This window comes from Mobiluncus holmesii ATCC 35242 (assembly GCF_000185445.1).
Lineage (GTDB): Bacteria > Actinomycetota > Actinomycetes > Actinomycetales > Actinomycetaceae > Mobiluncus > Mobiluncus curtisii.
Window position 1 is genome coordinate 1,965,562 of sequence record NZ_GL622346.1, and the last position, 115,343, is coordinate 2,080,904.

85 protein-coding genes and 2 tRNA genes (2 of these 87 only partly in view) are annotated in these 115,343 nt (G+C 54.1%); 55 read left to right on the forward strand and 32 right to left on the reverse strand.

Features of this window, described 5'->3' with window-relative positions; all coding sequences use genetic code 11:
- Nucleotides 1-1,441, reverse strand: the 5' portion of a protein-coding gene (locus HMPREF0576_RS08440; protein WP_004011480.1) for an RNA-directed DNA polymerase. It extends 80 nt beyond the left edge of the window; only the first 1,441 of its 1,521 coding nucleotides appear in the window; its start codon is at nt 1,439-1,441; the stop codon falls past the left edge of the window.
- 634 nt (nt 1,442-2,075) lie between these two features.
- Between HMPREF0576_RS08440 and HMPREF0576_RS08445 the strand changes: the two genes are divergently transcribed.
- Both HMPREF0576_RS08445 and HMPREF0576_RS08450 read left to right on the forward strand, forming a co-directional pair.
- On the forward strand, nt 2,076-2,321 hold the full coding sequence (locus tag HMPREF0576_RS08445; protein ID WP_036324429.1) for a TfoX/Sxy family protein: 246 nt from the start codon (nt 2,076-2,078) through the stop codon (nt 2,319-2,321).
- A gap of 78 nt (nt 2,322-2,399) precedes the next feature.
- Complete coding sequence (locus HMPREF0576_RS08450; RefSeq protein WP_004011482.1) at nt 2,400-3,449, forward strand: virulence RhuM family protein; 1,050 nt, start codon at nt 2,400-2,402, stop codon at nt 3,447-3,449.
- A 171-nt stretch (nt 3,450-3,620) separates the two neighbouring features.
- Here HMPREF0576_RS08450 and HMPREF0576_RS08455 read toward each other — a convergent pair whose 3' ends face one another.
- Both HMPREF0576_RS08455 and HMPREF0576_RS08460 read right to left on the reverse strand, forming a co-directional pair.
- On the reverse strand, nt 3,621-5,240 hold the full coding sequence (locus HMPREF0576_RS08455; protein ID WP_004011483.1) for an ABC-F family ATP-binding cassette domain-containing protein: 1,620 nt from the start codon (nt 5,238-5,240) through the stop codon (nt 3,621-3,623).
- Nucleotides 5,241-5,641: 401 nt separating this feature from the next.
- A complete protein-coding gene (locus tag HMPREF0576_RS08460; protein ID WP_004011484.1) occupies nt 5,642-6,070 on the reverse strand; it encodes a hypothetical protein in 429 nt (142 codons plus the stop codon).
- 348 nt (nt 6,071-6,418) lie between these two features.
- On the opposite strand from HMPREF0576_RS08460, the gene HMPREF0576_RS08465 reads away from it, so the two are divergent.
- The 7 genes from HMPREF0576_RS08465 to HMPREF0576_RS08495 all read left to right on the forward strand — a co-directional run bounded on the left by HMPREF0576_RS08465 (nt 6,419) and on the right by HMPREF0576_RS08495 (nt 20,017).
- Nucleotides 6,419-14,038 carry a DUF5979 domain-containing protein gene (locus tag HMPREF0576_RS08465; RefSeq protein WP_245527396.1) on the forward strand — a complete coding sequence of 2,540 codons (7,620 nt, stop codon included), beginning with the start codon at nt 6,419-6,421 and terminating at the stop codon, nt 14,036-14,038.
- Nucleotides 14,039-14,113: 75 nt separating this feature from the next.
- Nucleotides 14,114-15,568, forward strand: coding sequence for a SpaH/EbpB family LPXTG-anchored major pilin (locus HMPREF0576_RS08470; protein WP_036324431.1), 1,455 nt, complete (start codon nt 14,114-14,116; stop codon nt 15,566-15,568).
- A 24-nt stretch (nt 15,569-15,592) separates the two neighbouring features.
- On the forward strand, nt 15,593-16,540 hold the full coding sequence (locus HMPREF0576_RS08475) for a pilin N-terminal domain-containing protein (protein WP_004011487.1): 948 nt from the start codon (nt 15,593-15,595) through the stop codon (nt 16,538-16,540).
- Nucleotides 16,509-17,426 (forward strand): class C sortase, encoded by a 918-nt coding sequence (locus HMPREF0576_RS08480; RefSeq protein ID WP_050779762.1) that lies wholly within the window; start codon nt 16,509-16,511, stop codon nt 17,424-17,426. Before HMPREF0576_RS08475 ends, HMPREF0576_RS08480 begins: the two co-directional genes overlap by 32 nt.
- A gap of 190 nt (nt 17,427-17,616) precedes the next feature.
- The gene (locus tag HMPREF0576_RS08485) at nt 17,617-18,198 is read left to right on the forward strand and encodes an FKBP-type peptidyl-prolyl cis-trans isomerase (protein ID WP_004011489.1); all 582 of its coding nucleotides are present in this window, start codon (nt 17,617-17,619) and stop codon (nt 18,196-18,198) included.
- A gap of 18 nt (nt 18,199-18,216) precedes the next feature.
- Nucleotides 18,217-18,837, forward strand: a complete 621-nt coding sequence (dcd, locus tag HMPREF0576_RS08490; protein WP_004007949.1) for a dCTP deaminase — start codon at nt 18,217-18,219, stop codon at nt 18,835-18,837.
- 142 nt (nt 18,838-18,979) lie between these two features.
- On the forward strand, nt 18,980-20,017 hold the full coding sequence (locus tag HMPREF0576_RS08495) for a hypothetical protein (RefSeq protein ID WP_004011490.1): 1,038 nt from the start codon (nt 18,980-18,982) through the stop codon (nt 20,015-20,017).
- A gap of 29 nt (nt 20,018-20,046) precedes the next feature.
- On the opposite strand, the gene HMPREF0576_RS08500 is transcribed toward HMPREF0576_RS08495, so the two are convergent.
- From HMPREF0576_RS08500 to HMPREF0576_RS08525, 7 genes are all read right to left on the reverse strand, one after another.
- On the reverse strand, nt 20,047-20,316 hold the full coding sequence (locus tag HMPREF0576_RS08500) for a DUF4235 domain-containing protein (protein ID WP_004011491.1): 270 nt from the start codon (nt 20,314-20,316) through the stop codon (nt 20,047-20,049).
- A 130-nt stretch (nt 20,317-20,446) separates the two neighbouring features.
- A complete protein-coding gene (locus tag HMPREF0576_RS08505) occupies nt 20,447-21,778 on the reverse strand; it encodes a DUF4921 family protein (protein ID WP_004011492.1) in 1,332 nt (443 codons plus the stop codon).
- 34 nt (nt 21,779-21,812) lie between these two features.
- The gene (locus tag HMPREF0576_RS08510; protein WP_004008556.1) at nt 21,813-22,220 is read right to left on the reverse strand and encodes an ACT domain-containing protein; all 408 of its coding nucleotides are present in this window, start codon (nt 22,218-22,220) and stop codon (nt 21,813-21,815) included.
- Between the two features lie 313 nt (nt 22,221-22,533).
- Nucleotides 22,534-23,211, reverse strand: a complete 678-nt coding sequence (locus HMPREF0576_RS08515) for a histidine phosphatase family protein (RefSeq protein WP_004008555.1) — start codon at nt 23,209-23,211, stop codon at nt 22,534-22,536.
- A 51-nt stretch (nt 23,212-23,262) separates the two neighbouring features.
- Nucleotides 23,263-24,090: an HAD family hydrolase gene (locus HMPREF0576_RS08520; RefSeq protein WP_004011493.1), complete on the reverse strand. Its 828-nt coding sequence runs from the start codon at nt 24,088-24,090 to the stop codon at nt 23,263-23,265.
- 77 nt (nt 24,091-24,167) lie between these two features.
- Complete coding sequence (locus tag HMPREF0576_RS09265) at nt 24,168-24,266, reverse strand: 30S ribosomal protein bS22 (RefSeq protein ID WP_003792170.1); 99 nt, start codon at nt 24,264-24,266, stop codon at nt 24,168-24,170.
- Nucleotides 24,267-24,381: 115 nt separating this feature from the next.
- Entirely contained in the window at nt 24,382-24,612 is a 231-nt protein-coding gene (locus HMPREF0576_RS08525; protein WP_004007957.1) for a helix-turn-helix domain-containing protein, read from the reverse strand.
- A gap of 304 nt (nt 24,613-24,916) precedes the next feature.
- Here HMPREF0576_RS08525 and HMPREF0576_RS08530 point away from each other — a divergent pair, with 304 nt between their 5' ends.
- Both HMPREF0576_RS08530 and HMPREF0576_RS08535 read left to right on the forward strand, forming a co-directional pair.
- Nucleotides 24,917-26,287 carry a TrkH family potassium uptake protein gene (locus tag HMPREF0576_RS08530; RefSeq protein ID WP_004007958.1) on the forward strand — a complete coding sequence of 457 codons (1,371 nt, stop codon included), beginning with the start codon at nt 24,917-24,919 and terminating at the stop codon, nt 26,285-26,287.
- Between the two features lie 23 nt (nt 26,288-26,310).
- A complete protein-coding gene (locus HMPREF0576_RS08535; RefSeq protein ID WP_004011494.1) occupies nt 26,311-27,486 on the forward strand; it encodes a hypothetical protein in 1,176 nt (391 codons plus the stop codon).
- Between the two features lie 8 nt (nt 27,487-27,494).
- Here HMPREF0576_RS08535 and HMPREF0576_RS08540 read toward each other — a convergent pair whose 3' ends face one another.
- Nucleotides 27,495-28,157 (reverse strand): potassium channel family protein, encoded by a 663-nt coding sequence (locus tag HMPREF0576_RS08540; RefSeq protein WP_004007960.1) that lies wholly within the window; start codon nt 28,155-28,157, stop codon nt 27,495-27,497.
- Nucleotides 28,158-28,452: 295 nt separating this feature from the next.
- Between HMPREF0576_RS08540 and HMPREF0576_RS08545 the strand changes: the two genes are divergently transcribed.
- From HMPREF0576_RS08545 to HMPREF0576_RS08580, 8 genes are all read left to right on the forward strand, one after another.
- Nucleotides 28,453-28,743 (forward strand): hypothetical protein, encoded by a 291-nt coding sequence (locus HMPREF0576_RS08545; RefSeq protein WP_231294071.1) that lies wholly within the window; start codon nt 28,453-28,455, stop codon nt 28,741-28,743.
- A gap of 318 nt (nt 28,744-29,061) precedes the next feature.
- Nucleotides 29,062-30,936 (forward strand): molecular chaperone DnaK, encoded by a 1,875-nt coding sequence (gene dnaK, locus HMPREF0576_RS08550; protein WP_036324434.1) that lies wholly within the window; start codon nt 29,062-29,064, stop codon nt 30,934-30,936.
- On the forward strand, nt 30,933-31,733 hold the full coding sequence (locus HMPREF0576_RS08555) for a nucleotide exchange factor GrpE (RefSeq protein WP_004011497.1): 801 nt from the start codon (nt 30,933-30,935) through the stop codon (nt 31,731-31,733). Before dnaK ends, HMPREF0576_RS08555 begins: the two co-directional genes overlap by 4 nt.
- A 33-nt stretch (nt 31,734-31,766) precedes the next feature.
- Complete coding sequence (locus tag HMPREF0576_RS08560) at nt 31,767-32,870, forward strand: DnaJ C-terminal domain-containing protein (protein WP_004011498.1); 1,104 nt, start codon at nt 31,767-31,769, stop codon at nt 32,868-32,870.
- Between the two features lie 8 nt (nt 32,871-32,878).
- Nucleotides 32,879-33,451, forward strand: coding sequence for a heat shock protein transcriptional repressor HspR (locus HMPREF0576_RS08565; RefSeq protein ID WP_004007967.1), 573 nt, complete (start codon nt 32,879-32,881; stop codon nt 33,449-33,451).
- A gap of 180 nt (nt 33,452-33,631) precedes the next feature.
- On the forward strand, nt 33,632-36,379 hold the full coding sequence (locus HMPREF0576_RS08570; protein ID WP_036324436.1) for an ATP-dependent Clp protease ATP-binding subunit: 2,748 nt from the start codon (nt 33,632-33,634) through the stop codon (nt 36,377-36,379).
- Between the two features lie 189 nt (nt 36,380-36,568).
- Nucleotides 36,569-37,216: a TetR/AcrR family transcriptional regulator gene (locus HMPREF0576_RS08575; RefSeq protein WP_004011500.1), complete on the forward strand. Its 648-nt coding sequence runs from the start codon at nt 36,569-36,571 to the stop codon at nt 37,214-37,216.
- Nucleotides 37,217-37,239: 23 nt separating this feature from the next.
- The gene (locus HMPREF0576_RS08580) at nt 37,240-38,190 is read left to right on the forward strand and encodes a serine hydrolase domain-containing protein (RefSeq protein WP_004011501.1); all 951 of its coding nucleotides are present in this window, start codon (nt 37,240-37,242) and stop codon (nt 38,188-38,190) included.
- 38 nt (nt 38,191-38,228) lie between these two features.
- On the opposite strand, the gene HMPREF0576_RS08585 is transcribed toward HMPREF0576_RS08580, so the two are convergent.
- A complete protein-coding gene (locus HMPREF0576_RS08585; protein ID WP_004011502.1) occupies nt 38,229-38,921 on the reverse strand; it encodes a TrmH family RNA methyltransferase in 693 nt (230 codons plus the stop codon).
- A gap of 47 nt (nt 38,922-38,968) precedes the next feature.
- On the opposite strand from HMPREF0576_RS08585, the gene pyrE reads away from it, so the two are divergent.
- Entirely contained in the window at nt 38,969-39,514 is a 546-nt protein-coding gene (gene pyrE, locus HMPREF0576_RS08590; protein ID WP_049776691.1) for an orotate phosphoribosyltransferase, read from the forward strand.
- A 188-nt stretch (nt 39,515-39,702) separates the two neighbouring features.
- Nucleotides 39,703-40,728 carry a class II fructose-bisphosphate aldolase gene (gene fbaA, locus HMPREF0576_RS08595; RefSeq protein WP_004007974.1) on the forward strand — a complete coding sequence of 342 codons (1,026 nt, stop codon included), beginning with the start codon at nt 39,703-39,705 and terminating at the stop codon, nt 40,726-40,728.
- A gap of 109 nt (nt 40,729-40,837) precedes the next feature.
- Here fbaA and HMPREF0576_RS08600 read toward each other — a convergent pair whose 3' ends face one another.
- Nucleotides 40,838-42,262, reverse strand: coding sequence for an ROK family protein (locus tag HMPREF0576_RS08600; protein ID WP_245527397.1), 1,425 nt, complete (start codon nt 42,260-42,262; stop codon nt 40,838-40,840).
- A gap of 185 nt (nt 42,263-42,447) precedes the next feature.
- On the opposite strand from HMPREF0576_RS08600, the gene HMPREF0576_RS08605 reads away from it, so the two are divergent.
- The 4 genes from HMPREF0576_RS08605 to HMPREF0576_RS08620 are packed head-to-tail and all read left to right on the forward strand — an operon-like array spanning nt 42,448 to nt 47,570.
- A complete protein-coding gene (locus tag HMPREF0576_RS08605; RefSeq protein WP_004011504.1) occupies nt 42,448-43,902 on the forward strand; it encodes a xylulokinase in 1,455 nt (484 codons plus the stop codon).
- A 5-nt stretch (nt 43,903-43,907) separates the two neighbouring features.
- Complete coding sequence (locus HMPREF0576_RS08610; RefSeq protein ID WP_004007977.1) at nt 43,908-44,984, forward strand: ABC transporter permease; 1,077 nt, start codon at nt 43,908-43,910, stop codon at nt 44,982-44,984.
- A gap of 2 nt (nt 44,985-44,986) precedes the next feature.
- On the forward strand, nt 44,987-45,988 hold the full coding sequence (locus tag HMPREF0576_RS08615; RefSeq protein WP_004011505.1) for a substrate-binding domain-containing protein: 1,002 nt from the start codon (nt 44,987-44,989) through the stop codon (nt 45,986-45,988).
- A gap of 49 nt (nt 45,989-46,037) precedes the next feature.
- Entirely contained in the window at nt 46,038-47,570 is a 1,533-nt protein-coding gene (locus HMPREF0576_RS08620) for a sugar ABC transporter ATP-binding protein (RefSeq protein ID WP_004007979.1), read from the forward strand.
- A 20-nt stretch (nt 47,571-47,590) separates the two neighbouring features.
- Here the strand turns inward: HMPREF0576_RS08620 and HMPREF0576_RS08625 are convergent, their stop codons facing one another.
- Nucleotides 47,591-48,442 carry an SDR family NAD(P)-dependent oxidoreductase gene (locus HMPREF0576_RS08625; RefSeq protein WP_004011506.1) on the reverse strand — a complete coding sequence of 284 codons (852 nt, stop codon included), beginning with the start codon at nt 48,440-48,442 and terminating at the stop codon, nt 47,591-47,593.
- A gap of 199 nt (nt 48,443-48,641) precedes the next feature.
- On the opposite strand from HMPREF0576_RS08625, the gene HMPREF0576_RS08630 reads away from it, so the two are divergent.
- The 4 genes from HMPREF0576_RS08630 to HMPREF0576_RS08645 all read left to right on the forward strand — a co-directional run bounded on the left by HMPREF0576_RS08630 (nt 48,642) and on the right by HMPREF0576_RS08645 (nt 63,165).
- The gene (locus tag HMPREF0576_RS08630; protein WP_013188812.1) at nt 48,642-49,469 is read left to right on the forward strand and encodes an HAD-IIA family hydrolase; all 828 of its coding nucleotides are present in this window, start codon (nt 48,642-48,644) and stop codon (nt 49,467-49,469) included.
- 139 nt (nt 49,470-49,608) lie between these two features.
- On the forward strand, nt 49,609-50,469 hold the full coding sequence (locus HMPREF0576_RS08635; protein WP_004011507.1) for an exodeoxyribonuclease III: 861 nt from the start codon (nt 49,609-49,611) through the stop codon (nt 50,467-50,469).
- Nucleotides 50,470-50,584: 115 nt separating this feature from the next.
- A complete protein-coding gene (locus tag HMPREF0576_RS08640; protein ID WP_245527398.1) occupies nt 50,585-62,737 on the forward strand; it encodes a putative Ig domain-containing protein in 12,153 nt (4,050 codons plus the stop codon).
- A gap of 194 nt (nt 62,738-62,931) precedes the next feature.
- Complete coding sequence (locus tag HMPREF0576_RS08645) at nt 62,932-63,165, forward strand: hypothetical protein (RefSeq protein WP_004011509.1); 234 nt, start codon at nt 62,932-62,934, stop codon at nt 63,163-63,165.
- Nucleotides 63,166-63,329: 164 nt separating this feature from the next.
- Here the strand turns inward: HMPREF0576_RS08645 and HMPREF0576_RS08650 are convergent, their stop codons facing one another.
- Nucleotides 63,330-64,448: an ABC transporter ATP-binding protein gene (locus HMPREF0576_RS08650; protein ID WP_004007985.1), complete on the reverse strand. Its 1,119-nt coding sequence runs from the start codon at nt 64,446-64,448 to the stop codon at nt 63,330-63,332.
- Between the two features lie 224 nt (nt 64,449-64,672).
- Between HMPREF0576_RS08650 and HMPREF0576_RS08655 the strand changes: the two genes are divergently transcribed.
- Nucleotides 64,673-66,268, forward strand: a complete 1,596-nt coding sequence (locus HMPREF0576_RS08655; RefSeq protein WP_004011510.1) for a serine/threonine-protein kinase — start codon at nt 64,673-64,675, stop codon at nt 66,266-66,268.
- Between the two features lie 52 nt (nt 66,269-66,320).
- On the opposite strand, the gene HMPREF0576_RS08660 is transcribed toward HMPREF0576_RS08655, so the two are convergent.
- A tRNA-Thr gene (locus HMPREF0576_RS08660) sits at nt 66,321-66,396 on the reverse strand.
- A gap of 188 nt (nt 66,397-66,584) precedes the next feature.
- Here HMPREF0576_RS08660 and nadA point away from each other — a divergent pair.
- The 7 genes from nadA to HMPREF0576_RS08695 all read left to right on the forward strand — a co-directional run bounded on the left by nadA (nt 66,585) and on the right by HMPREF0576_RS08695 (nt 74,342).
- The gene (gene nadA, locus HMPREF0576_RS08665) at nt 66,585-67,574 is read left to right on the forward strand and encodes a quinolinate synthase NadA (RefSeq protein ID WP_004007987.1); all 990 of its coding nucleotides are present in this window, start codon (nt 66,585-66,587) and stop codon (nt 67,572-67,574) included.
- An 18-nt stretch (nt 67,575-67,592) separates the two neighbouring features.
- Complete coding sequence (gene nadB, locus HMPREF0576_RS08670; RefSeq protein WP_004011511.1) at nt 67,593-69,185, forward strand: L-aspartate oxidase; 1,593 nt, start codon at nt 67,593-67,595, stop codon at nt 69,183-69,185.
- A 40-nt stretch (nt 69,186-69,225) separates the two neighbouring features.
- Nucleotides 69,226-70,140: a carboxylating nicotinate-nucleotide diphosphorylase gene (gene nadC / locus HMPREF0576_RS08675; protein WP_004011512.1), complete on the forward strand. Its 915-nt coding sequence runs from the start codon at nt 69,226-69,228 to the stop codon at nt 70,138-70,140.
- A gap of 10 nt (nt 70,141-70,150) precedes the next feature.
- Entirely contained in the window at nt 70,151-70,849 is a 699-nt protein-coding gene (locus HMPREF0576_RS08680; RefSeq protein ID WP_004011513.1) for a uracil-DNA glycosylase, read from the forward strand.
- Between the two features lie 93 nt (nt 70,850-70,942).
- The gene (locus HMPREF0576_RS08685; protein ID WP_004011514.1) at nt 70,943-71,569 is read left to right on the forward strand and encodes a LytR C-terminal domain-containing protein; all 627 of its coding nucleotides are present in this window, start codon (nt 70,943-70,945) and stop codon (nt 71,567-71,569) included.
- A gap of 222 nt (nt 71,570-71,791) precedes the next feature.
- Complete coding sequence (gene groL, locus HMPREF0576_RS08690; RefSeq protein ID WP_004007992.1) at nt 71,792-73,420, forward strand: chaperonin GroEL; 1,629 nt, start codon at nt 71,792-71,794, stop codon at nt 73,418-73,420.
- Nucleotides 73,421-73,799: 379 nt separating this feature from the next.
- Nucleotides 73,800-74,342: a hypothetical protein gene (locus tag HMPREF0576_RS08695; protein WP_004007993.1), complete on the forward strand. Its 543-nt coding sequence runs from the start codon at nt 73,800-73,802 to the stop codon at nt 74,340-74,342.
- A gap of 108 nt (nt 74,343-74,450) precedes the next feature.
- On the opposite strand, the gene HMPREF0576_RS08700 is transcribed toward HMPREF0576_RS08695, so the two are convergent.
- From HMPREF0576_RS08700 to HMPREF0576_RS08715, 4 genes are all read right to left on the reverse strand, one after another.
- Nucleotides 74,451-74,741 carry a WXG100 family type VII secretion target gene (locus HMPREF0576_RS08700; protein ID WP_004007994.1) on the reverse strand — a complete coding sequence of 97 codons (291 nt, stop codon included), beginning with the start codon at nt 74,739-74,741 and terminating at the stop codon, nt 74,451-74,453.
- A gap of 148 nt (nt 74,742-74,889) precedes the next feature.
- Nucleotides 74,890-75,906, reverse strand: coding sequence for an HD domain-containing protein (locus HMPREF0576_RS08705; protein WP_236585946.1), 1,017 nt, complete (start codon nt 75,904-75,906; stop codon nt 74,890-74,892).
- A gap of 149 nt (nt 75,907-76,055) precedes the next feature.
- On the reverse strand, nt 76,056-77,978 hold the full coding sequence (locus HMPREF0576_RS08710) for a sensor histidine kinase (RefSeq protein WP_004011515.1): 1,923 nt from the start codon (nt 77,976-77,978) through the stop codon (nt 76,056-76,058).
- Between the two features lie 76 nt (nt 77,979-78,054).
- On the reverse strand, nt 78,055-78,780 hold the full coding sequence (locus HMPREF0576_RS08715) for a response regulator transcription factor (RefSeq protein WP_004007997.1): 726 nt from the start codon (nt 78,778-78,780) through the stop codon (nt 78,055-78,057).
- Between the two features lie 240 nt (nt 78,781-79,020).
- Here HMPREF0576_RS08715 and HMPREF0576_RS08720 point away from each other — a divergent pair, with 240 nt between their 5' ends.
- The 4 genes from HMPREF0576_RS08720 to panC are packed head-to-tail and all read left to right on the forward strand — an operon-like array spanning nt 79,021 to nt 83,143.
- On the forward strand, nt 79,021-79,953 hold the full coding sequence (locus HMPREF0576_RS08720) for a Rossmann-like and DUF2520 domain-containing protein (RefSeq protein ID WP_013188804.1): 933 nt from the start codon (nt 79,021-79,023) through the stop codon (nt 79,951-79,953).
- 50 nt (nt 79,954-80,003) lie between these two features.
- Nucleotides 80,004-80,504, forward strand: a complete 501-nt coding sequence (locus HMPREF0576_RS08725; RefSeq protein ID WP_004007999.1) for a PH domain-containing protein — start codon at nt 80,004-80,006, stop codon at nt 80,502-80,504.
- Between the two features lie 19 nt (nt 80,505-80,523).
- A complete protein-coding gene (locus tag HMPREF0576_RS08730) occupies nt 80,524-82,302 on the forward strand; it encodes a PH domain-containing protein (RefSeq protein WP_004011517.1) in 1,779 nt (592 codons plus the stop codon).
- A gap of 4 nt (nt 82,303-82,306) precedes the next feature.
- Complete coding sequence (panC, locus tag HMPREF0576_RS08735; protein WP_004011518.1) at nt 82,307-83,143, forward strand: pantoate--beta-alanine ligase; 837 nt, start codon at nt 82,307-82,309, stop codon at nt 83,141-83,143.
- 157 nt (nt 83,144-83,300) lie between these two features.
- Here the strand turns inward: panC and HMPREF0576_RS08740 are convergent, their stop codons facing one another.
- The gene (locus HMPREF0576_RS08740; protein WP_004011519.1) at nt 83,301-83,564 is read right to left on the reverse strand and encodes a hypothetical protein; all 264 of its coding nucleotides are present in this window, start codon (nt 83,562-83,564) and stop codon (nt 83,301-83,303) included.
- A 130-nt stretch (nt 83,565-83,694) separates the two neighbouring features.
- Between HMPREF0576_RS08740 and lysS the strand changes: the two genes are divergently transcribed.
- Together lysS and gluQRS are read left to right on the forward strand one after the other, a co-directional pair.
- Nucleotides 83,695-85,260, forward strand: a complete 1,566-nt coding sequence (gene lysS / locus HMPREF0576_RS08745) for a lysine--tRNA ligase (protein ID WP_004011520.1) — start codon at nt 83,695-83,697, stop codon at nt 85,258-85,260.
- A 1-nt stretch (nt 85,261) separates the two neighbouring features.
- Nucleotides 85,262-86,212 carry a tRNA glutamyl-Q(34) synthetase GluQRS gene (gene gluQRS, locus HMPREF0576_RS08750; RefSeq protein WP_004011521.1) on the forward strand — a complete coding sequence of 317 codons (951 nt, stop codon included), beginning with the start codon at nt 85,262-85,264 and terminating at the stop codon, nt 86,210-86,212.
- 62 nt (nt 86,213-86,274) lie between these two features.
- On the opposite strand, the gene HMPREF0576_RS08755 is transcribed toward gluQRS, so the two are convergent.
- The 5 genes from HMPREF0576_RS08755 to sqr form a co-directional block, all read right to left on the reverse strand.
- Nucleotides 86,275-86,847 (reverse strand): DsrE/DsrF/DrsH-like family protein, encoded by a 573-nt coding sequence (locus HMPREF0576_RS08755; RefSeq protein WP_004011522.1) that lies wholly within the window; start codon nt 86,845-86,847, stop codon nt 86,275-86,277.
- 21 nt (nt 86,848-86,868) lie between these two features.
- Nucleotides 86,869-88,557: a TusE/DsrC/DsvC family sulfur relay protein gene (locus tag HMPREF0576_RS08760; protein WP_036324442.1), complete on the reverse strand. Its 1,689-nt coding sequence runs from the start codon at nt 88,555-88,557 to the stop codon at nt 86,869-86,871.
- Nucleotides 88,558-88,661: 104 nt separating this feature from the next.
- A complete protein-coding gene (locus HMPREF0576_RS08765; protein ID WP_081439160.1) occupies nt 88,662-89,813 on the reverse strand; it encodes an NAD(P)H-dependent glycerol-3-phosphate dehydrogenase in 1,152 nt (383 codons plus the stop codon).
- Nucleotides 89,814-89,885: 72 nt separating this feature from the next.
- On the reverse strand, nt 89,886-90,455 hold the full coding sequence (locus HMPREF0576_RS08770) for a DsrE/DsrF/DrsH-like family protein (RefSeq protein ID WP_036324614.1): 570 nt from the start codon (nt 90,453-90,455) through the stop codon (nt 89,886-89,888).
- A 71-nt stretch (nt 90,456-90,526) separates the two neighbouring features.
- Nucleotides 90,527-92,248, reverse strand: a complete 1,722-nt coding sequence (sqr, locus tag HMPREF0576_RS08775; protein ID WP_004011525.1) for a type III sulfide quinone reductase, selenoprotein subtype — start codon at nt 92,246-92,248, stop codon at nt 90,527-90,529.
- A gap of 199 nt (nt 92,249-92,447) precedes the next feature.
- On the opposite strand from sqr, the gene HMPREF0576_RS08780 reads away from it, so the two are divergent.
- Both HMPREF0576_RS08780 and HMPREF0576_RS08785 read left to right on the forward strand, forming a co-directional pair.
- Nucleotides 92,448-93,839, forward strand: coding sequence for a MurT ligase domain-containing protein (locus HMPREF0576_RS08780; RefSeq protein WP_245527413.1), 1,392 nt, complete (start codon nt 92,448-92,450; stop codon nt 93,837-93,839).
- Nucleotides 93,836-94,675 carry a type 1 glutamine amidotransferase gene (locus HMPREF0576_RS08785; protein WP_004011527.1) on the forward strand — a complete coding sequence of 280 codons (840 nt, stop codon included), beginning with the start codon at nt 93,836-93,838 and terminating at the stop codon, nt 94,673-94,675. The genes HMPREF0576_RS08780 and HMPREF0576_RS08785 overlap by 4 nt, the downstream gene beginning before the upstream one ends.
- Here the strand turns inward: HMPREF0576_RS08785 and HMPREF0576_RS08790 are convergent.
- Both HMPREF0576_RS08790 and HMPREF0576_RS08795 read right to left on the reverse strand, forming a co-directional pair.
- Entirely contained in the window at nt 94,668-95,243 is a 576-nt protein-coding gene (locus HMPREF0576_RS08790) for an NYN domain-containing protein (protein WP_004008012.1), read from the reverse strand. The genes HMPREF0576_RS08785 and HMPREF0576_RS08790 overlap by 8 nt on opposite strands.
- Nucleotides 95,244-95,433: 190 nt before the next feature.
- A complete protein-coding gene (locus HMPREF0576_RS08795; RefSeq protein WP_245527400.1) occupies nt 95,434-97,479 on the reverse strand; it encodes a TPM domain-containing protein in 2,046 nt (681 codons plus the stop codon).
- A gap of 177 nt (nt 97,480-97,656) precedes the next feature.
- Here HMPREF0576_RS08795 and HMPREF0576_RS08800 point away from each other — a divergent pair, with 177 nt between their 5' ends.
- Genes HMPREF0576_RS08800 through HMPREF0576_RS08810 form a run of 3 tightly spaced genes read left to right on the forward strand, consistent with a single transcriptional unit; the run spans nt 97,657 to nt 100,455 of the window.
- Nucleotides 97,657-98,034, forward strand: a complete 378-nt coding sequence (locus HMPREF0576_RS08800) for a cold-shock protein (protein ID WP_004008511.1) — start codon at nt 97,657-97,659, stop codon at nt 98,032-98,034.
- A 52-nt stretch (nt 98,035-98,086) separates the two neighbouring features.
- Nucleotides 98,087-98,905 carry a DUF3027 domain-containing protein gene (locus tag HMPREF0576_RS08805; RefSeq protein WP_004008015.1) on the forward strand — a complete coding sequence of 273 codons (819 nt, stop codon included), beginning with the start codon at nt 98,087-98,089 and terminating at the stop codon, nt 98,903-98,905.
- A 53-nt stretch (nt 98,906-98,958) separates the two neighbouring features.
- Entirely contained in the window at nt 98,959-100,455 is a 1,497-nt protein-coding gene (locus HMPREF0576_RS08810) for an NCS2 family permease (protein WP_004011529.1), read from the forward strand.
- Between the two features lie 63 nt (nt 100,456-100,518).
- Here HMPREF0576_RS08810 and serC read toward each other — a convergent pair whose 3' ends face one another.
- Nucleotides 100,519-101,643, reverse strand: a complete 1,125-nt coding sequence (serC, locus tag HMPREF0576_RS08815) for a phosphoserine transaminase (protein ID WP_004011530.1) — start codon at nt 101,641-101,643, stop codon at nt 100,519-100,521.
- A 221-nt stretch (nt 101,644-101,864) separates the two neighbouring features.
- Here serC and HMPREF0576_RS08820 point away from each other — a divergent pair, with 221 nt between their 5' ends.
- The 3 genes from HMPREF0576_RS08820 to HMPREF0576_RS08830 all read left to right on the forward strand — a co-directional run bounded on the left by HMPREF0576_RS08820 (nt 101,865) and on the right by HMPREF0576_RS08830 (nt 103,681).
- The gene (locus tag HMPREF0576_RS08820; protein WP_004011531.1) at nt 101,865-102,578 is read left to right on the forward strand and encodes a metal-dependent transcriptional regulator; all 714 of its coding nucleotides are present in this window, start codon (nt 101,865-101,867) and stop codon (nt 102,576-102,578) included.
- Between the two features lie 156 nt (nt 102,579-102,734).
- The gene (locus HMPREF0576_RS08825; protein WP_245527401.1) at nt 102,735-103,490 is read left to right on the forward strand and encodes a C40 family peptidase; all 756 of its coding nucleotides are present in this window, start codon (nt 102,735-102,737) and stop codon (nt 103,488-103,490) included.
- 118 nt (nt 103,491-103,608) lie between these two features.
- Nucleotides 103,609-103,681 (forward strand) — tRNA-Arg (locus HMPREF0576_RS08830).
- Nucleotides 103,682-103,687: 6 nt separating this feature from the next.
- Here the strand turns inward: HMPREF0576_RS08830 and HMPREF0576_RS08835 are convergent.
- Nucleotides 103,688-108,322, reverse strand: a complete 4,635-nt coding sequence (locus tag HMPREF0576_RS08835; RefSeq protein WP_004011533.1) for an acyl-CoA dehydratase activase-related protein — start codon at nt 108,320-108,322, stop codon at nt 103,688-103,690.
- Between the two features lie 177 nt (nt 108,323-108,499).
- Here HMPREF0576_RS08835 and HMPREF0576_RS08840 point away from each other — a divergent pair, with 177 nt between their 5' ends.
- The 3 genes from HMPREF0576_RS08840 (at nt 108,500) to HMPREF0576_RS08850 (ending at nt 113,711) form a co-directional block, all read left to right on the forward strand.
- The gene (locus tag HMPREF0576_RS08840) at nt 108,500-109,126 is read left to right on the forward strand and encodes a TetR/AcrR family transcriptional regulator (protein WP_245527402.1); all 627 of its coding nucleotides are present in this window, start codon (nt 108,500-108,502) and stop codon (nt 109,124-109,126) included.
- 92 nt (nt 109,127-109,218) lie between these two features.
- Nucleotides 109,219-113,445, forward strand: coding sequence for a hypothetical protein (locus HMPREF0576_RS08845; protein WP_004011535.1), 4,227 nt, complete (start codon nt 109,219-109,221; stop codon nt 113,443-113,445).
- A gap of 8 nt (nt 113,446-113,453) precedes the next feature.
- Nucleotides 113,454-113,711: a hypothetical protein gene (locus tag HMPREF0576_RS08850; RefSeq protein WP_245527403.1), complete on the forward strand. Its 258-nt coding sequence runs from the start codon at nt 113,454-113,456 to the stop codon at nt 113,709-113,711.
- Between the two features lie 12 nt (nt 113,712-113,723).
- Here HMPREF0576_RS08850 and HMPREF0576_RS08855 read toward each other — a convergent pair whose 3' ends face one another.
- A complete protein-coding gene (locus HMPREF0576_RS08855; protein ID WP_004008024.1) occupies nt 113,724-114,320 on the reverse strand; it encodes an SAF domain-containing protein in 597 nt (198 codons plus the stop codon).
- A gap of 138 nt (nt 114,321-114,458) precedes the next feature.
- A complete protein-coding gene (locus tag HMPREF0576_RS08860; RefSeq protein ID WP_004008025.1) occupies nt 114,459-115,106 on the reverse strand; it encodes a 5-formyltetrahydrofolate cyclo-ligase in 648 nt (215 codons plus the stop codon).
- A 76-nt stretch (nt 115,107-115,182) separates the two neighbouring features.
- On the opposite strand from HMPREF0576_RS08860, the gene HMPREF0576_RS08865 reads away from it, so the two are divergent.
- Nucleotides 115,183-115,343: the 5' portion of a UTP--glucose-1-phosphate uridylyltransferase gene (locus tag HMPREF0576_RS08865; protein ID WP_004011537.1), read on the forward strand. It continues 772 nt past the right edge of the window; the window shows 161 of its 933 coding nt (coding positions 1-161); the start codon lies at nt 115,183-115,185; its stop codon lies off the right edge, out of view.

Genomic DNA, 115,343 nt, shown 5'->3' on the forward strand with positions numbered 1-115,343 from the left:
CGCTTTGAGGCAGAGCCTCATATACAAATAGCCAGTTACGATTAAAATCATCTTTGTTCGTGGCTAAAGCTTTAGCGTGAGCCTTGAGTTTCTTCGTTTCACTGCTGTCTTTATGGGCGGTGAAGTATAAAAAAGCAAAAAGCATAAACAGACAGGAATCGCTTGAAATTGCTGCATCTGCGGTTATACCTTTTATCTTAAAATTATATTTTAGCGAAAAATAAATTGAAAAACAAATTGCCTCGTAATTCTGGGTATTATATCCGAGCTGAAATACCTTTTGTGAGAATAAAGCAATTTGCTGGCCTTCAACAGACAATGGCTCAAATACATGACGTTCAAGAAGCGGAATTAGATACGGATACAATAAACTAAGATGGAAGATTGTTTTTATGCAGTAATCCCTTGCATTAGGAGTAAGTTTCTGTCCTGATAACACTTTTATAGCATAATTCAGTATGGCAGAATTACCCTTATTTTTTTGCATTAAGTCGATTGACAAATCTAAATATGCGCGGGCACCAATAAAATCAAGTTTTCCATTACGTTGTATTATGGATGCAAAATTTATTTTCCGAACCCATTGTTCTACGGATGCTACGGGTAACTCCTGTATTTCTGTTTTTTTGAAGTTGAGTGTAAGATCGAATTGGCGAAGCTCGCCGCCTAATTCAAGTAAGAATTTTTGCCCATCTTCCATGCTCTCAACATAGCATGTGTAGTCATCGATATTTCGTATGTAACGCCAATCCTTGTCATATAGATTCTTATCAACAACTGTAAGAATAAGCTCTGATAAGAGATTTGATGCATGAGGACCAATCAAAAGGCCGTGTGTTTCACCATTCTTGCAATTCTGTGTATAGTGGTCGATTTGATTATACCATTTCTTTTTATCTCTACTATTTTTCTTAGCAGTAACTTTCCCAGCCAATGCCCAAGGAATAGAATGCGTATAGATACTTGGAAAGCAGGTTGAAATATCGGCTTTTACAACATACCTTTTCCCAATAAGCAAATCCGGCTCTGGCGTACCATCCGTTTTCCAATTTGAATAGCTCATGGAAAAGAGCGCATCTGAATTATTTCTCTTGCGGATATGAATACGACTAATCTTATAATCTTGACTTGCTGTTTGTTGCTTAAAATGATGTTTCAGATTATCCCAGTTATCTGAAAGACAACAGCATAGCTTTTGATAAGCCATGGGGTTAGGGATACCCAATGGTCGAGGAACATTGATGTTGCGCACACTTTCATAATAGATATACTGTTTCCAATTATCAGAAAATAATGGGTCTTTATTGTGGCAATAATGATAGAAATCGACAGAGCTCAAAATAGGAGGAAGTTTATCGGTAAATAACCCATAAGCCAGCAATCGTTCATACAATTCATCGGCTGATATATCATTCATCAAGTCGGCATAGCTTTTTGGCATTGCAGAAACCTCCTCTATACGTCTAGTACTTAATTATAGCACTATTCGTCAAACACTCTATTGCCATATAGCAAGCGGAAGAAATTCTTGAGAAAATACTCAAAATTTTCCCCCTTCTTCGTTTTGCTCTAAGCAACGACTAGCTGCCATACCGCCACGATTTACTGCAAGGTCAAGACAAAGCCGCAGATCACACCACCGATAATGAAATTCAGTACGAACAAGGCGATCACTCCATCCAGGAAGCCGCCGTCCGGCCCGATCTAGAGGCACATCCGATGAAGGTTAAGCGGCAGCGACGCAGTCGCATGAGTCGCTGAGTAAAACGGTGGAGGCGTTAAAAAACGGCACTGGTGTTCCGTTTTAGCCGGAACGCCTTAAAAAACCTCCGTCGCCCGCTCCACGAAATAAGTCAAAAAACCCACCAACACCGACCTTTTGCGGCAATACCGGGCTACGACCCAAAATAAAGACACGCAAAATGTTACTTAAGCCAAAAATAGGTTGCGTTAGCGGGTATATTGATAGCACATGATTATTCCCACAGTGTTCGTTGCAGAAACTGGTGGAAGGTGTTGGGTCCGGGGTTCTTTCTGCGCTGAGAGTGCTTTTGGTCTGGAGAAATGGAGCGCTGATGAACGACTTGACTGATCTTCCAAATATTGGGTCAAAGTTAGCCCAAGCACTTATTGAGGCGGGGATTGACACACCTGCGAAACTGGCCGAGGTTGGCAGTGTAGAAGCATGGTGGCGTGTTCACCCCCGGTTCACCTGCCTGCACTCGTTACTAGCTCTTGAAGGCGCGATACAAGGCGTCCCTAAAAGCCTGCTTAATCAAGAAATTCGCGAACGATTGCGACAGGAAACACTTAGTGATTGATGTGTTATGAGTCCGTTCATGTCGAGTAACCGCAAATGACCGCAACGTCTATTCAGTATTTGCGCAGGGGGGAGTGCCATGACCACAAGGGACGGTAGCCAAACCGATGAACCAAAAGGACAGATGCTGATTTATCAGAGCCCAGACAACTCCGTAACTATTGAGGTCAGGCTTGAGGGCGAGACGGTTTGGCTCACGCAACAGCAGATGGCAGAGCTCTTTCAGAGTTCAAGGTCTAACATTGTCGAGCATATTGGCAATATCTATGCCGAGGACGAGCTGGATGAGGAGGCAACTTGTCGGGAATTCCGACAGGTTCGTCGTGAGGGCAGCCGCAACGTGACGAGAACACTGCCTCACTACAACCTTGACATGATTATTTCCTTGGGATATCGAGTAAAATCAAAGACTGCTACGCAATTTAGACGGTGGGCAACCGAGAGGTTAAAAGAGTACCTCGTCAAAGGTTTCACCTTGGATGATGAGCGACTCAAGAACCTCGGGGGCGGATCGTACTGGTACGAACTTCTCGAACGAATCCGTGATATCCGCTCATCGGAGAAGGTGATGTACCGGCAGGTGCTGGATTTGTACGCCACAAGTGTCGACTACGACCCGAGGAGTGCAGAATCGATTGCGTTTTTCAAAATGGTTCAGAACAAGTTGCATTATGCTACCCACGGACACACCGCGGCAGAAATCATCCATGAGCGAGCCGATGCTTCCAAGCCTTTCATGGGAATGACCACTTTCAAGGGTAGTCAACCCACACTTGAAGAAGCAAAGGTCGCGAAGAACTACTTGACAGAATACGAGCTGAGAGTGCTGAATCGTCTTGTTTCCGGTTACTTCGATTTTGCCGAAGTTCAAGCTATGAATCATCGTCCGATGCACATGAGCGACTACGTCGAGCACCTTGACAATATTCTGGCAGCAACTGGGCAACAGCAACTTCAAGGAGCCGGAAAAATTAGCCACCAGGTCGCGATTGAAAAGGCAACTACTGAGTATCGCAAATATCAGGCACATACGCTGTCTCAGGTCGAGCGGGACTATCTGGAAACCATTAAAGCTCTCGAAACGAAAGCCAAGAAAGGCGAGAGTGACGCCCCCGATTCGGACAGATAAGTCCAAATCAAGAAAGCGCGGAGTAGAATGCGCCTGTCCAACCTATCTGGTCACATCAAAATACGCCAGAACGCATACCAATCCCGACCTTTTGCTGCAGTTCCGGGCTACGACCCAAAATAAAGACACGCAAAATGTTACTTAAGCCTAAGGTTTAGCCTTATTGGAGCATTACTGGATGTGAATCGTCGAGCCTTGCCAATGGTCGATGAGCCAGCGGTCGTGACTGGCGATAATCAATGTTCCTTTCCACTCGCTCAGCGCATCTTCCAAGGCCTGCATACTGTCGAGGTCGAGGAAATTGGTCGGCTCATCGATGATGAGGATGGCAGGGGCTGAGGCCAAGGCTAGGGCGATTTGTGCGCGGCGTTGGTTGCCCGCAGACAGTTCGGGGATAGGGGTTGCCCACTTTGCGGGGTGCAAGATTCCTTTCCCGGCTTTGCCGATTCCCCCTCTCCAGACTTCGGTGGTGAATCCAAAATCACGGGCTCTCGGTAAATGTTGGGGCACCAAGCTAACCGCTTTGTCGCGTGTGATGGTTCCGCTTGCCGAGGCGTCGGCAGGGGGCTGTCCAGAGTTTATCCAGTTCAAGAGTGTGGATTTCCCCGACCCGTTGGCGCCGGTGACCAGCAGGTGTTCGCCATAAACGACATCGAAACTGAGTGGCGCGAGACGCTGTTCCACGCTGGCAAGCCTTACAGATACCGCCACCCCGGCGCGCTTGGCAGGCTGGGCAAACGCGAAGGACAATTCATAGTTACGAGGTTTGCGCACTTCTCGCGTCGCTAAGGTGTCCAAGCGCTGGTCGTCGTTTCGTATCCGACGTGTGGCGGTCGCGGCGGCACGGTCGGCAAAAAACTTCTTCGCTTTGCCTTGAGCGCCGGCGAGCCGCACACCTCCACGAGAGATTTTTCCAGCCGCCTGCCGATGCCTTTGCACCTTACGCGCTTCATCTTGCTGGGCAGCGTGTAGTTCCACGTACTTGGTGCGGGCACGGGCTTTTTCAGCCAGATAGTCGGAGTAAGCCCCCGCGCAACAGTAAAGACCTGCGGTTTCGCCCGACCCTTCGGCCTTCGCCAAAGCATTGAACACCTCCACGTCCATATCGTAAATTACCGTGGCGGTGTCCTCGATGAAAGCCCGATCATGGCTGGCCATCAGGACCGGACCGCCCCAGCTATTGACCGTTTGCGTCAGAAAACTGAGCGCCTGAGCATCGAGATGGTTGGTAGGTTCATCCAAAATCAACACTGCCGGTTTCAAGATGAGGGTCGCCGCTAATTGCAGCCTGCCGCGCTGACCAGGCGACAACCGGGACAGCTCCCGGTTCCGCCCCGACCTTGTGAAAGACATCAAGTCGAGCCCTGCCAATACTTCGGCCACCCGGGCATCGAGCGACCAAATATCAAAACCCGTCATCTGAGCCAGCAGCTGATCATATTCTTGCTCCCACTCGCCAAGTGCGCCGCCCTCGCCGATTCGCGAAGTTACCTCCGCAAACTGGTCGGCTACGGCTCGAAGTGGACGCAGCGCGGCGTCAAGGTAGTCGCTGACGCTACCATCAAACTGTTCGACGTTGGGAACCCCGAAGCGCTCCAATTCGGTTCCCTCGACTTTGCCCCGCTGTGCCAGCAGATTGCCCGAAGCGATACGCAGCAGCGTAGTCTTGCCGCACCCGTTGGGTCCGACCAGGCAGGCGCGCTCACCATCGCTGACGTGCAAAGTGACATCATTGAGCACCGGGACAGTTGCATAAGAAAAAGAAATATTAACGAGGTTGATGACAGGCATAGTAATCTCCGGGACGCAAGAATTTAACGGGAAGCGTCTCAGCCGGGCTGAGCAGAGATTACTTGGTCATCGGAAGATATCTCCTCGATAGAAGGGGTGGGCGAAGGATTAACTCCATTTTAGCTCACTGCTTTCGCGCTAGCTACTGTTTTTTTAGGCGCTGGCGTCCCTGTCACAAGGGACGGATTTCGTCATGCTGTCTTGCTGAATGCGCAGGGCAAGCCGATTTCCAAGACCTATGACGACACATTCTTTACGTCGGACCCGGAAGGTGCTGTGATCGTGGCTTTCTCCGGGAGATGACAACGGGGTTTTGGGCTACCTGGGATACGAATAGGAACACTAAGGGCAAGTAAACGCGAGCCAGCCGGTGCGCCCTGAAAGTCAGTCCCCTGGGGGCGCTAGTTTTCGCTAGGTGCCTTGGGGTGGGAGGAAGCCGCGGCATCTTCTGGGGTTTTCGGGTGACGTTTGTCGAGGTAGTGCGCGGCACAGGAAGCGATGACGAGCAGGCTGAAAAGATTCCACGCAAACGCGGCAAAGCCGGAAAGAGGTTCGTTTTCCTGAGATGTCAAAAATGCGATTCCGAGAAGCACAGCCAGCAACGCGTCAACTACGTAAACCCATGATTGGTTTACATTCGCGGTTTGTTTCCCTGCCAGAACGCTTGCCATTATCAGTATCACGAAAGAAAAGACTGCCCACCACCGAGGGATGACCGGCTCTCCCAGAACCTTAAACAGAACAGCCGACGTGGCGATACCGAGAACGACAATGATTGCGAGCGTGGCGAACCGCGACACTTTGCTACGCTGATTGGCTAGTTCCTTCATAGGCGGCATTCTCTCATTTCGATTTCTATATCTCAAGAGGGTATGGTCCGGGAGTCTGTGGGGGCTGCCGTAGCAGGGTGGGGCGGGGCGTTTAGGGTGCGGTGCCACTGGCGGTGCCGTCAAACCAGATTATGATGGTTTTGAAGGGCAAATTCTTTAACATTAATATCGCATTTCTACTGTTCAAAGCAATTTAGGGAGCGATTTTAGGTCAATCTGACCTTATTTGTTAAGTCAAAGTGATTTTTTTATATGCCATGGTATTGACGTGTGTGTATCGCTAGCAATACTATGGCACGAAAAAAAGAATCACGGATTATGACCACGAGCGTTCAGGGAAGGATTGCAATGGCTTCTATGCGAACAAAGCGTCTGGCAAGTTTTGTGCTGGCACCGTGCATAGTGCTAACTGCCTTGGCTTTTACCTTGCCTGCACTGACGGTTGCCGAGAACGCGGCGGCGGCGACTGGGCAATCCGCGAAGCCTAACACCGGACCGATTGGGACAGACAACGATCCCTGGCCACAGTCCTTTCCCCGGGACACGGACATGAGTCACGTGTCAAAAATGAAGCAGGGACGTATCGCGCTGGTTTTTGATTTTGATCCGCGCTACACCTGGGAGACCATGGGTGGAAACCGGATACCTCAGGGCAGGAATCAAAAAACCACGCGTAACTTCGACCAGTCCGAACAGATTAAAAAATATCTGAAAAACTTGGAGGGCGCCCCGGTACAGGTGGGGATATACACTTTTGACCGTTTTGACCGTACTGACAGGTACCAAAACGTAGCCTGGGCAAACACCCCGGATTTGCCCGCGACATCACTGGAAAACAAAGATGGCTTCGACAAAGTGATGGCGAAACTGGACTCCTTGGATGCCACCGACGGTACGGGAAGGCGTAAAGGGGATGGCACCGCTGCTGACGACGTGTCCAACCAGGAGCAGGGATTGCAAAAGGTACTGAACGATATGGATAAGTACCACTACACGGACGTGTTCCTCTTTACCGTGGGTATGCCAAACAAATGTGGGGTACACGATGGGGGATGTCCGGACGTCATAAAAAACCTCACCGAGGATCAAAAGAAATTCCTAAAGAAATCTGGTGCGCTTAAGGATGATGGCACCTCAGCTATCACCGAGCCGCATCGGTGGACGTACAAGAGCGACCCTGCAATTGCAGCCGCGGTGAAAGCCTACGAAATTCAGAAAAAAGGTGCCAAGCTGCGCCTCATGCATATGTACGTCAACTGGGGAATCAACGACCGCGCTTTTCAGTATGCGGGGTACATGCTGGGTGAAAAAATCGAAGGCACCATTGTCCCCGGTCCGCTGGGAGCCGAAGACCATGTTAAGTTGAATATCCCTGAGAGCATCAAAGACCAGTGGGTGACCATTCGTCACGCCGGGAATTTGGGGCTATACCACAGCGATAGAAGCATGATAGATGGGAGATATGACGGTAAAAAGATTGTGGAGGCGTGTAACAATTGGCACGGCTTGGGGACGCTTGACCTTCCCAAAAGAGATGGCTTTGCCCAAGATATTAAGCTCGGTGGAAACAATGGAAACCAATATTGTAACCACGTGCGTGATGGTAAGTTCGGTAAAACTGTGGTGGACTGGTTACAGAAGGCTCAAGGTCTAGCGGTAATTAATGACCAGGTTGACCAAGATTTACGCTTTATCAAGCCCAACGCGAATCGACAATTTAGCATCAAAGTTGCGGGCGGCAACGATACCTCCGTGAAAACCGCCGCGGACGGCTTCTTTGATCATGATGGTGCGGATGGTCAGGTCACAGAAGTTAAGTTTACCCAACCCTCGCCCCGCGAGCAGATTACGCCTTTCAAAGGCACGGATCATAAACTGCATAATGCCCGCTGCCATGGGTGGAACGCGGGGAAAAAACCGGAGACGTTCTATCCTGAAGACATTAATGACCCAAATGGTATCCCTATTGGTTTTAAATTCACGCAGGACCAGCTAAATGTGAGCGACAATAAAGGATATCAGCTAGCTAAGTGTGCGGTGTATTCCCGTCCTTTCCAGGAAGTAGAGATTGTCAAGCGTGCCATCACTGCTAAAGACGACCCGATAAATACTGTGCTGGGTCCGGGGAAAGTAAAAGAAAACAATCAAGTGGTGACTAAGCCGGGAGCGAAATACGAATTCGCATGGAAATGCGTTGATCCCCTGAACCATGATGTCAACAAAGTGATTTCTTCCAGTGAGGGAATTCCCGCAGGTAAACGTACTCTGGAGATAAAAGGAAAGGTCAACAACCTCTACGAATGGGAACCCCTGGGAATCGGCAAAACTATAACTGAGAACAATCAGCCAAAGTCGATGCTGCCTGTAGGAGCCAAGTGTGAGGTTACAGAAAAGATTAAACTGCCCGCAGGCTATTACGCAGACGAGCGAGAAAACGCGGCAAAGGCTAACCAACTCTATACCTCAGAAAATCGTGTGGAGGGACGTAACTATCAGATAGAGATCCCCGCTAACGCCTCGGACCAGGAAAAGCAACACCCCGGGAGCGTAGGTCAGGCGCAAAACAAGGATAAACAAGCAACCGGGGGTCACACTTTTGGTGCCACTATCCGTTATGAACAAGGCAGTATTACCGCTTCTGGGGTTTCTCCGATTTCCCAACTGGTTTCCACGACTACTTACCGTTCCCGCAAGGCAGGAATTCATTTCACCCTGAAATTAGATAATCCCGAGAACGATCCTGCCTACGACACGGTTTTGGCTAAAGAAAAAGCTAAAACCGCACGTAATGGCGTAACTCTGGTGCCGGTTTACTACAACTGCCGGTTTATGCCCGACCCGAAGAAACCCTTGGAATTACCGGAAACTAATCAGGGCTACATTCCTACCCCGGTGCAAAGTGGATGGATGTATGTTCCCGTCAAGAAAGGGGAAGCCACGGGCGAAGCCTACATCGGTTACCAAGGAGTTAACGAGCGAGGTGAACTGCCGAAACAGGGCGGTCAGGAAGTCAAGGTTCCGACCTGGCCGGTAGGAACACACTGCCTGTTTTCTACGGTGGCGCCTCCGGAGGCTGAACAGCAAAGCACGGGACGTCCGCTCGATTTGCCCGGTTTCACCAGTACTGAGAAATACTCCTCTACCGTATGCGCGGGTCATGACTATCAACCCGGTGACGGAGAAATTGAGTGCGGTAAAAACTATTTCTGGGTCGGCAGTGATAGAGAGCACACCATCAAATTAACCCAAGAATTTTATCGTCAACATGGACAATTGGAAGTTTCCAAAGTTTTGAAAGGCTCGGCGATTAGCCAGGGTCTCACCACGCCTTACGAAATGAAGTTAGGTTGCCAGCAGGAACGGGTGAAATTACCTGTAAATGATAACGGTCTCACCCGTGGCAATGATGGTTCCTACACCTTCACCGTGAAGCCCGGAGAACCACGAACGATACAGGGAGTACCCGCAGCGGCTAACTGTCAGCTGAGCGAGACTAATTCCAATAAAACCAAGATACGTAATGTTACAGTCACGATTCCTCGGACTCAGGAAATAGCTCCGCTGAAAGATTTGTCGAAGCCCCATCAGGTTGAGGTGGAAAACACCCTGGAGTACACGCCGGGAAGCCTAAAAATTACCCACAAAGGCACATATGACAATAACCTGACCTCCGCGATGCAAGAACAAATTCAGAACCAAAATCGCAATATAGAGCTTCGTTGTACTGATTTGGATGGCAAAGTTACTACCAAGTCCGTGCAGTTGCATCCGGGAGACACATCTGTGATACCGAACCTATCCGCGGGTTCCAAATGTGTTGTCAGCGCCGATACCAGTGGATTTAGTGTGCAAACCCAGGATGACCCGAATGCGGGACCATCGGAGCATTACATACAGGTGGCATCAAAACCGGTGGAAGTCACGATTAACCCAGGCAGTAATGAGAGCACCGTCGAATCTTCGTTTTCGCATCTCACTGCCGGGGAACTCACTATATTTTCGCGAGTAAAGCAGTGGCCGGCTTACGGTGCGGTAAGAGGGAAACTGCCACGGAATGTTTCTGCGGAGATAACCTGTGGAACTCAAAGTTATTGGACTAAAACGTTAGATTTGGACATGACGGTACCGTCTACCATTAGTGGTACGAATTTGCCGGAAAACACTGCATGTAAGCTGCACGTAAAGGTGTTCAATACTTGGCCCACCGAGATTGAGGGCACGACCGAGTTCAAAGCTGGTGCCGGAAACAAGCTGACCGCAGCCAATTCACCCGCTGAAGAGTTCGGCTTCACAACCCCGCGTTCCAATCAGACGGGTACTTCTCTGGTGCTGGCTCATAGCTTCCGCGAGGCTCAATCCACAGCGAAATTCCGCCTCGATAAACCCCAGATGTGGACCAGCGCAGACGAAAAAGCCAATACCGGAGTGAAGGTGCCTGATTCCTGGAAAGCAGCCCTTTTGAAAGGCATGAGCGCAGTGCCTAATGAAGTGACCTGCAAACTGGGCAACGATACTGTTTCTCGACCCGTAAATCTCGACCCCCAGGGCAACTTTGCACAGACTCAGGTGCCTCGTGGCTGGAAGTGCCAAGCGGCAGTCAGCCCAAGACTTCTAAAAATTGCGGGTACCGACCTCAAAGAGTCGAAATGGAGCCCGAGCAGCCCTGCCGGCGCAACTACGAAAAATTTTGATGCGAAAGTGGCAGGCGCTGACCCGCAGGCTCCCGTGACATTGGACTGGACCGCAGGTGATGAATTTTCGGCAACGCTGAGTAATACATACCGTGTCCAATTGGCATCCTTTAATGTTAAAAAGAAAGTCGGTGGCGAGGGCGTCGGCGCGATTCCAGCGGAATACCAGTTTAAGATTCATTATTCGTGCACATTGAATGGTGAAACTATAGATCTTCCCGCGCCGGCTAACATTAACGATAAAACAGCTGAAGCCTACGAAGTGGTCAATGGCAACAACAGTGCCTGGGACGCAGCCGCACACCTCAAGAAAGACCTCGAAAAGCGTTTCAGCGGTACTTTGCAGACCGAAAAAACCGTTGACATCGTGCGGTTCCAGCAGGGTGAATGGCATCCTATCGACGCCCTACCAGCCGGTGCGGTCTGCACAGTTTACGAGGACGCCGCCGCTAAAGTCGATTCTTCGCGTCTGGATAATTATTGGGAGCTTGCCGCTGGCTATCGCGGTCGTGAACCCGCTGCCAAGTGCGAGGCTGATTCCAAAAAGTGTACTCCGACCTCGGAAACTAATAATGACGGTTTGGGCGGGGCAAAAGTATTTTTGCCTACAGACACACCGTCTCAGGCTAATCGTTTCTATAAAGATAAACAGAATGCTAAAAACGACCAGGGAAAGCCTTTGAATCCCCAGGTCCCCCAAAAATTCCCAGAAAACTTCGCCGGTACTTTGGTGCCGTGGAACAACTACACCTTTGATAAGGCGAAGCAACTCCGTTTGACAATGAAGCTGGAGGGAAACGGTAAAGAATTGCTCGCCGGACAAACTCTGCACACGCGGTTGTATTGTCAACCTCCTGCTATGCGTGACCAAAACAAGAGACTGGTAGCTTCCCAGTCCACGAAGGGTCGCAACGTGATTAACGCAGATCTGGAATTCAAGGTGACACCGGACGCACTGAGGTCGGGTCACATAGAAGCCACCAGTGATGTCAAATTACCGGTGAATTATAAGTGCGTTATCGCGCAAAAGATGTTCTCTTTGGGCGATGGTCTGGCTACCATCCGACTCAGTGCAGACATCGGTCCGGGCAATATCAAGCCACAATCCAGCACCCTGGCAGATTTAGACCCGGGAACAACAGGAAGCACGCCAGTAAGTAATTCTGCCACCACAAAGCAACTCCAGGAATTCTTTACTTCCCACGACGAACCCGACGCTACTGGAAAGAAAAACGAATTTAAGGAATATACGGCAGACGATAGGAATCTGTTCCAAGGGGCAGATGAAAACTATATTGCGGCTTTCCAGATGCCCGCAAAACTCCAGGAAGATGCTACTGTCGGTTTCACTTTGACAAATCTGTTGTCCCGACCGGGTGTGGACTTTACGGTAGCGCACCAGCTCATCGACAATGTCAGCGGTTACTACAACTTGGGCGGGAAGCTAAACGATGCTCACGCGCTTAGCTATAAACTCGCATATGAATGCCAGGATCAGTACCTGAAGGAAAAATACCGGGACGGCACAACAGAGAAAACTCGCCCGCTTACCTATCAGGGAGAAGTCGCGCTGGGCGTGAACCGAGAGGTTCAGCTTTTCGCAGCCGCAGACCCGAATGCTGCCAGCAGTGGCACAGCGGGCTCCGGGCAGCCTAAATTTATTCCTGCCAGCTCGAGTTGCGCATTTTGGTTGAACAATGCGGGGGACAATCCAATAGCCGGATATCCGGCAGTGCAGCTGTTGACCAGCAGCATGGTGCAAGGTGATGCCAAGTTGGCAGGTCGTTTCCACAACCAACGTAAGTCTGCCGAGCGCGATCCCGGTCAGCTCAAAGCCAAACCGCTAGTTTTTGAAAAAGATCCTGGTGCGACAGCTAACTCGGGAAATTCTGGTGCCACCGCTCCGAGCGGCGTCGCTTCGGGGAGTAGCAGTCAGCCGGCAAACCCTGCTAAAGCGGGAGAAAAAGCCACACCGTTGAAAGCGAAACTCACCTTTGATACTTGGTACTTTACAGAACGCCAGGAGCTGAGCCTGAGCACCTATACTTACGGGGCAAAAGCCGATGAGGCAATCGCGCCGGACACTAAGTTTACCTACGAATACACCTGCAATTATCCCCGACTTCCGGGAATGACTTTCGATGGGGCAACGCGCAAGCTCGAAGGCATAAGTCTGGGTGACCGGGTCAGTCTGGGGCAGGATACCAGTGAGCCCTGCGATAGAGCTCCGTCCGGCGGGGGGACAACTGTGTCTAGCCAGCCAGGAGGACCTGCCTCCGCTCCCAAACAGTGTGTTAAACGAGTAGTGCCCGCGGGAACCTCATGCACCGTCACCGGACACCAACCGAGTCGCCCGGCAGCACAGAACTATCTGAATGTGGTGACTAACCAGGTAACCAACCAACCGGACTTGTGGGATATAGATAAAAACGGTCAACCCCAGGGCAAACCTAGAATTACCAGCAAGACTGTAGAAAAAATTGTTAAACAAACCGGTACGGATGGCAGCTTTACCGTCCAATTAGGTGGTCAGACCAACGGTAAAGACAATCCGTTAGACGTGATTATTGGTCATATTGTCTATATGCACGGGGCAGAAATTTATGTGCGCCGAGTGGATGACCAACACCATCCGGTAAAGGACGCGAAGTTTGACTTGTACACACAGCCAGTCAGCGCAGTCACCGCTGGCGCAAGTCCCGCCGCGAAGTCTCAGGTTTCGTTTACGCCGGATGTGGACTCATCTGGACAGGCTACGGGCTGGTACCGTGCCATCCTCGCCCCCGGAACGTATTGGGTCGGCACCACTAACACCGGGGCAAACGGAGCTGAACTGCTGTGGCAGCGCTATCAATTCGATGTCAGTATCGCCGATAAGAAAAACGGTCAAAATCTGAATCCCGAATTCGACACCGTGGTGACTCTGTCTGAAAAGAGCCAGCATAGCGGCTTGGTGACATTGAGCAAACGAGAACTGACAACGACCCCAGGCAGCACCGCCGGTAGTACGCCCAGTTCATCCAGTAACCCCACCCCGTCCAGCTCACCCAATGCCACGGAGCCATACACTTCCAGCCAAGACCTCAATTCGCTGAATGCAACAGACTTCGTGAAATGGGATTTAGAGATTGGTGACATTCGATTTGGGACCCTGCCGCTCACCGGAGGCAAGCTGCCGTGGATGCTGGGTAGCGCCGGAATGCTGATGGGGGCGGCAGTGATACTGATGTGGCGGTTACCCAGACGCGAGGACTTTACTTCAGGAAAGGAAGTCTAGGGAACCGGCATGAGGATTCAACGTAGCAAAACCGAAACAAACATAACAACATATGGATATACGGGAGGGATTGACATGCGAAACGCAAAAGAAGGTGTTTCACGAATAATAGGTCTGGGGATAGCCCTGGTGTTGGCAGCCGTGTTCTCAATGCTCATATGGGTGCCGCAGGGACATGCAGACGGCACCACGGTAGATATGAACAAAAAGGGGTCTATCACGGTGCACTCAGTGGAGGGTGATACCGGTGTCCCCGCTACTGGCGCGGAAGTCAACAATCTTACTAACCAAAAAATTAATGGTTCGGAATTCACGTTGACCAAGGACTCTACAGACGTCAGCACCATAGCTGGTATGCAGGCCGCCGCTGGGGTGACAACTAAGAATTTCACCGCTGACACCCACTTTATTGCGAAAAACTGCACCACCCAGACCAACGGCTCATGCAAATTTGAACAGTTGGTCCCCGGTGTGTACAAGTTGGAACAGATTAAGGCGCCGACAGGTAAACAGACTGCCGCTCCGGCTATCGTGGTGCTACCACTGACCAATCCCACAGGCAATGGCTTCTTGTATGACATTCACGTCTATCCAAAGAACGCCACCATCGGCAGCATCAAAAAAGTAAACACCACGCCCGCCGACACCCTGCTGAAAGAGGGCGCAGAAATGACCTTTAAGATTACCGTCCCGATTCCCAAACATGACGCCGATGCAAAGAAATTCACCGCATTTACCGTTACGGATGAACCCGTTTCCGGTCTGACGGTAGCGGAAAGCGGCATTACGTCCGTAGTCCTGGGGACTGAAACCCTGACCTCAGACACTCACTACACAGTATCGAAAACGGGAAATAATGTTAAGGTAACGTTTGTTGGTGACGGCTTGACGAAGCTCAGTGGGAGCACGGAAAGTGAGCTGATTGTAAATGTGAAAGGCACAGTCACTAACATAGCCAATGATAAGGTCGTTAAAAACAAGGCTGCCTACGCTTACAAACTCGCAGACGGAACGAATAACACTGGTGGGAAAGACCCCAACGGCAACGATCCCGGTTCAGAGGGTGTGGAAACTAAAGACGATGATTCCTCCCAGACCACCTTTGGATATGTACAGATTAAGAACACCGACGGAACCACCAACGCACTGACGGGTGGCAAGTTTAAGGTTGGCAAGTGTGCTGCGGATGGTAAGTCCGTGGCAGCCGGTCAGGAAGTTGCTACGGATGCCACCACAGCTGCTCAGGTTGGTCCGATTGGTCCGCTAGCTAAACTGTGCGTCGAGCAAACCACGGCACCTACTGGCTATGCCTTGAACCCCGAAGCCACTGCCATCGAATTCACCGCTGAGAAAATCACGAACGCTAACAATAAAACTCTGGAAGCCCTGGTTACAAACACCAGTAATAACGACTTCCTTAGCAAGCTCCCTCTGACAGGTGGTCCGGGCGTAATTGCTCTGTTGAGTGCAGGAGCAGTGTTGATGTTGGTTGCCGTAGCGCTGATGTCGCGTAAACGTCACCAGGATTAAGGCACATTTAGTCAGGAGAACGTGATGAAACTGATGGGACGGTGGCTCGCAGCTTTGGCGCTATGCCTGGTGGTTACCATAGTGAACCCCGCGGGAGCGTTAGGGGTCACGCGTGCCACCGCCCCAATTCACCCCTTCACAGGGGATGGCGACCCTGCCAGTTTATTTAACGCGCCCGGTGCCGCCCCCACAGGTACCGGCACCCTGACACTCGTCCGAGAGGCAGGTAACCCCTATAACGATGAGACACCGCCCAGCGTGCGAGGAGTGGCATTCAAGGTCGCGAAAGTCACAGGCGTTACTTTGGACACGGCTCAATCCTGGCAGGACATTAAGAGTCTCACCCCAGAAAAAGTCGCCGATAAATTAGACACGCCGGTCACGCAGTCAACCGACTCTAACGGCAGGGCGGTCTTTGACCACCTCAGCGTGGGACTGTACTTGATTAGCCAAGAACAGGAACATGCTTCTGGAAAAATCGCGCCTTTCCTAATCACCGTGCCAGTAGCGGATAAAACCCGACACTCGTGGAACTATCGACTGGTGATTACCCCGAAACCGCAACCTCGTACCCCAACCGGTTCGACATCCGGTTCGGGAACCGGTCCATACGTTTCGGGAGAAGTCTCAAAAGATACAACGCCGACCCCCACCCCTAGTGAATCTAAATCCCCGACCCCGACAGCGGATCCAAATCCTGGTAACGGAAATAAAACCTATTCCGCAAATAAAGACCATAACAAACAGGAACCGCCGGTAAAATCCGTGTGGTTGCGTGCCCCGAATGGTGACCTGATTTTAGTTGCGCCCGATGGGACGATAGTGGCGAGACTGCCCGCAACCGGGGTGATTGTCGCACAGGTTGGCGGAATGGCTCTGTTTCTCATAGGTGTCGGGATGTGGATTTTGCTGCGGACGAAACGCCGCCAAGAGAGCCAGGATGCTGCCAGTGTCGAGGCATTACACAAGTAAAAAATCGAATCGTCAGATTTCCCGCCTGGTGCCGCTATTGTTTGCCCTGGCGGGAATCGCCTTGTTTATGTACCCCGTAGTGGCAACACAGTGGAACAACTACCGGCAAAACCAGATTACGACTTATTATGCCCGGCAAGTCCAGGAACCACAGCGTTTGGAAGCGCTGGAGGCATCCGTGGCGGCAGCTCGGCGCTACAACGAGGAAACCCCCGGCACGCCGATTCTGGATCCCTGGCTTTCCCGCGTGTCACAAACCAATAATCCCTACCAGGAGTATTTGGAACAACTGAACGTGATGGAACAAATGGGACAGCTAATCATTCCGAAAATTCGTGTGAATTTGCCGATTTATCACGGCACTGAACCAAAAACTCTGGAACGGGGGATTGGACATCTTTACGGCTCATCACTGCCGGTAGGAGGGGCGGGGACGCACGCCGTGTTGACCGGACACACCGGTCTGACCAACGCCACTTTGCTCGATCACCTGGAACAAATGCGAGTCGGAGACGCTTTTTATCTGAATGTGGCAGGGCTGCACATGAAATATCGTGTGGTATCCGTAGTCGTGGTGGAGCCAACCGAGATAGGAACCCTGAAAAGGCAAGACGGACGGGACTTGGTGACACTGATTACCTGTACTCCCTATGGAATTAATTCACACCGTCTGTTGGTGACAGGAGAACGCACCGCGCTGGACAAAAATGAAGAGAATGCTTTTAACAGCGGCTTTATGCTGACCTGGTCGTGGTGGATGGTGGCTGCCTTAGTTGCATCGACGCTGATGGCATTGCTGACCCTGTGGTGGTGGCGCGGCAAAGGGCGACGCCGCAAAGAAAAACACCCGCGAAAGCAGGGAATAAAGCACGCGAAAGCACGGTAATGCGATGCTCCATTCAACCGATGCGACTATTTCCCGATTGAGAATTCACCGTGACCAGGGCAGATTGACACCGCGGGGACTAATCAGCGAGAGTGTAATCAGCGAGTGTGAGCCGGGGCGCCACTCGTGGGGTAACCACGCACGGTGTGGTTTACCTGGGGTGAAAATGATTTTCCGCTAGGGTGTAACCATGACTGTGAAAATTGTTCCTAAACTGTTTCTGCTCACTGGCGCGGCGGCGTTGACCCTGAGCTTGAGCGCGTGCTCCACCCATGCCAAAGAACAGGCTGCCAGCCAAAGCCCGACCGCGTCCAACTCTGCCACCCCCACTCCTGAAGAACCCAAGTCCACCCCGGCTGCTGTCGTCGAGGGCGACCGTCCCCAGGTGGTCGGTTCGGGAGCTGATACCGCGGTAGGATTCCCCAAGGATATGCCCGCCCCGGAACAGAACACCGCGTGGGTCGTCCAGGAGGGGACAGGCGCGGTGGTCAGTGAGACTGATACCGTCACCGCTAACTATGTGGGACAAGTGTGGGGTCAGGGCAATATCTTCGATTCTTCCTTTGCCCGCGGAAAAGCCACATCGTTTAGCTTGCAGCAGGTGATTCCTGGTTGGACCAAGGGTTTGGCAGGGCAAAAGGTCGGGGCAAAAGTTATCCTCGGGATTCCTTCTGAAATGGCTTACGGTCAGCAGGGGCGTCCGCCCGTCATTCCGCCAAACTCGCCTTTGGCTTTTTACGTGGAAATCGTTGATTCTAAGCCTGCTTCCTAGAGACGATAGCTCAGTGCCATGTTGATTTCTGACCGTGATATACGAGCCCTAGTAGCTCAAGGCAAAGTCGTGCTGGATCCCTGGGACCCGGACGCGGTGCAGCCCGCCTCCGTGGACATTCGCCTAGATCGGTACTTTCGCCTGTTCGATAACCACAAATACGGCTTGATTGATCCCTCAAAGGAGCAAGCTGAGCTGACTCGCCTGGTGGATTCTGGCGACAAACCGCTCATCTTACATCCCGGCGAATTCGTGTTGGGTTCTACTTTTGAACACGTGACCCTGCCCGATGACATCGCGGCGCGTCTGGAAGGGAAATCCTCGCTGGGGCGGCTGGGGCTGCTGACCCACTCGACTGCGGGATTCATCGATCCGGGCTTTACCGGGCATATCACCCTGGAGCTGTCCAACACAGCGACCATGCCGATTGCGCTGTACCCAGGCATGAAAATCGGTCAGCTGTGCTTCTTCCAAATGTCCTCTCCCGCCGAGGCCCCCTATGGCTCAGGGGCGAAAGGCTCCCGCTACCAGGGGCAGCGCGGTCCGACTGCCTCGCGTTCTTACCTGAACTTCACGCAGGTAGAGGTCCCGGAAGGACGCGGGATTGTAGCTGAAGCTCATTGCGACCCAGAACTGTGAACTGCTTTTCCTCGGTCACCAGGGACGGCGCGGAAACGCTGCCAGATGCCACGACACGTCGTCGAGCCTACCCCCGCGACTGAATAACGTCCCTGCAGCGTCACCTCGGTAACGGTCGGGCAGATTTAGGAAGGAAAAAATCATGTTGTCACCTGCCAATCGCCACGATTCTTTGGATTTGTCAGCTGCGCAGCCGTTTCACTTGCTGGCGGTTGCCGATGACGTGCAGCCTGAAGAAATCGACATTCTGGCAGGGCAAATTTGGACCGAGTGTTCCCGCTTGGGACCGGGACTTTTAGAGCTCAAAAAAGAGGCATATCTGACCGGTCCTTGGGATTTGACGCCGGAAGCGATTGTGGGGTTGGGGCTGCCCAGCCGCCTGAAGTTCGCGTATTTGGCAGGAGTTCCCGCCCTACGCGGGAAACCCGTGCCGCAGTGGTTGCAGGGGCGGGACCCCTTGTGGGACGCGTTTCGAGAAGGCGGTCCGGAAGGGCTGGAACTCGAAGTTTTACAGGGGCTGCGGCGCATGGCACGGCGGTTGGCTGGCGCCTTGCGGTTCTCGACCGGTCCGATTATCGTCCCGGATCCAGATTCCGCGGTGAGCTTGCGTGTGCTGTCCGAAATTTGGTTGGAACCAGCAGCCTGCCTCCAGGTGGTGCAGCGTGCCTTGCCTATCGCCGCCCTGCTGATGGGAAACGAAACTGAACAGACCCAGCGCCGCTCGGGACCTAAAACCCCTCGCCTGACCACCCCCGAGGAACGCGCCAACTATGACCCCGACGGCTTACGCTCGCGCATTCAAGACGGGGTCAGCCCGGACGAGCGGGCGTGGCTACATGCGGAAGCTGAAGCCTATGACGAAGCTGCCATGTCTATGCCCATGATGGTTGACGCCTACGCGATTGCCGCTGACGTAACCCAAAAATCGTCCGTTCACGTGGTGGTGCAGGGAGAAACTGCTATCCCCCCGGCCTTGGGACATGCTGAAGACGGCTGCGTGAGCTACGCCATTTCTTGGATAGCCCCAGAAATCACCATCACAGAGGAAAGCAGGCTGAAACGGGCGATGCGTCTGGACCGGCTGACCGTCATTGACGCCATCGAAGCTGTCGCCAGACAACTGGCAGAAGCAACCAACGGGGTCATTATTGACGAGGACGATTTCGTCGTTACTATCTAAGCTCGGAACCAGATGGAACGCGCCCTTGCCTAGGCGCTTTCGATGCCGATGCCGGCTTCGCTGTGCTTGTTTACCCACCACTGACTAGCGGTACGCACGGTGAAACGCTTGATAATGGCGAGCAATACCCCAGACAGGACCGCGAAAACGATGGCTTGTGCCAACCCGACTTCCACGTCATCGTCCTGCGGAGGATTAGCTCCGGTGACCATCCTCCATCCCAATTTGACGATGTTGTCGCTGACCAGGCCCGCTAGACCCACAGCCGCTACATTCACAACTTTTTCCCCGATGTCCACGTTTTCTCCTTAAATCCTTGTCAGGTTTACGCCAAACAACAGCGTCCCCTCCATGTTATCGGGTCAAGACTCGGTTCGGTCGAGAGTGCCGTTGTGGGTTTTGTCGGTGCAGTCGCGCGAGCGGGACGGGCTATTCTCCCAAGGAATCTTTCGGCAAACGGTATTCGTTGCCCAGTCGCAGCGAGGGTGCTATCAGACCTTGCTCGCGCTTTTTCTCCAATAGCGTCACCATTTCGTCGCGCAGCGTCCACGGGTCGACCGAGTTGAGATAAATCCGGGTGGAGCCTTCGAAACCTGCCAGGGTCGAAGTGCGCTGCTTTAGCAGGATACGGAACCGCAGCGGGACATCGAGGTCAACAGGTCGGTGGTACCATTCCTCGTTGGTGGGGACGGCGGGTCCTACCGCACAGTGCAGTGCGTGCAACACGTCAGAAATCCCGTCGACCTGTTCCCGAGTGTATTCCCACGGCAGCAGTGCAGGCCCCAGGGGCCAGACTGCGATGGTTTGGTAGCGGTGTCCAAAGTCAGCGAACCCCACCGCGTAGTCGTTACCCAGAATCATCATTTGTCGGTGCGTCACATAATGCAGGATTCGGCGGTAAATCGCTGGGTCTGCCGCCACACGGGCGGCTTCAGCTTCAATCTGGACCCCGTATTCATCCACGGCTACCAGCTGTTTATGCAGGTGGTCAAAGGATGCTCCGGCTGGTCGCAACCAATTTTGGAAAGCGGTGACGTATTTCACGGCAGGATTCAATTTGTACAGGTCTTGCAAGGTGGCGATGGTGTAGCCGATGTAGGCACGGTGTTCAGCCACGCTCAAAGTCCCTGCCGAAGCGTTTTGATCCGCCCTGGTCGCCCCGTCCACGTAGTGACGCCGTGCCACGATTACATCGTGTCCTCCGGCGAACAGACCGGTGGCGTACTGCAGCAAAGAATCATCGGGGATAGTTTCCAGGTGGTCCTCACCGGACGCCTCCAGGCGCATTTTTACTACGTGCAAAACGTGGTCGTATCCCGCGGCGGAGGCCAGGTAATCTGCCATGCGCCGGTTTTGGGTCTCAGTGGGGTAGTGGTTGTGGTTTTCGTGCCAATAATCATAGGAAACAATCTCAAAAAGGTTGGGAATACGCCGAAACTCCGCGACCATGTCTTGCATGGAGGCGGCGGGCAGGCCCTCGATTTTGTGGAACTTTGCGTCCAAACCTTTGACCAGCCGGGATTTTTCCGGCGGGGTGTCAAAGTAACGGTCCGTGCAAAAGGCGCAGGTGCTGGTGAAGTCGGAGGGCTGCAGCAGCGGTGCCGGTTCCGTGACTGCTTCGCGATGGAAGTGGGGACGGTTCCCGCGGCTTGTCACTGTCCATACTTGGGTTCCGGTCAGGGGATTGCGCTGTTTGATGGTGCCATCTGCCATCCGGTCCATCGGGTCGGGGGTCAGCTGGAGAGGGTTCTTATCCTTCATGATGAACAGTAATCCTTTGGGGTTGGACCTCGGCTCACATATTGAGCCAGGCTTTCGCTTGGCCGGACACATCTTCGAGTACGGCTTTGGCCTCAGTCGCCAGTTTGGAAGGCACAAAAATATGGGTGTGATAGATTCCGGAAAAAATGTTTGCCGGGATGGAACGGGAGGACAACACTTGGGCAATCCCGGAATTTAATCCGACCACGTCCAGGGAACCGGGCGCTGACAAGGTGATAATCGTGTAGGGGTCGGCAGTGCTCAGACCGGCACGAGCAGCTTCTTCCAAAGTCACTCCGATGGTAATGCCTTCCGGTTCACGGATTAACGCCACCGGTTCCACGTCTGGAGGTAGCTGAGTAACACTGGCAAACACGTACTCCACCCCGATGCGGGGGTTAATCTGAGCCAGCATTTGTTCGTATGTGGCGTTCTCGCTCATAAAATCCTATTCAATCGTTTCTCGGGGTCTTTCCCGGTGACGTAACCTTTTCATTCTAACCGTCCCGGGGCACTATTGTCCGGAGCCTCGGGAACAGTATGCTAGTTAGCGAAAAGGAAGTCGTGTATCCCCTGGAGAATTTGTGCGAAACAGACTAATAGTTATTAAAACATTTAACTAATTTCTGAGGGTGGTTAGTCGCGATAGAGAGTCTCCGGAGGGGCGCATACTATCAGCCATGTCACTGCCAATTTAAGCCCGGCTGAGTCGCTGGTTTTGCCGGGCGCGAGCGTTGCTAAATCCCCCTCGCGAGTCAACGACCAGTGTTGACCGCGGCGCTGGAACGCCCCGGTGTCACATCCCGAGCCTCAGCCACCAGCGATTCCGCTGGTGAAGCGTACTCCATACCAATCAAGGTGGCATTATCGAAGTAAAACGAGGTCACGGAGGCCAGGGCGCACTCGCGTTTCCGTGGATCGTGAACCAAAGATTTGCCCTCCACGAAACGTCGCAGCGTCCAAATCGGCAGCTGGTGAGAAACCACCAAAGATTCCCGACCGGGGGGAGTCAAGGCCCTCGCGTGAGCCACCGCGCGAAACATCCGCTGGGCGATGTCCCGGTAATGTTCCCCCCAAGACGGCAACCAAGGTGCCACGTACAGCGACCAGTATCGCGGGTGCGCCAAAGTCAGCGGGGAACGGTGAATCTTTTGCCCGCGCAATTTATTGCCCGCTTCGGTCAGACGCGAATCGAGGTGAACAGGCAGCTGGAAAATTTCGGCCGCGGGCGCGGCACTTTCCTGGGCGCGCTGCAGCGGGGAAGACATAATCATGGCAATATCGCGGTTTTCCGCTGCCAACCAGTGGGCTGTTAGTGTCGTCATTTCCCGCCCTCGCTCGGTCAGCCCAAAGCCGTCGAGCCGCTCGTAGAGCACCCCTTCCGGATTATCAACTTCGCCGTGTCGCATCAGGTGGACGGTGGTCAGAGCCATGGTTCCTCTCTTCAGGGTTGATGGTCAGTGGTGGTGATGGGTGTGGGACAGCTATCGGCGCCGGGGAAACCGGGAACGCCAAATCCGTCCGGGGACGTGCAGAATCCGGCGAATCACGTATCTCCAGAGGACTCGCAGCGTCCACAGGAAACCTATCGTGATGGCGGGCAGGTAGCGGCTGCGCACCTTAATGGCAATATCCAGACGGCGGTGCGCGAAATCATAAATCGGCCAGTGGCGACGTTTGGCAATCCGACGCAACTTTGGTTCGGGATTGACCACACAAGGGTGTCCGACCAGGTTAAAGAGCTTTTCATCAGACATGGAATCAGAATAGGCATAGCACTGTTTCAGGTCGTAGTCGTGTTCCCAAGACAGTTCCAGCACCGCTTTGGCTTTCATGGTGCCGTGCATCAGAGACTGCGGCATCTTTCCGGTGTAGCGTCCCCGCTCATCGACTTCCACCACCGTGCCCAGAGCCCCGGTCAATCCCAAACGATGCGCCATAGATTGCGCAATTTCCCTTGGGGTAGCGGAAACCAGCCAGACATCGTGCCCGGCATCGAGGTGCTTTTGAATGATCTTTAATGCCCCTGGAAACAAGCGTTCCTGCAGGAAACGGTCATAGAGTTCCTCCCCGACCAGCACCAAATCAGATTCCAGTTTGCCTTCGATAATCTGCAGGGACCGTTTCTTTACCTGCTCCACGCGGTGGATGCTTTCTCCGAAAATGACGTAAAGCAGGGCTTGGCGAGCCGCAAAAACAAAGAAATCCAGCCCAAAGTAGCCGCGGGAATACAAGTCCCGTGCCAGATACCAGGTCGAGGCACCACGGATTAAGGTGCCGTCGACATCAAAGAAAGCTGCGATTGTCGCCACGTATTAATCTTACTGAAGTGTTTTTTGAGACGCTCAAAAACGTGCGCGGGCTCGGAAAAATCCGAGCCCGCCGACGTCTACTTCTTATTACGACGCTGATGACGCGTCTTCCGAAGCAACTTGCGATGCTTCTTTTTCGCCATCCGCTTGCGACGCTTCTTAATGACGGAACCCACGCCGACCTCCTAAAATAACTGCTGCCACCGAACACGCGGCAAATAACCACACAAGTTTACCTTTTTCAGACACCCTAGCCAAAATGAGAGAGCCTGCGTGCAGCGACACCCCAAACTATTGCGCGACGGCCTCGTCGTCGTTGCCAATCATCCAGTTGTCCAGGTTTGATGCTGAAAGCTCCTCGACAGCTTTCAACGGCACTCGAAACGAACGCTTGACACGAACAGCGGGAAGATCGCCAGCATGAACCATACGATAAACGGTCATCTTCGAGACCCTCAACAAGTCCGCAACTTCCGCTACGGTGAGGAACCGTGGTGCCTGGCTCTGAGTCATTCCCGTCATCCTAAATTTGCCTAGACGCGCGACCGGAGCCACTTTAGTCTCACACTCAACACGCGCTACATACAAAAATATATCGGTAATTTACCTAAAAGTGTTAGTTCTTCACCCTCGATTTTCTCTAAACCTCCGATTTTTGCCGAAATTCCTCCCTTTTGACGGACGGGTATTACAGTTTTGGTCTGGCAAAGGGTAACGTTGTAACCGAGTTTTCCGCACGGGGGCTTCTCAGGGCTCCGTTGGGACAGCGAAAGCTTACCCGAAAAATCAACCGGAAAATCCCTGTCAGGAAAAGGAACGGGCGAACTTGAAGTTTTTTGCGAACCTGCGCGAAAAAAGCGGGAAGTGGTTTGATGAACTGGCCCGCCGCGCCCCCGCTCGCCTGACGCTCGCGGTGTTCCTCTCTATCATTGTCGTCCAAACTGTTCTCCTGTCCCTGCCGATTGCTACTCGCGATCCAGGTCATGCTCGCTTTATTGATGCGCTGTTTACCAGTACTTCCGCAGTGTGTGTGACCGGTTTGACGGTGGTGCCTACCGATACCTACTGGTCGCCGTTTGGGCTAGTAGTCATTATGCTCGGCGTGGAAATCGGGGGACTTGGTGTCATGACCCTGGCATCGATGCTGTCCTTGGCAGTATCGCGCCATATCGGTCTGACTGCTCGCATCTTGGCTGCCGGGGAAAAGAAATCTTCCCTGGGGGAAGTCGGCTCGCTGGGGAAAATGGCGCTGCTGGTGTCAGTTTCGGTCGAATCAGTCATTGCCCTGATGCTTTTCCCGGAGTTTATCCGGCAAGATTACGGCATCGGCTTGTCAGCTTGGTATGCCTTGTTCATGGCGGTCAGCGTGTTTAACAATGCTGGTTTCGTCATCGTGCCGGGCGGGGTGGAACAGTTCGTGGCTGATTTCGGCATTATTGGTCCCATGTGCCTGGGAGTTTTCATCGGCGCTATCGGTTTCCCGGTTTCCCTCGATTTGGCACGTAATTGGCGGCGGCCTAAACACTTGAGTTTGCACTCGAAACTGACCATCACGACCTACCTGGCGCTGTCGGTAGTGGGCGGCGGAATCAACGGGATTATTGAGTGGGATAATCCGCGAACTTTGGGGGCTTTGGATCTGCCGGGGAAGCTCCTGGCAGCTTTATTGGGGGCGTTTAACGCCAGGTCACTGGGGGTTTCTACGATTGATGTGGGTTCTATGCACGAGGCGTCTTGGTTCGTTTCTTCCATCATGATGTTTATCGGGGGTGGTTCGGCGTCCACCGCCGGGGGTATCAAGGTCACGACTTTCGCGGTGATGGTCCTGGCAATCGTGGCAGAAGTGCGTGGTAATCGTGACATTGAAGCGTTCGGGAGGCGTATTGGTCCGTCAACGGTGCGCCTAGCGGTGGCAGTTGTCGCGATGAGCGCCCTGGTCATAGGGTTGTCTACCGCCACGTTGCTGCTGTTGACGAATTTGCCGTTGTCAGAAGCTCTTTTTGAGGTCAATAGTGCGTTCGGGACTGTCGGTCTGTCTACCGGCGTCACCGGTTCCCTCCCGGATTCAGGAAAAATTTTGCTGTCCCTGCTGATGTTTACCGGTCGGGTGGGAACCATGACCTTCGGGGCTGCCCTCGCCATGCGGAACCGCCGTCGGGTGATACGATTTCCTGAAGAAGCCCCCAGTATCGGATAGGCATGCAGCGGGAGTAAAAAACAATGGCGATGACGAATTGGGCGTTCCCCAGTCTGGAGACGAAGCCGGGGGCGTGGCGTCGCTACTGGGTGGTGCTGGTGGCTTTCCCGGACCTGTTTCGGGAAGTTTTTGCAGATTCGACCCTGGAAGCCTTTTGCCTGGGAATGGTAGATGACCCTTTGAGTCGGAAGTTGTTTGTCTCGTATATGCGCTCCCATGCCCGCAAGGAACGTCATGCTCTCAAGGCTTTGCAAAACGGCACTGATGTGCGTGATATTCCTGGTGCCACCCCGGTAATTCAGCAGTTTAAAACTCGCTTTGAGGAGCTTCGCCGCGAGCACGTTCAGGGGGTTCCAGAACAGAAACTGCCCCTGCTGGTGGAGCGGCTATCTACGGCTGCGTGTGATTACACGTTTTGTGAAAATCTGCAACCGCGAATTGCGGATCGGGTCATCGGTCCGAGTGGTCGAAAAATCGCGGACGCCTTAGCGCAGCAATGGCTGGATTATCCCCAATTAAAGTACCTCAACCAGCGTTTTCACCCGCGGGCGCAACACCTGAGGTTTGATTCTCTGGATGCCGTGACTTTCCGTCAGTCCTCCGTCCCCAGCGCTGTGCAGCGGACTGCTGGGCAGTTGCCGCGTTATGTGGAAGCTCATGGGGGGACGAATCCGCAAACTTTCCCTTATATATCGAGTTTCATTGGTCCGGTGCCGCCCATCCCCGATCCAACTTCCGGTTTGCGCTTCCCGCAAGCGCCGTTGCGGCAGTTTGCCTGTACACGCGACCTGTTTGATCCAACGTGGGCTGGCAGTCCGGAACAAGCGCGGGAGCTGCCTTTCCGTTTTGAGGAGATTCCTCCGCTCAGCTTTGACCGGGTCTATCAAGTGAATACCCTGCAAGACTGGCGTGAACTGGTTAGGCGCTATCCGCTAGAGTTTACCAACCCGGATGTGCGGCAAGAATTCCAACGCTTGAGCGGTAAAGACGCACTCTTTCTGGGGGTTGATTGGGACCGAGTCCGTCGCGACTATGACGTGGTGTTTTTCGGTTTCAGAGCAGTTTTGGATGGCGCCGATGTGGGCGTGGACCTCGAAGCGAGTGAATTGGGTGAAGTGGCGCAATCCTGCACTGGAACCCGTCTCACTGCGCTTATGTATCGAGTGGTGCCGGGCTCGACTTATTGGTTGAATCTCTAAGCTTTCACTCAGGGGCGATTAGCAAAATCTTCGAGCAGCTTTCCGTCTCCCGACACGATAATCAGGTCATTAGCTGCCACCACGGTGTCAGGTCCGGCGTATTCAAAGTGCTGTCCGGGTGAGATAACACCTAGGATGTTAACCCCGTAGCGACGGCGCACATCGGATTCCAACAGGGTGAATCCTTGAATTTCTGCCGGGGGGCGCATCTTTACGATCGAGAAGCCTTCGCGGTCCATCTCTACGTAGTCCAGCATTCTGCCGTCAACCAGGTGCGCGGTGCGCCTTCCGGCATCAAATTCTGGGTAAATGACGTGGTGGGCACCAATACGACGCAGGATTTTGCCCTGTTCTCGACTGATGGCTTTGGCCCAAATCTGTTCCATCCCCAAGTCGACCAAGTTAGCGGTAATCAGCACCGACGCTTCCAGAGCGCCCACACCCACCACGGTGGATGAAAAATCTTTGGCACCCAACTGTTCCATCGCGTCCAGCCGGGTTGCGTCGGCTTCTACCACGGGAAAGAGCGGGGAAAAACGCTCGACTTGTGCCGGGTCATTTTCAACAGCCAGAATTTCGCGGTCCAAAGAATTCAGCGTCATCGCGACCGCAGATCCGAAACGACCCAAGCCGATTACCAATGTTCCTGAGGACTTTTCCTTTTCAGCCACCCTCAAAGTTTACCTGTTTCATGCCTTGTGGTTGGCTTTCTGGCGGGATTGTGGCGGTTTTCGAGGGATTTTTGACATCGCGCGGCTGCGGCGGGGAATCACCCCAAAACAATCTTTTGTCCTGACAAATACCCCTTTTGAACACTAAATGCCAGCTCAAACCCAACTCTGGACGAAAAAATCTGGAAAGAACCTAATGAAGTCGAAAACCAACCGATAGTTACGGTTGTCGCCAAGGTCACCGGCAACGGTGTCTTGGGGTCAGAGATTATGGCAATCCAAGGATGGGATGAAAATGAGTGAGCAACTCGGTGGCACAGATAAGCTGCAGACGCCTCAGATGTTTGCAGTGGCGGTGGCTTCCACGGCTGGTCGCAGTGCCTACGATAATGTTCCCGCTTTTCCCAAGATTGTTGCCCCCAGCAATGTGAATCGGGCAGATGCCAATGCGCGGGCGTTTAACTCCGGAACGTTGGCTGACGCGGTAAACAGGCTGGTAGGGCTCCCTCCCTTTAATGTTCCTGCTTCGGGTATTGTGGGGATTCTTAGTTCTCGCACGGTGGCTAACCAGGGTTTCGTCGCCTAGCGAGGCGGGGTCGGGTCAGATTCTTTTTTCTTCATGATGTTCTCCTTTCGGGGCAAGGCGTCCGGGTCACTTTCCGGGCGCTTTGCCCTTTCTGGGTTTGATTTCACGAGTCCGCTGCGCCAGTTTTCGTTTTGGTTTTCTTTTTCGGGAATAAATCCGCACTTAGATAAGTTGAGTTAGATAGACTCAAGTTTTACAGCCTCGGGTAGACAAGGAAAATTGCCTGAGATAAACTTGAGTCGTTAGAACTCAAGATTGCTGTTCTTGGGTTTGAAATTTAAAGAATACGAACACACAAAGAAAAAGGGGAGAAACACAATGGCAAAAGCAGTAGGCATCGACTTGGGAACCACAAACTCGGCTCTGGCAGTTTTGGAAGGTGGTGAACCTACGATTATCGCTAACGCGGAGGGAATGCGTACCACACCTTCCGTGGTGGCGTTCTCAAAGACAGGCGAAGTCTTGGTAGGTGAAGTTGCCAAGCGCCAGGCGGTCACGAACGTGGACCGCACCATTTCATCGGTAAAGCGCCACATGGGCACCGACTGGAAGATTGACATCGACGACAAGCAATACACTCCGCAGGAAATCTCGGCTCGCATCCTGGGTAAACTCAAGCAGGACGCCGAAGCCTACCTGGGTGAAAGCGTGGAATCTGCCGTCATTACAGTTCCGGCATATTTCAACGATTCGCAGCGTACCGCGACTCAGGAAGCTGGCAAGATTGCGGGCTTGAAGGTACTGCGTATCATCAACGAGCCGACCGCTGCGGCGCTGGCTTACGGGCTGGAAAAAGGTAAAGAGGACGAGCTGATTCTGGTCTTTGACCTGGGCGGCGGTACGTTCGACGTGTCCCTGCTGGAAGTTGGTAAGGACGACGACGGATTTTCCACCATTCAGGTGCGCGCCACCAATGGCGACAACAAACTGGGCGGTGACGACTGGGATCAGCGCATCGTTGATTGGTTGGTTGACCAGGTAAAGACGAAGGACGGCGTGGATTTGTCCAAGGACAAAATCGCACTGCAGCGTCTGCGCGATGCTGCTGAGCAGGCCAAGAAGGAACTGTCCAGCGCAATGAGCACGAACATTAACCTGCAGTACCTGTCCATGAGCGAAAATGGACCGATTCACCTGGACGAGAAGCTCACGCGCGCAAAGTTTGAAGAAATGACCGCAGACCTGCTCAACCGCTGCAAGACTCCGTTCAACGCGGTTATCAAGGACGCCGGCATTAAACTCAGCGAAATTGACCACGTGGTGTTGGTCGGTGGTTCCACCCGGATGCCTGCCGTAACCGAGCTGGTCAAGGAGCTGACTGGCGGTCGCGAGCCGAATAAGGGCGTGAATCCCGATGAGGTCGTGGCAGTGGGGGCAGCTCTCCAGGCGGGCGTCATTGAAGGCGACCGCAAGGACGTTCTGCTCATTGACGTGACCCCTTTGAGCTTGGGTATTGAAACCAAGGGTGGCATTATGACCCCGCTGATTGAGCGCAACACGGCTATCCCGACGAAGCACTCCGAGGTCTTTTCGACCGCCGAGGACAATCAGCCTTCCGTGCTAATTCAGGTCTACCAAGGGGAACGTCAGTTCGCTCGCGACAACAAGCCGCTGGGCACTTTCGAACTGACCGGAATCGCTCCTGCGCCACGCGGACTGCCGCAAATCGAAGTCACTTTTGACATCGACGCTAACGGTATCGTGCACGTTTCGGCAAAGGACCGCGGCACTGGTCAGGAGCAGTCCATGACCATCACCGGCGGATCTTCCCTTCCGAAGGACGAAATTGACCGCATGATTAAGGAAGCCGAGGCGCACTCTGCGGAAGACAAGCAGCGTCGTGACGAAGCTGAGGTGCGTAATGGTGCTGAACAGGTCGTTTACCGTATCGAGAAACTGCTGAAGGACAACGCTGAAAAGCTGCCTGAGGACGTGGTGGCTCCGGTGAAGGAATCTTTGGAACACCTTAAGAAGGCTAACGAAGGTGAAGACATCGAAGCTATCAAGACGGCGATGAGCGAACTGGAGGAAAAGGCCCAAGCCATTGGACAGGCTCTGTACGCCCACGCGCAGGAAAACGAGTCGGCGCCGGCGGACGGTGCTGCTGCGGAACCTAACACCGCCTCCACCGATGATGACGACGTTATCGACGCCGAAGTCATTGATGAAGACGATGAGGGTGATAACAAGTGAGCGAGGACAAACTCAGTCAAGAGGCCCGCAAGGCGTACGCCGAAGCTCAGAAAGAATTCGATGAAGCCGCTGCCCATGAAGCCGAAAAGGTCAGCGCGACACAGAATTCCGCAGAGACTGAGGTCAAAGCCAAGTCTGGCTCCAAGAACGGCAAAAATGTCGACTCCGCGGCGGAGCATTCCTCACACAGCCATGTTTCTCCCGGTGACTCTGCTGGTCACGAAAACGGGGGCGCGGCTCAGGCGGGTGGACAGCCCGCCGCGGATGAAGCGGATGAGCTGACCGGCGAGTTGGCTCATGCCCAAGAGGACCGTATCGCGACGCTAAACCAAGACCTCGATCGCGCCAAGGATGACTTGGCGCGGGCGCGGGCGGATTTGTATAACCTCCAACAGGAGTACAGCAACTACGCCAAACGCACCAAGGCGGAAATCCCCCAGCAGCAAGAAGCGGGGGTTGCCTCGGTGGTTGATGCCCTGATGGGAGTGTTGGACGACATTGATTTGGCTCGTCAGCACGGAGACTTGGAGGGTCCGTTTGGCGCGGTGGCTACCAAATTGGAGTCCACTTTGCAGACGCGGTTTAAAGTCAAGCGTTACGGAAAGGTCGGCGACACCTTCGATCCGAATCTGCACCAGGCCATTCAAATGGCTCCGGGTGCAGATGACGGTGGCGAACATATCATCGACGCGGTGGCGCAGCCGGGCTACCTGATGGGAGAACGGGTTCTGCGCGCTGCCATGGTGGTAGTGGGAGTTGAGAAAAGTCCCTCTGCCGACCAAACTTCAGAGGCATGAATCGTGAATCAAGAAATGGAAAGGGGGTAAGCGATGGGCACCAATGATTGGATTGATAAGGATTATTACGCCGTCCTGGGAGTCTCAAAGGACGTGACGGATAAAGACCTGAAAAAGGCCTATCGCAAGTTAGCGCGTCAGTATCACCCGGACCAGAATCCCGGCGATAAAGCGGCTGAGGAAAAGTTTAAAGAGATTGGCGAGGCTTACTCGGTTCTCTCCGATTCCGAACAGCGTCAGAAGTACGATGCCTTGCGAGCGATGGTCTCTGGCGGTCCTCGGTTTCAGGCTGGGGGGTCCCGCCACGGTTCTGCCTCCGATTTTGAGGACGTGTTTTCGGCAATGTTCTCTGGCGGTTACGGCGCTGGTGGTAGCACTTACGGTGGTGCCGGTCCGGATTTGAGCGACATCCTCAACACTTTTACCCGCTATGCGGATAGTGCGGATGGAGCTGGTCCGGGTGCATCTTACGCCGGATTTGGACCAGGCTTTTCGGGTCGTTTTCCGGGAGGAGCCCGACCCACGGCTGACCCAGGTTACGGTGCCGGAGCGTCCACCGCGGGGGCGCGCAAGTTCGCGTTCCGTGCCCAAGACGGTGCTGACCTCACGGCTTCCACGAAACTGACCTTTAAACAGGCGTATAACGGCGCCACCATTCGGCTCAAGCTACACGGTGAAGTCATTAGCGTGCGGATTCCTCCGGGGGTTCGGGACGGGCAAAAGATTCGCCTGAAGGGTAAGGGTAAGCCAGGCATAAACGGTGGCGAACCGGGCAACCTGGTGGTGACCTGCAGTGTTTCTCCGCACCCCTTCCTGCAGTTGAATGGGAAGGATTTGCTGTTCACTCTGCCCATTACTTTTGCGGAAGCCGTCAACGGGGCACTTATTGAAGTGCCGCTGCCGGATGGTTCGACCGTGAAAGTTAATGTACCGAGCGGTACACAATCTGGTGAGGAGATTCGGATTCCCGGATACGGCTTGCACACCAAGAAAGGACGCGGGAACTTGCGCTTAACCGTGCAGGTAGCCGTCCCGCAGAAGCTCTCGCGGGCTGCCAAGAAAGCCGTTGATGATTTCGCGGCGGCAACCAGCAGCGCTAATCCGCGCGCCGAGTTAGATCGGAAGGTTGCGCTTTAGGAGATGTCATGAGCCTAATCGATGAGATGAATGCGGCCCTGGCGCTGTTGTGTTCCAACAATCGGCGGCTGGTGGAGACCATTCTGACCAAAGAATTCGGAGGGGCTCACGGCACTGCCGGGCTCAGCGAGGTCGAAGCCCAACAGGTGTGGGTGAAGCCCCGGTTTCGGGTATCTCAGGCCGCCGAAATGATGAGCATCCACCCCCAGACCCTGCGTCAATATGATCGGCTGGGTCTGGTGGTGCCGCGACGCACCGGTGGGGGTGGACGGCGCTATTCGCTGCGGGATTTGGCGCGACTACACCAGGTTCAGAGTTTGTCCCAGGGAGAGGGCGTGAACTTAGAGGGCATTCGGCGCATCATGGATTTGCAGCGCCGTGTGGATGAACTCGAAGCAGAAAACGCGGCGCTCTCCCTGGCAGCAAACCGGCAAAATCGGGTCTTTGCCGCCTCCTCCAGCGGTGAAGTTACGAAACTTAATCGCGGGCAGCGACCCGAAAAGACACAATCAATAGGCTTCCCCCTCGGGGCATCTTCTCAGTCGAGCGCCCTGGTGGTGTGGGGTCAAGAAATCCCGTGAGCACTCTAAATCACAGCAACTGAAACCGGGTAGTTCTGTTTCCCAGGAATTACTGTCTGGTGCTGAATTGTTTCCAAATTACGCAAAGGGTGAAAATCGGTTTTCACCCTTGTATCGCGGAATACGCCGCCCGCAAATACTGTTTATCTAAGTGCCGAAAAGGCGAAGGGAATGATATCTATGGATCAAAAATTTACGACTAAGTCTCAGGAGGCTCTGGCAACGGCACTGCGTACCGCGGGGGCGGCTGGCAATGCCATGCTTGAACCGATACACCTGCTTTCTGCGCTACTGGAAGACAGCGAAGGAATTGCCTTCGAAGTGCTCAGCAGTGTGGCTGATGCTGACGCTATTGGTCGGGAGGTACGCCGTGAACTGGCGTCTTTACCGGGGGCGACCGGTGAATCTGTGGCGGAACCGCAGCCTTCCCAAGCTATGCTAAACGTCATTAGTGCAGCTGGTGCGAAAGCACAAGAGCGGGGGGATGATTATGTCTCTACCGAACACTTACTGTTGGGGTTGGCTGAAAATGAGGGCAGAGTCGGCAAGATTCTGCGCGATGCGGGAGCTAACGACAAAAAACTGCGCCAAGCTATTAAAAAGATTCGCGGAGACGCCAAAGTGACCTCCCCGAACCCCGAAGCTACGTTTAAAGCCCTGGAAAAATACGGCGATGACCTGACCCAGCGGGCTATGGATGGCAAACTTGACCCGGTAATTGGGCGCGACAGCGAAATCCGGCGGGTCATTCAGGTGCTGAGTCGCCGCACCAAGAATAACCCGGTGTTGATTGGGGAGCCCGGCGTGGGCAAGACCGCCGTGGTAGAAGGTCTAGCCCAACGTATCGTAGCGGGAGACGTGCCCGATTCCCTCAAGCACAAGCATCTCATTGCCCTTGATTTGGCAGCGATGGTAGCGGGGGCGCAATATCGCGGTCAGTTCGAGGAACGGCTGAAGGCAGTGCTGGAAGAAATCAAGAACGCTGAAGGTGAAGTGGTGACCTTCATTGACGAGCTTCACACCGTGGTCGGGGCGGGAGCCAGTGGCGGGTCGATGGACGCCTCAAACATGCTGAAGCCCATGCTGGCGCGCGGAGAGCTGCGTCTAGTGGGGGCGACGACTTTGGACGAGTACCGCGAGCACATTGAAAAGGATCCGGCTTTGGAACGGAGGTTCCAAACTGTATTCGTGGGGGAGCCCAGCGCGGAGGACACTGTCGCCATCTTGCGTGGCATAGCTCCGAAATATGAGGCTCATCACAAGGTGACCATTGCGGACGGGGCCTTAGTGGCTGCCGCACAGCTTTCTAACCGTTATATTTCCGGTCGTCAGCTGCCAGATAAGGCTATCGATTTGATTGACGAAGCGGCGTCTAGGCTGCGGATGGAACTGGATTCCTCGCCGGAGGAGATTGACTCTCTGCGCCGAGAAGTGGAGCGGGTCAATATGGAGTTGTCCTATTTGAACGCCTCCGACCCGAACCGGGAGGATCCGGCGACCGAGGGGCGCGTGGCGCAACTGCAAGCCAGTTTGGATGAAAAGCAGGCGCAGCTAGATCGGCTAAACCTGCGGTGGGAAGCCGAAAAGGCGGGTCATAACCGAGTCGGCGAACTGCGCGTAAAACTGGACGAACTGAATACGGCTCTGGAGCAAGCCATGCGCGAGGGGCGTTGGGAAGACGCAGGACGTCTGCAAAATGGTGAAATTCCAGCGATTCAAGCCCAGATTACGGCAGCGGAAGGCGAGTCCTCGAACCAGTCGAGTGCGGCGGGGCACGCTCCCTCCGATTCCGCCATTTCTGGAACAAACAGTACAAAATCTGGTCATCCGGATGCTGGCGACTCGCAAGACGGTCCCATGATTGCTGAGAAAGTCGATGCTGCCGAGATTGCGGAAGTAGTCGCCTCTTGGACTGGAATTCCGGTGGGCAAGCTGCTCCGGGGCGAATCTGAAAAGCTGCTGCATATGGAGGAATACCTGGGGCAACGCTTGATTGGGCAAAAGGATGCCGTGCGCGCGGTGTCGAATGCGGTGCGTCGGGCGCGTGCGGGAGTCTCCGACCCGAATCGTCCGACAGGCTCTTTCCTGTTCCTGGGACCGACTGGGGTAGGCAAGACCGAGCTGGCGAAGGCTCTGGCTGATTTCCTGTTTGATGATGAAAAGGCTTTGACCCGTATTGATATGAGTGAATATGGTGAGAAGCACTCGGTCGCGCGCCTGATTGGTGCCCCTCCGGGTTATGTCGGATACGAGGAAGGCGGTCAGCTGACCGAAGCGGTGCGGCGGCGCCCTTATGGGGTGGTGTTGCTCGATGAGGTCGAAAAGGCGCATCCGGATGTTTACGACATTTTGCTGCAGGTGCTTGATGACGGTCGATTGACTGACGGTCAAGGGCGTACGGTTGATTTCCGCAACGTCATTCTGGTGCTGACCTCAAATCTGGGGTCTCAGTTCCTGATTGATCGTGAGGCTGATCCGGCAGAGGCGCATCGCCAAGTTTTGGATTTGGTGCGTGCCGCATTCAAACCGGAGTTCTTAAACCGTTTGGACGAAACCATCATGTTTGAGGCTCTGTCTACCGAGGATTTGGAACAGATTGTCGACATCCAGATTCACCAGTTGACCACGCGCTTGGCGGAATCTCAGTTGACTCTCGAAGTCACCGAGTCGGCGCGATCTTGGCTGGCGGTCACGGGCTACGATCCGACTTACGGAGCGCGCCCGCTACGTCGCTTGATTCAACGCGAGATTGGCGACCAGCTGGCAGAAAAGCTGCTGGCGGGAGACATTACGCCCGGTTCGGCCGTGGTCGTGGACATGCCCAATTTCAGTCCCACAGATTTAATAAAATCTGGAGACTTGAGTGAATTGACAGGACCAATGTCAGACCAATATCGACTGGAGCTAAGGGTAAAAAACGCCCAATAATCCAGTAAATTGCCTGTTCAAGGCGGCGCGGAGACAATTCCGTGCCGCCTTGAGTGGTTTTATGTTCCTGAGAACGCTTCTCAAAACGTGGAAGTTTACCGAGTGGTAAGTTATGATTAGGTGTGAGTTTCCTGGCTTTTTGCTGGGAATAGGTTTTTAGGTGTTGGTCTACCAGCGAGAGAGGTCACAGTGGCGCAAAAGCGGGAGCGTGGTCCCTATCAATCGGGGTTAGCGAGGCGGGAAGCAATTCTGGACGCAGCTGTCGATTTACTCGCTGAAGTCGGCTATCACGGTATGTCTTTGCGCGACGTAGCTCGTCATGTGGGAATTTCGCATCCGGGGGTTATCTATCACTTTCCCTCCAAAGAGGTGCTCTTAATGAGCGTCGTGCAGCGCTACGAAAAACAGCTCGGTTTTGACCTGGATAACCTCGAGAAGCTAGATGCGTTGCCGGTGTTAGACACCCTGTTAGAGGTCACTTCTCGACTGAATGAAAATCCCATGATTATCGAAGTGGAATGCATGATGATGGTTGAAGCCTGCTCGGAAATCCATCCTGCTCACGATCATTACATGCGCCGTTCCGCGCGTTTGCTCAGCATTTTAAGGCGGGCTTGGTCCCGCCTGCAGCAGGATGGAAAAGTTAGCGCCACGGAAGATCCGCTGCGTTTGGCAGAGATTCAGGCTGCAGTCTTTAACGGCATCTTGATTCATTGGCTTTATGACCGCGATTTTGATGCTTCTGAGGAACTGGCACGTTATTTCATCTCGGTGTTCCTGCCACAGCACCAAGAGGAGCTGTTACTGCACTACCGGGAGTCCGGCTGGATTCATTAAACTGTACCGATTGGTAAAGACCTATGAGTGTCGCATTCGGTTCCCTCACTGTGGCGCACCTGCCGGCGCGACAGGGCTTTGACTTTCCCTATGCTTTAGCGGTCTTATCGCTTCAGGCTAACGGGGATGTCTATGTTTGGACCGCTGGATCCACGCCCGCCGCGGTGGAGCGGTCATTTCCCTGGATGTCAGTCACCAAATTCTTGGTGGCGTTGGCATTTTGGCGGCAATCTCGGCGCGCCCCCGTGTTGTCTCTAAACACCCCGGTCGGCTCCCCTGTAGCGCCGGGGGTGAATCTGGTGGACTTACTTTCGCACTGTTCAGGACTACCTTTTGACGCTCCGGAAACTGCTCCAGACCAATCTCGTCTGGGGGTGCAGCTCGGGATTTCTCGTCCCGATGCGCGCGCAATCGCGCCGTTTACTAAGCGAATCTACTCGAACTACAACTTCGAGCTGGCTGGGGCGATAGCGGAAAAGGTCGTGGGGAAATCGTGGACGGACTGGGTACGGGAAACAGTTTTAGAGCCTCTTGGAATGAGCGGTACAATTTTGTCGCATTCTCCGGCGTGGGGTGCGGTCGGTCCTGTGACTGACTTGGCTCGTCTGGCAGGGGAGCTGCTTTGCCCCGAAGCGGGAGTGCTGGGATTTACCGAGCAGGACCTCGATAGATTTTGCGCACCGCAGCATCCGGGATTGCGCGGATTGCTTCCGGGCTATGGACCGCAAAAGGACAATCTCTGGGCGACCGGCGTGGAACTGCACGGCGTGAAGTCGCCCCACTATCTGCCGGCGTCATTTCCTCCGGAGGTCGTCGGGCAGTTTGGTCAGTCGGGGTCGTTTATCTGGGTGGACCGCGCTGCCGGCGTGGCGGGGGCATTCTTGGGAGCACAAAAATTTGGTCCGGTGCATCGGGCACTGTGGCCCGACCTTAACGCTCAGATTCGTGAACTTGCTCTCTTGGCGCAACATTGAAACTCGACGGTACGGACATTTGGTTCGGACTTCTCTTGTTAAGAGTTTGTGGGGCGTGGCGGATAAGCTCGCCGCCACGCCCAGATACTGATGGCGGCAGCGTGCCCCACGTTCAGCGACCGTGTCGAACCGTACTGTGTAATCTGTACTAATCGTTCCAATGCGTTTTGCATAGCGGGGGTCAGACCCTGCGATTCTTCGCCGAAAACCATTAGGGTGCGCGAGGGCAGTGTCACGGTTTCCAACGGTTCCGCACCGGAAAAATTATCCATTCCCACTATCGTGAGTTCCTGTTGGGCAGCATACGACACCAGGTCCTGGACTTCCGGGTGGTGGTGCAGGTGCAGATAACGGTCGGTGACCATGGCGCCGCGGCGGTTAAAGCGCCGCCTGCCCACGATGTGCACGTGACGCACACCCAGACCATTCGCGGTACGGATGATGGAGCCGGTATTGAAATCGTGTCCCACATTTTCAATTGCGACTTCCAACGTAGGCTCCCCCGGTCCAGATTGTAATAATCGGTCCAGTTCGTCGCGGATGGCTTCTTGCCGCCAATAGCGGTAGCGGTCAGGTACATTGCGAGTATCACCGTCCCGCAACAATTCCGGGTCATAGTGGGGGTCGGTTGGCATGGGCTGATTCGCCGGCCAAGGTCCCACCCCTACCGCTCCCGCTGCATAATCTGCCAGCCCTGGAGGAGCATCTACCGGTTTATTGTTCTCTTCCACGCTTTACACTTTATGCTTAAAGCGTGAAAAAGAATGATCCACAGCTGATGAAACTCGCTGAACTTGTGAAAACCCTCTCCGTTGTCCACGGGAAAGTCACTCTCGCATCGGGGAAAGAATCCGACTTTTATGTCGATATGCGTCGCGCCACCCTGCATCACGAGGCTGCCCCGTTGATTGGTCATGTCATGCTGGATTTACTGGAAGAAAATGGGTTCCCAGTCTCGGAAATCGACGCCGTCGGCGGGCTGACAATGGGGGCTGACCCGGTCGCGACGGCGATGCTGCACGCGGCGGCGGCCCGAGGCTTAAGCTTAGATGCTTTCGTGGTACGTAAGGAAGCAAAAGACCACGGCATGAAACGCCAGATTGAAGGTCCGGACGTGGCGGGCAAGCGGGTAGTCGTCCTGGAAGATACCTCGACTACCGGTGGCTCCCCCCTCCAAGCTGCGCAAGCACTGAAAGCTGCGGGAGCCGAAATCCTCGCAGTCGCCGTGGTGGTTGACCGTGCCACCGGGGCGAAAGAAAAGATTGAAGCCGCTGGCTACCCCTATTTTGCGGCGCTGGGCTTATCTGACCTGGGGCTGTCCTGACAATTTAGAGTCAACTCCACAGACGGCGTTACCGACACCCCTTGTGCTGGGCTCACAGCAACAGCACGGTATCTCCCTTTGGCTAGGTCAGACTGGGAAATCCACAATAGACGCGAAAAATGTGTGCAAAAGTGCAAGAATAGAACACGTCAACATGACAATTCGATGCTACATAAAAGGAGATAATCGTGGCCATTGCAACCCCCGAAGTTTATAAGGAAATGCTGAAGCGCGCGAAGGAAAACAAGTTTGCCTACCCGGCAATCAACGTGACTTCCTCGCAGACTGTGACTGCTGCCCTGCGTGGTTTCGCTGAAGCCGAATCTGACGGCATCATTCAGGTGTCCGTGGGCGGTGCGGAATACTGGTCTGGCTCGACGATTAAGGATCGCGTGGCAGGTTCGCTGGCAATGGCCGCTTACATCCGTGAAGTTGCTCAGAATTACCCGGTCAACGTGGCTATCCACACCGACCACTGCACTGAAGACAAGCTCTCGTCTTGGACTGAGGCCCTCATCGACTTGGAAATTGAGGAAGTTAAAGCTGGTCGTCTACCGTTCTATCAGTCCCACATGTTTGATGGGTCTTCCATTCCTCTGGAAAAGAACCTCGAAGTGGCAAAGCGTCTGCTGCCGAAGGCTGCCGCAGCCAAGACCATCCTGGAGGTAGAAATCGGCGTCGTTGGTGGCGAAGAAGACGGCGTTGTTGGGGAAATCAACGAAAAGCTCTACACCACCACCGAGGATGGCATTAAGACTGTCGAGGCGCTGGGCTTGGGTGAAAATGGTCAATACCTGACCGCTTTGACCTTCGGCAACGTCCACGGCGTATACAAGCCGGGTCACGTCAAGCTGCGTCCTGAACTCTTGGGCACCATTCAGGAAGAAGTCGGCGCTCACTTCAACGCCGGCAACCGTCCGTTCGACTTGGTGATGCACGGTGGCTCCGGCTCCACGGCTGAAGAAATCGCCACCGCGGTAGCCAACGGCGTCATTAAGATGAACGTTGACACCGATACCCAGTACGCCTTCACCCGTCCGGTCGCGGATTTTATGCTGAAGAACTACGAGGGTGTGCTGAAGGTAGACGGTGAAGTCGGCATTAAGAAGCAGTATGACCCGCGTTCTTGGGGCAAGGCTGCAGAAGCCGGAATGGCGGCGCGCGTCGTCGAGGCTTGCGAACGTCTGGGGTCTGTCGGCACCAAGATGAAGTAAATTCACTTCTGTTTCCGGAGGGGAGTCTGTCCAGGTTCCCCTCCGTTTTTATCCAGATGATAATTAGTGACGGAGGTATTTATACAATCAATTTTGAGGTAACTTTTCCTCAGTCGATGAAAGTTGTCGGTGTTTCATCAACCGGGAAATAAGACAGGGCAATATCAGTAGGACGTTGCCACGATTCTGGGGCACTGAGGAAGCGCAACAACGAATTCCAAGCAGCACCCTGCAAAGAAGAACCTTCTTTAACAATTGATTCTTGTAAGTCGATTTCCATCCAGTTAGAGCACAGCGCGCGACGGGTAAGTTCATCGCGAAGTGCGTCTTCGTAATAGGGAAGTAATTTTTTTAGTACTCCGCCCAAGACTACGGTGGTGACATCAACCAGGTTTATGTAGGTGGACAGAGCTCGTCCCAGATATCTCCCACAAAGCCTTACTGTTTCGGTCACTTGGGCGTTGCCCTTGTGTAAGCTCGCAAATAGTTGTTCCCACGGAGCATTTGCGGGTAAGCCTGCTCGTTCCAGAAGGTTCGCTTTATCAATATACGCGTCTAAACATCCCACTGCTCCACAATCGCAGGGCTTATCTTCATCGCTGACTGCGATGTGTGCAATTTCGCCAGCCCATCCATGCAAGCCGGAGGAAACTTTTCCATCTAGTACTAGAGCAGAACCGATTGCGCTATTTTGTGAAATGAAAATAAAGTCGCTGAGCTCATGACCGGTTTTTTGTCGGGCGATACTTTCTGCTAACGCAGAAAGATTCGCTGTGTTCTGGTAATCAACCGGTACTTCGATATGGAGCTTCGAGCGGAAGTGTTTCTCCAAATCAATGTTTCTCCATCCCAAATGAGGTGACATGTGCAAGTTACTGGTTGAGGACGAAATAATTCCCGAAAATCCACAAGTAATCCCGCACAGAGACAAACCTGAGTGTTGTATTTGGGAAGTTAACTCGTTCACCATGGTTGCAAGTTTCCCAAGGGTACTTTGAGGCGAGTAGGCGGGTACGTCAACTTGGTCAAATTGTTCGGCAATGATGTTTCCGCGCAAATCCATCACGCAGGCGCTGATGTAATCTCGACCGACTTCGGCACCGATGCCACCGTGAGTACGTCTGGCTGGAGTCAACATGATGGAAGGTCTGCCGGAAGGTCCGACACGGGTAGAGCCTTCCCTAATGATGCCGAAGTCCAGTAGATGTTCTATGAGTCTGGTTACTGTTGAGCGGTTTAGTCCTGTTTCGTGTGCCAGGTCTGCTCTTGACATGACTTCAGATCCGGTAATGATTCGGTAGGCCAGCAGTTGCAGATTGTGATTACGTAAGGACTCTGCCCGCATGCCGGGGACTTCGTGATCCGCGGACTGCAAGGATGTGTTTTTTGATTTGGCTGTTCGACTCAAGTTGACTCCCTCGTCATCTGGAACAATCATAACCCAAATTAGTCTTTCTTTAGCCTGTTTTGAAAGTATTAGTTGCCAGAAGCAACTTAACGCTCTTGATGGATAGAGAATTTTTGCAGTATCCATGAGCGAAACAAGCCCTTTTCCGGGTAGTTGCCCATGAATCAGAGGAAAGTTGAATGAATGCCTCGCATAGAAAAATGTTAAAAAGATGCTTGACAGGATTTATTCGATGGTGCTAATGTGCATAGTGCAACAAAGGCGACTCTAAACGTAGAGGTTCAGAGTCTAGTGACACGATGAGGTGGAACGTGAGTAACCGGTTGGTAGCAGGGGTAGATTCCTCGACACAGTCATGCAAAATCATGATTCGTGATGCCGACACGGGGGCACTGGTGCGTTCTGGAATGGCATTTCATCGTACAGGAACCACAGTTAATCCTGCGGTTTGGGTGCGAGCCTTCGACGAAGCGGCACAGCAAGCAGGAGGCTTGGAAGACATCTGCGCTATTTCCGTAGCGGGTCAGCAGCACGGGCTGGTTACTTTGGACGAGGACGGGGAAGTCGTTCGTGATGCCGTGCTCTGGAACGATACCAGCGCGGGAGCTGATGCCAAGGACTTAATTACAGAGCTAGGGCAGGGAGACGCTATTGCAGGTCGGAAAGCCTGGGTAGCAAAGACGGGTTCGGTACCGGTTTCGTCACTCACCGTCAGTAAGTTGCGTCATCTCGCGGTGAACGAACCCGAGAATCTCTCCCGAACCCGTGCAATCGCCCTTCCGCATGACTACCTGACCTGGAAAATCACCAAGAGGAACAAAATCACGGATTTAGCGACAGATAGGTCAGATGCATCTGGCACCGGTTATTTCGATCCCGTGGAAAACGTCTACCTACCAGACATTTTGGAGTTAGCCGCAGGCAAAACGGGCACGGACCTGATTCTTCCGAAAGTTCTCGGTCCCCATACTCCTGTGGGCGAATTTAGCGTGCAGGGTAAAGAAATGCTTGTAGGTCCCGGAGCTGGGGACAACGCCGGAGCTGCCCTGGGTCTTGACCAGAAACCTGGTCATGTCATTATTTCTCTGGGGACCTCAGGTGTCGTCTCCCTAGTTTCGAAAAAACCCACCTGTGATGAAAACGGTGAAGTTACTGGTTTCGCAGATGCGACCGGAAATTACCTCCCGTTAGTGTGCACGCTCAACGCGTCTCGAGTGCTTGATACTACGGCGGCAGCCTTAGGGGTCAATTATGAGAGATTTTCCGAATTTGCACTGAGTGCGCCTCCAGGGTCTGAAGGTTTGGTGATGGTTCCTTATCTCACCGGCGAACGCACTCCGAATGCGCCGTTAGCTACCGGCTCTCTCTTGGGCATTCGAGGGGATAACTTGACCGCGTCGAATATAGCTCGAGCTGCAGTTGAAGGGATGCTGTGTCTAGTGGGATACGGTCTCGAAATCTTCAAGAGATTAGGCGTGGAAGTCAACGCAGTTTCCCTCATTGGAGGCGGGGCAAAGTCCGAGGCAGTGAGACGTATTGCTCCGTCTGTCTTAGGGGTGAAGGTGACTATACCGGAGATTGGAGAATATGTGGCCGATGGCGCCGCGCGCCAGGCTGCGTGGGTTCTAAACGGAGGAACTCGTCCGCCTGTCTGGTCACCCCGGCTGACCTCCTCATACACCGCGCAATCGCAACCTTTTATTATGGAACGCTATCAAGAAGTTAATGGCCTTTTTGCCGATACGACACAGTTAGAATTGGAGTAAGCGAGATGAAAGATTTTCGTCTACCGCAAGAGCTGGGAGTTGCCGGAGTGGTCCTGGCTGTAGGTATCATCATGGGTGTTATCTCCCCAGCTTTTCGCACCTTAGATAACCTTGAAGTACTATTTCTCAATGGCTCTGTGGTGTTGTTTTTGGCCTTGGGCCAGACTTTTGTACTGCTAACAGGTGGTATCGACCTATCTGTGGGGTCCAACATCGCTTTGACCGGAGTGATTGCTGCATTAACGATGCAATCCGGTGTTCCTTGGTGGGCAGCAGCTCTCATCGCCTTACTTGTGGGTGTTGTCGTGGGACTGTTCAACGGGGCAATGGTGTATTGGGGCAAGATGCCGCCTTTTATCGTCACTTTCGCGACTTTTGGCATTTCGGCATCGATTCCAAAGATTCTCACGGATGCGAAATCTGTTACTGTTTCGGATCCCATGTTTGCGATTTTCGGTCGCGGGAGTCTATTCGGAATCCCGATACCTGTAGTTATGGTCTTAATTGCAGCTGTCCTTTGTGCATTATTCCTTCGACACAGCGCCACTGGGGTACACATCTATGCAGTTGGCGGTAATCCGGCAACATCTCGATTGGCTGGTATCAACGTTGCCAAGATTACAGTCCTGGTTTACGTAATTTCCGGTGTGACCGCAGCCTGTGGTGGCATTATCACCGCTTCGCGGCTGATGGTGGGATATCCCACAGCAGGTTCTGGAACTGAACAGTTCTATTCAATCGCATCAGCTGTGGTTGGCGGGGTTTCACTATTTGGTGGGATTGGCTCAATTCCTGGCGCTTTTCTGGGGGCGCTGCTCATTGCCGAGGTCTCAAACGGTATGAATGTCATAGGCGTATCTTCCTATTGGCAACCTCTGGTCATTGGCGTAATTATCTTGATTGGTGTGCTCATTGATACAAATCGCAAGGGCTTTTCGATGCGCCGTTTGCTTCAGCATTTTACGAAAACTACTGACTCTGCAATTGATTCAGATTCTCCTACGCAAGGAGACGAAACGCTTGGACACTCAACGAGTGTAAAAGATGATCAAAAAATACAACCCTCACTGAAAGAAGGATAGAAATGAAAAAAATTCTGGCAACCATAGGCGCGGGTGCGCTTGCTGCCTTCGCCCTATCCGCCTGCGGCAATGCGCTGGATACCGGGACTTCCGGAAGTTCTGGAAAGGATAATGGGGCAGCATCCATTCCGGAAGCCTGTAAGGGAGACAATCCCTATTTGGCTGTACTATTGCCCAACCAGACGAATCCCTACTATGTAGCCATGAAGGAAGGCTTTGAAGACGAAGGCTCCAAGAATGGATTCAAAGTCGAAGTTCAAATTGCTAATGATGACGATGCCAATCAGCTGGCTCAAGCCCAGGCTATGCTGGGTAAGAATCCCTGTGCCTTGGCATTGAACCCGGTTAAATCTGAACCTGCAGCTGCTATTGTCAAGGCCGCAAACGACAAGGGTGTCCCGGTGTTTACCGTCAATATCTCGGCTGATCCCGATGCTTTGAAAGCACAAGGTGCATCGGTAGTTCAATACCTAGGAGCTGATAACGCAGCTGGTGGGGCTCAGATGGCTGAGCAGATTATGAAAGACCTGGGTGCTGACACTGCAATGGAAATTGGTTTTGTCACCGAACCTGATGAGGTTGTAGTGGTAGAACGTGACGAAGGTTTCAAGAAGGCTATTGCAAAGAATCCCAATGCCAAGGTGGTAGCTGAAGTCGATGGCAATGTTAAGCTCACAGACGCGTTAAATGTGACTTCTGAGATGTTGCAGGGGCACCCTGGAATCAGCGTAATCTTTGCATCTACTGGTCCCGCTGCACAAGGTGCCGTGGAGGCGGTTAAAGCCTCGGGGAAGGATATTAAGGTTTACGGTTTTTGCGCCTCGGAAATGCAGACAAACGACGCCTATCCCGCCTGTGTAGCACAGGAACCAGAAGACTATGGTCGTCGTACCGTACAGCAGATTAAGACTTATATAGGTGGAGATAAGGTGGAAGATAACATTCTTCGACCCCTGAAACTGTTCACTAAGGGTCAAACACCCGCTCCCGGCGAAGTCGGCTAATTAATAACCAATCAGTAAACCTTCATCGAGAAGGAAGGAGACGCCTGCGATGATGGAAGTATTTGAAGCAAGAAATATTGCGAAATATTATTCTTCGGTGCCTGCTCTCGCAGGCGTCTCTATCAAAATTCACCCCGGTGAAATTGTCGGCTTAGTGGGTCACAATGGCGCCGGCAAATCTACCCTGTTGAAAGTCCTTTCGGGGGCTCACGGTGCAGATGGCGGAGAAGTGCTGATTGACGGTACAGAAGTTAACTTTGCTTCACCAGCAGATGCCCTAGCTAAGGGCGTGGGAACCGTCTACCAAGAGCTGTCACTGTTGCCGAATCTGACGGTTGCGCAAAATGTGTTTTTGGGAAGAGAAAAGTCTGATTGGAAAGGACTAAAAAAGGAGGAAATGCGCAACCAGGCAAAAGAGCTGGTAAAGAGTTTCGGCATCGACGTAAACGTTGATGCGCCCCTGGGGCATTATGCTGTGGCAACTCGCCAGCTTTTGGAGATTGCTGTTGCTACGTCTAAAAATATCAAATACTTACTTTTGGACGAGCCAACGACCTCTCTGGAAGGCGAACAGGTTGATTCGCTTTTGAAATACATTAAAAACCTGGCAGAAACGTCCAATATCGGTGTACTAATCGTCGACCATAAGCTTGATGAGTTATATCGGATTTGTGACAGAATTGTTGCTTTAGTTGACGGAAAAGTTCGCATTGATGGTAATGTAAATGAAGTTTCTCATGAAGACGTGGTGGTGGCTATTGCCGGGGAAGACGTATCGAGTCTTCTTGATTCAGAGCCAAAGAGAGATGCCGTATCTGTGCCCACTTCAGAAACGTCGAAAGTACAGGGGCGCGGTGAGCCGTTAGTACAGGTGAGGAATCTTCGTTCTGCAGCATTAAAAGGCGTTAATCTTGATATCTATCCTGGAGAAGTGCTTGGTATTTATGGTCTAATTGGTTCGGGGAGAACAGAATTCCTCCGCGCGCTGGGCACATTGCATCCAATCGAAAGCGGAAGTATTTCTGTTCAAGGTAAATCTTTTAAAGGATATAAACCTGTTGACTCATTAAAAGCAGGTTTGGTCTATGTTACTGAAGAAAGAAAAATGGACGGTATAGTTCCGCAACTATCGCCAATAGTAAATACCTCATTACCTGTTACGAAAAAATTTAGCAAACTTACTTGGTTAAGTTTGAAAAAAATGGATTCTACGATGCAGAAGATACTCGCTAGGCTCCAAATTCGAGGTAATCTTCAGGGGCCTGTGGTCAGCCTCTCGGGCGGAAACCAACAGAAAGTTTTGTTGGGACGAGCTATTGCGTTAAATCCGAAGCTACTGATGCTTGATGAGCCCACTAAAGGTGTAGACATTGGCGCCAAAGGAGAGATCCACCGCATATTTAAGGATATGGCGCATCAAGAGCAGGTAGCCGTGGTTGTAGTTTCTTCGGAAGAAGAAGAAATCCTTGAAGTCTCTGACCGCGTATGTGTCTTTGCGCAAGGACGCAATATCTGTGAACCAGAGGACGTCGCGAATTTCAGCGTACAAAGGTTGCGTAAGCTGGCTTGGTCAAAAGACTAAACACTCTAAAATTGCGGCACTCAGAGTGCCCGGGAGAACAGGCGGGAGTTGAACAGGGTACGTATCAGCCAGCGGGGAGCTAGGCGTGCGCCTGCCATCGCAATTTTGTACCGAACGGTCGGGGTGACCAGGACGCGGCGACGGCGGGCTGCTTCGATGGCAGCGGTGACGACCGCTTCGGGACTGATGAATCCGTATTCAGGCCAGACTGAGGCGTTCATCTGGGCTGATTGGTGAAACTCAGTTTTCATTAGACCGGGTGCCAGGGCGGTAACGGATACGCCGGTGCCGCGCAGTTCAGTGGAAACTGACTCGCTAAAGAAACGTACCCACGTCTTTATCGCCGCGTAGGTGCCCATAGCGGTGTATGCCGTGGCGGACGAGACGTTGATAATTGCTCCGCCTCCAGAGACTTTTCCAATCGCGGGTCGCCCGATTAACATTTGTAACAGACGTTCCACTTTTCCAGGTTTGTGGCGATGAGTTCGCAACCTCATTGCTCGGGTGCCCTCAAACGTCAGTCGACACAATGCCCGCACCATTACCTCTAGAGCATTGTCCTCGCGTTCCCACTGACCGCCCACAAAGTTTTGTCCCAGGCCAAAACCCGCGTTGTTGACCAGCACCGCAATCGGGCGGGAATCATCACGGAGACGACGAATGACCGCGTCCTGACCGGTCTTGGTGGACAAATCTTGAGCCAAGACCTCCGTTTCAACGCCCAAAGTGGCGTGAATCCGCTGCGCCAAAGCCTGCAAACATTCTTGACGTCTGGCGACCAGCACGACGTTGAGCGGTTCGGCAGCCAACTGCCAAGCAAACTCTTCGCCTAAACCGCTGGAAGCTCCCGTAATCAGCGCCCATTTCACCACAAAAAATCACCCAATCATTGCAATAAATTCATCTATTGCATAACCTTATTAGTGAACGTTTGAGTTGCCAAAGCCGGTGCGTCCGGTAGTCTTTGCCGGTGTTGCGGCGTTTGGATTCTGTCGTCACCCCAGATTCTGGGGACCGAAGGAATATGAGGGAAACACATTGAAAAGCCACACAGCTGACAAACTTGAAGCGATGATGGACGCGACTTTCGGCACGAAAGAGGAACGGGAAAAGGAAATCACTCCAGTTATGAAACCTATCAAGTACTGGCTCACCGACATGGACGGCGTATTGGTACACGAAACTAAAGCGATTCCGGGGGCAGCGGAGTTCCTGCAAGCCCTGCGGGACAAGGGTAGGGAATACCTGGTGTTGACCAATAACTCCGTCTTTACCCCTCGTGACCTCTCCGCGCGCTTAGAGGCCTCCGGGCTGGAGGTTCCCGAAGAACGTATCTGGACTTCCGCGTTGGCGACCGCCTCTTTCCTGAAAACCCAGTCCCCGAAATCTAGCGCCTATGTGGTGGGCGAAGCCGGTTTAACCACCGCCCTGTACCAGGCTGGCTATGTCATGACCTCCACAAATCCGGAATATGTGGTGTTGGGTGAGACGCGTTCCTACTCTTTTGATCAGATTGCAACCGCGGTGCAGCTCATCAGCAAGGGCGCCAAGTTTATCGCCACAAATCCTGACAAGACCGGTCCCACGAAGGACGGTCCCATTCCTGCCACCGGCGCAGTTGCCGCCATGATTACGGCTGCCACCGGCAAGAATCCGTACTTCATTGGCAAACCCAACCCGGTTATGTTCCGCACCGGCTTAAACAAGATTGGCGCGCACTCCGAAGAAACCGCCATGATTGGTGACCGGATGGAGACGGATATGCTGGCAGGGGTAGAGTCTGGCTTGCATACGTTCCTGGTGCTGACCGGCTCCACGCATCGTGAACACATCACTGATTTTTCATATCGACCTAACGAAGTCGTGGACTCGATTGCTGACATCATCGCGCGAGTGTAACCTCACGGGGCGAGTCGTCCACGATTGATAGTTGGCGCGCGTTTAAGCTCTCGCAAAGGCTGCCCGAATTCAGTCATCCTTGCCCAGGAAAAACGGGAATTCGATAGACTGGGAAACGCTGATTTGTAGGGAGGTTACGGTGCGTATTGCGACTTGGAACGTGAATTCGATTCGCACTCGAGTGAATCGAGTGACGGCGTTCCTGGAACGTGAAAACATTGACGTTCTGGCGATGCAAGAAATCAAGTGCCGTAACGATCAGTTCCCCACCCTGGCTTTTGAAACTGCTGGCTACCAGGTGTTTGTCAACGGTCTGAATCAGTGGAATGGGGTAGCAGTGGCGGCACGCCAAGGGATTAGCGCCCACCTGCTGGGCACTGAGTTTTACGGCTCTATCGACCAACCGTACTTTTCCGTCCCGCCCAAACCGCCCCAGCTGGAACCACGAGTGTTGGGGGTACGTGTGGCCGGGGTGGAGTGCTGGTCCCTCTATGTCCCCAATGGCCGCGAAGTCGGTCATCTTCACTACCAATACAAGCTGAAATGGCTCGATTCTCTGCGTTCCCACGTGATTCGTACTCTGGATACAGATCCGGAAAGTTTGGGTCTATACCTGGGAGACTTCAACGTGGCTCCCCGTGACGAGGACGTGTGGGACATGGCGGACTTTGCCGGGGCGACCCATGTTTCCGAACCGGAACGGCAAGTGTTCGCCAAGCTCCTCGACCCCGACACGGTCGCCGATGCGGTCACCCTCCACGATGACCTTATCGAGGGTCTACCGGGAAACCTGACTGAAATCACGCGGAAATTTGCCCCCGGTTGGACCTATTGGGATTACCAACGCGCCCGTTGGCGGCGTAACCAGGGCATGAAAATCGACTTTGCCTTGGCTACCCCCCGTCTGGCTTCTCGAGTGACGGGCGCATATATTGACACAGCCGAACGTGATGGGGAACAACCCTCCGACCATGCTCCGGTAATAGTCGATTTTGAATAGATTCCGTCAGCCTCCTGATGTTCGGGTTTTCCCTCAGAAATTGTTCCAACCTGCCGATATTAATCGGATAGTGTGGATTCTGCATCGTTAATTAAGTTAAGAGGGAGCAAGAGATTTGGGTATTCTACGTCGTATGACCGTGGCGGGGACAGCGCTGGCTTTGACCCTGATGGGACTGGCTTTGCCTACCACGGCTATAGCGGAGGACCGTGCCGCTTATCCCGGTGCTATTGACCTACCAGCTTGGATTACCGACGGAAAACGTGAACCGATTAAATCCGATGCCTCCCCTCAAGATAACTGGGTGGTGACCGGGAAAGTCGTCACCTATCGCTCCGGGGAGCGCGCCGGTGCGAATGATGACCCGGGTGAGAAACTCGTTGCCGGAATCAATGTGTATGCTCGCTACCAGGCTAATAACGGAGCTTGGTCACCTGTTTTTAAAGCCACTACCAAAGATGCCTCCACAGATTCCAAGACTGGCAGACCCTCGAACTACGCCATCAAAATGCGCGACTTTGTTGATTACAACGGAGAATTGGGGCAATTCCGTCCCGGTGAGGGCAAAGCTCAGCGCCTACAGGTGTGGATTAACCCCGAACAGGTTCCAGGGTATCGACTGACTTTCTCGGAGCGTACCGGCGGGGTCGTACAAGGCTACTCCACTCCCAAAGATTTCAACTACCAGTTCAACCAAATGATGCAGTGGGGATATACTCCATTCGGTAAGTCCACCCAAGTGTCCCAGATGAATATCGGTCTCATTAGAGTCGCAAACTCTGCGGATGAGCTGGACCTCGGTAGCGCGGTAAATATTGAGCCTTCTTTGCCTAGTGCTACTGCGAAAAAAACTTTGAAAGGTTACGTGCGTTGGGAGAACCAAACCCTGAATCGGGGAGGTGGCAACGCCTATGTCGGGCGTCCCAACATCGAGGATTATCCGGTTAATACTCCAGTCGTTGATTACGTAGTGGTCGCAGCCATAAAAGATAAAAACGGTGCTGTTGAAGCCCGCTGCGCCACCACTACGGGGGTGCCAAACGACGATGGGAAATCCCCCAACTGGCAAATTAATTTTCACCAAGACGTCGATGTTAAGAACATGAAGTTCCAGGTATTCAAAGGGGACTGTCAGCCGGGAAACGTCAGACTCGAACGATTGCCGATGCGCATGGGCTATTGGAGCCCGTTCCCCACCACGGTAGACAGCTGGGAAACCCCGTTGGAGTCCACCCTCGGCAGTGCAAATCGTGGTTGGACCGGACTGCCTGGGACGTGGTCAAATAACGTCCGGGTATTGTTACGTCCCCTGCAAATGGAGTTGACCCCCCACGGCACCAATTCGGGTCCGGATGCGGGCACTCAATCTTTCTATGGGGATACAGTCACTGTGGATTACAGCCGGTTGCCGCTGAACACGCCACTGGTGGCGCGTCTGTACACCGGAAAGTTGAACGATGACGGATCGGGACGCCCTATCGATTCCATAAATTTTAAAGCAACAGGTGAAAAAGGCACCGGGTCGCTGACTTTTAACACGCCACTGAAGGGTGACACATTTCAGGAATACTGGGTCGACGTGGTTCCCCAGAAGATTGATAAAAATCCGGAACTACAGGTGTTGGCATCCCAAAGTTTCCTGTACAAGCCTATTCGGCTGGGAATTAATAGTGGGAAGGTGAATGAAACTGGAACTTACACGATTTATCAGAAAGCTCCGGATGCCACTTCCAGCGGAGTCAAGCTCACTGAGTGCCAGGTGATTTCAAAGGAACCTATCGATGCCACCACGCGGCAAGATGCCCTGCCTTCCAACTTAAAACGGGACACTTCCGCAGGCAGTAACGGATGTACGTTACAAGGCGTACCGGAGAAATCTGGGACTTACTCGCTGTGGGTCAGGTTCAACTTTACCGACGGCTCCGGCAAGAATCATACCATCGTGCAATATCTTCCTTGGAAAGTCGCTCCACGTCTAAAGCCGCAGATAGAATCGGGAACTCCGGATTCGGAAATGAATAAATTCTCTCCGCTGGAAAAATTCCCTGCCATTGGAGTGCCATATTCCGGTTTGGTTTCTCCCTATGCGGATTGGCAAGGTCGGCACTTCACCTATCAGGTATTTGATTCTGAACCGGGTGCCAGCAGTGTCGCTCTGGAGCCTGCAGCGGATAGAATGGTTAGTCTGCGGGATGGAAGTGTTGATAGTGGGTTAAGGTTTGACCCGGCTACCGGTCAAGTCACCGGCACGACTCAAGCGGGCAAATCCGCCGTTTTTTGGGTGAAAGCTACCGACGAGGATGGTGGAGTCACCCCTGCTGAAAAGTTTGAGATTCACCCCGGCTCGCCCTTGATTTTGCAGCGCGCCCAGTTGCCCACCGGCTCTAGTGGTAGCGAGTACCAGAACGCGAACGGAACCCCGATTGTGATTTGGGTTTCCGGTGGGCAGCCCACGACCGATAAATTGACGGTCAGTGGTGGTCCTGAGCTGTCCCGCAATACCTACTCTAATGCTGAAATTCTGGGGATCTATGATGGTGAGAATCACAAGGTAAACACCACCGATATTGGCGGAATAAACTGTTCTACCCAAACTTCGGGCAACGGTAAATATATTCTCTGTTCGGGCCAGCCCAAGGTGTCTCAAGTCACCACCTATTACCTGCAGGTGAAATACACAGATAGTGCTGGTCGTACCCTCGACGGAACCAAATACAACCTGCCTCAGATCAAAGGCCTATCGACCCTGTCCGGGGCAGAGGGCTGGCTAAAGATGACGCTGCTGCCAAAAATCACAGTTGATACTAGCTCTGACCCCAACGTAACCAGTATGGAACTGCCCGATGGTACGAAAGGATTGAGTTACGGACCGCAGGACGTTAAGAAATATCTGTCGGGCGGTACCGGGAACTTCGCGAATTATACTTTCAGCGCAGCCGGTTTACCGGCTGGTTTAACCATGGACGCCAATGGTGTAATCACTGGTAAGCCTGTGGAAACTACCACGCTAAACGGGTCGGCGGTTACGGTTTACCTACGGGGCAAGGACGGCACCGCGGCGGAACGATCCTCGACGTCCGTCAACTTCACGCTGCGAATCAAGACTGATTTCAAGGCGGTAAAGGATGTTCTGTCCGCGACAGCTCGGGGAGGAAATACCTACACTTCCAGAGAGCCGCTGCTTGACATGAGTTCTGCCGGAATTACTGGTGGGGTATCTCCCTACAGTTACAAACTGCAATACAAGTACAGCGAAGACGATGATTGGCAGAATGCCGCCCTTTCCGGGGGGCGCTACCAGGTTCCCAATGCGGATGGTAACCCTTCCGGTCTGTTGCTGGATAGCAACGGCAAACTGGTGGGGGCAACTATGGGCAAAGACTCTTTCCCTCAGCTGCGGGTGGTGGTGACCGATGCTGATACGGTTTCTTGCCAACAGGGATGCTCGGTAAACGTCGGCTTAAACCTGAAACGAGTCGATGACCGACGCCCCAGCGTGGTCGAGGGGGCTTCTCTCACCGTAAACGTAGGGGAAACTGCTACGGGGGCTTTACCGGTAAATGATCCCTCAGGCACGCCCCAAAAATATACAGTCACAGACGCGGTACTGCCGAGGGGAGTCGCTCTCACAGTTGATGAAGACACTGGAGCCTACACCTTAACTGCAACCCATGAGACGAAAGCAGACAATAGCGGTTCCGTCACCCTGTCTGTCACTGGCGCTAACGGCGCGAAAGCTGAGGTAATTTTGCGGGTTCACGTGATGGACCAGCGCATCCCGCAGACAAATAATAACGTCGCGATTAGTCTGGAACAGGGCATTCCAGTTCCTGCTACAGCGAAGGTGTCCGGGGTGGTTGACGCGGCGCATTCTCCCGAAATCAAGTGCTTTGTGCCCGCAAACTACACCTCTGCTGATTGCCCCACTACGGCACAAAAACTGCCCGGACTGGTTGGGGTCACCCTGAAACCGAACGGGACGCTCACCGGCACCCCGGTTAAGGGCGATGTTGGGGAACACCAGGTTCCATTGAAAGCGTTGGGGGTGAACGGCAAATGGTCGGCTGAGTTTAGCACGACAATGACCGTCTCGCCCTCCACCCTGGTATTCGAGCCAGGATTGGCGCCGGGTGGTACCACCGGACAGCCTTATGAGTGGACCTTTAGTCCCGCCACCGGCGCAGGGGGTCTCACCAAGCAATACCTAGTTCTAGATCCGAACGGTCATCCTGTTGACGGTTGTACCGTGAACAACCACGGGAGCAAACCGAAACTCCAGTGTGATGCGAACGCGCTACAGAACAAGGTAACTTATACTCTGCGAGTGAGTGCTGGAACTGGCGACGCTGCAGTCAACATTGACCGGGCGTTTGCCCCAGCGATTTATCCACCGCTGAAATTTGGAAGCTACACCTTGCCCAGTGCCGCCGTTAAAGCGGTATATCGCCGGAATGACGGCAGTACATTCAGTTTCACCGCTGCAGGGGGTAGTGGCAGCTACGGATTTAGTTTCCAAGCTGGCTCTAAACACCGGAAAGCTACACCTCCGTCCAGCTGCACCGGATGGGCCTTGCACACCACAAACGATGAGTACTCGGGGCTGTGTCTGGAATCTGACGGGCGTATCACCGGAACCCCAACTGTGGCTGGAGTTATTGATTTCTCCAAACTGGAGGTCCTTGATAGCGCGCAGCATCGCGCCGGACTGCCCACAGATGTAGAGAAAATGCTGGTTATAAACCCGCCACTAGAATTCACTACGCCGTGTGTAAAGCCGACGTCCGGCACCGATTACCCGTGCCAGGGCGAGAGGAATCAACCGGTCGCAGCGAACGGAAAACTTAAGATTGCCACCGTGTCCGGCGGTGCTACGCCTTACCGCAATCTGCGGGTGGAAGGTCTGGAGGCCTATAACGCCGGAGCCGCTAGCTCAACCCCGAATTTACGTGCTGAATGGTGTGATGGCAACCAGACATCCAACACCGTTGGAGACATCTGTTTGACTGGGACGTGGTCCAAGACGATGTCGCCCGGATCCTCCCTGAACATTTCCGTGACCGGGGCGGCAGGACGGACCGTCACGGTGGAAGTATTTATCCCGGTATCCACCGACCTGAAATTCACCGATAAGCCGTCCGGTGCTTTGCCCAGGGGAGTGACCCTGGAACAAGCCACCAATGGTGGTAAACCTGGCAATATCAGCGATACCGCCTGGGACAGTGTGAAAGATAACGTTAAATCGGGTCTGCCCACTGTGGGTATTAGCTTGGACAAGGACGCCGTAAAAGACGGTAATAGTGGAGGCGTTCCATCTTTGGTTAATGGTGGGGTCGGTCCTTACACTTATCTGACCGTGCCCTGCGACAACACCGATGCGTCCGGTAACTGTGCCCTAGGGGACACGGGTTTGTTCTTGGACAAGTCCACGGGTCAGCTCGTGGGCACTCCGAAACCCGGTACCAGCGCTGCTGTAGTGGTGAGCGTTACCGATTCGGATTCCCCGGCGCAAACCAAGAAATCCAACCTGGTGTTTTCTATCGCGGATACCCGAAAGCCAGTGGTGCGCGCGACCAAGATAAACGCCGAGGTTGACACCGCTGTGCACCAGGTCATACCGGTTAATGACGGCTCCGGGCAATACCGGAGCGTCTCAGATTCGGGCAAACCTAGGTGGATGAGTCTCACGCTGACCAATAATGTACTGACCGTTACAGGAACGCCCGAGTCAGGCGACGTCACAAGGGCGGATGGCACGTTTAGTGTGCAGGTGACGGATGCGAACGGTAATGTCAGCGAGTCGGTCACCATTACTTACACCGTTGAGGATAACCGTGTCCCGGACTTGAGCAGTCTGACGAACGGCTCCAGCAGGGACTTGACTGGAACGGAAGGTCAAGGTATCCAAGGTTGGACACCCCTGCCTAAAGATGCAGCCGGTTACGGTCCAAAGATTACAAAATGGAAGGTTGAGGGGCTGCCTCAGGGGGTAACCTTCAACCCCGCCACCGGCACGCTTTCGCCCAATAAGATTGCTTCTGGTGAATCGGGGACCTACCCCATCACCATTACTGCCACGACCGAAAACGGTAAGACCGCCACCATTGTGAAGACACTGGAAGTACGGGCTTCTGACCTGACAGTCACGGAAAGTAAAGTCCAGAATCTGACCGGGGGACAACTGACCAGCCCCGTCACGGTAGCGACCGTGAGTGGCGGAGCTGGCAACTACGGCTTAGACGTGCAGGGGTTGCCGAATGGCGTTACCGCGGAACTTGATAACAGTGGCAACATTGTACTGAAAGGTACAATACCCGCTGGGAATAACGACTTCCCCGTGACGTTTACTGTAAGGGATGCGGACGGGGTGGAGCGGACTCTCACCCGCACCTTGCACATCGGCGCGGGATTGTCTGTCGCCAAGACCACCATGCCCACTGCCACCATTGGTAAGGCATATGAGCAGCGCTGCTTGGGAGTTTCTGGGGGAACCGAGCCTTATGGAATTAGTGGAACTCTGAACGGCTTGCCCGAGGGTATGGCACTGGCGGCAAATGCTGGTGGCAAGGACATTTGCTTGACAGGCACGCCCTCCGGCAACGCAGGAGCGTTTACGGTCACTTTCACCTTGCAAGATTCTGCCACCAATCCGCCAGCAACCAAAGAGGTGACACTTACCATTCCGGTGAACGACGAGTTCACCGCAAACAGACCAACACCGCCTATGGGCAACTTGTATGTGGGCAGTAAAACTACTGACTTTACTCCCACGGAGGGTAAGGGTGACACCTGTTATGGACTGGACGCGTCTGGAGCGTGCCAGAAAGCCAAGTTTACCTATTCGGCGTCTGGCTTGCCCGCGGGGCTGTCCATTAATCCTCAGACTGGGGTGATTTCCGGTACGCCGACGGAGACGGTAAAGAACCGGGAGATTAGCGTGACGGTAGCTTCCAACGCGCCTGGTGGCGATGCGGTAACCCAAACATTCATGATTACGGTGGCTTCGGCATTTTCCAACCCGGAAAATCAGTTCCACATGCCCTCTGCAGCCAGCTCAACTAGCCTGGACGGAAACGGCACGGTTAAGAACGACAGCAACCAGGTACTGTCCGCTCCGGAGATTAAGAAAAACGGACAAGTTATTGCGACAGGAAAGTACTCCATCCATGGCGGTACCCCTGACTCGCAGGGGAACTATCCACTGGGCGATACCGGTCTGGCTTTGACTCCGGACGGGAAACTTGTCGGCACTCTCAAACCCGGACAGCCCCTGGCAGCTGGCAACGACGGCACTTTTGACCTTGGGTCATACGATGTGGTTCTTCAGGATGACGCTGGCGGTGACCAGATTGGTCCTCAGACGATTGCATTTACCGTGACCGATACGCGCAAGCCTGCTATTACGGTAACCAGCGCCACTGTCGAGGTCGGGCAAGCAGCCGATATCAGCATTGGGGTGACCGGTGGATCTGGAAAGATTGACACGGTCGAACTAATGAGTTGTAACCCAGGCAACAACAACGTGAGAGTGGATGGAGCCACAATCAAGGTGTTGGCAGCTGCTTTTACCAAAGGTGGAACTACGACCTGCCAGGTTAAAATCACGGACCACAACGGTCTAGCCAAGACTGAACCGTTCACTATTAAGGTCAACGATAGCCGTCTGCCGAAGTTTAATGCGAGCAATCGGGAACGCTACGCTTGGCAAGGTCTGGATTTCGCCAAAGTCACTTTGGGGAGTAATACTAAACCGGGCATTCCGGTGATGACGTGGCTGGTCGACCCTGCCACCGACGCTTCGGCAGCGCCACTAAAGACAGTAACGATTGCCGGCTTGCCCGAGAATTTCAAAGTTATCTCCCAAAATGGAACAGTTACTGAGAACTCCGGGGCTTACACGTGCAGCAACCCAGCAGATTGCACCATTGTGGGCTATGCTGCCAAAAATGTCATCGGGATACCGTTCTTTACCCTCACGATTACGGCAAACACCCAGAACTCGGAGCGGCAACCGACCAACCTCACCGCCAGAAAGTCGATACCGCTGCGCGTGTTTGCCTCCCCACTCCAGCTAAACACCAGCACTCCTGTCGGTATGATTCGAGGCGCAGCCAACTATAACTCTCCGGTCGGTACAGTCGACTATCTGGGTGGAACCATTACGCCGACTACATCGGCGGGACAGGCTTTCCTGAACAGCCCTAGCGCCTGGGACGGCACTTACGCCTTAGACAACGCCAACTACGATATTGTGAAGGTCACGGCGTACAACCGCAACGGAACAAATTCAGAAGTGTCGGGACACGGTCTGACCATAACCGCCGCAAACTCTGGTGATGCAGCGATGCCAATGGGAAGCCAGAAGGCGCAAACCTTGACGCTCAGCTCCGCGGGCACTGATGCTATCCCGCGGGGAACCACGTCCCTGGCGGTCGAACTGAAAGTCACAGATGGACACGGAATTGTGCGAAGCGCCACCGTGAACATTCCGGTGGTGCAAAAGCTGGAATGGGCTGGTCCGCCGTTTAATCGTGCCGACTCCACGGTGGAACTGGATACCATCGGGGTGCAAGGCGCGCCCTATCCGGTGTATTACGCCCAAGCCAAGGGCGGGGACGGCAGTTTCAGTACCTCCCTCGCTGAGGAAAATGTTGCCATTCAGACTGCTGTGGATGCTGACGCGAAAGCCAAGTTCAATGGCGGAACCAGCTATACCGGGTACAAGGGTATTACCCCGGTGTATTGCAAAGCGCAGGGCAAGATTCAATCTGATACTCGCCCGAAGTGCTTCCCCATTCCCGGCTTGGGCGGGACTATTCCTGCAGATAATGCCTGGAACAATCCGTTGATGGCTGACCATCAGGGTCTGTTTATGCTCTCTAACGGGAAACTCTCCGGGTCTATCCCCGTAGATGCCGCACCCGGTGTCCATACCACTCAGGTCTTGGTCATTGACGGCTCCGACCAGTTAATCAAAAAGACCTTCTCAATTACGATTGAACAGAAATTGACCCTTGCCTTGGACAGCAGCGCTAATAAGCTGCCCGACGGTAAGGAAGGTATTTGCTACGGCTCTACCACGGAGAAACCTCACAATGGGACTTGCGCCGCAAAGGTGGAAGTTGGCACTTACGAACCAGCTGACGCTAATATAAATTGTGAGCTTATCCCGGCGGTGTCTGGGCTGAAAGCCACCTGCAAAAATGGAAAGGTCACGATTTCCGGCGCCCCGACCCAAACCTATGACGGCAGCATCACGGTTAAAGTTACGTCGCGGGACGGCGCTCACCAGAGCGTCGAACAAGCGAAGCCTTTGTTGATTGAAACCGACATGGCGTTTAAAGGTCCCTCCGCTACCGGCTCCGACGTTGATGTAGAAACCGAGGCGGATGGCACACAAAAAATTGCGGTGAATACCTCTGCTAATGGCGGGAATTTACCTGAGATGAAGCTGGACGTTACGGGAGGAAAACCACCGTACACCTATTATGTGGAGGACAAGGATGGAAACCGGGTCTCTCCCGTACCTTGCCCCTCGGGTGTCTCTGCTCAAACAAGCAACGGTAAGCCTATAGTGTGCTACCCCATCGGTACTACCGGTCTGGTGCTGGATTCAGAAGGCAACCTCCATGGCAGTCCGATTCCTGGCGGCAGCGCGGAAGGGAATTTCGTGGTCGCGGACTCCGACACAACCTCGCGCACTAAGAAAGCCGCTATCACGGTGAATATTGCCGACCAGCGTCCTCCACAGGTCTACGACCTCACTATTAACACGACTGTAGGTGCAACCTCCTTGAGTGGTTCTACCCAACTGGTAGCAGAGGATCCGCAAAACCCGACGGTTGACCCCAGCAGCTCGAATTGGACCCCCGAACAAGTCAGAGCTGCGAGTCAAAAAGGCTTCCACGCCAAAGAACCGGTCAATACGCTGGGAACGGTAAAAGGTTGCTCGGCGAGTTCTCTGCCGAACTGGTTGACGCTCGGATCTAACGGGGCGATTTCCCTGGTCAATGGCGAGCAAGTTCCGATTGCGGCGGCGGGGCAAACGCTGCGGTTCTGTGTGTGGTACGTAGGTCCCAACGGAGTCAACGCTCCGAAACCCGCTGTGGTTAGCGTGAACGTCACCGACCAACGCCGCGTAACTATCGACAGTGGAAACGGTGGCACCAAGGAGGTCAAGATTGGTAAGCCGGTGAACCCGGACCCAACTACGCTGGTGGAGGCTAAAATCCCAGCTGACATGGTAGGTAACACCAGTAAACCTATCACGGTTAAGAAACTCAACCCCAACGGAACCGCTTGTGCCGGCAACGATTGCAAGTTCACCTCTGACAGTGCCGGCTTTACCGACAAGAGTATCGATGGTCTCACCGTCACCGGATTGAACTGCACAGGGAGCGCCGATCCGCGCAGCTGCTCGGTTACCGTCACAGGCACCCCGACCCCTCAGGCAGCCGGGAATCATCAGCTGTCCTACCAGGTCATCCTGCCTAACGGGCAGACCCAGATTATTTCCCACACAATTTACATCCCGCCCTACGACCTGGCGTTGAGTGTGGAACCGATGAGCCCGGCGGTCGGGGGACTGGAATATCTCCAAACGTCCAAGCCTGTTCTGGCTGTGGGAGGTTCAGGCAAATACTGGTTCCAGCTCTGGGATCCGAATTACCCGGTAGCTGACGCTTCTGACTCGAGCAATAAGGCGAAGGTTGGGAACATGGACCTGGTGACTACTGACAACCAGGTGAAACTGAAGTGGATTCCCACTGCGGTAGACCTTGCGAAAGCGCAACAGGGTAACGTTCCGGTCACCATCACCGTGTGGGATAAGGATGCCTGTCACATGCGACCAGAAGACCTGGTTGAGAACAAACCGGGACCGGCTAGTTGTCCTTACCAGGTCACCAAGACGGTTAAAATCCCCGTACATGCTGCCCCTGAAACTGCGGAAATTAACGTCCCGGATGTCACGGAAGGCACCCGCACCCCCGCCCCGTCGGTTTACACCGGCAGCGGTAGACCGGAACTGACACTGCTTAATACTGTGCCGACTGGCAACGAGGACTTATTTGAGTTCGACGCGGACTCGGGTGTCGTCACCTTGAAAGCGAGCGCGCGTCCCGGCACTTATACCGCTGTGATTCGCCTTACTTTGCCGGGTGTTGCCATCCCGTTCTACCGTAACGTGACCTTTACGGTAAAAGAGAAAACCGTCACCGGTCCCACCCCCACCCCAAACCCACAACCCGGCTACGGTTCGAGCGCTGCAGGTAATTCTGGTGCGGTCTATGACGATTTAGTGTTACGTCATGGGGGACGTGACCGGATTGGTACGTCTCTGGAAGTGCTGGATTACTTTAGCGAGAGATTCGCTACGCCCAGCTTATCGAAACAGAACGCTGTGCCGGCTTATAGTGAGTATGCCGGCAAGGTGAATCGTCCGTGGTCAGATACGGCGGTTTTGGTGCGCGACGATGACTATCCTGACGCTTTGGTCGCGGGTCCCTTGGCGGCTAACTACAACGCGCCAATCCTGATGACCCCGTCTAAACGGGTCCCGCAGCGAGTTGTGGAGACTTTGCGCAGACACGGATTTACGAAAGTTATCCTGGTGGGCAATTCCGGTGCTATCAGTGCCAGGGCGGTATCCCAATTGCAAAATGCTGGCTTCCAGGTGCAGCGCCTGGGCGGTCAGGACCGTTACCGAACCGCGGGAGTCGTCGCTGATCACCTGTTGGCGGCACGCGGTCGGGATAAATCCGACGTGTACCTGGCAACCGGTGTCGACTTCCCGGATGCTTTGAGCGCATCCTCTGCCGCTATCAAAAATTCCGGTGTGGTGCTGCTGACTCCTCGCCGGACTGTGGATGGAACCAGTCAAGGGTGGATGAACTCAGCCAAGACTGCGAAGGTAGTCGCAGTAGGTGGACCGGCGGTAACAGCCGCCGAACGGTCGGTGCATCTCGATGAGAAGCAGGTGGGTGCCGACAGGTACGAAACTGCGCAAAAGGTCGCTTCGGCTTACTTCCCGCCGAATCCGGGACGCATCGCTGTCGCTACCGGCAAGGACTTCCCCGACGCGACCCTGGCAGCGTCTCTGACTGCCCGTACCGGCGCGCCTTTGGTGTTGACCAGGGTGAACACCTTAACTAAACCTACTACCCAATTCCTTACCCGGAATCGTGCCAGTGTCCGCAAGGTTGACCTGGTCGGGGGGACCGGAGCGGTTTCTGAGAAAGTGCGTGGTGAAATCTATCACGCCCTGCGTTAATTTCCTGGATGTAGCGTGAAATAGCAAAGAGCAGGTTTTGTACTGTTTAGTACAAAACCTGCTCTTTTGTCCGGGAAGCGTGCTGGATTCGTTTGGTTTCTGAGACGGGGTCAGTTTTTTGACCCGGTGTTGAATATAGCAGCGATGATTTTCTCGGGACGCATCAGGTTTCGCCGCGGTCAGTGGGGTAAGCGTTGGCGGTAAAAAAACTGGGCGATTCTGGCATCCAGAATCGCCCAGTTTCAACCGGCGGGTGGTTGGGTTTTGGTGGTGTTGATTACCTGCCGGTTGAGGGGGTTTATTCAAATAGCTTTCACAGTTGGGATGGGGCGGCATTGCGAACTGCCAACGCCATCGGAACCGTTTTCAAATTTACCCGTTTCACTCATAAACAGCAACTAAACTCGTCCGACCTGGCTGTTGCGTAAATGACTGAAAGCTCTCGAATTGAGCGGGGTCTTCCACGAAAAATGCGTGTCAAAATTACATGGGTGGTTCCCGCCTATGCGACGGGAACCACCCAGATTAGTTTGCGTAATTCGCCGAAATGCGACCCGACCTCATGCGCTGACCGGCGCATCCGGCGCGCGATTTAGTCGGGCAGGCGCTTGCCGGTGGCGGCGCTAAATACATGCTGATGACCGGGGGTAATCCGCACATTCATGACGCTGCCAGGCTTCGGAGCGGTACGCGGAGGTACCCGCACGACCAGGTGATCTTCTGTGACCGAACCCGAAGTCCCCTGTTCTGCACCGTCGAGGTGACCGTAGACGTAGCCGTCCGAACCGAGTTCCTCGATGATGTCCACCACGATGGGCATCACGCCATCGCCGGTGTCGGTGGTGATTTCTAAGTCCTCGGGACGGAACCCAATCGTGACCTCGCCACCGTCAGCGTCGGTTAGAGCGCTGCGCTGTGCGGCGGAAATCGGCAGGGAGGCGCCGTAGAGAACCGCTTCTTCGCCTTCCACCTTGAACTTGCGCAGGTTCATGGAGGGAGATCCGATGAAACCTGCCACAAAGTCGTTTTCGGGGTGCTGGTAAAGCTCATCTGGGGACCCGACTTGTTGCAAAATGCCGTCCTTAAGCACGGCAATCCGGTCGCCCATGGTCAGGGCTTCGGTTTGATCGTGGGTCACGTACAGAGTGGTCACTCCCAGTTTGCGTTGCAAGGACGCAATCTGGGTACGGGTCTGCACGCGCAGTTTTGCGTCCAAGTTCGACAGTGGTTCGTCCATCAGGAACACTTGGGGCTTACGCACGATGGCACGACCCATGGCCACGCGCTGACGCTGACCACCGGACAGGGCTTTCGGCTTGCGATCCAGGTATTCGGTCAAGTCCAAGACCTTGGCGGCTTCCTCGACGCGCTTAGTAATTTCGTCTTTCGGAGTGCCCGCAATCTTCAGCGCAAAGCCCATATTGTCTCGCACTGTCATATGCGGGTACAGGGCGTAGTTTTGGAATACCATCGCAATATCGCGATCTTTGGGCTGCACATCGGTAACGTCCTTGTCGCCAATCAGAATGCGTCCGGAGTTGACTTCTTCCAAACCTGCCAGCATTCGCAGCGAAGTAGATTTACCGCAGCCGGAGGGACCGACCAAGACCAGGAATTCGCCGTCTGCAATTTCCAAATTAAGCTCATCCACCGAAGGGGTGGTGTTGCCCGGATAGATACGTGTTGCTTTGTCGAAAGTAACAGTTGCCATAATAATTTAATCCCTTCACCGGCGGGTACGCGCCGGACGATCCGTTGTAAAGGCTGGATATGAAAATTTGTCGGCAACGGCGCCGACCTGACCATTATTCCAGATTCGCGCGTTCTTTTTCAGGTTTTTATGCACAAGATTTTTGGGGGTGGGTTGACGGGCACAGGTTCGTTCCGATTAGTGGTGTAGGGAAGCTGAGGCGGGGGTTGGTTATACTCGATTACATGAGCGCAAACGCCGAGTTATTGGGTGCCGAGATAGGCGGGTATGTCTTGGAGCGCCGGCTCGGGACAGGTGCCTCCGCCACGGTCTATCTGGCCCGTGACGGTGCCGGTAATCCGGTGGCGTTTAAACTGTTGGCTCCCGACGCTGATTTGGGGCAGCGCGATGGTGACGCTCGAGAGCGGCTTCGTTCCGAGGCGTTAAGTTTGAAACGGGTCAAAGTCCCTGGGGTAGCTGCTGTGATGGACCTGGAAGTCGACGGGGTAGATGCTTTTATTGTTACGGAATACGTCCCCGGTCCGACCCTGGCGGAGGATGTGCGGGTTTCCGGCGCTTGGCAGCGCGAGGACGCTTTGGAACTGGGGAACCTGCTGGCTGACACTCTGCGCGCAGTGCATGAATCCGGGATTTGCCATCGTGACATCAAACCTGCCAACGTGATTCTTGGACCGAACGGTCCAGTGCTGATTGACTTTGGGATTTCTTCCGTTCTGGAAAATACCAGCGGGCTGACACGAACCGGTTTGGTGGTGGGAACTCCCGGATTTATATCACCGGAGATTATCGAGGGACAAAAGGCGGGTTTTGCTGATGACTGGTGGGCGTTAGCGGCATTGCTGCTGTTTACTCTGACTGGGCGACCTCCCTTTGGAACCGGCTCGCCGACGGTGATTATCTCGCGGGTGCTGGCTGGGAACCCCGACGTGGAAGGGTTGGAAGTGCCCGTGGCGGAGGGTTTTCGCCGTGCTTTTGCTCCCCAGGCTCGGCGTAGCGTGGATTTCGCTGAGCTGCTCCGAGTCGTCGAGTTTGGCGCGAACAGTGCGGAAACCGCTACGACCGCGCTTTTGACCCCGGCGGTTCCGAGCGAACCGGGATACACGGTGGTGATACCCCAAGAATTGAATGGTAGGTACAATCTTGCGGGGATGGAGAGTCTCTCTGCCGGGATGGAATCCGCTCCGGAATGGTCTGCGGATGAAACTGGCGAAGTGGCTGTCACCTGGGGGAATGTGGATTTGCCAAATCCCTCGACGAGCGTAGATTCCGAGTCTTTCGCCAGTGTTGCTACGGGTGAACCCGGCGTCAAGCAAACCCCCGGTATGCTGCCTTTCCTGGGACTGGTTGGCGCGCTCGCTTGGACCGTGTGGGTTCCGTGGCAACCGGCAGTGTCCGGAATTATCGCGGTGCTCGGCTTTTGGGTGGCGGCAGTGGCGGGCTGGCATTGGCGTTCGACCCGGAAAATTCTTTCGTTGCCCGGAGCTTGTATCAAAGGCTTGGTTAGCACCATACCCGCTGCTGTTATTTTGGCGGTGGCGCTGCTTACAGTGGAGGAAATCCTTTACGGTCATAGAATCATGCTGCCCTCCGCGCTGCCCGACACCGTCACACTTTTTAGAACAAGCGTTCCAAAAAGTGTTTATGTCGCACAGGGTCTGTCCGGGGTGGCGCTGCTGACGGCGTGGTGGATTCCGCTCAGCGTCCCGCTGCGGATTGGTGCCAGGCGAGTGCTGCGGGCAGTTTTACCCACTCCGATGCGGCGTCTCATCTTGGGGTTGGCACTAGCGGGATTGGTCGCCGTTGTTTTCGTTCTGGCTTGAGATGGAGACGGAAGGGCGTACGGAAAGTATTGCCAGGGGATACCCCACAGAGTGGAGCCACTTAACAGACTCGAACTGTTGACCGTCCGCTTACAAGGCGGGTGCTCTACCAACTGAGCTAAAGTGGCGATGTTCTGATTTTCCCATAAATTTCCCCGCGCGACAAAGCCAGTATTTTTGGTGCCCACGTTCCGGGGGAAAAGCCGTTGATAAAGGGTTCTATAATCGAAGCAATGTCAAAACGAAAGTGACTCGAATCTTCGCGAGCTGTGTCAGGCGCGCTGTCCGGGAAACTTGAGGAAGGAAAGCCACCATCATGACTCGCAGCGCCACGGAAACTCAAGCCCTTCAAAAACGTATCCGCCAGCTGGCTCAGGAAAAAGACGCCGTTATCCTGGCACATAATTATCAATCCAGTGAAGTTCAAGATGTGGCGGATTTCACGGGAGATTCCTTGGCACTGTCCCGTTTGGCTGCCGATGCTCCGCAGCATACCATCGTGTTTGCTGGCGTTCACTTTATGGCGGAGACTGCCAAAATTCTTTCCCCGCAAAAGCGCGTTTTGATTCCCGACGCCACCGCGGGTTGTTCACTGGCGGATTGTATTACTGCCGAACAGCTGCGAGATTGGAAAGCCGCACACCCCGGCGCGATAGTGGTCAGTTATGTCAACACCACTGCCGCGGTGAAAGCAGAAACCGATATTTGCTGCACTTCTGCCAACGCTATTGACGTGGTGAAATCCATCCCGACGCAAACTGAGATTTTGTTCTGCCCTGACCGTAATCTGGGGGCGCATGTGCGGCGCGTCACCGGGCGGAAGAACCTGGTGACCTGGGATGGTGCCTGCCATGTACACGCCGCGATGACTCCCGACATTTTGCTGCAAGGAATCCTCGCCGCCGGGGACGCAGACGTCTACATTCACCCCGAATGCGGGGGTACGCAGGCAGCTGTGGATCTCATCGGGGCGGGTAAGCTCAGTGAGGAACGCGTTAAAGTGCTTTCGACCGGCGGAATGCTCTCGGAAGCGAAAAAAGCTCCGAAAGGTTCGCGAGTGTTGGTCGCCACCGAGGTGGGGATGCTGCATCCCCTGCGCAAAGCCAATCCGGAAGTCACTTTTGAGCCGCTCATGCCCCAGGCGGCTTGCCCGTATATGAACCAAACCACTTTGGAAAACTTGGTCAGTTGCTTGGAAAACGGTCGCGACGAAGTTTTTGTGGACGAAGACATTGCGGTGCGTGCCCGAGCCAGTGTGCAGCGCATGATTGCCATCGGTCACACGGCCTCGCCCCAGCAGCACTAGGTGTGGGGATGCACTCTCATGGATGTTAATTGGACAATGACGACCCCGGTCCTGGTGGTTGGTTCTGGGGCGGCGGGTTTGAGCGCCGTAATCAACCTGGTTTTTGCCGGGGTCGATTGCGTACTGGTGACGAAAAGTGACCTCACCGCCAGTTCTACCGACTGGGCACAAGGGGGGTTGGCTGCGGTTTGGGACCGGCGAGACACTCCTGCAGCCCACTATGAAGACACCATTGTGGCGGGGGCGGGCTTGTGCAGCCAGACGGCAGTGCGCACCTTGGTCCAGGAAGCCCCGCGCGCCCTGCAATGGATGATGCGGATTGGAGCGCGTTTTGACCGTAACGCAGCCGGGGAAATCGACCTCCACCTGGAAGGAGGGCATTCCGTGCGGCGTATCCTGCACTCCAATGGGGATGCTTCGGGTCATGAAATCGAGATTACGCTGGCGAAAAATGTTGCCGCTATGGACGGTGCGACCTGGGACACCGGCGGACAAGGTGAACTGAAAGTCCTGGAAGACTGCGAGTTGTGTGATGTCCTGGTCGATGAGAAGGTTCGAGCCTGCGGCGCCACGGTGCGGGATTCTCGGCGCGGATTCGGGGTAGTTTCAGCTTTTGCGGTGATTCTCGCTACCGGCGGAATCGGTCAGTTGTGGAATGCGACGACGAACCCCGAAGTCGTTAACGGGGCGGGTTTAGCAGCGGCGTTGCGTGCCGGAGCGATTGGACGCGACCTTGAATTCATGCAGTTCCATCCCACCATTTTTGTACCACCCGTTAAAGTTAAGGGTGACCGAGGGGTACTTGTGTCCGAAGCAGTACGCGGGGAAGGTGCTGTTCTGGTGGACGGGCAGGGAAATCGGATTATGCGCGGGGTTCACCCACAAGAGGACCTAGCGCCGCGGGACATAGTCTCGGCAGCAGAACAGGAATATATGGTGGCTCACGGCTTGGATCACCTGTACCTGGATGCCACCAGTTTCGGGACTCAGAAATGGAAAGAAATGTTCCCCACCATCTATGAGCTGGTTTCCAGTCGCGGGGTGGACCCCATTACTGAGCCTATCCCGGTTCGCCCCGGAGCTCACTACTATTGCGGCGGAATCGCGGCCACCATGAGCGGTCAAACGAACGTGGCAGGACTCTATGCCATTGGGGAAGTGGCGTGTACCGGAGTGCAGGGTGCGAACCGCTTGGCGTCGAACTCCCTGACAGAGGCCCTGGTGATGGGCAGTTTAGTCGCCCAGCAGCTGGCGGAAGTGGACTTACCGCAGCTGCGTCGGTGCCCGGTGGCGAAACCGGCAGCGATTCCTCAGCCGGTAGAAATTGCGCCCCCGATACTGGAACAGATTCAGGAAATCATGAGCCGCGACGTCTATGTGCTGCGCGACCGCGCTGGTTTGCAGCGGGCGCAGCGTGAACTGGAGAAACTGTCTCCCCATGCTACGCTGGTAGCCCGTGCCCTGGTAGCATCGGCCTGGACACGAGAAGAATCCCGCGGTACCCATCGGCGGACGGATTTCCCGCACCGTCGCGAGGAATGGCGCCGACACCTGGATGTGCAGCTGGGTCCGGACGGAACTTCCCTGGAAGTCAGTGTGACTCCAGTTTGAGCCCCAGGCGTGAGCCAGACATAGAAGGAAAGAGGGAACGATGTTACCGCCAGAAATCGCCAGCGCTTTAGCGGCAGCGAAGTTGGATTCGCGCCAGGTCGCAGACTTTATCGAGGCAACTCTAGATGAAGATTTGGCGTATGGACCGGACGTCACCACGGATGCCATTTTTGATGACACACTCACCCTCCAAGCTCGGATGGTGGCTCGTGCGTCGGGGTGCCTGGCTGGGGTTCCGGTTGCTGCCGCGGTACCTTTCGTGTTGGCGCAAAAGACCGGTGCCTCGACTCCGCAGGTCGCGATGCGCCGTCAGGACGGGGAACGGGTCGAGCCAGGCGATGTCATTTTAGAGATAACTGCTGGTGCCAGGACTATGCTGACCGCCGAAAGAACCCTGTTGAACCTAGCCAGTCAGCTCAGCGGTGTGGCGACCGCGGTGGCAGCTTATGTCGATGCGATTGCTGCTGCCTCCGGCGAAAGTGGAACGACAGGTACAAAAGCGCGGGTGCGTGATACTCGAAAGACGATTCCCGGAATGCGCGTGCTGCAAAAGTACGCGGTGCGCTGCGGTGGCGGAGAAAATCATCGGATGGGGCTGGGGGATGCGGCACTCATCAAAGACAATCACATTGCCGCAGCCGGTTCGCTGACGGCGGCAGTGCTGGCAGTACGGGCATATGCTCCCCAGATACCTTTGGAAGTCGAATGTGACACTTTGGAACAGGTTCGGGAGGCGACGAATCTGGGGGTAGGGCTGATTCTGCTGGATAATATGAACCCGGAAACCATGACTAAAGCGGTGGCGATTGCCGCCCCGCACGGAGTGAAAACCGAGGCCAGCGGGGGCTTGACACTGCGTGATGCGGCAGCGACGACCGCCAGCGGAGTGGACTATATCTCCGTGGGAGCCCTCACGCATAGTGCCCCCATTCTCGATTTAGCCTTGGATATGTAGGGAGCAGGCGATGCAAACAGGAGAGGAACGGGGTGGATTGGAGCGGATTATGTCCCCGGACTGGGCGCAAGTTATGGCTCCTGTGGAGGGACAGATTCACGCCATGGGAGATTTCCTACGCGCTGAGCTGGCGGCGGGGCGGGGGTACTTTCCGGCTGGAGAAAATGTATTTCATGCCTTTCAGTACCCCTTGGAGCGGGTAAAAGTCCTGATTGTGGGGCAAGATCCCTATCCCACCCCCGGTCATGCCATGGGACTGTCGTTTTCTGTAATGTCCGGTACAGAAATTCCCCGTTCACTGGTAAATATTTTTAAAGAACTGCACCAAGATTTAGGTTTGCCCTTACCGACTTCGGGAGACTTGCGACCTTGGGCTGAACAGGGGGTAATGCTGCTAAACCGGGCTTTGACCGTACAGCCGGGGAAACCTGCCTCTCACCGGGGTCGGGGCTGGGAAGCCATTACTGAGTTCGCCATCCGGGAACTTGCTAACCATCACGCCGCGCAAGGGCTGCCACTGGTCGCGATTCTGTGGGGTGCCGATGCACGTAGGACCAAAGAGTTCATGCCCCATGTGCCCTGTCTGGAATCTGTCCACCCCTCCCCGCTCTCAGCGTCACGAGGATTCTTTGGTTCCCGTCCCTTTTCTCGAGCCAACGAACTGCTGGTGGCGCAGAGTGGTCAGCCGGTGGATTGGCGCCTGCCCTGAGTCCGCCGGTCTGGAATCCATTTTTCGTTACTTTCCGTAGGGTTAACGGCGTGGGAACAGCCTGAAAACTACGATAATCCATAAGCTAGACACGTGGACGAAGCACGATACCCCGAGGATGAATTCGACCGTATTGGCAAAAACTTACCCCAGGGCGCTCACCGGCCTGGTCAGCCCTGGTGGCACGGTTTCTTGCCTTTTGTCATCGTGATTATTGCTGCGCCCTTGCTGGCTTGGGCCATGCTGCTCCTAATTGGGTCGCATCCCTCAACTGCTAATGATGCGGCGGGTAAGCCGCCAACGAGTCAAACCCCAAACGCTGTGGCGACGCCAAGCCCTTCTGAAACCGAGAAACCTAGCAAAAAGCCTGCGGAAAGCGCCGCACCCAGCGAGGAGCCGACTCAAACCACCCCGCCCACCGCCGAAACAAAGACCGAGCCTCGTGCGGCTGATAAAACTATCACCGTGAGCGTCTTGAACGCTTCGGGAATCAACGGTCTGGCAGCAAAAGTTAAAGACAAAGTAGCCGCGGATGGCTTCACAAAAGTATCCGCAGAGAACTTCCAAGGCACTAAGCCCTCGGCAAACACCATCTATTACCCCGCTGGCCACGAGGCGGAAGCGCGCGAGATGCAACGGATTTTGAATATCGACATGATTGTGCCTAAAGACGGTGCGCAGACGGTGCAAATCGTGCTGGTGAGTAGGCTCAAAGGGTAGCCTGACGGAGCATTTTGCGCAGCCTCACGGTGTGAACTCAGAAATTTAAAACTTGCACTCTCGGTGTGAGAGTGCCAAGATTGAGTTAGCACTCTCAATGTTAGAGTGACAAGTTGGTGAATGAGGCTGCAGGTCGCGCGGAGACGTGAACCGCCACAACCCCAGCCGTCCGTCGCGGGCATTCGCCGCACATGAACCTTATAAAAGCGGAGGTTGTAATAAATGGCAAAGATGATTGCCTTTGCAGAAGAAGCCCGTCGCGGCATGGAACGCGGCTTGGACCTGTTGGCCGACACCGTCAAGGTGACCTTGGGACCCAAGGGTCGCAACGTGGTGTTGGAAAAGAAGTGGGGCGCCCCGACCATTACTAACGACGGCGTGTCTATCGCTAAGGAAATTGACCTGGCTGACCCCTACGAAAAGATTGGCGCCGAACTGGTTAAGGAAGTCGCCAAGAAGACTGACGACGTGGCTGGAGACGGTACCACTACGGCGACCGTTTTGGCACAGGCTATTGTCAAGGAAGGTCTGCGCAACGTGGCTGCGGGCGCGAACCCGATTGCACTACGTCACGGTATCGAAAAGGCTGTAGACGCGGTAGTGTCTCGGTTGCTCGCCGACGCAGTGGAAGTTAAGACCAAGGAACAGATTGCCGCTACCGCTTCGATTTCGGCTGCTGATGAAACCATCGGTGGAATGATTGCTGAAGCCATGGAAAAGGTGGGTCAAGAGGGCGTCATCACCGTGGAAGAATCCAACACTTTCGGCTTGAGCCTCGAAGTCACCGAAGGTATGCGTTTCAGCCGCGGCTACATTTCTCCCTACTTCGTGACCGACGCGGATCGTCAGGAAGCCGCTTTGGAGGACACCTACGTCCTGTTGGTGGACACCAAGATTTCCTCTATCAAGGACTTGGTGCCGCTGTTGGAAAAGGTCATGCAGGCTGGTAAGCCGATTGCTATCGTGGCAGAAGACATCGAAGGCGAAGCTCTGGCGACCCTGGTGCTCAACCGCATTCGTGGCGCACTGAAGGTCGTCGCAGTGAAGGCTCCCGGTTTCGGCGATCGCCGCAAGGCTATGCTTCAGGATATGGCTATCCTGACCGGCGCCCAGGTCGTCAGCGAGGATCTCGGTCTGAAGCTGGAGAACGTGGGTCTGGAAGTGCTGGGTACTGCCCGCAAGGTTGTTGTCACCAAGGATGACACCACCATCGTGGACGGCGCTGGCGACAAGGATGCCCTGGAAGCTCGTATTCGTCAGATTCGTCAGGAAATCGAAAAGAGCGATTCCGACTACGACCGTGAGAAGCTCCAGGAGCGCTTGGCGAAGCTGGCTGGCGGCGTAGCAGTCATCAAGTCCGGTGCCGCTACCGAGGTAGAGCTGAAGGAACGCAAGCACCGCATCGAGGATGCTGTGCGCAACGCGAAGGCTGCCAAGGAAGAAGGCTTGGTTCCTGGCGGTGGCGTGGCTCTGATTCAGGCTGCCGCGGAGGCTTTCAAGGATTTGCAGCTGAAAGGCGACGAAGCGACCGGTGCCGCCATCGTGCAGGTAGCAGTGGAATCCCCGCTGAAGCAGATTGCGGACAACGCTGGTCTGGAAGGCGGGGTCGTGGCTGAGAAGGTCCGCCACCTGCCCAAGGGCGAGGGCCTGAATGCTGCTACCGGCGAGTACGAGAATCTGTTGGAAGCCAAGGTGGCTGACCCGGTGAAGGTGACTCGTTCCGCTCTGCAGAACGCTGCCTCTATCGCAGGTCTGTTCCTGACCACCGAAGCCGTGGTGGCTGACAAGCCTGAGCCTCCGGCTCCGGCAGCAGCTCCGGCTGGCGACGACAACATGGGTGGTATGTACTAAGCCAGTAGGCAACTGCTCGAGTTTTCATAACTTTCATCGGGGCGATTCCTGCTTTTGCGGGAGTCGCCCCGATGGATTTTATGAGTCCGTCATCCGTAAAACCACGGCGGTGGGGGGACAGCTTCGGGTTGCTACCGAGAAAATATAGGTGAGTATGTCATTACAAAGATTTGAACAATACCCGGAAAAAACCTTGAAATATACGCAAAAACTCCGAAAAAAGTCCTAATGAAAACTGAGGGGTTCCCGATAAATCAATTAGAGGTTACAATGTTAAGTAACAGCCGCAAGGATTTCTCGGTTTGGAACCTGGGAAAATCGTGTGGTGAGGGGCTGGGAAAACCCTGGAAATAGGAATTCGAAACTGAGGCAGGACGCGATGAAAAAGTTTTTGGTTACAGCAACGGCGCTGATGCTGGGATTGGCTTTTGCCCCGGCTGCATACGCTGAGAATTTGTCTACCCCGAGCGCATCCGGAGACTCCGCTGGCACGGTTATGCAGCACGTGAATCTGGATTCAATGCCCTCTGGTGCTTCCAATGTAGTGGTCAATCCCTCATCCCCCGCACCCACCGCTCCCTCCACTGCCGAACTGAACACAGGCGGCAGTGATGTAGATGTCCCGGCTGGACCTGAGGTCATGTACCCACAGGCTCCTGCCTCCGTTGCTAACGCGGAACCTCAGATTCACGCTAATGTGGCTCCCCAGGCTCCTGCCAATGCCAACGGACAAGCCAAGACCTCCATCTCGGCAATCAACGCGAATGCGCCACAAGCCTTTGTGTCCTCCCCGATTAAATCGGTTCCTGGTGTGGTTTCTTTCGTCTTTATCATGCTGCTGTGTGTGGGAGCTGGAGTGGCGGCTGCGGTCGTAATCTCGTTTGTCACCGGCAAGAAAATCAACTTGGGTCTGAACCGCTAAACACAAACAGCGTCCGACCTTACGAACTTCATAAAATGTTGAGAACTGAGAGACTTTGCGAGTCTCTCAGTTCTCAGTTTTGGGTATTTTGGTTTGTTCCAAAGATTTTTAGGCTCCGGCAAACAGCGCGGTAGCATTCGATTCCGCTTCAGCATAGTTCGCGGAGGCAGTATCTAGCTGTATACCAATCTGGCGAAGGTTATCCTCCACGGTAGCTTGGGTGGCGCGCCATTGAGCTGCTAGTGCCGCAAAAGCGCCGGACGCGGCACCGGTCCACGACTCTTGCAGAGTAGTCAGATTTGCCATCATCGCAGAAACCTGGGCGCTAACTTCCTCAGCGCAGGCACGGGTTTGGGCGCCGGCGGCAGCTACAGCATCGCTATCGACTTGAAATTGCATGGTGATTCCTTTCGTTTGAAACACTTAAAGCGCGGGAAAACCAAACTTTGGTTTTCGCACTCTCAAACTAAGGCAAGAGAAGTCAGCAGCCCAGATACAAAAAAATTACCTGTGGAAAACTCCGAAATCGTACTCCCTGTGGAAAACCCTATTCCTCCACGTCAGAAAGGGGTTTCAGACCGACTTCAGCGGGTTTAAGTGCTTTCATGACCATCGTGTCCATAGCTTCAGCGACGTTTTCGAGGGTCGATCCCAAATCTGCTTCGTCCGGAGGTGCATAAGGATTGACTTCGTCCGGTTCATCCGTATCTTCCGAATCCTGGTCCCGCGGAGCTGCTTCGGGCAACTCTCCGGTTTCGGGTTTGGTGGCAGTTTTCACCGGAGTGCCCTCCCTTGGGGTAGGCAGCATATCCGAAGTAGGTGCTGTTTCAGGAATCGCGCCGGTTTGAATAGCTGGCTCAGCCCCAGTACCAGCAATGTCCAATCCAGTAGTGCCGGTCTTTTCCAGACGTTCCAATTCTGCTCTCAGATTTTCGCGAGCCTGTTCTTCCCAACCCGCAGCGCCGTGAGTCCAAAAAAGTTGTGGGCGGCTCAGCAGGTTGCCGATGATTGTGGATCTGGCAGAAATAAAGCGAGCTTCATCGTAGGCAGCGTACTCACGGCGAATGTCCCGCAGGTATTCCAGATACTCTTGAGGATCCGCTGCTAAAACGCATAAATCCGCGTCTGAGAGCACTTGGGCATCAATGTCTTCAACTGCTTGATGGCGATATAAACCTCGGATGAGGTCCGTAATTTTTTCAATCCGGGCTTCACCAACGCCCAACTCAGCCAAAGAATCGGCAGCATAATCAGCTGAACCCAGCACATCCAGTCCCGCTTCACCGCGCTCTACTGCTGCTTCGGAAACATCAAAAATCGCACCGTGATACCACACTGCCAAACGGATAGCTTCCACGTCACGAGCCTGTTCGCTGAGAATATCGACGTTTTCCAGTGTGGTTTTGAGATATTCAAGATTATGAAAATGGCGCTCCGGAGCCATCCACCGCTGCGCCAACTCAGTGCCTACGGATTCGGCTACATCTCGTGGCGCCGTACCGCCTTCTGCGGCAACAGAACGGGCAAAACCCGTCAATAACCAAGCCGGTATTTTCTCGGCCATACACATCATCCTCTGTCCGCTTGGGGAAACCCAAAGCAACCTACAAAGTATATCTGTTTCTTTCGGTACTAACGACTTTCCTTAAAAAACCAAAGCTCCAGACAATAACTCCCGCGCTCTCAATGGCATCGGCGGGGAAAAACCCTCACTTAAGCGGAGCGCGGCGGGGGCGGGGGTGGGGGTGCAACTGTTGGTTTGGGAACTGGCTTAGCCACAGGTCGCGAGGGCGGTGCCACGGGGGGAGTTGGTGGCACAACGGGACTCGGCACGGTGGGTCGAGCCACTGGGGGAGTCGGTCTTGCGGCAGGAACAGCCTTCGTGTTTACTCCGGGCACACCCCGCGATCGGGATGCACTAGCGGTAGATTGCGCCGCGGAGAGCTGACGGGAGTTTTCCTTGGAGCTGGAGACCTTATTGATTGCGGCAGCAGCGGCAGCGAATTTCGCGGCTGGGTTATTCTTGTTTTCTCCTTCAGCATCCACGTGTGAGGCTTGGCAGGGCAGCTTAATCCTCACCGTGGCACCACCGCCGGGAGTCTGGAGCATCGCCACCGTACCGTTATGAGCCGAAACGATACCGGAAACGATAGCCAAACCCAGACCGGTTCCGCCGGTGGTCCGCACTCGTGACGTGTCAGAACGATAGAAACGTTCAAAGACCTTTTTGGCGTCTTCTGGGGCCACGCCCGGACCGTGGTCACGAATCTCTAAGACGGCGCATCGTTGGAAAGCTGGAATCTTTGAAGCCACGGCATTCTTAATAGGAGCTCCCGTTTCGTCGGGCCACATGTGGTATCCCACCACCACCTCGACGGGAGTGTTTGCCGGAGTATGCTGGCGCACGTTAGTTAACAAATTGGTGATGACCTGGGAAATCTTTTCCGCATCCACGGTTGCGTAGACACTGTAAACTTCCTCCAGCGTCTCATCTTCCATGTTCAGCAGCTGCAAATCGCGTTCCGGATCCAGCACCGCCATATCCGACAGAGAGTTCCGCGCCAAAGCTGTAATATCGGTGCGCTCGAACGTCATCGGACGATGTTCATCCAACCTCGCCAAAGTCAGCAAGTCTTGCACCATGTTGCCCATGCGGGTGGCCTCAGACTCGATGCGTGCCATGACTTCTGCCTGACGCTCCGGACCCACACCGCCCATCCGCGACAGCTCCGCGTAACCGCGAATTGCAGCGGTGGGGGTACGCAACTCGTGGGATGCATCAGAGACAAAACGCCGCATCTTACGTTCGGACAATTCCACGGCAGAGAACGCTTGTTCCAGGTTGGAAAGCATCACGTTCAAAGAATTCGCCAGGGATCCCACTTCGGTGGTGTTGGGAGCTTTCTTAACACGTTGCGTCAAATCTCCAGCCGCAATCTTGTTCGCAACTCCTTCAATCTCATGCAGAGGTCGGAAAGCTCTTCCTACCAGGTAGTTTGTCATCAAAGTGCCGACAATGGCGATGATCAATGTCGAGATTGTGATGGTAAACATAATGGCTTGCAGCATATTACTCTGCGGAGTCATAGACAGACCAACAGTCGCGGCTCCCGCGACCTTCCCCTGTGAAGTCAGCAAAATCGACAACACCCGCCACTTTTGACCGGATTTGGTCGACGGAACCGTCGTTCCGGGCATGACCAGGGAAGATGAGTTACTTATTGTGGGAATATCAGCTTTTTTCGGCAAGTATTGACGCTGTGGAATGCCCGACTTACTCTTCGTAGACGGGGTGATAAATTCACGATCCGGACGGTGCATCGAGCCCACAAACTGCACGTATATGTAGTAATCGCTGGGCATATTGTTGGAAAACACCGTAGTGTCCGAAAGGTTCGCGGCGTTGGGACCCATCACTCTAGCTGCCGCGGAAAGCTGGGCGTCCTGCTGGCTGGTCAGATACGACGAAAGTGACAGCACCGTTACGGTGCCAGCTAAGGACAGCGCCGCGACCAAGGCGACTGCAAAAATTATGGTCAGTCGCGTGGCCAAGGCCAGGGAGATCCACAGTTTCCCTATTCCACGCACTTGCCACTCCTCATCTGACTTGGGTGCCTCCTTGAAAACCCGACTCATTCCACCAGACGGCAGAGAAATGATTTACCCCGCCTCGTATTCTCATATCGCAACGGCGGCAGTAAACCGCTGATAATTACTCGTTGGGATCGCGTAACAGGTAACCGACACCACGACGGGTTTGGATGAGCGAAGGCGGAATACTGCCAGTCTCGTCAGGGGCATCAAGTTTGCGTCGCAGGTAGGAAATGTAAGATTCAACGATGGCAGCGTCACCCTCCCAATCGTATTCCCACACGTGATCGAGGATTTGGGTCTTTGAAACCACACGACCTTCGTTCACCATTAGGTAACGCAACAGTTTGAACTCGGTGGGGGAGAGGTCGATGAGACGCCCGCCCCGATGCACCTCGTAGAGGTTGTCATCCAGCTCCAGGTCAGCCACGCGCAGCAGGGGTTGTTCCACCGCGGACCGCTTCGTGCGACGCAAGATAGCGTTGATACGCGCCACGACTTCCTCTAGACCGAAAGGCTTGGTGACGTAGTCGTCTCCGCCAGCCTGCAGACCTTCGACCTTATCGCGCATGTCATCCTTGGCGGTCAGGAACAAAATTGGCATATCAATTCCGGAAGCACGCAGCTTTCGAGTCACGGTAAAGCCGTCCATATCGGGCAACATGACATCCAAAATGACCAAATCGGGTTTCTCCGTTGTGGCCAGGCGCAAAGCCTCGGTGCCATCCCCGGCGCTTAAGACATCGTATCCCGCAAAACGCAGGGAGGATGCCAAAAGATCGCGAATATTAGGTTCGTCATCCACGACCAAAAGTCGTGCTTCGCTCACTGCAGGTTCCATAACCATCCTCGTTAAACAAAACGTTCAATATGTCGTGCGAGTTAGGAGGCACAACACTCCTCACATACATCTTAACTGCAAAAAATAGTGCTTGGGTACAGCTTGACGGGGGATTTTGCGTTGAGAAATCCCGAGATTCCCTTATGGTGAGCAATTTTCAGTGGTTGATGGGTTCACAAGGGTAGAGCCTGGCGCTCCTCGAAAGTGCTGAGTTTTCGTGTGGCTGGCGTAGTTTACGATAGTGACATGTCTGAAATTGGTGGGAATCCCAGTCCGTCGCTGCGGGTCGGAGTCATCGGTATGGGGGCGGTCGGTCCTATCTTGGCTGCTGCGTTTAGGCAGGCAGGTCATACGTTAGCGGGAGTTTCGGCGCGCTCGGAGACTTCCCGAGAAAGAGTGGATGCCATCCTCCCCGGTGTTGCGGTGGTGCCGCCGGCACAGCTGGTGCCTGATTGCGACCTGGTGGTGTTGAGCGTGCGAGATCAAGAAATTGCCCCCCTCGTTGCTGAATTAGCGCAGACTCAGGCGTTTCAACCGGGTCAGCTGGTGGCTCACGTTTCCGGGGCTCACGGATTGGATGTTTTACAGCCTGCCGTCTGCACAGGAGCCATTCCCCTGGCTTTGCATCCGGCACAGACTTTTTCCGGCACTTCCTTGGATTTGCAACGTTTACCAGGAACTCATTGGGCGGTTAATGCTCCGCAATCCCTGTTGGCAGTGGCGCAAGCTCTGGTTTTGGACTTGGGCGGGGTGCCTCACGTACTTCCGGATTCGGCGCGTCCCCTATACCACGCGGCTTTGGCGCATGGGGCAAATCACCTGGTAATCGTGCTGACCCAGGCAATCCGGGCGTTGCAGATGGCAGGGCTGGACGACCCGGCTGTTTTTGCTGAGCCTCTGTTTAAAGCGGCTTTTGACCGGGCTTTGCGCGAAGGAGAAACCGGGCTGTCTGGACCGGTAGCACGTGCTGATTTTCCAACCGTGGCGATGCACCTAGAGGCGCTGCGGAGCGGACCCGTGCTGCATAAAGATGATTTGGATCCCGCACTACCTTTTGATGATTTGGCTGACGTGCCCGATTCCTATCGGGCATTGGCGCGAGCTGCGACCCAGCGGTTGTGGCAACGTGGAGGTTTAAGCTCTCACCAGCGCGAGCAGCTTCGTAAAATTTTAGGCTGAATGCACATTCCGCCATGATTAATTTCGTGGCGCTTAGGTAGGATGTCACCATGACCGATGAATTATTTAACCCTGCAGGCGTGACGTTTAAACCGATTTCCATGAAACTCATCACGGTGCGGATTCTGGGACTGTTGGCGGGGATTGCGGTGTTCGCGCTGGCTCTTGGGGGATTCGCAGGGGCAATGATGTGCACACAAGGTATTCCGTGGTTTTGGTTCCTAGAGATTGTACCGATTGGTCTGTTGGTGTGGCAGTTGTGGTTAATTCCACGCCAGGTCAAGGCATGGGGTTACGCTGAGTCCGAGCGGGATTTGTTTTTACGTCGGGGCATCATGTTTAAGAAAATGTGGGCGATTCCCTACGGGCGGATGCAGTTTGTGGATGTGCAGCAAGGACCTATCGACAGGATTTTCGGCATTGCCCAGGTCAGCATGAAGACCGCTTCGACGGAATCGGCGGCGAGCATCCCCGGATTGGACCATGCCGAGGCAGATCGCTTACGTCAGATCCTCACCGCGCGCGGTGAATCTTTGAGAGCAGGATTGTGAACACGGCGAGGAAAGACAGATGACACAACCAATTGACCCGGGCTGGGAACCCTCGGAAGGAACCCCCAAAGAGTCTTCGGCGCCTATGCCCTCGCAGGGCTCGTCGGAGGGGATTCCAGCCAGTTCTGACCTCTCCAGCGTTACTGCGCAACCTCCGGTTTGGCGCAAAGTACACCCCTTGACGCCACTGACCCAGATGTGGGGGGTTCTGGTGGCGCTGGTGGCAATCATTTATTCGCAGCTCGACTTGATACGTGACATTTCTAAGGCGATGGCTGCGATACGGTCGACAGGAAAGGTCTTGCCGGTGCTGCTTTTTTCCCTGCTGGGAATCGTGGTGCTTCTGCTGTTGCTGGTTCTTTTTGCCTATCTGAGCTGGAGGTTTACCGCTTACGCGCTGACTGATGAAGCGGTTTTGTTTCGTCACGGCATCATTTTTAAAAAAGAACGTCACATGCGGTTGAACCGAATTCAAGCGGTAGACGTTATCGCCCCGTTGGTGCCGCGTCTGCTCGGTTTAGCAAAGCTGCATGTGGATTCTGCAGGAGCCAGCGGTTCCCAGATTGACATTATGTATCTGAAGGCTTCTCAGGCGCAGGAGCTACGGGCTGAAATTTTAACCAAAGCATCAGGTCAAAAAACTGTTGCCAACCGTGCCGTAGATACCACTAATTCTTTAACGAATAGTACAAAAATCATCGGGATAGGCGAAGCTGGATTAGTGGGAGACCTGCCCGCCGCCAGCGGGGAAGCGCCGGAGACAAAACTATACGAAATTCCCACCGAGATGCTGGTGGGATCAATCTTGCGTTCAGTCTCTACCTGGTTCGCGGTGCTGCTGATTCCGCTGCTGTTGGTGCTGGGGCTGATTCCCGCGATAGCCATCTTCATGAGCGGTGATGCGGACAGTTTCTGGGCAGCGCTGTTAGTGGCACCCCAAGCCCTGCTCGGTGTGCTTGCCGGTATTTTTGCTACTATCACGGCGATAGGTCAAAAAGTCAACGAAGGGTGGAACTTTACCGCGGCGGCTTCTGCCGATGGAATCCGTCTGCGCCACGGATTGACGACCCATGATTCCCAGACCATTCCTCCGGGGCGAGTCCACGCTGTAGTTTTAAAGCAGCCCTTCCTGTGGCGGAGTAAGGACTGGTGGCGGGTCGAGTTAACTATGGCTGGCTACCAGGGAACCTCTGAAGGAAACGGCGGTAATAAGAGCAAGACCAGCTCTCACGTGATGCTGCCGGTAGGAACCCGCGCTCAGGCATTGCAAGCATTGTGGATGATGGAACACGACCTCGGTGCGGTCACCGACCTCAACGGCGCCGAAATTGGAACAGCCGGTACAAATCTCTTGGAAGTCATGATGTACGGATCCGGTCCGGCACCGGGAATCTTTACGGCTTCACCGAAAGCTCGCTGGTTTGATTGGATTACTTGGAATCGCAAAGCTGCGGTGCTGACCACGACGATGGTGATGATTCGCGACGGCAGGATTACCCGGCGCGTGTCTTTCGTACCGCATTGCCGGATGCAATCCGTAGCCCTGCGGCAAGGACCGGCGCAACGGGCTTTAGGGATGGCAAATGTCAAACTGCATTTGGTGCCGGGCGTGGTACCAACCACGGTGTACCATCTGCCTACCAGCTCTGCGCAAAGTCTGTGGGAACTGCAAGTTTCGCATGCTGATATGGCGCGGGACAAAGAACCCCCTGCGGCTTGGCTGGAACGCGTCATCTCGAACACGCAGCCTTGTGCCGACTCTAACGAGGAACAGACAGATATTTTCAGAGAGGAATAAGACCATGGAATTACTGAAAACCCGAGAAGAATTGGCGACCTGGCGCAAAGGTATTCAGGGCAAACTTGGTCTGGTCATGACGATGGGAGCCCTGCACGAAGGGCATTTAGATTTAGTACGTGCTGCGAAAGCCCAGGCAGATACCGTGCTGGTGACGGTGTTCGTCAACCCCACGCAGTTCGCGCCTGGTGAGGACTACGACACCTACCCTCGTGACCTGGCAGGGGATGCCGCCAAGCTTCAAGAAGTCGGGGCGGACGCCCTGTTTGCGCCTACCCCTGAGGTCATGTATCCATCCGGTGAGGCACTGGTCCGCTTTGATCCCGGACACGCCGCCACAATCCTAGAAGGCAAAACTCGCCCTACCCATTTTTCCGGAGTGCTGCTGGTGGTGGGCAAGATGTTCCACCTGACTCGTCCCGATGTGGCGGCTTTTGGTAAGAAAGACGCCCAACAACTCGCCATTATCTCGCAGATGGTTACCGACCTGGACTTCCCTTTGACTATCTTGCCGGTGGAAATCCGCCGGGAACCCGACGGTCTGGCCTTGAGCTCGCGCAACCGCTACTTGTCCCCGCAGGAACGCGACACTGCTCTAAACCTTTCCCAGGCTCTGCAGTGGGGGAGAGAAAACGCCTCTCGTCTTGGTGCGAGCGATTTGGCAGCTAAGGTGCGGGAACGTCTCACAGCGGTGCCCGGCATAGACGTGGATTATGTCGCCTTGGTGAACCCGACAGGGTTCGTGCCGATTACCGGCGAATTTCACGGTGCGGCAATCTTGGCACTGGCGGCGAAGGTCGGTTCTACTCGGCTGATTGACAACATGGACGTGCAACTTTAGAGGTCACAAGGGTTCTGCCGCGCCTTTCTGGGGTAGTAATCTATGGTAGTTGCGGGAGGAATCGCTCGAAGCGGACTCCTCGCGGGGTGCACGTGGACAGGGAACTCATCCTGTTTGATTAATTCCGGGTGCGCCTGCGTTTTGCAGTCGCACCCGCTTACTCAATGTGCAAGAACAGCTGTTCCAGGTGTTTGATGTTTGCCTCGCGTTCCGGTTCGCTGGCCTCGGCAGTACCCTGCAAACTGGAAACCATCAGGGCGAAAGAAGCCCTGTCTAAGCGGCGTGAGGACTCGTTCAGCTTGGAAATCAATACGCTCGCGTCTGCATCAGTGTCGAGGAGGCTGATAACCTCATCTAAGGACTGTTTAGCTTCGTTCAGCCGGGTGGAAACAGTCATTTTGTCAGCGGCGGAAAGTTGCATCGCATCCCCTAAACATCTTGATTGACTTCTTGGGGCAATTTTACCCGGCGCAAACCCGCCGAGGAACCGGTTGAAAAGGGTAAAAACCCTTACTGAACAACGCGACCGGGGAATGGTCTAGACTAGAACGGTGGCTGAAAAAGAAAACAAAACTGAGAATGTAACCCCAGCGCCTGTGGCGAGCGACGAGGAAACGTATGCTGCCGAGGCTCCTGAACAGATCCGAATCCGCGCGGAGAAACGCGCCAAGATGCTGGCAGAAGGCAAAAATCCCTATCCGGTTCACGTGGATATAACCACCACCATTTCTGAAGTTCGTGAAAAATACTCGGATTTGCAGGCAGGGGAAGAAACCGCAGAATTTGTCGGCTTGGCAGGACGGGTTCGTCTGATGCGCTCCAGTGGCAAGTTGGCTTTCGCCACCCTGCAAGAGGGCAATGGTTCCACCATTCAAATCATGATTAGCGAACGGGAAGTCGGTCCGGAATCAATGTCCGCTTACAAAGCGGAGGTTGATTTGGGCGACCACCTGTTTGTCCACGGTCGGGTCATCAGCTCCAAACGTGGAGAGCTGTCCATTTTTGTGGATTCTTGGCAGCTGACCTGTAAAGCCTTGCGCCCCCTGCCGAAATCGTACATAAACGAGGCTGGTGAAGAAGTTTCACTGAGCGAGGATATGCGGGTTCGCCGGCGCGACCTGGATATGATTATGCGTCCCGCTGCCCGCGACATGGTACGTAACCGGTCTCGCGTGGTACAGACACTGCGTCGCTACCTGGATGAACACGACTACATCGAAGTCGAAACCCCGATGCTGCAAACCCTGCACGGCGGGGCTGCCGCCCGTCCTTTTGTGACCCATATGAACGCCTACGATACGGAGCTCTATCTGCGTATCGCCCCGGAACTGTTCCTCAAGCGTTGCCTGATTGGCGGAATAGACAAGGTCTTTGAAATCAACCGGAACTTCCGCAACGAAGGTGCGGATTCTTCGCACTCTCCTGAATTTACGATGCTGGAAGTGTATTGCGCTTACGGAGACTACCACCAGATTGCTCGCTTGACTCAGGAAATGATTCAGCGCTGCGCACGGGACGTGTTCGGCACCGAAGTCGTAACTTTGAGCGATGGAACCGAATTCGATTTATCCGGGGAATGGAAGTGGATTGACCTCTACGGTTCCCTGTCTGAAGCGCTGGGGCAGGAAGTCACGGTGCGGACTCCGAAAGATGCCTTGGTCGCATTGGCAGATCGGCTCGGCATTGAGCTGGAACCCTACTATCCCTCCGGGAAAATCGTCGAAGTTCTGTGGGAAGAACTGGTTGGCGATAAATTGTGGGAACCGACTTTTGTGTGCGATTTCCCCGAAGACACTTCGCCCTTGGTAAAGACACACCCCGATAAGCCCGGTCAGGTACAAAAGTGGGATTTGATTATACGTGGCTTTGAAGTTGCCACTGGATATTCCGAGTTGAATGACCCGGTGGTACAGCGAGCGCGCTTTGAACAGCAGGCTTTGGATGCTGCCAATGGAGATCCGGAGGCCATGGAAGTGGATGAAGACTTCCTCATCTCTATGGAACAGGGGATGCCTCCCGCAGGTGGTATGGGAATGGGTCTCGATCGTCTGCTGATGACCTTGACCGGGTCGGGAATCCGCGAAACTATTACATTCCCGCTGGTTAAGCGGGTTTAACGTGAGTCGCGGTGGCTTCGGTCGGTTTGCTCCTAGCCCGTCAGGAGTCATGCATTTCGGGAATCTGCGCACCGCGGTAGCAGCGTATCTGTTCGCTAAATCCAGTGGGCGCGAATTCCTGGTGCGAATAGAGGACATTGACACCGGACGCTCCCGTCCCAGTTTTGCTGCACAATCTTTGGCAGATTTGGCGGCATTGGGCATAGTGAGCGACAGGAGGGTCGTCTACCAATCACAGCGCCACCAGTTGTACCAAGTCGCCTTGGAACAGTTGGTACAAAAAGGTCTGGTTTATGAATGCTACTGTTCGCGGGCAGATATCGCGGCAGCTGCCAGTGCGCCGCACGGGAAACCAGGAATTTATCCGGGAATCTGCCGGGACCTGAGTGATTCTGAACGGGAGGCTAAACGGGCCGCACTGGCAGCGCAAGGTCGCCAACCGGCATTGCGTTTGCGGGCGCCACAAGGAGTGGAATATACGGTAAAAGATTCTCTTTTGGGACCACTGACTGGTCTGCTTCACGATTTCGTATTGCGACGCACCGATGGGGATTGGGCTTATCAGCTGGTCGTGGTGGTGGACGACATCAATCAGGGTGTGGATCAAATCGTGCGAGGGGCTGACTTGGCCTCCAGCGCTCCGGTGCAGGCCTGGCTGACCGAAATTTTGGGTGGTTATCCTGCCGCCTATGCTCATGTGCCACTGGTCATGAATGCGCAAGGGCAGCGTTTGGCAAAGCGAGATAAATCCGTGACCCGCCCGGAACTGAACGCGCTGGGGTGGTCTGATCAAAAGATTCTCTTGAAGGTCCTAGAAACATTGGGCTGTTTGGCAGCGAAAACTGACGAGACCGCACTGCTGACCCTCCCCACAGAGGAAATCCTGAACCATGCTCTCGCGAGTTGGAGTCCGGAAAATCTACCCGCGGAACCGGTCATTTTTCACCCCTAAGCGGCGGCAGCAACAGCGCTCGATTTGGGCGCTCAAGAGGGCGAGGGGAGTAAACCAGGAGATTAGATAAAAATAATCTGTGCGTCTTCCGATTTCTTAATAAAATCAGGGGCGGTGATAATCCCAGAAACCCCCTTGAACATCATGTTCTGGCGCAGCCCCATGAGATCAACGGTCATTTTGCATCCCCACAGATGACCGCCCATTTCGACAATCTGTTCTAACAAGTCGCGCACGGGAGGGATACCGTTCTTTTCAAGCATTTTGTGCATGTACCAGGTGGCGAGATGCGTGGCACCCGGCAGATTTCCAAAGCTCGGGGGCAGGTAGCGTTTCCCCCAACCGGGACGAAATTTTTCCAAAAGGGGAAGGTGCAGAGCTGTATTTCCTTGCATAGTGAATTTTAGGGAGTCCATGGTGCGTTTCGTGATAATGTCCAAACCCCAGAAAGTAAAGAAAATATTGACGTCCACTTTTTCGGTAAGCGCTGCGATGGACATAATTAGCGCCGGGTAAGCCATGTCGAGGTTTCCTTTGGAACAGATAAATGCCATCTTGCGTTTTTCCATGTGCAACAATGGCTCAGATACGCGCCAGAAATCCTGGTCAAAAAAATCAGGTGCAGATTTTTCCATAGATCAATATCCTTCCGGCACTTAGATACAGCCTAGGGGCTTCGGAATACCAGCTACGTAGCAGATGAGTTTATTTGGCTTGGATGGGAACAGCTCGAACAGTTCTGCAATTGGGAAGTGTCCCGCCATTTCCATACGCCGCAGAGAGGGACTGACGTGGTATTTGACAAAACTCTGTCGGGCAAATTCGATGACTTCCCAATGTCGGGGGGTCATTTCCAAGTTAATCGCTCGCGCCAAATCAGTCCCGACCGCGCGGGTCCATTGACATGGATTCGTCATAAAGCCCTCCGCGTCCACGTCAATACTTCTCCCTCCGGCTTCGTGGAGGACGGGTATTTTCAGAACTTTTGTGGAAAATGCCGCCGCGAGACAGGCGTTAGGGCGACGTTTCCAGGTGGGGGCGATTAAACTGTCGGCGTCTGGGGTCGTGTCTGGAGCAGACAGCGGAGTAGTGCCGTCGGGGCGTAAGCCCCAGCGCCTAAATTCCTTACCGAAAAGCTGTATATGAGAGAATCTGTCAAAAACACGCAGACCTGCCATGAACGCGCTATAGAACACGAACAGGAGCCGTTTTGCGAGGTGGTTTCTCCGTGTCTGTTTCAGCAACGACAGGGGACCCAGGAAGGGAAAAAACCAGTTTCCAGTTACTGCCGGTACGGTGTAGGAACGATCAATTACGGAAGCCTGATTGTAACCGGTGTCGATAATGCACATCGCGTGACCATCATAACGGCGTATCATTGGCCTACCAGCCATGTAGTCAAGTAAGTTAGAAACTAATACCCTAGATTGATATACGCACGCAGATCCAGATTTGGAAGTTGGCAAATCGGCAGTGTCGCCAATGACAAAAATATCGGGGTATTCACGATGCTGCAGGGTTTCCAAATTTGGATGCACAAATCCCATTTCATCGCCCAGCTCGGAATCTACGATGAATTGCTGACCTCGCATGGGAGGAACGGTCACCAGCATGTCGTAATCAATAGCCTTGCCGTCGTAGGCATACATCCGTTTTTCCGTTGCATCAATGTGACGGACTACGAAGTCAGGCTGCACCTCGATGTCGCGCAGGCGCAACAGGTTAGAAAGATTCCGAGCAGCGATAGATTGCTCAAAAACCTGGGATTGCGGGGTAACTATCGTAATTTCGATGTCATCTCGGACCCGGTGGGTAAAGAAATAGTGTTCGGCTTTCAGGGCGAACTCAATTGGGGCGACCGGGCAACGGATGGGGAATTCGGAGATATGCACGACGAGGTGACCGTGGGTAAAGGTCTGCAGCGCCCGGCGTAAGCGTCGCGCCCAAGCCAGGGTATAGAAAGAATAGATCCCTGTGTTCAGGAGGGTTCCCTTCGCCATTCCCTCGACCAACTCAGGACGACACTCGCATCCTGTTGCCAAGACCAGGTAATCATAGGAAATTTGTTTGGCCTGGGTGATGACCATTTTTGCGACCGGGTCCACCGCGGTTACTTTATCCTGCAGGAAACGGATTCCAGTATGGAGGGTCTGCCGGCGCCGCCGCCACAGCAGAGGATTCGGAATTTTCCCAAAAGGTAATGCGACAAAACCCGGTTGATAATAATGTCGAGTGGAATAGTCGATGACGGTGATTTGGAACTCTTTACAATCTAACCGGCGCGCCAGCGAATTTGCGGTGACGGTGCCACTGGTACCTCCACCAATAATCACCACGTTTTTCATTCCAAGCCTCATTGCTTCGTGATTTCGCCATCGAATCCGTTCAGAATTCTAACGAAAATAATAGCGTGGCGGGAACTGTTGAGAGACCGACCCCTCGGTTTAATTTATTTTTTGAACCGTCTAACCAGCTTCTTCAGTCTCCACGAGAGACCAGATGCAGCGGGAGACCAATCCGAGTTCCACTTACCTTGCTGCGAGGCAGCAAAATTATCCGCGGGATAGGCGGGCAGGGCTGCCGAAACCAGAGTCTTGCGAATATCCACTTCTCCGCTAATGGCTTCGTCCACGGCGCGCAGCAGAGGCAGTTCGTCCAAAAGCTGCGGGCAGCGCTGCTCGATGAGTGTCATTGCCAAGGGGGTGGAGTGTACCCCCTCGACCGTGTGCCCTGCCGCTTTCATTTCGGTTTCGGCTTCGTCCGGGTGCTCACCGCGCCCGAGACGCATCCCGAAAAACTTATTGCGGCCCGAAATACCGGTAACTTCCAGGTCGCCTACTCCCGCCAGACCAATGGCAGATTCCGGGCGACCGCCCAAAGCTTCGCAAACCAGAGACATCTCGCGAATTGCCTGGGCAAACACGGCGGCGCGCAAGTTAGATTGTGGAGATCCGGTTGATTCCTGAATACCCTCGGTCACGCCCAAGGCGATGGCGTAGCTGTTTTTCAAAGGAGCCAAGACCTCCACCCCGGTCGTATCTTCAGCTGGAAAAGCGCGGTAATAATCAGTGCGTACCGTCCGGGCGTAGTGAATTGCGGCTCCGAAATCCTGGCAGGCGTACACCGTCGCGGTGGGTTCACTCAACGCGCATTGGCGGGCGATGACGGGACCTCCGATGGAGACCAGAGTCGGTAGTTCGGCACCATTTGCCACCGCAATCTGTTCCATTGCTTCTGCCAGCAAATGAACTTGACCCGCTTCATCCTTGACAAAGCCCTTCGTCAGTACCCAGACTGCCCGCACACGGTCGAAGTATGGTGCCAGGCGTCTGGTGATATCGGGTAGACCTACTGCGGCAACACATATCGCCAGCACTTCCGCGCCTCTCACTGCCGCATCGAGGTGTTTGGCGCGGTAGGTCTTAACCTGGGGTGCCAAGGGCACGTGAATCGCGGGGTGGGGTTGACCCTGAGCATAGGCATCCAAAACGACATCGTCGTATTCGGTTCCCCACATGGCTACGTCCCAACCCGTGTCAACAAGTGGTCGGCAGAGCGCCGTACCCATCGCTGACGCTCCGATTACACATATCTTTGGCATTGCCCACCTCTCAAAACAAACGGCACCAAGCCACTTTACCGCACTGGTGACGGGGCGACCTACCCGGAAAACTTAGATGAAGATAATCTGTGCTCCCTCGGACATCTCGATGAAAGTATCAGCATCGACAATTCCTCGGACGGATTTGTGTAGATGACGCGGTGTCAGCTTCATCATGTCTGCCGAAAGTTTGCATGCCCACAGGTTCGCCCCCAGTTGCGCAATCTGTTCAAGCATGTCGCGTACGGGCGGAATTTCCATCTTTTGCAGCTCATTTTTCATGTACCAGGTAGAAAGTTTCGTCATTCCCGGCAGGGCGCCAAACGATGGAGAAAAATGCATATCCCCTAATCCGGGATAATACTTTTCCAGTGTGGGAAAGTGTATGGCAGCGTTGCCTTGCATGGTGAACTTGAGTCGGTCCATCGTACGTTTATTGATTATGTCCAAGCCCCAGAAAGTAAAGAATACGTCCACGTGAACCCCCGCGTTGAGTGCGGAGTGAGCCATGATCAAGGCAGGGTATGCCATGTCGAGGTTGCCTTTGGAACAGATAAACGCCATCTTGCGGTCTACGTAGGTAATCTCGTCAGCTTCTCTGAACGAGTCAGCATTTGCGGGTGCGTCTGGTGAGGGAGTCATAATCCTGATCTTTGATGGTATGTTTCGTCTCTCGGAAGGTTCTGGAATCTGGTCAGTTAAGCTTGCCATTTTCACACGCATCCGACCGGTTTCGGGGCCCCCGCGAGGAAGGCTAACTTTTTCGCAGGCTTGGTTCCAAACATTTCAAAAACGGTTTTGACCTTGAATCCCCCTACCTTGGCAATCCGCCCCAAGGTTGGAGAGACACCGTATTCTTCAAATTCGTGGCGGACAAAATGCACCACTTCCCAAGCAGCATCATCTAGCTCTATGTGCAAAGCCGCCGCTAAACCCTTGGCGACTTCGTCATTCCACTGTTCCGGATGAATCATGAAACCCTCATCGGTTACGTCAATAGGTATGCCGTTGACTTGATGCAATACTGGAATTTGGTTACTAGCGGCAGGAGTTGGCGGTTCACAGCTGGGGGTGGGATACGGAGCCACCTGAGGAGTCGGAGGAGTCACCTTGACCACGGGAACCCGAACTTGTGGAGAGGGAGATACTGCTTGACGTGGCATCGGAGGAAGCACTGTGACTCCATCATCACGCAGACCCCACCGAGCAAAGTCCTTGCCAAATCTAGGCATGTTACGAGGTAGCAGCAGCGGAAGACCGCGCACCAAGAGACCCCAATATGCGAAATAGAACCCTATTTTAGCCAAGTGGTTGAAATGAGTTTCTTTCAGCAGGCTTAGCGGTCCCACCAGGGGGAGGGGAAACTTGCCCGTGACTGGCTGTACGTCATAGTTAAAGTCGAGCAACAGCGCCTTGTGAAATCCCGACTCAATAAAGCAAGTGACGTGTCCATCAAAAGATTCCGTCAAGGGTTTGCCGCGTAAGTAATTGAGGAAATTCGGCACGAAAGTCTTGGCTTGGAAATGAGTCACTGCGCCGGCTTTGGAAGTGGGAAAATCTCCCGCGTCGCCCAGCACGAAAATATCCGGGTAGGCGGTGGATTGCAAAGTGTGCTTATTCACGGAAACATAGTTGGATTCATTTCCCAAGCCAGAATCAGCGATGTATTGCTGACCCATGGTCGGAGGGGTTGTCACCAGTAAATCAAAGGGGATTTCCCGCCCGTCGTAGCCAATCAGAACTTTGCGTTTCGGGTCGAGGTATTCAACGTTAAAGTCGGTTTCCAATTCGATGTCGCGATGACGTAACAGCTCTCCGAGCTGTGCTTTGGCTACGGGTCTAGTAAAAGCCCCGTCCAGCGGGGTGACGAAAGTGATATCTATGTCTAAACGGCGTCTGCACATGAAAAAGAACCAATCCGCTAAGAGCGCGAATTCCAGCGGAGCTACGGGGCACTTGATGGGCATTTCGCAGATGTGCACGACCAGATGCCCGCGCTTGAATTGCTGCATCGCCCGGTGCAGACGGACTGCGCCGCCCAAGCTGTAAAAGTCATAGACGGATTTGCGCCACACCCTGGGGTCGCTCATTCCCGGCACTTGGTCGGGGCGGATGGTGCATCCCGTGGCAATGATGAGGTAATGGTAAGGGATAATCTGACTTCCAAGTTCTATGGTTTTAGCCACCGGATCCACTCGTTTGATGGTATCCATGAGGAAACGCACTCCCCTAGGCAAGAAATGCGAACGAGGTTTCACGACGCGGCGGGGTTTATACAGACCGAAAGGTATAAAGAGGTATCCCGGCTGGTAGTGATGGTTATTGTCGCGGTCCACTACCGTGATGCGGTATTCATGGGCAGGAAGTTTTCTGTACAGGCGATTAGCTACGGTTGACCCGGCAGTGCCGCCGCCGAGGATGACGATTTCCTGCATGGTATTCTCCTTTGACTTCTTCGCCCAAAGCGTTTTGTAATAAATCGTTAGCTGTCGCAGAATTCGCTGTTATATCAATAGACTTGCATGTTACTGTTAGGTAGTATGCAGGGCTGTATGAGATTGTTTTTGATATTGCCCTTAGAATTGTTACGTGAGTTCATCCGTTTCTTCCTCAGACCTAAACAGTCTATCGGTCCTGCCTTGGAAAGGTCGACTGAATCTTCGTGATCGCCTCGCATTAGCGGCGGGCAGAGGTGCGGCGTGGCTGTCCCGAGTCACCCGGCGAGGCAGCGGTGGCATGATTGGCGGTCGGGTAGCGTTGCGGCTGCAGCCTAGGATTCTGGAGCATTTGGCGGCAGATCGGCTTGTTGCTTTGGTCACGGGTACTAATGGGAAAACAACAACTACGCGAATGCTCAGCGAAGCAGTCCGGGCGGGAGGTGTAACTGTAGCTTCAAACCGTGGCGGAGATAACATGACTCCCGGAGTTGTCGCGGCTTTGATGTCGAATCCGCGCGCTGGCGTGGCGATTCTGGAAATTGATGAAATGCACCTGGAGCTGATTGCGAAAGCAACTCGCCCGCGGGTTATCGTGTTGTTGAACCTCTCACGTGATCAGCTGGATCGAGTGGGGGAAATCGCAGTTATTGAAAAACGCATCCGTCGCGCTGTCGATGAAAATCCACAAGCCTACGTGGTCGCCAATGTAGATGATCCTCTGATGACCTCGGCAGCTTGGGATAGCGCGCATCCCGTCTGGGTCGCGGCAGGCAAAGGCTGGAATGGAGACTCCTTGACAGCTCCTCGAACCGGCGGAGCTATTATTTATTCTCCGGATGAATCGGACGCGACCACTGGAAAACCACCTGAACTAGCTTCCGGTCTCGACCGGGACGTGTCGTGGCGCTCGGTTCCAGTCGAGGAACTGCTGGCTCATGAGGTGCCTTGGGACAAGCCCCCGACCCAGTCTGAGTTTGCTCGGCCTCACCCGAAGTGGATTTGGAAAGCCGAGAGCTACCAGCCCGGTGTTCCTGTGCAGCTAATCGATACCGGCAGTGGGCAGGAAACAACCGCGACGATACAGCTCCCCGGTCGAGCAAATCGTGGCAATGCCCTGCAGGCTTTCGTGGCAGCGAGATTACTGGGCGTGGAGGTCTCCGCTGCTGCTACCGGTATCGCTCAAGTGAAAGATGTGGCAGGGCGTTACGCTAGTTTCAGCGTGGATGGGCGCCATGTGCGGATGCTGTTAGCAAAGAATCCGGCAGGATGGATGGAATCTCTGACGATGCTGAACCCGCAGGCTGAAATCATCGTGGGAGTCAACGGTCAAATTCCCGATGGAACCGATTTGAGCTGGCTGTGGGATGTGAATTTTGAATCTTTAAGCGGAAAAACCGTGGTCGCTACCGGCGAACGTGGCGCTGATTTACAGGTGCGTTTGAACTACGCCGACATTGAGACACGTTGGGCATCGACAGTTTTGGATGCTATCGAGATGGTTGCGCCCGGTGAGGTTGATTTATTGTTGAACTACACAAGTTTCCGTGATGCACGGGCTGAATTTGTAGCACGAGGGTGGTTGCAGTGAACGAATCGACGTTGCGTATCGGGATCTTAATGCCCGAAGTATTGGGTACTTACGGAGACGGCGGTAACGCGGTGGTGCTGGCGCATCGAGCCAAATTGTTGGGCTATCAATCTAAGATTGTTCACGTGAGCTGCACTGAGGCAATCCCGGAGAGCCTGGATATCTACACTTTGGGCGGTGGGGAAGACGTTGCGCAAACCATTGCCTCTCGCCGCCTCTTAACCGACCGCGGATTGGAACGAGCGGTACAAAAACAAAAACCCGTTCTCGCGATATGTGCAGCATTCCAGGTTCTAGGAACTTGGTACACGGACGCGGAAGGCAGACGCACCGAAGGGGCAGGATTGCTGGACGTGGTGACTCTGCCGCAAGGAGCGCGAGCTATCGGAGAATTGGTCAGTTCCCCGAGCGGTTTACCGTTGGCGCGAGAACTGAGTGAACCCCTGACTGGTTTTGAGAATCACGGGGGCGCAACTCTCTTAGGTCGGGACGCATCCCCATTGGGATTCGTGGCCTCTGGCATCGGTAACGGTCAGCCTGGGGTAGCTCCGGGACTGGCAGACGGCGCTAGTGCAGCAGCCGGTGTACAGCAGGGGCGTGAAGTCAGCCGGGAGATTCCGGAGGGCTATCGTGTCGCAGAGGACGGAAAACCAATGGAAGGTTGCGTGCAGGGTTCTATCATTGCGACCTATCTGCACGGTCCGTGTTTGGCTCGAAATCCGCAGCTGGCTGACTTGCTGTTAGCCCGCGCCTTGGGAATTCCCCTGCCCCTGGCGGTACCGGAAATTCCTGGATTGCAACGTTTGCGTCAGGAACGTTTAGCCGCGATTAAATAAAATCTTCCGGGACAAATTCGCTCAGCTGGATAGCTCCGATACGGGGCAGCGGTGCATTGAAGGCATGAATCTCTCGTTCTAAATCCACGATTTTTAGACCGCTTTCCTCGAGAGTGCGCAATTCGCCGGAGAGGAATTCTTCAAACCCAACCACCGTAACGTCGTGGTCGTTGCGCAGCAGACTGCGCAATTGAGGTTCAAAATCACCATCGTGAGAAACTAATACCACATTTCCGTATTCTTGTTTGTCGATAGCTTCTAAAGTGCGCTGAATCCCCACGTCAACAACCTTTTCATCCCTTTCAGAAGCAAGCGGAATCGGCTGGTAATTCATCGCCAACAGGGCTTGGACAAACGTCATGGGCATGTGCGCGGACGCATTTAGAAAGAACAGCCCTTTGGTTTGACCCGGAAAAGTTTCCGAGACATAGTCGCGGACACGATCCCAGCGGGGGCGTTCGTCAGGGTCGGGACGGCGTCCCAAGACGCTCAGCCCTAAGGTGGCGTCGATGTTTTCTCCATCGACTAAAAGGTAAGTCGTTTCTTCTTCAGGAATTTGCAGCTTCATTGAGTTTTTCTTTACTTACAGTATTTATCTTTAAATTTTCAAAATTTGAATAGCCGGGACTTCCAAAAGGTATCCCGATATTTTCAGACTTCTCAGCATCCTATAACTTTTTTAACTATGGCGTTGGGCGGATAACTGCCCTAAAAAACAGTTTTGACCCGGAAACCGGGTCAAAACAATTATCAGAGGACTATTTAGCTGGCGTGGGGAAAGCCTCCGGTATCCCACTGCCCAACTGAATCAACATCTCTGCGCTTGTAGAAAGCATCGTCATCCCGATGAGCGGTCCTTGCGAGAGCTTCTCCCGTGCCTGGGCGATAAGTTGCTCGCAGCGAGCCAATTCCAGTTCAATCTGCGGGTCAATGCTATTGCGACGCAGCATTATGTCAGTGCGCAGCAGCTCCAGATGCTGCTGCTCCCACTCTAAACGCAGCGGGAATTGTCCTTGTAACTGAGCCAAATCTTGCGCCAAAACCGAAGTGCCATAGATATTGAACAGGTTGGCTTGCAGACCACAGAGCTTGCTCAAAGCCTCGATGGGATCCCCTTCCCCGACCAGAGCCTTCTGGGCTTTTTCCATAGTTCGCAACGTAATGGCGATTTCCTGACCACTTGCTTCGGGATCATAGGTCCGGACGGTTTGCACATTCGCGTTCAATGTTTCCAACATGTTGGAGAGGTGCTCTTTGGTTTCAGATAGAAATGCACCGAGCTTGGTGATGTGTTCGAGGGCGAATTCGGTCTGAGTGATTGCTCGCTCAGAACCGCGCGCATAACGAATTGCAGTTTTGGTGTCCCCTTCTTGCAAACACTTTTGCCCGGACAAAATTCCCTTGTAGGCAGCTTTTAGTAGCCGTTTCGATTGACTTAGATTGGCACTGGCATGACCCAGATTCGCCTGGGGATAGTCGGTTTCTAGCTGTTTTTCCACGATTTCAACCTGTGCCAAAGATTTCCGAGCTCGGTTCCAGGCAGCTGCCAACCGGTTGAGGGAAACCTCGACCTGGTCAGGATTGTAGCGACGCTTCGTGAATTCGAGTACCTCAGCGGACAGAGTTTGTTTAACCTGTTGAGCCGAATCCTCAACTTGCCCGGCTTCTTCGGAGCTGACTAAATCTGCTCCTGCAAGCCAGTTCATCAGGGCATTGGCTTGCTCTCGAGAGAAATCCAAGGTGGCGGCGAAATTAGTGGTTTCCGCCGGTCCAAAGGCTTCCACGGAAGCGTGCAAGTCCTCTGCCGCCGCAAAAATTGCCTTGTTCAAATCGTGTACAGCGTTGAGACCCCGTTCGTAGCTGACCTCGCTTTCAGCGGCTGCTGCTTCATCGAAGAGCATCTCTGGCTCTGGATAGGTCGGGGCTTCCGGCTGAATCTGTTCCGGTGTTGCGGCTGTCGGCGCAGCCGCAACAAAGGTATCTGTCGGCACTGTTTCGGGGGTATCTCCAACCAGAGCAGGGGCATCAAAAGTCGCGAAGGACTGAGTAGCGTTTTCCGGAGACGCTGTTTCAGTGGCAGTTGCGGGGGCAAATGTCGCGTTGCCTTCAACCGAGCTGTCTTGATTGACTTTCTCAACCCCGTCAAACTTCGCGCTGTCCTGAGGTTTCGCTGCTGTGCTGTAGGAATTCCGCCGATAAATCGCGATGGCCAAAGCCACTGCCACCAACATTGCCAAAATCAGCATGAGGATGAACCAGTTGTTGGTGGAACGTCCTGAAACGTCGGCGTTATCCGCGGGAGCTGCCGGACCAGATTCCGCCGACATGGCGAGATCCATCAACTGTTGGACGAAAGAACTCACTCCAGATGCGTAATCGCCGTTACTCAACTGATAAGGCAAAACCTGCATAGCCCGGTCGCCAGCTTGGGCACTATTGATAGCTGAACCAGCAGTAGAAGAAGCCGCAATCTCTCCGGCACCGTCGGCATTGGGATTATAGGCAATGGAGAGGAGATAAGAATTAGCTTGTAAATGCGAAAGTTGCATCGTTTTTTCGTTCCATTCGCGGGGAGAGAGCTCACCGAAATCAGGGACGATAGCGATATAGACCGACATGTTAAAATTCTTGGCGGCTTCAAGAGAACTCTTCACCTGGTAGATACCATCGTCGCCCAGCTTGTTATCGGGGTCGTAAATCTGACTGCTCGAAACATCCAGGGGATCAGCGGCGGGTTGGACAGCAGGAGAAGCCTGCGCGAAGTCCGCCGGAACAAACCCCGTCATCACTAAAATAAAACCCACCGCGATGAAACGAATTCTTGAGAACACAGTAACTTTGCTACTTTCTTCCAAACAGAACAAACGTCACCTACAACTTTATCTCAGCTGTGGCTTACAGTTAGACTGGTTGGGTTGAGAACTTTGCCGAAATCGTTAGATTTACGCGGTAAGTGAACCAAGATTTACAGAGGAGGACAAGTGCCGAGCGGGAAAGTGAAATGGTACGACGCTGTCAAAGGCTTTGGTTTTGTAGCTGGAGCCGACGGTGAAGAGGTATTTCTCCATGCCTCGGCTCTGCCTGAGAACGTGGTGGACCTGCACCCCGGTACCAAGGTTGAATACTCGGTGGTTGACGGCAAACGTGGTCGTCAAGCCATGAATGTAACCGTAGTTGAAAAACTTCCCTCCGTAGCGAAAGCGCAACGTAAAAAAGCTGCTGATATGGTGCCTATTGTGGAGGATCTCATCCGGATTCTCGACGATGCCTCCGGAAGTTTGCGACGGGGGAAATATCCCGAGAACGGGAAACAAATTGCCAAGATGCTGAAAATCGTGGCGCAGTCTTTCGAAGCATGAGCACCTCCAGAATGAATGAACTAAACCAAGAAGTGACACGAAGGAGCTTTTGATGGCTCAAAAACAAACCCAGGCTACCAAGCCTGCGGAGACTTTGGAGCTTGACTCCGTACTAGCAAAACAGTCTGACCTGGCTCGTAACGCCCTAAAATCCATCACGAAAGACACCGAAGTGGGGGAGCACCTGCGGGTGGAAGCCACTGGTCAACGGTTGGTGACGCATTTTTTCCAGTGTCTGAAACCGGGATATAAAGGTTGGGTCTGGGCTGTCAGCCTGACCCGAGTTCCACACGGACGGATTGGGACAGTGTGCGAAACGGACCTGTTGCCGGCTGAAGGTGCCTTGCTGGCACCCCCGTGGATACCCTGGTCAGAGCGGTTGGAGCCCGGTGACTTGGGGCGAAAAGACCGCACTCCCTACAATCCCGACGATCCGAACCTTGACCAAGGATACGAAGCCACCGGGCAAGACGCTGACCAGCTGGCTCTGTGGGAATTGGGACTGGGACGCAAGCGGGTCCTGAACCGTGAGGGGCGCAATGCGGCGGTAAAACGCTGGCTGCGTGATGTACATTCGCGTACCGAGCTGGATCGCCACGGTAACCCGCCGGAAGACCCGTGCTCTACCTGCGGTTACCTTTGGAAAATCAGCGGTTCACTCCGGCTGGAATTTGGCTTGTGCACCAATGCGTGGAGCCCTGACGACGGACACGTAGTGGCGATGGACCACACTTGTGGGGCACACTCCGAAACTGATGCGGATTTGACCCCCAGTACGTTACCGGTAGGACGGACCTTCCTGGATGACAAATCTTTGCAGGAACTCGATCCGGATGAGATTACCCTTTCGGGACAAACCGCGGATGCCTAAGCCTGTGACGTTGCGTTTTGGTTTATCCTCACGGAAACAGCTAGCGTTAAGCAGTGAGCAACAATACAACAAAAACTGCAAACAAATCCGCAAAGAAAACCGCTAAGAGTTCCGCCCGCACCAGCGGCGGAATCGCAGGTTTTTTTGAACTCTCCGAGCGTAAATCTTCCGTAAGGCAAGAAATCCGCGGCGGTCTGGTGACCTTCTTCGCGATGGCTTACATCCTGGTCGTCAACCCCTCCATCCTGATTGCCGCAGCTGGCGCAGGTGGAGCTGAAAATGTCACCCCTGCCTCTATCGCGGCTGGAACTGCCCTGGTCGGAGGCTTGATGACCATTCTGATGGGGTTGGTAGCAAACTTCCCCCTGGCTCTGGCGGCTGGCATGGGACTGAATGCGATGGTGTCATTTACCCTGGTGCTTGGTCCTTTCGGGCTGTCCTTTGGCGAAGCGATGGGGCTTATCTTTTGGGAGGGCGTTGTCATCACGCTGCTGGTGGTCACCGGTTTCCGTGAAGCTGTCTTTAATGCCGTTCCCAGCCAGCTGAAAGTCGCCATCTCGGTCGGTATTGGTCTGTTTATCGCGCTGGTTGGTCTCATCAACGCGGGAGTCGTGCGTCCCGGCGGGACACCTGTTCAGCTTGGCATCGGTGGATCCTTTGCCGGCTGGCCGATGGTGGTATTCCTAGTCGGTTTCGTGGTGATTTTGGTCCTCTACATTCGCAAGGTTCAGGCTGCCATCCTCATTGGGATTGTGGTGTCCTCCGTTTTGGCGGTCATTCTCCAAGCAATTTTGAAAATCCCGCTGATGACTGACCAGACCGGCAAGGTCGTCAACGAAACTGGCTGGACCAAGAACGTCCCTGCTTTGCAGGGCTCGCCCGTGCAGCTTCCTGATTTTGCCACTTTCGGTCAGATTGACTTTTTCGGGGCGTTCACGAAGCTTCCGGTTATCTCAGTGCTACTGCTGATTTTCTCCCTGATGCTGGCAGACTTCTTTGACACGATGGGCACTATGGTTGGTGTCGGCGCAGCCGGCGGTTTGCTTGATGAGAAAGGCAACCCGCCGCGTACCTTCCAAATCCTGCTGATTGATTCTCTGGCGGCTATGGCTGGCGGTTTGGGCGGTGTGTCTTCGAACACGTCCTATGTGGAGTCAACCTCCGGCGTCGGTGCTGGAGCCCGTACCGGTTTGTCCTCCGTCGTAGTGGGGCTGTGTTTCTTGCTGTCCATGTTCTTTGCCCCGCTGGTAGAGCTGGTGCCGGCAGAAGCCTCGTCGACCGCCTTGGTCTTTGTGGGATTCTTAATGATGACTCAGGTGGCAGACATTGATTGGAAGAATGCTGAAAATGCAATTCCGGCATTCTTGACTATTGCCATGATGCCTTTCTCATACTCGATTACTGCCGGTATCGGGTTTGGCTGCGTCGCTTTCATCATCATGAAGTTGGCGCGCGGTAAGTTGAAAGAGATTCACCCCTTGATGTGGGTCGTGGGTCTCTTGTTCGTTGTCTACTTTGCTCTGGGACCCATTCAGGCGTTGATTTCCTAACGAAGTTTCCCAGCAAAAGACCCGGTCAAGGCATTGACCGGGTCTTTTGAGATTTCGGATTGTTTAGAGGCGCTCGATGACGTAGTCGAGACAAGCTAGCAGTGCTGCCGTGTCGGCAGGGTCAGTAGAGGGGAAAGTACCGATGCGAAGTTGGTTGCGTCCCACGGCACGGTAGGGGCTGAGGTCAACAATACCGTTGGCGCGCAAAACCTGGAGCAGGACCGCGGTATCCACAGAAGCATCGAATTCGATGGTGGAAACAACCGGGGAGCGTTTTACCGGGTCGGCAACGAAGGGAGCGGCGAAAGGCTTCGCTTGCGCCCAGGCATAAATCGCTTCTGAACTGGCGTAAACCCGCTGGTGTGCGTCCCGGAGTCCGCCGAGACTAGCTAACCATTGCAGTTGAGAATGTAGCAGCTCTAAAGTGGCAATGGCGGGCGTATTCAAAGTCTGATTCTTGACAGAATTTGCCACCGCAGTTTTCAAATTCAAAATCGCGGGGATCCAGCGGTCCGCAGACGGCGCGTCGGCGATTTCACTGGCGCGTTCTACCGCTTGTGGTGAAAGGAAAGCGAACCACAGCCCGCCATCTGACCCCAGAGCCTTTTGCAGAGAAAAGTAGTAGGCGTCAGTCTGAGTTAAATCGACGGGCACAGCGCCGGAAATGGAAGTCGCGTCAATCAACACCAACTGATCCGCGTGACCCACGCGTTTCACGGGAGCTATCGCCCCGGTTGAAGTTTCTTGCTGCGGCCAGGCGTAAACGTCTGCTTGTTCGGAAAGCTGCGGGAGGGTGGAGTCCCCTAACTCGGCTTTGGTGATTAGTGATTCCTGCAAGAAAGGTGCGCCAGAAGTCTCTTTGGCGAACTTTTCCCCAAAAGAACCAAAGACGGCATGAGAGGCGCGGTGTCTCACTAAAGATGCGGTGGCAACGGCCCAGAAAGTGGTGGCTCCGCCATTGCCGAGGGTTACCGTGTAATCGGTGGGAACCTCAAAAAGTTCACGCATCCGCGAGATACAGTCGGCTACCAGATTCTTTACCGGGGGCTGCCGATGAGAAGTTCCCATGAGAGTCGAACGCCCCAAGCAATCTAACTGCTCACGACGAATCAGGGTGGGACCACAGCCAAAACGACCGTCCTTAGGTAAAAGTTCGGTAGGAATCTTTAGGTTCGCATATTCACTCACATTTCGATTATGCCATCACCCCCAACTGGTCGAACAATCTGCATCAGCCCGCCCCAGGACCCTTGTGCAGAAAATATGCGGATACCGGGGAAACAGACTGAGGAAGGAACCCGGCTGGAGAGATGCCCGAAAGTTGAGATTTTTGATAAGTTAGAGAGTGTTCTCGGCGGTGTAGAACCTGACTGTTGCTGAGAAGTCACGATGCAGAAAGAATCACGCGAATGAGCGAAATGGTCGATACCACGGAAATGTATCTGAAAGTCATCTACGAGATGATGGAAGACGGAGTGGCTCCACTGCGAGCGCGAATCGTGGAGAGATTAGGGCATTCCGGACCGACGGTCAGCCAGACCATCTCCCGTATGGAGCGCGATGAGCTGTTGAGTCTGGAAGACGACCGAAAAATTTCGTTGACTGAACAGGGGATGCGCGCAGCCACTGAGGTCATTCGCAAACATCGGCTAGCGGAACGTCTCTTGACTGACGTGATTGGTTTGCCTTGGTACGAGGTTCACGATGAAGCCTGCCGGTGGGAACACGTCATGAGTGAAAAGGTCGAGTCTCTACTGTTGACACTGCTGAAAATGCCGGAATGTGATCCCTACGGTAATCCGATACCCCGCCGAGTGAAGAACTACAAGAACTTTGACCCTACTGTTGAAGGATCTACTCTGGATTCTTTCTGGCGTCGCCACCCTGACGGAGGAACGGTACAGATTGGGAGAATCGGAGAGCCGGTCCAGGCTTGCGAGGGCGTTCTTAAGAAATTAAGTGAAGCCAAATTGTTACCTGGTTCTAAGGCTACACTCAGGTTTGATGACAACGCTGAAGCTGCCGCACTTTTCCCTGAAAATGCAGGCAAAAGTGGAGAAAAAGACGTGCCGGTCGTGGCGATTCCGCGTGACCTCTTCAAGCATTTTTTCATAAAGCTATAGGTAAAAAGTGCCCAATTCTTGTCAAAAGAGCCGGGAATTGTTATCCAAATGTGACATTTGAATTTCTTTGGTGTAGTGTTAGGAACACGTTCTGGGGACGGGTTGTGCCGTTCGGAATCTGAACTTGAAATCAGGCCTTCAAGGAAAGGGACAAGGTTGGCTAACACCACTTCTCGGGCTCGGCATCGTGCTGCCACTAAGCCCGTTACACCTTTGGATTCTCTGAAAACCATTGACGCAAAGAAGGGCTTCGTAGCCGCAGCCTCCGCCGGTTTGGCGTTGGGCACCGTTTGGGCAGGTTCAGCTATTGCTGCTCCCGAGGGCACAGATGCCCCTTCTCAGGTCAAAGTACCGGTCTCTGCCCAGGTGGGCGACGCTGTTGCACAGGCACACCTCGCGGTTGCTGCCAACCCGGTAGTCACCGCCCCGGAGAACGTGGCGTGGACCGAGGGTCAAGTTGAGGTGCCGGCGCAGCAGCAACAGGAGCAAGCGCAGAGCACTAACAATCAGGGAACCGCTGCTCGCAGCACCCACCGCGCCGCAGTTTCTGCCGCTCCGATTTCCATTCCCGCTAATATTGCCGGCGGTTCTATCGCGGACATTGCCCTGCGTTACCAGGGCGTGCCCTACGTTTATGGCGGAACTACTCCTAACGGCTTTGATTGCTCCGGTTTCGTTGGTTACGTATACAACCAAGCAGGGATTGCCCTGCCGCGTACTTCGTGGGCACAAGGTGCTTCCGGTAAGCATGTTTCCGCCGGGGAAGCCCAAGCAGGCGATATCGTCTACTATGGCGGTCACGTTGGTGTCTACCTCGGTGAAGGCAAGATGGTGCACTCCCCACGACCTGGTGAGTCCGTGAGGGTTCAACAAGTTTACGGCAACCCTGAATACGTGCGCATCGGACAGTAACTTTCAGACTTGGGCGAGTGGAGTCGGGAATTCGGCTCCACTCGCTTTTTATTGCTACCAGTCTGCTGTGGAGAGAGTTTTAAAAACGCACTGAAAACACAGTAGACTTGATGACGTTGCCCTCGTAGCTCAGTGGATAGAGCAACCGCCTCCTAAGCGGTAGGTCGGCCGTTCGAATCGGCTCGGGGGCACTTCGTTTAATCTTGGTCGGGCAGAGTCGGCATTCCCAGCAGCAATGGCTGGTTCGGATTGGAACAACAGCTAGTGGGAGAGTCAGCCACCGAGATTTCGGGTAGATCCGCGCCTAGCTTACTAAAGTCCAAATCACGCCCAGCGTTGATTTTTGCAGTCGAAATCATGAGTTTAATCCGATTCAGCTGGTTCACTGCCGAAGCTCCAGGGTCGTAATCAATTCCGACGATATTTGCCTGGGGATAACGGTTGCGCAACGGTCGAAACATGCCCTTGCCGACGATGTGGTTAGGCAGGCAGGCGAAGGGCTGCACACAAATGATATTCGGGCAGCCACTTTCAATCATGTCCACCATCTCAGAAACTAAATACCAACCTTCTCCCGCCTGGTTGCCCATGGACGCGATGTCTTGGGAACGCTCATACATATCCATAATGTTGTGGGAAGGCAGGAATTTGCCGTTGGTGGCTGACATCGCCTTGTTCACCGTTGCGGTGTATCGGCGCAAAAGCCACAGTGCCAGTGGTTTCGTGAACCGGGCGAGGGGGTTTATCCCCAGGTGCTCCCAGTCCCATTTACCGTCTGCAAGCGTGTATTCAAAGAATTGCAGCAGACCGGGCAAGACCGCTTCGCAGCCTTCGTCTTCGATGGTTTGTACCGCATGGTTATTGGCGTAGGGATGGAATTTGACCAGTATTTCTCCGACGATTCCGACCCGCGGCTTGCGGGCAATGTTCCGCAGGGGAAGGGCATCAAATTCACGTACGCATATCTTCGTGAGCTTGGCATAGCTGACACGTCCGAAACCGTCGACTCGTTTTCCGCTCGAAGCAAACCAGTCGCGCCACAACGCGTTCCAGCGCTCATAAAGAGCCAGCGCCGAGCCTGGATCCGCCTCGTAGGGTCGGACTCGCAGCAGCATCTTTTGAATAGCGTCGCCGATGACCAAGGCTTGAATAATTCGATGATAAATCGGAATCGTGAACTTAAATCCGGGGTTTTCTTCCAGTCCTTGCAGGGACATGGCAATGACCGGGACCTGCGGGTATCCGGCATCTCGCAATCCCTTACGCAGCAGCGAAGCATAGTTTGTCGCCCTACACATCCCGCCGGTCTGGCTCATGGCTACGGCAGTTTTATCCGGGTTGGCTCGTCCGGAAACAAATTCGTCGATGAGCTGCCCCAGCACCACCAGCGAGGGGTAGCAGGCATCGTTATTGATGTACTTGAGCCCAGTCTCCATGGTTTGCGCGTCGACAGTCTCCAGCAGCCGAATGTTGTACCCTTTGCGTTTCAGGATTGGCTCTGCCAGACGAAATTGGATGGTCGCCATCTGCGGCACCAGAATGGTATAGCCGGCATCTCGCATCTCTTTTGTGAAGGGGTGTGCCTCGTAGACATGACCCGCAGGGTTCTTGCCGGCACTATGGAGTACGGATAGGGGACTGGGCACTCCCTCTGGGCGGGTAGAGCTGGCAGGGAAGGTAGCCACGGTCGCTGAGGTGAGAGCTTCACCAGCGACCTGATGATGGTTCTCAGCAGTCTCGGGGGAGGAGTTGGGTAGAAAACTCACGTTGACAGTGCCGGTACTGTCTACGTTCGCGCTGCCGGTCAGACCGGCGACACTGATGTTGCCGTCCGGGCGTTTAGAGCGTCCTGTGCGCTCGATAGCGGCCGCGGCCAGGGAACGTAGACGAATGGTTGCTGCTCCTAGGTTTGAGACCTCGTCAATCTTGAGTTGGGTATAGATGTCGTTTTGGCCTTCCAGGATTTCTTGTACCTGTTCTGCGGTGACGGCATCGAGACCACAACCAAACGAGGTCAGCTGCACCAGCTCTAAATCTGGTTCCGAGGAAACTCGGGCGGCAGCCTCGTACAAGCGAGAGTGATAAGTCCACTGGTCGCGCACCCGCAGCGGGCGTTCCAGATGTCCGTCAGCGATAGAGTCCTCCGTCAGCACCGCCATGCCCAAGCTGACAATTGCCTCGGGAATTCCGTGATTGATTTCCGGATCCAAGTGGTAGGGACGACCCGCTAGGACCACACCGCGTTTGCCATGCGCGCGCATCCATTCCAGGGCCAGACGACCCTGCTGACGAATCTCGTCTTTGACTCTCGCGTCCTCGGCGTAGCCGGCGTGAACCGCGGCGGTGACCTCCTCAATAGTGACATTCCAGTCAGCAAATACTTCAGTCAGACGTTTTGCCACAAATTCTGGATTCGCCAGGTTTAAGAACGGTGAGATGAAACGAACTCCGGGGGCATCAAGACCTTCCACGTTGTGACGTAGCGCTTCGGGATAGGTGGCGACGACCGGACAATTGAAATGATTGTCTGCCTGGAGATTACGGGGTGTGTTGTAGCTCACGCAGGGGTAGAAAATTGTTTGTATCCCTTTTTCTAGTAGCTGCTCAATATGCCCGTGGGCCAGTTTTGCCGGATAGCAGGTATTTTCCGAGGGAATTGATTCCATTCCCTGTTCAAACAGATCGTGGGAGGACCGTCCCGAAATCATGACGCGAAAACCCAGCTGGCTCAAAATTGTGAACCACAGCGGATAATCCTCATACATTCCCAAAACGCGAGGAATGCCGATATCCCCGCGAGTGGCTTTGTCTTCGGTCAGCCGACGATAGGCGAACAGCCGGCGATATTTCCAGTCATAGAGGTTTGGAACCTCGGACTTTTGAGGTCGTTTTTCCAAGCTAGCGCCGCGTTCACAACGGTTGCCGGTGACATGGCGGGATCCGTTAGCGAAGGTAGAAATCGTCACCTGGCAGTGGTTTTGGCAAAAGTTGCAGGTTTTATGGGTGGTTTCAACATCGAAGGCATCCAAATCCGCCAAGCTTGCCAGAGTGGATTCTGCGGTGGGGTCATCGTGCATTTTGGCGCTCAAGGCCGCCCCGTAGGCTCCCATCAGACCGGCGATATTGGGTCTAATCACCTCACGTTTCGTCAGTAACTCGAACGCCCGCAATACGGCATCGTTCAGGAAAGTACCTCCCTGCACCACAACCTTGTCACCCAAATCTGAAGGGTCTTTTAGCTTGATGACTTTATACAGAGCGTTACGTACTACCGAATACGACAGCCCCGCGGCGATAGCCCCGGTATCGGCGCCTTCTTTTTGGGCTTGTTTGACCGAAGAATTCATAAACACGGTACACCGGGTTCCTAAATCTATCGGATTGGGGCTCTGCACCGCGGCGGCAGCAAACTCCTGTACCGTGGTACTCATTGTGGCGGCAAACGTTTGCAAGAACGAACCGCAGCCGGAAGAACACGCTTCGTTGACTGAAATCGAGTCGACACTGCCGTCCTTAATCTTGATGAATTTCATGTCCTGGCCGCCGATGTCCACCACCGAAGTTACCCCCGGAGCGATACGGTTTGCCGCCCGATAGTGAGCCATAGTTTCCACGACTCCTTCGTCCAGACTCAGCCCGGTCTTTATCAGGCCTTCACCGTAACCGGTAGCGCAAGCGCGTCCGATAGTGGTGTCTGCTGGAAGTTCCTGGTGAATTTGGCGGATAATCTCGATGGCCGCTCGGAGGGGATTCCCTTCATTCGTGGCGTAATGAGAGAAAACTATGCGGTCTGTCTCGTCGATAACTACCGCTTTGATGGTGGTGGAACCGGCGTCAATCCCCAGCCAACAACGACCTTGCGCTTCATTCGGGTCCAGGGACTGGATGCAATCGCGCCGGTGGCGCTGACGGAACTCCGCCAGCTCGGCATCGTTTTTGAATAGGGGGCGCATCCGGGTCGATTCATGGATGACTTTAGCCTGTTTCAGGCGGTCAATCAGGACTTTCAGGCTTTCCGGGGTGGCAGCTGGACCACCCGCGCCTCCTCCGTCTGCCAACAAAGCACTGCCTAAGGCTACAAAGAGTTGCGCGTCGGGGGGCGTGTAAAAGTTTTCGACTTTTGGTAGCAGCTTTTGGTAAGCCTGGCGCAGCTCCGGCAGGAAATGGAGCGGTCCGCCGAGGAACATGACCTGACCACGAAGAGGGCGACCGTTAGCGAGACCCGCAATGGTTTGCGTGGCTACAGCTATGAACACAGAGGCCGCAATGTCTGCGTGGGCGGCGCCCTGGTTCAACAACGGTTGAATGTCGGATTTTGCAAAAACGCCGCAGCGTGAAGCTATGGGGTAAATGGTCTGGGATTGTGCCGCAAGTCTGTTCATTCCCTCGGCATCGGTGTCCAGCAGGGTCGCCATTTGGTCGATGAATGCCCCGGTTCCGCCCGCACAAGACCCGTTCATTCGCTGTTCGGGAGTCGGATGCAGATAGGTCAGTTTCGCGTCTTCCCCGCCCAGTTCGATGATGACGTCAGTTTGCGGGCTGTGTTGACGCACAGCTTCGGTTTCTGCAATGACTTCCTGAACAAAGGGAACCCGCATAGAGTTCGCGATTTGCAGACCGCCCGAGCCGGTGACTGCGGTTTGGACGGTAACGTCACCCAAATCGATGAGGACATCTTCCAAAAGCTGGGTTAGCTCACGGCGAACATCTGCTTTGTGTCGGCGGTAGTCGGCAAAGACTTTTTGTCCTTGAGCGTTGAGGGCTACCGCCTTTACCGTGGTGGAACCCACATCGACTCCGAGGCGGATGATGTTCGCGGCACTAACACTCATACGATGGGCCTCAATTCATTTCCTTGCCGTGCTTGCTAGGAACCTATCGAGACAACCGAGAAATTTTAACGTGTTGAAATTAGAATAATATAAAATGCGAAATACTTGAGTTCACCTCGAAAACAGGTGGAGAGTTGGCGGAATCGTTATTGAAACTTGAACAAATAATTAAGTAACGTGAGGTTTGTTAAATTGGTCAAGAGTGCGAATTTAGTCCGGAGAGGTCCTTCGGGACCGCGAGGAGAAACGCGAGAAAGAATCCTGACAGCAGCCCATGCGGCATTTACCGAACTGGACTATAAACACGCTACCTACCGCGAAATTGCTCGCCGTGCCGGAGTGGATCCGGCGCTCATCGCGTATTACTTTCGTTCCAAGGCTCATCTGTTGCGAGAATCGCTGGCTTTGCCGGGAGATCCCAAGCAATTGATGACAGCGGCGTTGGTGGAGGGTCCTCCAGAAGAAACCGGACACCGTTTGGCTGCCACCATTTTGAATACTTGGGAACAAGCCGCTACGGCGGGAACTCTGGAGACGTTGTTTAACCTGCTGCTGCAAGATTCGGCAACCCAGCAGACCTTTGCGAACTATGTGGAAAATCAAATTATGGCCAGCATTAAGGAACAAGTCGGGACAGATTTGGATTTGGCCATAGAGCTGATGTTGAGTGCGATTCTGGGGGTTTTGCTATCTCGCTATGTGGTAAAGCTGGAGCCTCTCGCCTCTATGAGTCGTGAAGACCTGATTGCAGTGCTGGGAACGGTGATTCAGCGCCTGCTGGGGCAGCTGGAAACTGTGGGGTAATCCGGGTTGTGAGTTCCCATTTCCTCCGCTAGATTCACCCACTTTTGGCGCGCCATCGCTGAATTGTGCCATATTTCACCTATCGTGGATATGTGGAAGAAGATTTGGAACAGCCGGTACAAAACCCCGGAGAAAGTGCGGCAAATTCCGAGCCCGCTTCCTCTGCGCGCGATGATGCTGCCACCGAAGTCCTACAGTCTGTAGCAGTCGATTCGGTTCAGGAGCGTCTGACGCGGTGGGCTGAAGAAGCCTCGGCTTCGCCGGGAGCTCAGGGGCTACGTGACCTCGATACTCTGCAGAACCTTCTTGATTTGACGGGGGCGCATCCGGCGGGAATAGCTCAGTTGTATGGTGGTCGACTGACAAAATTATCTTCATTACTGCGTGACAACACTGTCTTGGGAGCCGCTCGGGCAGTGATGAGGAAACTAGACGCGGAAAAGAAATCCTCAGTAGCGCGCAGCGGGCTGTACCCCACCAATCTGGTGATTGGGGTAGCTAATTGGACACAATTGCCCCCTTTTAAAGAATCTGAACGAGGCACTCGCCCCGAACTCAGTCATTTCAAACTGGAAAAATTTAATCTGCCGGTTCTGATGCGTCCGCTGGAGCTGGAGGCGATTGACGGAGACTACACCTTAAAAATGGGCGGGTCCGTCGTGATAAATCCGGTTCTGGTGAAAGCATTTCGTGACCGTCATATCGATTGCAATCCCGAAGCCATAATCGCCGCGAGCTTAGAAGACGGTCGCCTGAACGTGACCCCAGCTCTGGAAGCGATTCGCCGAGCGGGACAAGACTTTATACCAGGATTTGATCTCAAAGAAAATTTGCTGGTTGCCAATCTGGGAGTCTCCAGTGCGGTACTCAGCTCAGATTGGGATGCTATCCTCCCGATGGCTGGCAAGAATCCACTGGTCAGAGCCTTCGCCGGAGATAAATCGGCAGCTGCTGAGCTCTTGGAACCATTGCCGGAGACCAGCCCGGCAGACCGGGATCCGGATTTGGAACGCGGCATCGGAGACTTGGACGTGAGCCAAGCCCGAGTTGTGGAATTGATTGCCAGCGGACGTTCTATTTTCGTCGATGTTCCTCCGGGAGCGCCCGGTGCCTCTACCGTACAAGCAATCCTGGCAGATTGCGGGGCCAGCGGGAAACACGTTTGCTACGTACCGGGAGGGCGCCGAATTGGTAGAGTCACAGTGGACGGTATGCAAAAGACCGGATTGGGCAGTTTCGTATTGGACCTAACCGGGGCTAGTGAGTGGCTCAGCGGGCTCCGCGACCAACTGTTGAACGAAGACACCGCTTATCCACAGCCGCCAGTACCGGTGACCGAATTGGGTGACGCTCACGAAAGGCTGCGGCAAACCCGAGACAAACTGAGCGCTTACACCCAGCGTTTACATGTGGTACGTGAACCGTGGGGAGTTTCCGCCTATGCGGCGTTGCAAGCCCTTGCGGATTTAACCAGTGCGCAGCCGGGGCCGCGCACGAAAGTGAAACTGGAACTTGCCGATGACGAGCATTCCAGCAAAGAGGGACGCGAACGGGCTCGGGAGCTGCTGACCCGAGCTCAGGATGCCGGTCTCCTTGAGCCGGAATTGCAGGAATCCCCCTGGAAAGGCGTGGTTCTTTCGACCGAATCAGATGCCCAGGATGCCATCGAAAAGATTCATGCGCTGGCAGACGGTCGTCTGGAAACTCTGCATCAGGAACTGGAACGAGTCAGTGAAGAAACTGGATTGGTTCTCCCCTCAACCCTGAACGCCTGGAAAGAACAACTGGGAATGCTGGAGGGAGTGGCGCGCTCCTTAGATATTTTCCAACCCGAGATATTTGCGCATTCAGCAGCGGATATGGTCATCGCTACTGCCAGCCGCAAATGGCGGCAAGAGCGCTCCTTACCGATGAAAGGCAAGGACAAGCGAACCCTGATAAAGCAAGCTAAAGATGCGTTGCGTCCGGGGGTTGCACCTCAAGATTTGCACGCTGAACTGGTACGAGTCCAAAGTTTTCGTGACCTGTGGCGTCGTCACGCGCTGCCGGGCGCTTGGCCACGAATTCCACAAGAATTTGAGGCGGTACGGGAACTGTCGGCGCAGGTGTTCGCCGAAGTCGCGGCGCTAGCCCCCATTCTCAGCCAAGTCACCTCCCCCGAAGGGACGAAACCTGAGGAGGTGCCGCTGTCCGACCTTTTGAATTTAGTAAAATCCTTGGACAAAACGACTGACCAGGCATTGCGACTGCCCCGGCAAGTGCAGCTGCTAAAGGAACTGAAAGAGTCCGGTTTGGGACCGCTTCTCGATGATTTACGTGCGCGGCGAGTTCCTGCTGATTTAGCTTTAGCAGAACTTGATTTGGCATGGTGGTCAGCCATCTTGCTAAAGATTCTGCAGAGCGATTCGGTCCTGGCAGGTATCGATGGGGCAGCTATGCACGAATTGGCAGATACCCTGCGTTCCTTGGATTTGGCGCAAATTGAATCGCTACCGTACCCCGTGTCCCGAGCTATGCACGAACTTGCCAATCAAGCACGTCAAGCCCAGGCTTCGACCGCTGAGGTCTTGCAATCCGTACTCGAGTGCGGGGATACGGCGGCGCTGTCTGATTTTCAAAGTTTTGCTCCCCTAATTCGCCAACTGCGTCCCGTCTGGGCACTTTCGCCGTACCTGCTGGCTCAGATTTATGGAAGTTCCACAATCGAAGTTTTAGTGTTGGATCATCTGGATTTTATGAGCTTATCTCAGGTGATTCCGCTCATCGCGCGGGCAAAGCAGCTGGTAGTGCTCGGCGATTCACGGCGTGGCTGGACTGGATTCACTCAGCTTGCCGCAAAAGTCCTGCCGGTAGTTTCGCTGCGCTGCGATTTGGGCGAGCTTTCTGAGCAGGTTGCCTTGTTCTTGGCGAGTCACGGTTACGGTGCGTCTGTGTCGCCCGTACCGTCTCCGCGCCCGGCTTCGCTGGTGAAACTTCACGTGATAAGCGATTCAGAATCTCATCTGGCGCGGGATGGCTCACCGGTAATTTCACGAGGCGAAATTTCACGCGTGGTGGAGTTGATTTTGGATCATGCTCTGAACCGTGCCTCGCAATCCCTGGCGGTAGTCTGTTTGAACCCCAGGGGAGTGACGCGAATTCGTTCTGCCTTGAACGATGCTTTGGTAAAAGTACCGCAGGCGCAGGATTTTTTTCACAAGGGGAGTGGACGGGAGCCTTTCGTCATCGTCGATTCCGCAGCGGCGACCGGGCTGCGCCGAGACGTAGTGATTATGAGTTTGGGTATGTCCAAGACTCCGCACGGGCGCGTGCAGTTGAATTTTGGTCCAGTTTCTGGTCCTTCCGGAGTTGCCCACGTGGTCGGTTGCCTGGAAGTGGTGCGTCAACGACTCGAAATCGTCAGTGCGTTTAGAGCCAATGAGGTTGACGTGTCCAAGATTAGTGAGCCGGGGGCTCGGATGCTGGTGGATTTGTTGGATTCCGCCGATAACCCAGAAGGCATGGAACGGGCTCTCACGACCCCGGAATCTTTTGAATCCGAACCGGACCGCCTGCTGGTGGATTTAGCGGAGCGTCTGTGGCGGGCAGGTCTGACAGTAGTGCCTCGCTTCGGATTCAAAGACGGAATTCAGATTCCCCTGGCGATTGGTTCTGCTGAACTGCCCAGTGAGCTGCTGGTAGCAGTTTTGACCGACGACGACACTTACGTGAGAGAACCTTCCTTGCGCAGACGGGAGAGGCTCTGGCCCGCCCGATTAGAAGCGGCTGGTTGGAAAGTCATCACCTGTTACACCATGGAAGTTTTTGCGAACCCTGCCGCGCAGGCGGCAAAGGTCCGACACGCGGTGGAAACGGCTTTGACTAGCCGAAAAGATGCGCTTTCGGTTCCCCTCATCGCGGCTCCGCAAATCGAAGTTCCTGAAGAATCAAGTCGTCCTAAAACTGTACTGAATAGTACAGAATCGCCCGCAGCGGAATCTGTTGCGCCCCGAAACTCCGAGGAGACCCCTGCTGAGGATAACGCCAACACTAACCCCGAGGACCGGGAGTCAGAAGAAAAAAATCCCGCTGCCCCGAATTTGCGCGTGGTTGGAGCTGCCCGTGGTCCGCGACCTCCGGTCGCAAAAGGACTGCCTTTGGCGGCTTATGGGGATGACCAGCTAGATGAACTGTTGGAATGGATTCAATCCGACGGGGTGGAACGTAGCGAGGATCAGCAGGTGAACGAATTGCGGGAAACCTTAGAACTTTCGCGTCGCGGCGCTCAAGTCGACGCCGTGCTACGTCATGTAGTCCGTAGGCGTAACGCGGCCTTGTGAGGAAAATGATGGAACAGAACAAACCTACGCCACGAGACATTTTTGCTGCCCAAAAGGTCGAGCCTGAACCGAAAAAGGAACGTCAGCGGATTCGCCGTCACCGTCGTGCCACCTATATCTCCCAGCTAGACGAAGGCAAGGACAACCCCTTTGCGATTCCTGGCGGTGGAAGTGTGGAGATGCCCCCGGAAACGCCGGACGAAATCGACGAATCCAACGACAAGCGACTGCAAAATGACATTCCCCCGCATTTTGGAAAGTTGTAGCCGCGGAATTCGCTACCTGCGCACTACGAAGCTAAGGTCATGGTCGGTCTTGGCAGCGATGACTCGACGGGCTTCGTCCTCTGGTGCTGCCAAGTAAGCGATAGAGGCAGAGTTTCCGGTCCCCAAAAAATTCTCCGAGACAGCCTTTACGCCGACCACTCTGGCGTTGGAAGCTAACAGTTGCCCATCCACGTTTCCCCCGGAACACCAAATTTCTACCGACTGCCCGGTCTTGGAAAATCCTGCCACCGCGGGATCGCTAACTTCGATAGCGAAGGCAACTTCTCCGGTTCGCAGATCCTCCACCGCGTTTTCTACCAGCAATGCTGGTTGCAGTACCGTTCCCGAAGTCAGACTCACCGCAGCAGTCTTCCCGATGACACGGTCAGCTTTTTGAAAGTGATCCTGGGGAACAGCGGAGGGGGCGAGGGCGGAAAGCCTCACGTCCTGGGCAGTGATTTCGCAGCCTGCACACACTTCGTGTTTGACTACCACCACGGTGGCGGCTGCTTTTTCAGGTAAAAAGAGCGTCACCGCAACGAACACTGCCAAGATAGCCAGTCCTGCGGCGAGGGGATAACGCCAATTCCAAAAACGATTTATGGTCATGAGCCCACGCTAGGAAGAACGCAGACATTACGCCACTACCGTGGCTACCTACCTGTGGAAAACCCAATCTTCACCACCCTTGTGGAAAACTCTCAGAATTTCAGTAAAAGAGCAGTTCAAGGGAGTAATATGGGGGAATTAAGCGGGCAAAATTCCGGACTTTTGAAACTCAGAATCTTTCAATTTGAAACAGCAGGAGGGCGTTAACACGCCGGTTACCGGAATGTCGTATTGGTCCGTGGGGAGGATTAGTTCCCGCTGCAATTCATGGGTGTAGCACATCGCGTAGATAGGGGTTTGTTTCTTAACATAAGGTAGAGCTCGGTCATACCAGCCACCGCCTTGACCCAAGCGATTTCCTTGTCTATCTACTGCCAGAGCAGGGGTGATGACCAAATCCACTGCGGCTAGGGCGGAGGAGTCTAAAGCGTCCCCGCTAGGTTCCATCGGTCGGTTTGGCGATCGGTTGGCTAAATCGTCGCGACCGGCATAAAAAGCCCAGTCACGGTTTAGCTTGGAACCAAGCTTTGGCACCAACAGCCGCTTTCCTTGTTGATAAAGCGCCTCAATCAAATCCAAGGTGGGAGGCTCTTTCTTAACTGAGACGTAGCAGGCGATGGTGTGAAAATCGGCGGCGAACTCCAGCACTCGATCCCTTATATCCTGACCAGCTTTTGAAACCTGGCTGTCACTGAGTCGGTCTCTGGCTCCGCGAATGAGTTGCCTTAACTGTTGCTTAGCGTCTTCGGGTTCCTGCCCACGCAAATCAGGTAGGTTTAGCTCCATCTCATGCACCTTAACATTGTGCCTTATTTACGTTGATTTATCTTGTTATTGCACCAAGATAGATTAGGCTTGATTTATGAGTTTAGAAGTTAGGTGCTCCGTCATCCCTGCTGCCGGGAAGGGAACCCGGATGTATCCTCTGACCAAATCGGTCCCCAAAGAGCTGTTTCCCCTAGTGGATCGACCGGTAATTATGACCGTGATTGATGAGGCTCTCCAGTGTGGGATTGAGCAGTT

Excerpts from the sequence above, each read along its gene's own strand:
- HMPREF0576_RS08445 (WP_036324429.1), top strand. The coding sequence starts at position 2,076 with ATGAACGACTTGACTGATCTTCCAAATATTGGGTCAAAGTTAGCCCAA.
- HMPREF0576_RS08450 (WP_004011482.1), top strand. The coding sequence starts at position 2,400 with ATGACCACAAGGGACGGTAGCCAAACCGATGAACCAAAAGGACAGATG.
- HMPREF0576_RS08455 (WP_004011483.1), bottom strand. The coding sequence starts at position 5,240 with ATGCCTGTCATCAACCTCGTTAATATTTCTTTTTCTTATGCAACTGTC.
- HMPREF0576_RS08460 (WP_004011484.1), bottom strand. The coding sequence starts at position 6,070 with ATGAAGGAACTAGCCAATCAGCGTAGCAAAGTGTCGCGGTTCGCCACG.
- HMPREF0576_RS08465 (WP_245527396.1), top strand. The coding sequence starts at position 6,419 with ATGGCTTCTATGCGAACAAAGCGTCTGGCAAGTTTTGTGCTGGCACCG.
- HMPREF0576_RS08470 (WP_036324431.1), top strand. The coding sequence starts at position 14,114 with ATGCGAAACGCAAAAGAAGGTGTTTCACGAATAATAGGTCTGGGGATA.
- HMPREF0576_RS08475 (WP_004011487.1), top strand. The coding sequence starts at position 15,593 with ATGAAACTGATGGGACGGTGGCTCGCAGCTTTGGCGCTATGCCTGGTG.
- HMPREF0576_RS08480 (WP_050779762.1), top strand. The coding sequence starts at position 16,509 with ATGCTGCCAGTGTCGAGGCATTACACAAGTAAAAAATCGAATCGTCAG.
- HMPREF0576_RS08485 (WP_004011489.1), top strand. The coding sequence starts at position 17,617 with ATGACTGTGAAAATTGTTCCTAAACTGTTTCTGCTCACTGGCGCGGCG.
- dcd (WP_004007949.1), top strand. The coding sequence starts at position 18,217 with ATGTTGATTTCTGACCGTGATATACGAGCCCTAGTAGCTCAAGGCAAA.
- HMPREF0576_RS08495 (WP_004011490.1), top strand. The coding sequence starts at position 18,980 with ATGTTGTCACCTGCCAATCGCCACGATTCTTTGGATTTGTCAGCTGCG.
- HMPREF0576_RS08505 (WP_004011492.1), bottom strand. The coding sequence starts at position 21,778 with ATGAAGGATAAGAACCCTCTCCAGCTGACCCCCGACCCGATGGACCGG.
- HMPREF0576_RS08510 (WP_004008556.1), bottom strand. The coding sequence starts at position 22,220 with ATGAGCGAGAACGCCACATACGAACAAATGCTGGCTCAGATTAACCCC.
- HMPREF0576_RS08515 (WP_004008555.1), bottom strand. The coding sequence starts at position 23,211 with ATGGCTCTGACCACCGTCCACCTGATGCGACACGGCGAAGTTGATAAT.
- HMPREF0576_RS08525 (WP_004007957.1), bottom strand. The coding sequence starts at position 24,612 with ATGACGGGAATGACTCAGAGCCAGGCACCACGGTTCCTCACCGTAGCG.
- HMPREF0576_RS08535 (WP_004011494.1), top strand. The coding sequence starts at position 26,311 with ATGGCGATGACGAATTGGGCGTTCCCCAGTCTGGAGACGAAGCCGGGG.
- HMPREF0576_RS08545 (WP_231294071.1), top strand. The coding sequence starts at position 28,453 with ATGAGTGAGCAACTCGGTGGCACAGATAAGCTGCAGACGCCTCAGATG.
- dnaK (WP_036324434.1), top strand. The coding sequence starts at position 29,062 with ATGGCAAAAGCAGTAGGCATCGACTTGGGAACCACAAACTCGGCTCTG.
- HMPREF0576_RS08560 (WP_004011498.1), top strand. The coding sequence starts at position 31,767 with ATGGGCACCAATGATTGGATTGATAAGGATTATTACGCCGTCCTGGGA.
- HMPREF0576_RS08565 (WP_004007967.1), top strand. The coding sequence starts at position 32,879 with ATGAGCCTAATCGATGAGATGAATGCGGCCCTGGCGCTGTTGTGTTCC.
- HMPREF0576_RS08570 (WP_036324436.1), top strand. The coding sequence starts at position 33,632 with ATGGATCAAAAATTTACGACTAAGTCTCAGGAGGCTCTGGCAACGGCA.
- HMPREF0576_RS08580 (WP_004011501.1), top strand. The coding sequence starts at position 37,240 with ATGAGTGTCGCATTCGGTTCCCTCACTGTGGCGCACCTGCCGGCGCGA.
- pyrE (WP_049776691.1), top strand. The coding sequence starts at position 38,969 with ATGAAACTCGCTGAACTTGTGAAAACCCTCTCCGTTGTCCACGGGAAA.
- HMPREF0576_RS08600 (WP_245527397.1), bottom strand. The coding sequence starts at position 42,262 with ATGGATACTGCAAAAATTCTCTATCCATCAAGAGCGTTAAGTTGCTTC.
- HMPREF0576_RS08610 (WP_004007977.1), top strand. The coding sequence starts at position 43,908 with ATGAAAGATTTTCGTCTACCGCAAGAGCTGGGAGTTGCCGGAGTGGTC.
- HMPREF0576_RS08615 (WP_004011505.1), top strand. The coding sequence starts at position 44,987 with ATGAAAAAAATTCTGGCAACCATAGGCGCGGGTGCGCTTGCTGCCTTC.
- HMPREF0576_RS08620 (WP_004007979.1), top strand. The coding sequence starts at position 46,038 with ATGATGGAAGTATTTGAAGCAAGAAATATTGCGAAATATTATTCTTCG.
- HMPREF0576_RS08630 (WP_013188812.1), top strand. The coding sequence starts at position 48,642 with ATGATGGACGCGACTTTCGGCACGAAAGAGGAACGGGAAAAGGAAATC.
- HMPREF0576_RS08650 (WP_004007985.1), bottom strand. The coding sequence starts at position 64,448 with ATGGCAACTGTTACTTTCGACAAAGCAACACGTATCTATCCGGGCAAC.
- HMPREF0576_RS08655 (WP_004011510.1), top strand. The coding sequence starts at position 64,673 with ATGAGCGCAAACGCCGAGTTATTGGGTGCCGAGATAGGCGGGTATGTC.
- nadA (WP_004007987.1), top strand. The coding sequence starts at position 66,585 with ATGACTCGCAGCGCCACGGAAACTCAAGCCCTTCAAAAACGTATCCGC.
- nadB (WP_004011511.1), top strand. The coding sequence starts at position 67,593 with ATGGATGTTAATTGGACAATGACGACCCCGGTCCTGGTGGTTGGTTCT.
- nadC (WP_004011512.1), top strand. The coding sequence starts at position 69,226 with ATGTTACCGCCAGAAATCGCCAGCGCTTTAGCGGCAGCGAAGTTGGAT.
- HMPREF0576_RS08680 (WP_004011513.1), top strand. The coding sequence starts at position 70,151 with ATGCAAACAGGAGAGGAACGGGGTGGATTGGAGCGGATTATGTCCCCG.
- groL (WP_004007992.1), top strand. The coding sequence starts at position 71,792 with ATGGCAAAGATGATTGCCTTTGCAGAAGAAGCCCGTCGCGGCATGGAA.
- HMPREF0576_RS08695 (WP_004007993.1), top strand. The coding sequence starts at position 73,800 with ATGAAAAAGTTTTTGGTTACAGCAACGGCGCTGATGCTGGGATTGGCT.
- HMPREF0576_RS08700 (WP_004007994.1), bottom strand. The coding sequence starts at position 74,741 with ATGCAATTTCAAGTCGATAGCGATGCTGTAGCTGCCGCCGGCGCCCAA.
- HMPREF0576_RS08705 (WP_236585946.1), bottom strand. The coding sequence starts at position 75,906 with ATGGCCGAGAAAATACCGGCTTGGTTATTGACGGGTTTTGCCCGTTCT.
- HMPREF0576_RS08710 (WP_004011515.1), bottom strand. The coding sequence starts at position 77,978 with ATGAGTCGGGTTTTCAAGGAGGCACCCAAGTCAGATGAGGAGTGGCAA.
- HMPREF0576_RS08715 (WP_004007997.1), bottom strand. The coding sequence starts at position 78,780 with ATGGTTATGGAACCTGCAGTGAGCGAAGCACGACTTTTGGTCGTGGAT.
- HMPREF0576_RS08720 (WP_013188804.1), top strand. The coding sequence starts at position 79,021 with ATGTCTGAAATTGGTGGGAATCCCAGTCCGTCGCTGCGGGTCGGAGTC.
- HMPREF0576_RS08725 (WP_004007999.1), top strand. The coding sequence starts at position 80,004 with ATGACCGATGAATTATTTAACCCTGCAGGCGTGACGTTTAAACCGATT.
- HMPREF0576_RS08730 (WP_004011517.1), top strand. The coding sequence starts at position 80,524 with ATGACACAACCAATTGACCCGGGCTGGGAACCCTCGGAAGGAACCCCC.
- panC (WP_004011518.1), top strand. The coding sequence starts at position 82,307 with ATGGAATTACTGAAAACCCGAGAAGAATTGGCGACCTGGCGCAAAGGT.
- HMPREF0576_RS08740 (WP_004011519.1), bottom strand. The coding sequence starts at position 83,564 with ATGCAACTTTCCGCCGCTGACAAAATGACTGTTTCCACCCGGCTGAAC.
- HMPREF0576_RS08755 (WP_004011522.1), bottom strand. The coding sequence starts at position 86,847 with ATGGAAAAATCTGCACCTGATTTTTTTGACCAGGATTTCTGGCGCGTA.
- HMPREF0576_RS08760 (WP_036324442.1), bottom strand. The coding sequence starts at position 88,557 with ATGAAAAACGTGGTGATTATTGGTGGAGGTACCAGTGGCACCGTCACC.
- HMPREF0576_RS08765 (WP_081439160.1), bottom strand. The coding sequence starts at position 89,813 with ATGCCAAAGATATGTGTAATCGGAGCGTCAGCGATGGGTACGGCGCTC.
- HMPREF0576_RS08770 (WP_036324614.1), bottom strand. The coding sequence starts at position 90,455 with ATGACTCCCTCACCAGACGCACCCGCAAATGCTGACTCGTTCAGAGAA.
- sqr (WP_004011525.1), bottom strand. The coding sequence starts at position 92,248 with ATGCAGGAAATCGTCATCCTCGGCGGCGGCACTGCCGGGTCAACCGTA.
- HMPREF0576_RS08790 (WP_004008012.1), bottom strand. The coding sequence starts at position 95,243 with ATGAAGCTGCAAATTCCTGAAGAAGAAACGACTTACCTTTTAGTCGAT.
- HMPREF0576_RS08805 (WP_004008015.1), top strand. The coding sequence starts at position 98,087 with ATGGCTCAAAAACAAACCCAGGCTACCAAGCCTGCGGAGACTTTGGAG.
- HMPREF0576_RS08820 (WP_004011531.1), top strand. The coding sequence starts at position 101,865 with ATGAGCGAAATGGTCGATACCACGGAAATGTATCTGAAAGTCATCTAC.
- HMPREF0576_RS08835 (WP_004011533.1), bottom strand. The coding sequence starts at position 108,322 with ATGAGTGTTAGTGCCGCGAACATCATCCGCCTCGGAGTCGATGTGGGT.
- HMPREF0576_RS08850 (WP_245527403.1), top strand. The coding sequence starts at position 113,454 with ATGGAACAGAACAAACCTACGCCACGAGACATTTTTGCTGCCCAAAAG.
- HMPREF0576_RS08855 (WP_004008024.1), bottom strand. The coding sequence starts at position 114,320 with ATGACCATAAATCGTTTTTGGAATTGGCGTTATCCCCTCGCCGCAGGA.
- HMPREF0576_RS08860 (WP_004008025.1), bottom strand. The coding sequence starts at position 115,106 with ATGGAGCTAAACCTACCTGATTTGCGTGGGCAGGAACCCGAAGACGCT.